The organism is Micromonospora sp. SD19, assembly GCF_054462275.1.
Genome location: NZ_JBTLMN010000003.1, coordinates 519,043 through 634,385, shown reverse-complemented (window position 1 = coordinate 634,385; position 115,343 = coordinate 519,043). Strand labels below are relative to the sequence as shown.

100 protein-coding genes, 1 tRNA gene and 2 pseudogenes (1 of these 103 running past the window's edge) are annotated in these 115,343 nt (G+C 70.6%); 44 read left to right on the top strand and 59 right to left on the bottom strand.

The window, feature by feature from the left end; translation table 11 throughout:
• Positions 1-546: 546 nt before the first annotated feature.
• Both ACX27O_RS15305 and ACX27O_RS15300 read right to left on the bottom strand, forming a co-directional pair.
• Complete coding sequence (locus ACX27O_RS15305) at positions 547-1,161, bottom strand: hypothetical protein (protein ID WP_458939611.1); 615 nt, start codon at positions 1,159-1,161, stop codon at positions 547-549.
• A 164-nt stretch (positions 1,162-1,325) separates the two neighbouring features.
• Complete coding sequence (locus ACX27O_RS15300; RefSeq protein WP_458939610.1) at positions 1,326-1,448, bottom strand: hypothetical protein; 123 nt, start codon at positions 1,446-1,448, stop codon at positions 1,326-1,328.
• 480 nt (positions 1,449-1,928) lie between these two features.
• Here ACX27O_RS15300 and ACX27O_RS15295 point away from each other — a divergent pair, with 480 nt between their 5' ends.
• The gene (locus ACX27O_RS15295; protein WP_458939609.1) at positions 1,929-2,237 is read left to right on the top strand and encodes a hypothetical protein; all 309 of its coding nucleotides are present in this window, start codon (positions 1,929-1,931) and stop codon (positions 2,235-2,237) included.
• A gap of 548 nt (positions 2,238-2,785) precedes the next feature.
• On the opposite strand, the gene ACX27O_RS15290 is transcribed toward ACX27O_RS15295, so the two are convergent.
• The gene (locus tag ACX27O_RS15290) at positions 2,786-3,337 is read right to left on the bottom strand and encodes a hypothetical protein (protein ID WP_458939608.1); all 552 of its coding nucleotides are present in this window, start codon (positions 3,335-3,337) and stop codon (positions 2,786-2,788) included.
• A 435-nt stretch (positions 3,338-3,772) separates the two neighbouring features.
• Here ACX27O_RS15290 and ACX27O_RS15285 point away from each other — a divergent pair, with 435 nt between their 5' ends.
• A complete protein-coding gene (locus ACX27O_RS15285) occupies positions 3,773-5,128 on the top strand; it encodes a helix-turn-helix domain-containing protein (RefSeq protein WP_458939607.1) in 1,356 nt (451 codons plus the stop codon).
• Positions 5,125-5,790, top strand: a complete 666-nt coding sequence (locus tag ACX27O_RS15280) for a 2'-5' RNA ligase family protein (protein ID WP_458939606.1) — start codon at positions 5,125-5,127, stop codon at positions 5,788-5,790. Before ACX27O_RS15285 ends, ACX27O_RS15280 begins: the two co-directional genes overlap by 4 nt.
• Positions 5,791-6,001: 211 nt before the next feature.
• Here ACX27O_RS15280 and ACX27O_RS15275 read toward each other — a convergent pair whose 3' ends face one another.
• Positions 6,002-6,982: a phosphotransferase gene (locus ACX27O_RS15275; protein WP_458939605.1), complete on the bottom strand. Its 981-nt coding sequence runs from the start codon at positions 6,980-6,982 to the stop codon at positions 6,002-6,004.
• The gene (locus tag ACX27O_RS15270) at positions 6,979-7,566 is read right to left on the bottom strand and encodes an HD domain-containing protein (protein WP_458939604.1); all 588 of its coding nucleotides are present in this window, start codon (positions 7,564-7,566) and stop codon (positions 6,979-6,981) included. The genes ACX27O_RS15275 and ACX27O_RS15270 overlap by 4 nt, the downstream gene beginning before the upstream one ends.
• Before the next feature lie 36 nt (positions 7,567-7,602).
• Here ACX27O_RS15270 and ACX27O_RS15265 point away from each other — a divergent pair, with 36 nt between their 5' ends.
• Positions 7,603-8,049, top strand: a complete 447-nt coding sequence (locus tag ACX27O_RS15265) for a hypothetical protein (protein WP_458939603.1) — start codon at positions 7,603-7,605, stop codon at positions 8,047-8,049.
• Here the strand turns inward: ACX27O_RS15265 and ACX27O_RS15260 are convergent.
• Entirely contained in the window at positions 8,039-8,629 is a 591-nt protein-coding gene (locus tag ACX27O_RS15260) for a hypothetical protein (RefSeq protein ID WP_458939602.1), read from the bottom strand. The genes ACX27O_RS15265 and ACX27O_RS15260 overlap by 11 nt on opposite strands.
• Before the next feature lie 562 nt (positions 8,630-9,191).
• Between ACX27O_RS15260 and ACX27O_RS15255 the strand changes: the two genes are divergently transcribed.
• The 6 genes from ACX27O_RS15255 to ACX27O_RS15230 all read left to right on the top strand — a co-directional run bounded on the left by ACX27O_RS15255 (position 9,192) and on the right by ACX27O_RS15230 (position 14,366).
• Positions 9,192-10,595 carry an APC family permease gene (locus tag ACX27O_RS15255; protein WP_458939601.1) on the top strand — a complete coding sequence of 468 codons (1,404 nt, stop codon included), beginning with the start codon at positions 9,192-9,194 and terminating at the stop codon, positions 10,593-10,595.
• Positions 10,592-11,605, top strand: a complete 1,014-nt coding sequence (locus ACX27O_RS15250) for an acetamidase/formamidase family protein (RefSeq protein WP_458939600.1) — start codon at positions 10,592-10,594, stop codon at positions 11,603-11,605. Before ACX27O_RS15255 ends, ACX27O_RS15250 begins: the two co-directional genes overlap by 4 nt.
• A gap of 11 nt (positions 11,606-11,616) precedes the next feature.
• Positions 11,617-12,294: a GOLPH3/VPS74 family protein gene (locus tag ACX27O_RS15245; RefSeq protein ID WP_458939599.1), complete on the top strand. Its 678-nt coding sequence runs from the start codon at positions 11,617-11,619 to the stop codon at positions 12,292-12,294.
• A 353-nt stretch (positions 12,295-12,647) separates the two neighbouring features.
• Entirely contained in the window at positions 12,648-13,196 is a 549-nt protein-coding gene (locus ACX27O_RS15240) for a hypothetical protein (RefSeq protein WP_458939598.1), read from the top strand.
• Positions 13,197-13,231: 35 nt separating this feature from the next.
• On the top strand, positions 13,232-13,885 hold the full coding sequence (locus tag ACX27O_RS15235; protein WP_458939597.1) for a GNAT family N-acetyltransferase: 654 nt from the start codon (positions 13,232-13,234) through the stop codon (positions 13,883-13,885).
• A 130-nt stretch (positions 13,886-14,015) separates the two neighbouring features.
• Positions 14,016-14,366, top strand: coding sequence for a hypothetical protein (locus ACX27O_RS15230; protein ID WP_458939596.1), 351 nt, complete (start codon positions 14,016-14,018; stop codon positions 14,364-14,366).
• A 673-nt stretch (positions 14,367-15,039) separates the two neighbouring features.
• On the opposite strand, the gene ACX27O_RS15225 is transcribed toward ACX27O_RS15230, so the two are convergent.
• Positions 15,040-15,111 (bottom strand) — tRNA-Val (locus ACX27O_RS15225).
• A gap of 50 nt (positions 15,112-15,161) precedes the next feature.
• Positions 15,162-15,785, bottom strand: coding sequence for a PGPGW domain-containing protein (locus tag ACX27O_RS15220; protein WP_400447582.1), 624 nt, complete (start codon positions 15,783-15,785; stop codon positions 15,162-15,164).
• 294 nt (positions 15,786-16,079) lie between these two features.
• Between ACX27O_RS15220 and ACX27O_RS15215 the strand changes: the two genes are divergently transcribed.
• Entirely contained in the window at positions 16,080-16,511 is a 432-nt protein-coding gene (locus ACX27O_RS15215) for an SsgA family sporulation/cell division regulator (RefSeq protein WP_007457244.1), read from the top strand.
• Between the two features lie 115 nt (positions 16,512-16,626).
• On the opposite strand, the gene ACX27O_RS15210 is transcribed toward ACX27O_RS15215, so the two are convergent.
• Positions 16,627-17,403 (bottom strand): glucose 1-dehydrogenase, encoded by a 777-nt coding sequence (locus tag ACX27O_RS15210; RefSeq protein WP_210865722.1) that lies wholly within the window; start codon positions 17,401-17,403, stop codon positions 16,627-16,629.
• A gap of 203 nt (positions 17,404-17,606) precedes the next feature.
• Here ACX27O_RS15210 and ACX27O_RS15205 point away from each other — a divergent pair, with 203 nt between their 5' ends.
• Complete coding sequence (locus tag ACX27O_RS15205) at positions 17,607-18,599, top strand: helix-turn-helix transcriptional regulator (protein WP_458939595.1); 993 nt, start codon at positions 17,607-17,609, stop codon at positions 18,597-18,599.
• 7 nt (positions 18,600-18,606) lie between these two features.
• Entirely contained in the window at positions 18,607-19,062 is a 456-nt protein-coding gene (locus tag ACX27O_RS15200) for an RrF2 family transcriptional regulator (RefSeq protein WP_030333674.1), read from the top strand.
• A 21-nt stretch (positions 19,063-19,083) separates the two neighbouring features.
• Here ACX27O_RS15200 and ACX27O_RS15195 read toward each other — a convergent pair whose 3' ends face one another.
• The 8 genes from ACX27O_RS15195 to ACX27O_RS15160 form a co-directional block, all read right to left on the bottom strand.
• On the bottom strand, positions 19,084-20,049 hold the full coding sequence (locus ACX27O_RS15195) for an acetylxylan esterase (protein WP_210865724.1): 966 nt from the start codon (positions 20,047-20,049) through the stop codon (positions 19,084-19,086).
• A gap of 27 nt (positions 20,050-20,076) precedes the next feature.
• A complete protein-coding gene (locus ACX27O_RS15190) occupies positions 20,077-20,775 on the bottom strand; it encodes an N-acetylmannosamine-6-phosphate 2-epimerase (RefSeq protein ID WP_030333671.1) in 699 nt (232 codons plus the stop codon).
• The gene (locus ACX27O_RS15185) at positions 20,772-21,707 is read right to left on the bottom strand and encodes an ROK family protein (RefSeq protein ID WP_210865725.1); all 936 of its coding nucleotides are present in this window, start codon (positions 21,705-21,707) and stop codon (positions 20,772-20,774) included. The genes ACX27O_RS15190 and ACX27O_RS15185 overlap by 4 nt, the downstream gene beginning before the upstream one ends.
• Positions 21,708-21,709: 2 nt before the next feature.
• Complete coding sequence (locus ACX27O_RS15180; RefSeq protein ID WP_210863453.1) at positions 21,710-22,648, bottom strand: dihydrodipicolinate synthase family protein; 939 nt, start codon at positions 22,646-22,648, stop codon at positions 21,710-21,712.
• Entirely contained in the window at positions 22,645-23,712 is a 1,068-nt protein-coding gene (locus ACX27O_RS15175; RefSeq protein WP_358126713.1) for an ABC transporter ATP-binding protein, read from the bottom strand. The genes ACX27O_RS15180 and ACX27O_RS15175 overlap by 4 nt, the downstream gene beginning before the upstream one ends.
• Positions 23,709-25,667, bottom strand: coding sequence for a dipeptide/oligopeptide/nickel ABC transporter permease/ATP-binding protein (locus ACX27O_RS15170; protein ID WP_210865727.1), 1,959 nt, complete (start codon positions 25,665-25,667; stop codon positions 23,709-23,711). The genes ACX27O_RS15175 and ACX27O_RS15170 overlap by 4 nt, the downstream gene beginning before the upstream one ends.
• Positions 25,667-26,623, bottom strand: a complete 957-nt coding sequence (locus ACX27O_RS15165; RefSeq protein WP_357633520.1) for an ABC transporter permease — start codon at positions 26,621-26,623, stop codon at positions 25,667-25,669. The genes ACX27O_RS15170 and ACX27O_RS15165 overlap by 1 nt, the downstream gene beginning before the upstream one ends.
• A gap of 105 nt (positions 26,624-26,728) precedes the next feature.
• Positions 26,729-28,354: an ABC transporter substrate-binding protein gene (locus ACX27O_RS15160; protein WP_357644325.1), complete on the bottom strand. Its 1,626-nt coding sequence runs from the start codon at positions 28,352-28,354 to the stop codon at positions 26,729-26,731.
• A gap of 138 nt (positions 28,355-28,492) precedes the next feature.
• Between ACX27O_RS15160 and ACX27O_RS15155 the strand changes: the two genes are divergently transcribed.
• A complete protein-coding gene (locus ACX27O_RS15155; protein ID WP_030333656.1) occupies positions 28,493-29,224 on the top strand; it encodes a FadR/GntR family transcriptional regulator in 732 nt (243 codons plus the stop codon).
• A gap of 143 nt (positions 29,225-29,367) precedes the next feature.
• On the opposite strand, the gene ACX27O_RS15150 is transcribed toward ACX27O_RS15155, so the two are convergent.
• Positions 29,368-30,039 carry a FadR/GntR family transcriptional regulator gene (locus tag ACX27O_RS15150; RefSeq protein WP_030333654.1) on the bottom strand — a complete coding sequence of 224 codons (672 nt, stop codon included), beginning with the start codon at positions 30,037-30,039 and terminating at the stop codon, positions 29,368-29,370.
• Between the two features lie 391 nt (positions 30,040-30,430).
• Between ACX27O_RS15150 and ACX27O_RS15145 the strand changes: the two genes are divergently transcribed.
• The 4 genes from ACX27O_RS15145 to ACX27O_RS15130 all read left to right on the top strand — a co-directional run bounded on the left by ACX27O_RS15145 (position 30,431) and on the right by ACX27O_RS15130 (position 41,095).
• Positions 30,431-33,223: a glycosyl hydrolase family 95 catalytic domain-containing protein gene (locus ACX27O_RS15145; RefSeq protein ID WP_458939594.1), complete on the top strand. Its 2,793-nt coding sequence runs from the start codon at positions 30,431-30,433 to the stop codon at positions 33,221-33,223.
• A gap of 65 nt (positions 33,224-33,288) precedes the next feature.
• Positions 33,289-36,075, top strand: a complete 2,787-nt coding sequence (locus ACX27O_RS15140) for an alpha-L-fucosidase (RefSeq protein ID WP_357633529.1) — start codon at positions 33,289-33,291, stop codon at positions 36,073-36,075.
• 31 nt (positions 36,076-36,106) lie between these two features.
• Complete coding sequence (locus ACX27O_RS15135; protein WP_458939593.1) at positions 36,107-38,386, top strand: family 20 glycosylhydrolase; 2,280 nt, start codon at positions 36,107-36,109, stop codon at positions 38,384-38,386.
• An 18-nt stretch (positions 38,387-38,404) separates the two neighbouring features.
• Complete coding sequence (locus ACX27O_RS15130; protein WP_458939592.1) at positions 38,405-41,095, top strand: discoidin domain-containing protein; 2,691 nt, start codon at positions 38,405-38,407, stop codon at positions 41,093-41,095.
• Positions 41,096-41,153: 58 nt separating this feature from the next.
• On the opposite strand, the gene ACX27O_RS15125 is transcribed toward ACX27O_RS15130, so the two are convergent.
• The 6 genes from ACX27O_RS15125 to ACX27O_RS15100 are packed head-to-tail and all read right to left on the bottom strand — an operon-like array spanning position 41,154 to position 45,868.
• Positions 41,154-41,477 carry a DUF202 domain-containing protein gene (locus ACX27O_RS15125; RefSeq protein ID WP_051708608.1) on the bottom strand — a complete coding sequence of 108 codons (324 nt, stop codon included), beginning with the start codon at positions 41,475-41,477 and terminating at the stop codon, positions 41,154-41,156.
• A 1-nt stretch (position 41,478) separates the two neighbouring features.
• A complete protein-coding gene (locus ACX27O_RS15120; RefSeq protein ID WP_357633540.1) occupies positions 41,479-41,790 on the bottom strand; it encodes a YidH family protein in 312 nt (103 codons plus the stop codon).
• Between the two features lie 53 nt (positions 41,791-41,843).
• Positions 41,844-43,256, bottom strand: a complete 1,413-nt coding sequence (locus tag ACX27O_RS15115; protein WP_458939591.1) for a sulfatase family protein — start codon at positions 43,254-43,256, stop codon at positions 41,844-41,846.
• 22 nt (positions 43,257-43,278) lie between these two features.
• Complete coding sequence (locus ACX27O_RS15110) at positions 43,279-44,277, bottom strand: aliphatic sulfonate ABC transporter substrate-binding protein (RefSeq protein ID WP_458939590.1); 999 nt, start codon at positions 44,275-44,277, stop codon at positions 43,279-43,281.
• On the bottom strand, positions 44,274-45,056 hold the full coding sequence (locus ACX27O_RS15105) for an ABC transporter ATP-binding protein (protein WP_210861415.1): 783 nt from the start codon (positions 45,054-45,056) through the stop codon (positions 44,274-44,276). The genes ACX27O_RS15110 and ACX27O_RS15105 overlap by 4 nt, the downstream gene beginning before the upstream one ends.
• Positions 45,053-45,868 (bottom strand): ABC transporter permease, encoded by an 816-nt coding sequence (locus ACX27O_RS15100; RefSeq protein WP_209444574.1) that lies wholly within the window; start codon positions 45,866-45,868, stop codon positions 45,053-45,055. The genes ACX27O_RS15105 and ACX27O_RS15100 overlap by 4 nt, the downstream gene beginning before the upstream one ends.
• A gap of 325 nt (positions 45,869-46,193) precedes the next feature.
• On the opposite strand from ACX27O_RS15100, the gene ACX27O_RS15095 reads away from it, so the two are divergent.
• Together ACX27O_RS15095 and ACX27O_RS15090 are read left to right on the top strand one after the other, a co-directional pair.
• Positions 46,194-48,620, top strand: coding sequence for a family 20 glycosylhydrolase (locus ACX27O_RS15095; RefSeq protein ID WP_210861413.1), 2,427 nt, complete (start codon positions 46,194-46,196; stop codon positions 48,618-48,620).
• 94 nt (positions 48,621-48,714) lie between these two features.
• Complete coding sequence (locus ACX27O_RS15090; RefSeq protein WP_357633559.1) at positions 48,715-49,902, top strand: ROK family transcriptional regulator; 1,188 nt, start codon at positions 48,715-48,717, stop codon at positions 49,900-49,902.
• Positions 49,903-49,920: 18 nt separating this feature from the next.
• On the opposite strand, the gene ACX27O_RS15085 is transcribed toward ACX27O_RS15090, so the two are convergent.
• The 3 genes from ACX27O_RS15085 to ACX27O_RS15075 are packed head-to-tail and all read right to left on the bottom strand — an operon-like array spanning position 49,921 to position 52,672.
• Positions 49,921-50,763: a class II fructose-bisphosphate aldolase gene (locus ACX27O_RS15085; protein WP_358126740.1), complete on the bottom strand. Its 843-nt coding sequence runs from the start codon at positions 50,761-50,763 to the stop codon at positions 49,921-49,923.
• An 8-nt stretch (positions 50,764-50,771) separates the two neighbouring features.
• Positions 50,772-51,668: an SIS domain-containing protein gene (locus ACX27O_RS15080; protein ID WP_458939589.1), complete on the bottom strand. Its 897-nt coding sequence runs from the start codon at positions 51,666-51,668 to the stop codon at positions 50,772-50,774.
• Entirely contained in the window at positions 51,644-52,672 is a 1,029-nt protein-coding gene (locus ACX27O_RS15075) for a 1-phosphofructokinase family hexose kinase (protein ID WP_458939588.1), read from the bottom strand. The genes ACX27O_RS15080 and ACX27O_RS15075 overlap by 25 nt, the downstream gene beginning before the upstream one ends.
• Before the next feature lie 376 nt (positions 52,673-53,048).
• On the opposite strand from ACX27O_RS15075, the gene ACX27O_RS15070 reads away from it, so the two are divergent.
• The 3 genes from ACX27O_RS15070 to ACX27O_RS15060 are packed head-to-tail and all read left to right on the top strand — an operon-like array spanning position 53,049 to position 58,671.
• Positions 53,049-54,122, top strand: a complete 1,074-nt coding sequence (locus tag ACX27O_RS15070; RefSeq protein ID WP_458939587.1) for a right-handed parallel beta-helix repeat-containing protein — start codon at positions 53,049-53,051, stop codon at positions 54,120-54,122.
• A 20-nt stretch (positions 54,123-54,142) separates the two neighbouring features.
• Positions 54,143-56,494, top strand: a complete 2,352-nt coding sequence (locus ACX27O_RS15065; protein WP_458939586.1) for a family 20 glycosylhydrolase — start codon at positions 54,143-54,145, stop codon at positions 56,492-56,494.
• Entirely contained in the window at positions 56,491-58,671 is a 2,181-nt protein-coding gene (locus ACX27O_RS15060) for an RICIN domain-containing protein (protein ID WP_458939585.1), read from the top strand. The genes ACX27O_RS15065 and ACX27O_RS15060 overlap by 4 nt, the downstream gene beginning before the upstream one ends.
• A gap of 70 nt (positions 58,672-58,741) precedes the next feature.
• Here ACX27O_RS15060 and ACX27O_RS15055 read toward each other — a convergent pair whose 3' ends face one another.
• From ACX27O_RS15055 to ACX27O_RS15045, 3 genes are all read right to left on the bottom strand, one after another.
• Positions 58,742-61,510, bottom strand: coding sequence for a TIM-barrel domain-containing protein (locus ACX27O_RS15055; protein WP_358126756.1), 2,769 nt, complete (start codon positions 61,508-61,510; stop codon positions 58,742-58,744).
• Positions 61,511-61,641: 131 nt separating this feature from the next.
• Entirely contained in the window at positions 61,642-62,421 is a 780-nt protein-coding gene (locus ACX27O_RS15050; protein ID WP_030333617.1) for a DeoR/GlpR family DNA-binding transcription regulator, read from the bottom strand.
• 84 nt (positions 62,422-62,505) lie between these two features.
• On the bottom strand, positions 62,506-64,845 hold the full coding sequence (locus tag ACX27O_RS15045; RefSeq protein WP_167337310.1) for a beta-galactosidase: 2,340 nt from the start codon (positions 64,843-64,845) through the stop codon (positions 62,506-62,508).
• A gap of 321 nt (positions 64,846-65,166) precedes the next feature.
• Here ACX27O_RS15045 and ACX27O_RS15040 point away from each other — a divergent pair, with 321 nt between their 5' ends.
• The gene (locus tag ACX27O_RS15040) at positions 65,167-66,924 is read left to right on the top strand and encodes an exo-alpha-sialidase (RefSeq protein WP_458939584.1); all 1,758 of its coding nucleotides are present in this window, start codon (positions 65,167-65,169) and stop codon (positions 66,922-66,924) included.
• Between the two features lie 64 nt (positions 66,925-66,988).
• On the opposite strand, the gene ACX27O_RS15035 is transcribed toward ACX27O_RS15040, so the two are convergent.
• The 8 genes from ACX27O_RS15035 to ACX27O_RS15000 form a co-directional block, all read right to left on the bottom strand.
• Positions 66,989-67,606 carry a malonic semialdehyde reductase gene (locus ACX27O_RS15035; protein ID WP_458939582.1) on the bottom strand — a complete coding sequence of 206 codons (618 nt, stop codon included), beginning with the start codon at positions 67,604-67,606 and terminating at the stop codon, positions 66,989-66,991.
• Positions 67,603-68,166: a flavin reductase family protein gene (locus ACX27O_RS15030; RefSeq protein WP_387219487.1), complete on the bottom strand. Its 564-nt coding sequence runs from the start codon at positions 68,164-68,166 to the stop codon at positions 67,603-67,605. The genes ACX27O_RS15035 and ACX27O_RS15030 overlap by 4 nt, the downstream gene beginning before the upstream one ends.
• Positions 68,163-69,497: an LLM class flavin-dependent oxidoreductase gene (locus ACX27O_RS15025; RefSeq protein ID WP_030333609.1), complete on the bottom strand. Its 1,335-nt coding sequence runs from the start codon at positions 69,495-69,497 to the stop codon at positions 68,163-68,165. The genes ACX27O_RS15030 and ACX27O_RS15025 overlap by 4 nt, the downstream gene beginning before the upstream one ends.
• An 11-nt stretch (positions 69,498-69,508) precedes the next feature.
• Positions 69,509-70,381 carry an ABC transporter permease gene (locus ACX27O_RS15020; RefSeq protein WP_357633588.1) on the bottom strand — a complete coding sequence of 291 codons (873 nt, stop codon included), beginning with the start codon at positions 70,379-70,381 and terminating at the stop codon, positions 69,509-69,511.
• Positions 70,374-71,303, bottom strand: a complete 930-nt coding sequence (locus ACX27O_RS15015; protein WP_036411787.1) for an ABC transporter ATP-binding protein — start codon at positions 71,301-71,303, stop codon at positions 70,374-70,376. Before ACX27O_RS15015 ends, ACX27O_RS15020 begins: the two co-directional genes overlap by 8 nt.
• On the bottom strand, positions 71,300-71,434 hold the full coding sequence (locus tag ACX27O_RS15010; RefSeq protein WP_458939581.1) for a hypothetical protein: 135 nt from the start codon (positions 71,432-71,434) through the stop codon (positions 71,300-71,302). The genes ACX27O_RS15015 and ACX27O_RS15010 overlap by 4 nt, the downstream gene beginning before the upstream one ends.
• Positions 71,431-72,330: an ABC transporter substrate-binding protein gene (locus ACX27O_RS15005; protein ID WP_458939580.1), complete on the bottom strand. Its 900-nt coding sequence runs from the start codon at positions 72,328-72,330 to the stop codon at positions 71,431-71,433. The genes ACX27O_RS15010 and ACX27O_RS15005 overlap by 4 nt, the downstream gene beginning before the upstream one ends.
• Before the next feature lie 135 nt (positions 72,331-72,465).
• Positions 72,466-72,543 (bottom strand): putative leader peptide, encoded by a 78-nt coding sequence (locus tag ACX27O_RS15000; RefSeq protein WP_357592331.1) that lies wholly within the window; start codon positions 72,541-72,543, stop codon positions 72,466-72,468.
• 247 nt (positions 72,544-72,790) lie between these two features.
• Between ACX27O_RS15000 and ACX27O_RS14995 the strand changes: the two genes are divergently transcribed.
• A complete protein-coding gene (locus ACX27O_RS14995) occupies positions 72,791-72,970 on the top strand; it encodes a DUF4236 domain-containing protein (protein WP_030333600.1) in 180 nt (59 codons plus the stop codon).
• 189 nt (positions 72,971-73,159) lie between these two features.
• Here ACX27O_RS14995 and ACX27O_RS14990 read toward each other — a convergent pair whose 3' ends face one another.
• Together ACX27O_RS14990 and ACX27O_RS14985 are read right to left on the bottom strand one after the other, a co-directional pair.
• Positions 73,160-74,047: a hypothetical protein gene (locus tag ACX27O_RS14990; protein WP_030333599.1), complete on the bottom strand. Its 888-nt coding sequence runs from the start codon at positions 74,045-74,047 to the stop codon at positions 73,160-73,162.
• A 24-nt stretch (positions 74,048-74,071) separates the two neighbouring features.
• A complete protein-coding gene (locus tag ACX27O_RS14985) occupies positions 74,072-74,593 on the bottom strand; it encodes a VOC family protein (protein ID WP_030333597.1) in 522 nt (173 codons plus the stop codon).
• Positions 74,594-74,642: 49 nt separating this feature from the next.
• Between ACX27O_RS14985 and ACX27O_RS14980 the strand changes: the two genes are divergently transcribed.
• Together ACX27O_RS14980 and ACX27O_RS14975 are read left to right on the top strand one after the other, a co-directional pair.
• Positions 74,643-75,104, top strand: a complete 462-nt coding sequence (locus ACX27O_RS14980) for a MarR family winged helix-turn-helix transcriptional regulator (protein WP_030333595.1) — start codon at positions 74,643-74,645, stop codon at positions 75,102-75,104.
• 57 nt (positions 75,105-75,161) lie between these two features.
• Positions 75,162-76,745 carry a tetratricopeptide repeat protein gene (locus tag ACX27O_RS14975; protein ID WP_387219476.1) on the top strand — a complete coding sequence of 528 codons (1,584 nt, stop codon included), beginning with the start codon at positions 75,162-75,164 and terminating at the stop codon, positions 76,743-76,745.
• Positions 76,746-77,048: 303 nt separating this feature from the next.
• Here the strand turns inward: ACX27O_RS14975 and ACX27O_RS14970 are convergent, their stop codons facing one another.
• Together ACX27O_RS14970 and ACX27O_RS14965 are read right to left on the bottom strand one after the other, a co-directional pair.
• Complete coding sequence (locus tag ACX27O_RS14970; protein WP_458939668.1) at positions 77,049-78,419, bottom strand: sensor histidine kinase; 1,371 nt, start codon at positions 78,417-78,419, stop codon at positions 77,049-77,051.
• Between the two features lie 74 nt (positions 78,420-78,493).
• Positions 78,494-79,150, bottom strand: a complete 657-nt coding sequence (locus ACX27O_RS14965; protein ID WP_030333589.1) for a response regulator transcription factor — start codon at positions 79,148-79,150, stop codon at positions 78,494-78,496.
• 95 nt (positions 79,151-79,245) lie between these two features.
• Here ACX27O_RS14965 and ACX27O_RS14960 point away from each other — a divergent pair, with 95 nt between their 5' ends.
• Positions 79,246-80,373: a LolA family protein gene (locus ACX27O_RS14960; RefSeq protein WP_458939579.1), complete on the top strand. Its 1,128-nt coding sequence runs from the start codon at positions 79,246-79,248 to the stop codon at positions 80,371-80,373.
• A gap of 66 nt (positions 80,374-80,439) precedes the next feature.
• Here ACX27O_RS14960 and ACX27O_RS14955 read toward each other — a convergent pair whose 3' ends face one another.
• Positions 80,440-81,066 (bottom strand): SGNH/GDSL hydrolase family protein, encoded by a 627-nt coding sequence (locus ACX27O_RS14955; RefSeq protein ID WP_210867107.1) that lies wholly within the window; start codon positions 81,064-81,066, stop codon positions 80,440-80,442.
• 147 nt (positions 81,067-81,213) lie between these two features.
• On the opposite strand from ACX27O_RS14955, the gene ACX27O_RS14950 reads away from it, so the two are divergent.
• Entirely contained in the window at positions 81,214-83,526 is a 2,313-nt protein-coding gene (locus ACX27O_RS14950; RefSeq protein ID WP_458939578.1) for a HelD family protein, read from the top strand.
• Between the two features lie 86 nt (positions 83,527-83,612).
• Here ACX27O_RS14950 and ACX27O_RS14945 read toward each other — a convergent pair whose 3' ends face one another.
• Entirely contained in the window at positions 83,613-84,032 is a 420-nt protein-coding gene (locus ACX27O_RS14945) for a hypothetical protein (protein ID WP_030333582.1), read from the bottom strand.
• Between the two features lie 191 nt (positions 84,033-84,223).
• Here ACX27O_RS14945 and ACX27O_RS14940 point away from each other — a divergent pair, with 191 nt between their 5' ends.
• Positions 84,224-86,266, top strand: a complete 2,043-nt coding sequence (locus ACX27O_RS14940) for a glycerophosphodiester phosphodiesterase family protein (RefSeq protein ID WP_458939577.1) — start codon at positions 84,224-84,226, stop codon at positions 86,264-86,266.
• 179 nt (positions 86,267-86,445) lie between these two features.
• Positions 86,446-86,817 carry a hypothetical protein gene (locus ACX27O_RS14935; RefSeq protein WP_030333580.1) on the top strand — a complete coding sequence of 124 codons (372 nt, stop codon included), beginning with the start codon at positions 86,446-86,448 and terminating at the stop codon, positions 86,815-86,817.
• Positions 86,818-86,885: 68 nt separating this feature from the next.
• Here the strand turns inward: ACX27O_RS14935 and ACX27O_RS14930 are convergent, their stop codons facing one another.
• From ACX27O_RS14930 to ACX27O_RS14920, 3 genes are all read right to left on the bottom strand, one after another.
• On the bottom strand, positions 86,886-87,836 hold the full coding sequence (locus ACX27O_RS14930; protein WP_458939576.1) for a sporulation protein: 951 nt from the start codon (positions 87,834-87,836) through the stop codon (positions 86,886-86,888).
• Between the two features lie 210 nt (positions 87,837-88,046).
• Positions 88,047-88,259 (bottom strand): DUF397 domain-containing protein, encoded by a 213-nt coding sequence (locus ACX27O_RS14925; protein WP_210858247.1) that lies wholly within the window; start codon positions 88,257-88,259, stop codon positions 88,047-88,049.
• Positions 88,256-89,125 (bottom strand): helix-turn-helix domain-containing protein, encoded by an 870-nt coding sequence (locus tag ACX27O_RS14920; RefSeq protein WP_458939575.1) that lies wholly within the window; start codon positions 89,123-89,125, stop codon positions 88,256-88,258. Before ACX27O_RS14920 ends, ACX27O_RS14925 begins: the two co-directional genes overlap by 4 nt.
• Positions 89,126-89,461: 336 nt before the next feature.
• Between ACX27O_RS14920 and ACX27O_RS14915 the strand changes: the two genes are divergently transcribed.
• Together ACX27O_RS14915 and ACX27O_RS14910 are read left to right on the top strand one after the other, a co-directional pair.
• Positions 89,462-89,734 (top strand): DivIVA domain-containing protein, encoded by a 273-nt coding sequence (locus ACX27O_RS14915; protein WP_030333573.1) that lies wholly within the window; start codon positions 89,462-89,464, stop codon positions 89,732-89,734.
• Positions 89,735-89,820: 86 nt separating this feature from the next.
• Positions 89,821-90,042: pseudogene (locus ACX27O_RS14910) on the top strand (hypothetical protein); the annotation flags it as partial.
• Between the two features lie 143 nt (positions 90,043-90,185).
• On the opposite strand, the gene ACX27O_RS14905 reads toward ACX27O_RS14910, so the two are convergent.
• Both ACX27O_RS14905 and ACX27O_RS14900 read right to left on the bottom strand, forming a co-directional pair.
• A complete protein-coding gene (locus tag ACX27O_RS14905; RefSeq protein ID WP_210866995.1) occupies positions 90,186-90,962 on the bottom strand; it encodes a DeoR/GlpR family DNA-binding transcription regulator in 777 nt (258 codons plus the stop codon).
• A gap of 37 nt (positions 90,963-90,999) precedes the next feature.
• Positions 91,000-92,991, bottom strand: a complete 1,992-nt coding sequence (locus ACX27O_RS14900) for a beta-galactosidase (RefSeq protein ID WP_400447453.1) — start codon at positions 92,989-92,991, stop codon at positions 91,000-91,002.
• 283 nt (positions 92,992-93,274) lie between these two features.
• Here ACX27O_RS14900 and ACX27O_RS14895 point away from each other — a divergent pair, with 283 nt between their 5' ends.
• The 7 genes from ACX27O_RS14895 (at position 93,275) to ACX27O_RS14865 (ending at position 101,540) form a co-directional block, all read left to right on the top strand.
• Entirely contained in the window at positions 93,275-94,603 is a 1,329-nt protein-coding gene (locus ACX27O_RS14895; RefSeq protein ID WP_210858245.1) for an ABC transporter substrate-binding protein, read from the top strand.
• 21 nt (positions 94,604-94,624) lie between these two features.
• Positions 94,625-95,581 (top strand): carbohydrate ABC transporter permease, encoded by a 957-nt coding sequence (locus ACX27O_RS14890; RefSeq protein WP_030333565.1) that lies wholly within the window; start codon positions 94,625-94,627, stop codon positions 95,579-95,581.
• Positions 95,578-96,492, top strand: a complete 915-nt coding sequence (locus ACX27O_RS14885) for a carbohydrate ABC transporter permease (protein ID WP_210866981.1) — start codon at positions 95,578-95,580, stop codon at positions 96,490-96,492. The genes ACX27O_RS14890 and ACX27O_RS14885 overlap by 4 nt, the downstream gene beginning before the upstream one ends.
• Positions 96,489-98,624 (top strand): alpha-galactosidase, encoded by a 2,136-nt coding sequence (locus ACX27O_RS14880; RefSeq protein WP_458939573.1) that lies wholly within the window; start codon positions 96,489-96,491, stop codon positions 98,622-98,624. Before ACX27O_RS14885 ends, ACX27O_RS14880 begins: the two co-directional genes overlap by 4 nt.
• Before the next feature lie 107 nt (positions 98,625-98,731).
• The gene (locus ACX27O_RS14875; protein WP_210866983.1) at positions 98,732-99,133 is read left to right on the top strand and encodes a YciI family protein; all 402 of its coding nucleotides are present in this window, start codon (positions 98,732-98,734) and stop codon (positions 99,131-99,133) included.
• 3 nt (positions 99,134-99,136) lie between these two features.
• Positions 99,137-100,423 (top strand): RNA polymerase sigma factor, encoded by a 1,287-nt coding sequence (locus ACX27O_RS14870; RefSeq protein WP_458939667.1) that lies wholly within the window; start codon positions 99,137-99,139, stop codon positions 100,421-100,423.
• Between the two features lie 796 nt (positions 100,424-101,219).
• Positions 101,220-101,540, top strand: coding sequence for a DMT family transporter (locus tag ACX27O_RS14865; RefSeq protein WP_030333555.1), 321 nt, complete (start codon positions 101,220-101,222; stop codon positions 101,538-101,540).
• A 54-nt stretch (positions 101,541-101,594) separates the two neighbouring features.
• On the opposite strand, the gene ACX27O_RS14860 is transcribed toward ACX27O_RS14865, so the two are convergent.
• Complete coding sequence (locus tag ACX27O_RS14860) at positions 101,595-102,971, bottom strand: cellulase family glycosylhydrolase (protein ID WP_458939572.1); 1,377 nt, start codon at positions 102,969-102,971, stop codon at positions 101,595-101,597.
• 374 nt (positions 102,972-103,345) lie between these two features.
• Between ACX27O_RS14860 and ACX27O_RS14855 the strand changes: the two genes are divergently transcribed.
• Genes ACX27O_RS14855 through ACX27O_RS14845 form a run of 3 tightly spaced genes read left to right on the top strand, consistent with a single transcriptional unit; the run spans position 103,346 to position 105,305 of the window.
• The gene (locus ACX27O_RS14855) at positions 103,346-104,308 is read left to right on the top strand and encodes a TIGR03557 family F420-dependent LLM class oxidoreductase (RefSeq protein ID WP_030336047.1); all 963 of its coding nucleotides are present in this window, start codon (positions 103,346-103,348) and stop codon (positions 104,306-104,308) included.
• Positions 104,305-105,180, top strand: a complete 876-nt coding sequence (locus ACX27O_RS14850; protein ID WP_307857947.1) for an alpha/beta fold hydrolase — start codon at positions 104,305-104,307, stop codon at positions 105,178-105,180. Before ACX27O_RS14855 ends, ACX27O_RS14850 begins: the two co-directional genes overlap by 4 nt.
• Positions 105,177-105,305: a hypothetical protein gene (locus tag ACX27O_RS14845; protein WP_256443305.1), complete on the top strand. Its 129-nt coding sequence runs from the start codon at positions 105,177-105,179 to the stop codon at positions 105,303-105,305. Before ACX27O_RS14850 ends, ACX27O_RS14845 begins: the two co-directional genes overlap by 4 nt.
• 11 nt (positions 105,306-105,316) lie before the next feature.
• On the opposite strand, the gene ACX27O_RS14840 is transcribed toward ACX27O_RS14845, so the two are convergent.
• The 7 genes from ACX27O_RS14840 to ACX27O_RS14810 all read right to left on the bottom strand — a co-directional run bounded on the left by ACX27O_RS14840 (position 105,317) and on the right by ACX27O_RS14810 (position 111,696).
• Positions 105,317-106,342 (bottom strand): hypothetical protein, encoded by a 1,026-nt coding sequence (locus ACX27O_RS14840; protein WP_210866986.1) that lies wholly within the window; start codon positions 106,340-106,342, stop codon positions 105,317-105,319.
• Positions 106,343-106,407: 65 nt separating this feature from the next.
• Complete coding sequence (locus tag ACX27O_RS14835; RefSeq protein ID WP_030336054.1) at positions 106,408-107,217, bottom strand: endonuclease/exonuclease/phosphatase family protein; 810 nt, start codon at positions 107,215-107,217, stop codon at positions 106,408-106,410.
• Positions 107,218-107,228: 11 nt separating this feature from the next.
• The gene (locus tag ACX27O_RS14830) at positions 107,229-108,719 is read right to left on the bottom strand and encodes a phosphatase PAP2 family protein (RefSeq protein ID WP_458939571.1); all 1,491 of its coding nucleotides are present in this window, start codon (positions 108,717-108,719) and stop codon (positions 107,229-107,231) included.
• A gap of 70 nt (positions 108,720-108,789) precedes the next feature.
• Positions 108,790-109,791, bottom strand: a complete 1,002-nt coding sequence (locus ACX27O_RS14825; RefSeq protein ID WP_030336058.1) for a YihY/virulence factor BrkB family protein — start codon at positions 109,789-109,791, stop codon at positions 108,790-108,792.
• Positions 109,784-110,788: a diacylglycerol/lipid kinase family protein gene (locus ACX27O_RS14820; protein WP_458939570.1), complete on the bottom strand. Its 1,005-nt coding sequence runs from the start codon at positions 110,786-110,788 to the stop codon at positions 109,784-109,786. The genes ACX27O_RS14825 and ACX27O_RS14820 overlap by 8 nt, the downstream gene beginning before the upstream one ends.
• Before the next feature lie 93 nt (positions 110,789-110,881).
• Positions 110,882-111,460 (bottom strand): Clp protease N-terminal domain-containing protein, encoded by a 579-nt coding sequence (locus ACX27O_RS14815; RefSeq protein WP_030336060.1) that lies wholly within the window; start codon positions 111,458-111,460, stop codon positions 110,882-110,884.
• Positions 111,460-111,696, bottom strand: a complete 237-nt coding sequence (locus ACX27O_RS14810) for an HTH domain-containing protein (RefSeq protein ID WP_030336062.1) — start codon at positions 111,694-111,696, stop codon at positions 111,460-111,462. The genes ACX27O_RS14815 and ACX27O_RS14810 overlap by 1 nt, the downstream gene beginning before the upstream one ends.
• 148 nt (positions 111,697-111,844) lie before the next feature.
• Here ACX27O_RS14810 and ACX27O_RS14805 point away from each other — a divergent pair, with 148 nt between their 5' ends.
• Entirely contained in the window at positions 111,845-112,705 is an 861-nt protein-coding gene (locus tag ACX27O_RS14805) for a universal stress protein (RefSeq protein WP_458939569.1), read from the top strand.
• A gap of 147 nt (positions 112,706-112,852) precedes the next feature.
• Here ACX27O_RS14805 and ACX27O_RS14800 read toward each other — a convergent pair.
• Both ACX27O_RS14800 and ACX27O_RS14795 read right to left on the bottom strand, forming a co-directional pair.
• Positions 112,853-113,082: pseudogene (locus tag ACX27O_RS14800) on the bottom strand (IS1380 family transposase); the annotation flags it as partial.
• A 202-nt stretch (positions 113,083-113,284) separates the two neighbouring features.
• Positions 113,285-115,343, bottom strand: the 3' portion of a protein-coding gene (locus ACX27O_RS14795) for an SGNH/GDSL hydrolase family protein (protein ID WP_458939568.1). Its footprint extends 947 nt past the window's final position; only the last 2,059 of its 3,006 coding nucleotides appear in the window; its start codon lies off the right edge, out of view; it ends in the stop codon at positions 113,285-113,287.

Here is a 115,343-nt window from a genome sequence, read left to right as displayed (position 1 = left end):
AGCTTACCTGCCAGCGGATACCCACGAGTGCCCAGGAGTTCCCTCCCGTGCCAACCGGTGTCCGCCGCCGCTGCGCCGACCCACGGAGCACGCATGGAACCGGTCGACCTGCTCTGGGCCCTCCTCGTATGGCGGTTCCGCGTACACAATCCGGTAGAGGTGGACCTCGGCGGTTAGCGGGTCGGCGACTCGGCCATGGTGGGCGACGGCCAACTGCGGTAAAGCAGGTGTGGCGTCTCTGTGGAGGTCAGAGTGTCCTCCCACTTGTCATGAGTGGGCTGGACACCGAATTCGCGGATCGCCAGGCGAATCACCTGCTCGAGGGTGACCCGTCCCGTGGGTAGGTGGTGCCGTTGTGCGATGACCGCGTCTTCGGCGATCTGAGCCGATCCGAGTAACGCGGCTGCGACAGCTGGCATCGGCGAGCATTCGCCAAGCCGTCCTGGCGTTCCGACGCCTCCAACGGCCAAACTCGCCCTTCGCCTGAGGCGCGTCAACAACAGCTACCCGCAGGGAAACCGGCTGGGCAAAGGCTGCGCACGTCCGTCATGAACAGGTATCACAGATGGTCAGAGTGTGGTCGACCGGTGTGGTTTGGCAGGAGACGCAGACGTATCCGCCGCAGTGGTAGCAGGTTATGGCGGCGCTGTCGGCGAGGTCGAAGAACATGCCGGGGTTGGCCCGGCGGATGACCCGCTCGGTCGACTCGCAGCGGTCGGCGCAGCGACCGTCCGGTCCGCTGGGCTGGCGGGGTGGGAAGACGGTGCACTTGGCATACCGGTGCAAGGGGTCGTGGTCGACCGGATCGGTGCAGCCGTTCGGGCAGGGCCAGTTCTGGGCCGCACGCGGCGTGCACCGCACACACCCGCGGGCGTCACCGCCGTGGGGGCAGGCCCGGCGGATCGGGAAGTCCTTGCCGTCGCTCGGCCGGAGGTAGCCGGATGGCGCGTGCAGGGTCCACAGCCGGTAAGCGCAGTTGTAACAGTTGGTGTGCTTGTGCCAGTCGACTGTCGGCAGTGTCCGCGTCGCGGAGTCCGGCACCAGGGCCCCGCACCAGGTCTTGATCCCGTCCTCGCTGACGTGGACCTTGCCCTGCTTCCACCGAACGATCTGCATCGGCACCCGGGTCGGGGTCGATGCGGTTGATGCCTCTCCCGTCATGCACGGGACAGTACGGTGCCGATCCGACACCGGCGGGTAGGCGCAGCCCGGTGGGTCTACCGAGTCGGGTAGCCGGTACACATCGAGAGGATCATCAGGCGCGGGCTGGACCTGCGGGTTCGACGGCGTGGGACGTTAGCTGAATCGGGTGCTCAGGGAACTGTTCACTCAGGTCGGGTCGCCTGGGCGAGCAGCTCGGCGGCGCGGCGCATGGTCAGCTCGAACAGCTCCTGGCGGGTCTCGTCCACAAGCGACGACGTTAGTTGTCGCTGTCCATCGGCAGACAACCTTCGTTGTCGGTGTGATGTAGCCGCGCGAAGCTCGCCGCAAGGCCCGTGAGCAGGGACGACACGAGTGCCGCCAAGATGCTCTTGACGGGGAGGCGTTCCCGTGTAACGCGTCCCTGCAGTGGGTGTTGTGCGCCCAAATTCAAGACGGAGCCCAAAGCCAAGGCGGAACCGATGAGCGGCGCCGCCCTTTTTGCTGCCCCGCCCAACCGCCTGCTCTCGTTGGCGGGCGGCTTCGGCAAGACCTACATGGGTACGTCGCCATCTCAACGCGGTCGAGCTGCCATGGCGCCGCCGTGCCCGGGTGGCGGCCATCGCACCGCACTCGCTTCCCGCCGCGCCAGCGGTCACCTGACCAACGCGGGCGGACGCTTCCCCCACGAGAGGAGGTGGTGCCTTTCGCGCGCCTAGAGCGATAGATGACCCCGAGCGGACGCTCGGGGTTTTTTCATGCCCGAAGAACGATCTTGAGGAGATTCGGTGTTCAACGTGATGCGTCCGAGTGGGGCCGGTGGGTCCGGCCCTGCGTGGGGCGTGGTGGCGCTCGCCCGCGGCGGCGCGGTGGCGTCGGCGGTTGGCGGGACGGCGGTGGGGCATCCGGTGGCAGGCCTGGTGGTGGCCAGCTGTGTGCTGATCGCGCCGTGGGTGCTGGTCGGCGTCTTAGTGGCGGCCGCCGCGGTGGTGGCGATGCGCGCACGCCGCGGGCGTCGGGGCACGGTGAGCGGCGAGGGCACGGTCCAGGTGATCGACGCGCTGCGGCGGCTGGTCGACAGCGTGCTCGGCCGCTGACGCGGCAGACGTCCAGGAGAAAGTCATGACCGACAGCTGTTTTAGGTGCCCTCACACCGCCGCGGAGCTCGCTGCCGCCTCATTCCCGATAATGTTCCCCTCCGTGACTGACAAGCGGTCGCGACGACCGTCGGGTGGGGAGCTGTGACCTCATCGCAAAAGGACACCGAGTTCACCGGGAGGGTCCCCGCGATCCGGCAGCCTCTGATCCTGTCGGCTGGCACACGCGATCGACTGCACCGCGCGATGCCCGCGAACACCCGCCGCGCCTACACCGGCGACCTCCGCCGCTTCCTCACCTGGTGCGCCGACCAGCAGTTGCTGGCCACGTTCCCCGCCCTCGACGACGTCGACGCGCTCGCCCCCGCGCTGCTCGCCCTGCTAACCGGCGGGCCCGACATCCACCTGGTCATCACCGAGTACGTCAACACCCTCGCCGATGCCGGCGGCACCCCCGCCACCATCGAGCGGGCAATGGCCGCGATCGCCGCCGCCCACCGCGCCGCCGGCGCCCTGCCCACCCACGGCCCCGGCGCGGTGTTACTCGCCTACCGCCGCGACCGGGCCACCAGCGACGCTGGCATGCGGGTGCGCAAGGCTGCCCCGTCACCATCACCGCGCTGCGCGCCATGGTCTCCGCCCTCGACCGCAGCACTCCCGCCGGCGTCCGCGACAACGCACTGCTCGTACTCGGCTTCGCCCTCGGCGCCCGACGCAGCGAGCTCGCCGCCCTGGACATCACCGACCTCACGTTCACCCCCGACGGACTGCAGGTCACCCTGCGCACCGCCAAGACCGACCGCGACTCCGTCGGCCGCATCGCCGCACTCCCCTGGGGCACCCACCCGCACACCTGCCCGGTACGCACCGCGCAGGCTTGGCTCGCCACGCTGGCCGACCACGGCCGCACCAGCGGCCCGCTGCTGGTCCGCATCGACCGCCACGGCCACCTCGGCCGCGTGCCCACGGGTCGCGACAGCGCCGACGGCCGGCTCACCGGCCAGGCCGTCGCCCTCATCGTTGCCCGCACTGCGGCCGCCGCCGGCCTGGGCCCGCACAGCTGCCTGGTCCGGCCACAGCCTGCGCCGCAGCTTCGCCACCGAGACAGGAAGTGTTGTCGCCGGGTCGGGTGGCGTCGGCGGACCGCTGATAGGGACACGGCCACCCGTGTTGGGGTAGGTCTCTTCGTAACGTGGCTGCCGGCAGTCCGACGCCTGACCAGCGGCCGGGGCCACGGCGCGATGCGTGGAGGCGGGTCTGGTGAACGACGGATATGGCGTCTACCTCGGCTTGGACGTCACAAACTCCGACAAAACTCCGACATTGTGGTCCTGCCACGGGCTGCCGCCGCTATCGACAATGGGAACCTGACGATGCTGCCCTATCTCGCAACGGCCGTCGACGGCGCTGGTGCTCGGCGCTGCTCGGCCGAGCCGGAACGATTTTCACAGGCAGCAGCTGATTTTCACAGGCAGCAGCTATCGTCTGCGCACATCGTGACCGCACGTCTGCAGTAGACCGGGGGGTTAACAGCGATGGCTGACAGCGACGAGACCAAGGCCGCCCGCCGCGAGCTCGGCCGCCGGCTCGCGCAGTTGCGCAGGGCTGGCGGTCACACCCAGCACGACTTGGCGCGGCTCGTGCAGTACGGCCGCAGCTCCGTAGCGAATACGGAGACCGGTCACCAGCACCCGGACCGTGCCTTCTGGGCGCGCTGCGACACCGTGCTGCAGACCGGTGGCGTGCTCGTCAGGGAGTACGACCGCATCACCGAGCTCAACCGTCAACGACGACGCTCATCGGCGATCCAGGAGGCCAGGAGCGCGTCGGGGCTGGCGACGCCGACCGATGCTGGCCACGACGATTTTGGTGCGAATGGCGGCGTTGTTCTGTGGGAACGCGAGGACAGCATCTATGCCCGCCGGCTGGCACTGAAGTCTTCGGTCGATGACAACATTCGTCTCGCGTATCTGGAGAACGAGGTCCGGCAGGCGATCGCCGACAACGAGCGTCTCACCCCTGTGATCCTCCTAGCGCGTATGCGACCGCTGCGCTCCTACGTCGACCAGCTCATGGCAGGCAGGCAGCACCCACCGCAACGCGCCCGGCTCTACGCCGTCGCCGCTCACCTATCCGGACTTCTCGGCGCACTCGCCCTTGACCTCGGCGCATTCGGTGCGGCGCACGCCTATGCCGCCGAAGCGTTCGACCTCGCCGAGGCCGCCGAGCAGTCCGACGCGCAAGCATGGGCACGGGCCACGCAAAGCCTGATCGCCTACTACACCGGTGACTACCATGACGCTCTGGCCTACGCCCAGGACGGCCTGCGCCGTGGCGGGACCACCGGGCACCGTATCCGCCTCACGATCAACGGTCAGGCGCGAGCCCTCGCCCGTCTCGGAGACCCGTACGGCGTCGACCGCGCCGTCGACCACGCGTTCACCATGCTGTCCGACTACCCGGCGGGCTCGTCGGTCAGCGCTAGTCTCGCCCTCGGCCCGTACTGCCCGGCCAGGACCGCGGCCAACGCGGCGACCGCCTACCTGGCGCTCGGCCGTACCGCGGGCGTCACCAACCATCTCACCACCGCGATCACCGCGTTCGACACCGCAGGGTTGGCTGGCCCGCGTGCACTCTGCCGCCTCGACCTGGCCACCGCGCACCTGCACGCCGATAATCCCGACCCCGAGGAAGCAGGCGCACTGGCGGTGGAGGCGCTCACCCTCACCGCGGACCAGCGTTTCGAATCGGTCAACCAACGCGCCCATCAGTTCCTCGCCGCCGCCCACCCCATCGCTTGCCACCCGCAGCTACGGCACGTCGCCGACCTGCTCGCCGACCGCACACCGGTCGCTGGCACCGGACAGGCCGCTCTACCATCGCTGTCATGAGCAGCCGGGAACTGGCCAGCCAGCACCAGCGCTGGACCGCCTACCAGGACCTGCCCAGACTCACCAACCACTGGTACTGGCGCCCGGGCTGGCGGGCCGACCGCCAGTTCTACACCTGGCACCTCACCTTCGAACATCAACCTGAACTCCATCACCTCGTCGCCGACCTGCAACGTCAACTCGCTCTGCCCGGACTGGACTTGGTGCCGCTCGACGGGCTCCACCTGACCATGCAAGGTCTCGGCTTCACGGACGAGGTCACCACCACCGACGTCGCAGCGGTAGTTGCCGAGACGCGCCGACGCTGCGTTGGCCTGCCGCCGCTGGAGTTGTCGCTCGGGCCGGTCGACCCCGACGCCGAAGGAATCGGCTTGCTCGTCCGTCCCTGGGACCGCCTCGAAGACCTGCGCGCCACCATCCGAGGTGCCATCGGCGCGGTATGGCAGACCGTGCCGGAGGCCTCAGATGGATTCCGGCCGCATGTGACGATCGCCTACAGCGGCGGTCAGGCACCGACCGGACCAATCCGCACCCGTCTTAACGACCTCCGCCACCGGCAACCCGCCCGGGTGACCATCCGACAAGCATCGCTGATTGCGCTACGTCGAGAACACCGCAGCTACCGGTGGACAACGGTGGCGACTACGCCCCTTGGCGCGTGAGGCGTTCAACGCGGGCGGCGAGAAACCGTGGCAGCACGCGGCGACGAAGTCGACCCAGGACAGGTCGGACCCGGCGGCATTCGAGGAGACGAAGCAATGGGCGCGTGCAGGTTGCACCGTCCGGTGAACTGCACCAACGCCTTGCGCCCGTCGCCTCCGACGGAGGTACGGAGGTAGCAGAACGAGGCATGGGTGTCGACAACAAGGCGCTTCACGAGGATCTTCCTGCAGTAGGTGATGGGCGGCTGACGCTAATAGGCGAGGGTGTCCCGAGCAGGTCCAGTGCGCCGTGGAGTTGCCGGAGGACGACTTGAGTATGGCGCCGGTCGGCGGAGGCAGGGTGGTGGCCAGCGGCGGCGGTAGTGAGCAGCCACCAGGCCGCCCACACCCGGTGCCAGCCCAGCGCCCATCGGGCAGCGGAAAGCCCGCCCCGGTCGGCTTCGGCATCGGGGTGGCCGCCTGCGGCGACGTAGGCATGAATGAGTTTGCTGAGGAGTCGGGGTTCGGTTGGCCTGCGGGTGCAGAACCAGGTGGCCAGGTCGAGTAGGCCCGGCCCGTTGAACGCCTTGGCCCAGTCAACGAGGCGGCAGCCGGTGCGGCTGACGTGCAGCGACGTGCGGTGGAACTCGCCGTGGCACAGCCCGAACGGTGGTCGCTCGGCACCGCCGGCTCTGTGTCGTGCGGTGGCAGCGAGTCGCTGCAGCACCGCCTCAATCCCTTCGGAATCGTGGGTGAAGCGCCCTTGCCGACGGAGCTCGTCTAACGCGTCCAGACCTTGCCCTGGTAGCCGCGCCAAGCCCTCTTCGTCGAAGGTCGGGAGGTTGGGAATGCCCGCAGTGGCGTGAACCCATCGGGCCGTGGCGGCAGCCTCCGCGAGCGTCGCGGTCCGGCTCGGCTCGCCAAGGTCCTCCATCAGCATGCCCAGACCGCTAGGGCGCATTGTGTAGCCGTTCAGCAGCGGGACTGGGGCTTGCTGGTTGTTGAGCGCGCGAAGGACCGTCGCTTCGCCCGTGAACGGTGCGGTGGCGATCTTGCAGATCAGGCTGCTGCCATCGGAGAAGACCCAGCGCTCGACCGAGGACAGCTCCCATGTCTGGATGATGTGTTGCCGCGTCGGTACCCGTCGTGATGCGGCGAGCAGATCACCTCGTAGCTGTGTGCGGAGCTGATCATCGAGCATGGCGCTGTTCACCGTGCACCCGCACCCTGCACACGAGCGGTGGCGCGCTCGAGCGGCGTGAGGGCGGCGTCGAGATGCGCCGACATGCTGGCGGGCAGCCGAGGATGTGCGGCGCGTTGGAAGGCCCGGAAGTGCGGCAGTAGCCCGCACAGCACCGGGCGCCGGTCAACAAAGTCCGGTGCGTTGCCCGTGCTTTGGGCGCGGCATAGCAGCGATGTCAGGGCGACGATCTTGTCGGCGGTCGAGGCAACCAGCACCGGTTGGTCGTCGACGCGGATGGGCGGGTCGGGTTCATCAAGGGCCCGGTGTTCGGCCTGAAGGGCGGCGATGATCCGGACGACCTCGCTCCCGTATGCGGCGGTGAGGGTCTGGTAGACGTCCGTTTCTGTCGGGGCGAATTCCGGTGCGTCGTGTAGCAGCGCGGCGACGATGACGTCCTGTGCTGGGGCGGGGACGTGTTGCCCGATGGTCACAGCGACGCGCAGCGCGTGGACCAGGGCTGGTCGGTCGTCGATGGTGTGCCCCGCGCACCACGTCCGAGCGTCGCGCAGGGCGCGTTCGATCGCGGCGGGACGGGGAGGCGATAAGACCGTCATACCCTGATACCTCCTGATTGCCGTACGATCGGCGGCATGTCGGGGCCCCTTCCGCAGTGGTGTGAACAGACCTGCGTGGTGTGTCCGGCTCAGCAGCTCGGGCCGGGCCAGTTCGATGTGATCGACCGGCCGGGACCCGAATTCGCGTACCGACCTGAGCTCGGGTGGCGGGCAACCGCGGACGGCGTCGCCGTTTGCGTTCATCCGTTCCGGGTGGGCCTTCCCGCCGGCCGGTACGCCTCGGACGGGGAACTGCTCCCCGATCAGGCGCCCCGACCGGCGCCGACGGCGGCGGCGCTGGAGTTGCCCGCCGACGTGGTCGATCTGGATGGTTGGCTCGTAGCCGTTTTGCGGCAGGCACCCGCCGAAGGAATCTTCGCCACTGTTGCCTGCGCCGAGCGGCTGGCCGCCGAACGGTTCGGAGCGAAGGAAGCGGTGACGGCCCTGCGGCGGGTGCTGTCGGTAGAGTTGGCTAACCGCTGACCCCGGCGGCGAGCGGCTCGTTCTGGTCGAAGTCGAAGTCGTGGCTGCGTCCGTCCCGGCCGAGGCCGGCGGCCTGGTAGTGCTCGTTGAGCAGGTTAAGGCGTCGATTCACCTCGGTCGAGTCCAGCCAGTACCGCAGTGGTTGCTCTCCCCACCGGGCGGCGGCGTAGTAGGCGTCGGTGATGCCCCCGCGGGTGTAGGTGAACTCCTCCAACTCGGTGGCATGGGGGAAGGTGACGCCCAACTCCCTTTGAAGGCGCGTCATCAGCGTGAACTGGGCCAGCACGGCGTGGATCATCTCGTCCACCGGCGCCGGCACCAGCAGTTCAGAGGCGTGCTCGTCGCCGCCGGACAGCTCGAACACGGCAGCTTTGAGCGCCAGCACGCGCAGCGCTTCGCCCAGCAGCGGAGCGGCATCGCGCTCCAGCGACCAACGGCTGATTGCCGGGTAGCCGGTGAATGTGGCCCAGCAGGTGGAGTACTTCATCGACGAGCTCTGCAGCCGGCCGTAGGCCGGGTGCGCCTGCATCTTGTCGAGGATCTCGGCGGCCCGACGGCCAACCTCTCCGACCTCCGGCATGGATGAAATGGTCATGGTGCATGCCCTCCCAAAGGGTCGTGGACACGGCAGACCGTCACGCCGCATCGCGGCTGCGGCCCCTCATCGCCCGCTAAGTCGACGCGGGCGCTGACTCAAACATCAGAAGTCGTCGGTGGTCGTGTCGATAAGGGCTGCCGTTCATCTCCGACAATCCGCTGACATGTATCTACGGCGGATGTTGGCGGTGCCGGGATGTCAGTGGATTGTCAGAACCGCTTGGCAGGACTGGCCGACATTGATCAATTCGTCTTAGGTCGCTCTATGCCGGTGTCATCGCTGCGCTGTAGTCACCAGCCAGCGATGCCAACTCACCGAGGGAAGGTTCGCCGTGCCTGCTACCAAGAGGCTCATGCCCCTCCCGATCCCACCGTTGGTGACCCATTCGGTCATCGCGCCACAACTGCTGGCGTCGATCGGCCGGCAACTCTCCGCCGACGGGCCTGTCCACGAGCAGGTGCATCGATGGCCTGCTTCACTCGGTCGGCGCATTTGGCAGACGCAATATTCCATTCACTGATTATTGAAACCCGCGGAGGATGTTGTGTACGAGCAGGATTTGGCCCGCTACGGATACCGCCAGGAGTTGTCTCGCCAGTTGAGGTTCCGGGATCTGGTCGCGTACGGGTTGGTGTACATGGTGCCGATCGCGCCGATGGCGATCTTCGGCAGCGTGTACGCCGGCTCCGGCGGGATGGTGGCACTCGCATACGCGGTTGGTGTCGTGGCGTTGGTGTTCACGGCGTTCTCATACGCGCAGATGGTGAAGGCGTTCCCGATGTCGGGCAGCGTTTACAACTACGCCGGCCGGGGCATCAGCGCGCCGGTCGGGTTCCTCGCCGGCTGGGTGATCCTCCTCGACTACGTGCTCGTACCGGGACTGCTGTACCTGGTGGCGTCGGTGGCGATGCACTCCACCGTGCCCGCAGTGCCGGTCTGGTTGTGGCTGCTCGGCTTCGTCGCGGTCAACACGATCGTCAACTCGGTCGGCATCCGCATGACCGCGATGGTGACCCGGGTGATGCTCGTCGGCGAGTTGATCGTCCTGGCGGTCTTCCTGGCCGTCGCCGGCTGGGCTCTCGCCTCGGGCATGGGCCGGTTCAGCTGGGCGGCGTTCTACAACGCCGACACATTCACCTGGTCGGTGGTGGCGGGCGCGGTGTCAATCGCGGTGCTGTCCTTCCTCGGCTTCGACGGCATCAGCATGCTGGCCGAGGAGACCAAGGGCGGTTGCCGCAAGATCGGCCGCGCGATGGCCGCCGTGCTCATCCTGGCCGGCGTGCTGTTCATCGCCCAGACCTGGCTGGCCGCGATGCTCATCCCCGACCCCGGCACCCTCCTCGCGGAGGGCGACGTGAACGGCACCGCCTTCTACGACGCGGCGGCCGTAGCCGGCGGAGGATGGCTGGCCACCCTGTGCGCGGTAGCGACCGCGATCGCGTGGGGTCTGCCGAACTCGATGGTCGCCCAGGTCGCCACGTCCCGGCTGCTGTACGCGATGGCTCGCGACCGGCAGCTTCCGGCGTTCTTGGCGAAGGTGTCGATCCGCCGGAACGTACCGATCAACGCGACATTGCTCACCGGCGTCGTGTCCCTGGTGCTCGGCCTGTACATGGCGACCCGTGCGGATGGGATCACGCTGCTGTCGTCGCTGATCAATTTCGGGGCGATGGTCGCCTTCCTGGTCCTGCACGTCTCCGTGATCGTGCACCACCTCATCCGCCAGCGCAGCGGGAACTGGTGGGCTCACCTGGTCATGCCCGCTATCGGGTACGCGATCCTCGCCTACGTGGTGGTCAACGCCAACATCGCCGCCCAGCGCCTCGGCCTGGCCTGGCTCGCCCTCGGGATGGTCGTTCTGGCTGGCTTGTACCTGTCCGGCCGCCGCCCTGCCCTGTCGGGGTTGGCGCCCGTGCAGCCGCAGGCACGTCACGTGGAGCGGGTGTGACCGGCATGGACACGTTCACCTACCGGCCCGCCCGAGACGAGCTGGCGTACACCTTCGGCGGTCGGATGCCGGTCGCGCACGTGCGCGGCGGTGACATGTTCACCGTCGCGACGGAGGACTGCTTCGGTGGTCTCGTTCGGGGGCCGGCCGACCTGCCGTCGCAGGTGTGCCGCATGCCGTACCTCAATCCGGTGTCCGGGCCGTTCTTCGTCGAGGACGCCGAGCCCGGCGACACCCTCGCCGTCCACCTCGCCGCCATCACCCCGGCCCGCGACTGGGGTGTGTCCTCGACCTTTCCGCACTTCGGGGCACTGACCTCCACCTCCCACACCGCCACCCTGCAGCCTCCATTGGAGGAGCGGGTGTGGGTGTACGGCATCGACCGGCAGGCCGGGGCCGTACGGTTTCAGGCCACGCGCAGCGACCACAGCGTGGACCTGCCACTGGACCCGATGATCGGCACGATCGGTGTCGCCCCCGGCGGTTTCGAAGCCCGATCCACCCTCGTGCCCGACACCCACGGCGGGAACCTCGACACCCCACACCTGCGCGCCGGCACCACCCTCTACCTCGGGGTGAACGTCCACGGGGCGATGCTCGCCCTCGGCGACGGACACGCCCGCCAGGGCGAAGGCGAGGCCTGCGGCGTCGGCGTCGAAATCGCCACGACCACCACCCTCGCCATCGACGTCATCAAAGGCGTCACCACACGGTGGCCAAGGTTGGAAACCGACCAAGACATCCTCACGATCGGCTGCGCGAGACCCCTGGAGGACGCCTACCGCATCGCCCAGCACGACCTCGTCGGCTGGGCCAGCGCCCTAACCGGCCTGGAAACAATGGACGCCTACCAACTCGTGTCGCAGGCAGGGCGGGCACCGATCGGCAACGTGTGCGACCCCAACTACACGATCCTCGCCGCCATCGACAAAATGCTGCTCCCCGCCCCCGGTCCCGCGTACGGCGGGGCACACAAGCGGCTGCGGCAGCTCACCGCTGGGTTGCGGTAGGAGCTCCGACGATGACCGCGTCGATCCCGCGCCTGCCGCTGCGCGATGAGCTGTTCCTCCTCGGCCACGACGACGACACCGGACACCCCCACGTGCACCGGCAGACCCTTGCCCTCGGGCTCGCGGGAGCGGTCCTGATCGACCTGTACCTGGCCGGGCGGGTGACCCTCGACCCGAACGACGACACTCGCCCGGCCGGCCACCAGCGGATACACCCCCACATCGACCGGCCAGTTGGGGACCTGATCGCCGACGCCGCGACCGCCACCATCCGCCACGCCCACCCACCACTGCGCGGATGGTTGCGCGGGTTCTCCGACGACCTGTACGAGCGAACCCGCGCCGGCCTGGTCGCCGGCGGGATCCTGCGCCACCACACCCGCCGGCGGCTCGGCGGCCTCATACGCGCAGACGCCTACCTGCCCACCGACAGCAAATGGGCGGTCATCGCCCGCTCCCGTTTGCGCTACCTCGCCGCCGGCCGCGAACAACCCAACAACCACACCGCCGCCCTCGCCGGCCTCGTCGCCGATCTCGGGCTCACCAGCCACCTCTACCTCGACGACGACACCCCAGCCCTGACCGTCCGATTGAAAGCCATCGCCGGGCAGCACTACCAGCCAGTACGCGACATCACCACCGCCGTGGACGCCGCCGTCGGTGACCTCGCCACCGCCGCCTACCGCTAGCCCCAATACACCTCACCTCAAGAAAGCCCACCGTGAACAACCTGCCCCACATGCGACCTCCGACCGACAAGCCCCACCCGGTGCGCCGGCGAGCCTTAAAGGTCACTGCCGCCGTCTGCGCGCTCGGCCTGCTCGCTACCGCCACGGCCATTCCGATCTGGACGGGCACCGCTGGGCCAGCCCAATCCGCACCCTCGCCTTCCAGCGCCACCGCGTCTCTCCCAGCCGTAGCGCAGCCGTGTCCGTCGCCCGCCGCCCTGACGGCAGCCCAGCTCAAGACACGTTCCCAGCAGAGACTCGACCCATCGCCGACGCGTCTGCCGGCGTCGACCCCGGCGCGGCAGGCTCTGGAAGTGGTCGTGCTGTTCGAAGAGCAACGTTGGCGCGCCGACGACGCCTCCGGCCGCGCCATCCGCAGCCGCTACCCCACCGGTCGGCAGCCCACCGACGACAGCACCAACAAACCTGGCGAGCTGGACGGACCCATCGGCCCGGTCGCCGCCGACCCGGCAGCGCTCACCGCGCACATAAATGCCAACCGGCCCCGCCAGCCGCGGTTCCTCGGGCCCACCGCCGTTATTCGCGGCCTCGTCAGCCTGCTCGGCTGGCGCACCCCCAACCAAGCCGCCCGCACCGCGATCCTCACCGTCCTGCGCGACACCCCCGGCATCACCTACCACGCATCGGTGTCCGACCGGGCGGGCCGAACGGGCATCGGCGTCAGCGCCACCTCCGGAGACATCCGTTTCCTGCTGATCTTCAACCCCACCACCGGCGAACTACTCGCCTACGAAAGAGCAGCACTCGCACCACCACCCGGCAGCGACCGGATTGGCCCGTCGGTCGACGACTACCAACTGTTCCTCGTCCACAGCCGCGCCAACAGCAGCAGCAACTCCTGACCCAGCAACCAAGAGCCTTCTAAGGAACCCCCGCCATGGACACTGTCCCGCGTATCCGCGCCGCCCGCTGGGCGGACAAAGACCACGTCGCCGCGCTCATAGCCGACGCCCTCGATCCCAGCCCTCTCGCAACCTGGCTGATCCCCGACCCGGGCCCACGACGTCGAATCCTCACCGACGTCCTCGGCATCTGGGTCGAGCACGCCCTGTTCTACGGCGACGTCCACCTCACCAACGACGCCACCGCCGTCACCGTCGGCTTCCACCGATACCGCCCCATCCCGCCACCAGCGAACTACCCCACCCGCCTCGGCGACGCCGCAGGCGCCCACAGCGAACGCTTCGACCTCCTCGATCGGCTACTCGCCACAGATCGACCCAATGAGCCCCACTACCACCTCGCGTTCCTCGCCGTGTCGCCCAACGCCAGGCGGTCAGGACACGGCACGTCCCTGCTCAGCCACCATCGCAGCCGACTCGACCAGGTGAACCTCCTGTCCTGGACGAACACCACACCCGACGCCCAGAGCCTGCACGCCCGGCATGGCTACACCCCCGGACCGGCAATTCAATTGCCCGACGGCCCGGTCATCTGTTCCATGCGCCGCAACCCTCTCCACGGCGACATCCAGCCAACCAGGACGACCACCACCGAGGACCAAACCAGCCATCCAAGTCTGCGACCATGACCAATCCGCCACCCGCGAGGACGAGACATGAGACCGGCTACCGAGTGGACACCGGACTTCGGGTGGCGAGGCTGGATCCTGCTGTCTGCCGATCCCCTTTCAGCTGGGCAAGTAGCAGAGAAGAGAACCGATGCGTAAGGACTGGACCGCTCTGCCGGAGAGCGTCACGGCAGCGATCGCCGCACGGGTCGGCGGAACCTTTGACGTCACCCCGGCCTCCAGTGGCGACCACGCTGAGATCGCCTCGACAGTCACCGGACCAGCCGGACAGATCTTCGTCAAGGCGGCCTCCGGCGAGTTGAGCGTTCGGTCGCTGCGCTACGAACTGGCGGTAACCCGGGCCATCGACCGGCACCCGCCCGCAGTCCTGTGGCAGTTCGAATCCGACAGCTGGCTGATGGTGGGGACCGGCACCTTGCCGGTCCCCACTCCGACCTGTCACCCGGCAGCACCGACCTCGACCTGCTCCTCGCCACACTGACAGCACTTCAAGAGACGCCGGCGCCCGGCGAGACGTGGTTCACCCCGGCAGCCCGACTCGGATTCGCGCACCCCGCGATGGACGGCGAGACACTTATCCACTCCGACCTCAACCCGACCAACTTGATCGTCACACCGGTCGGCCTACGCATCGTCGACCGGGCGTGAGCAACCAAAGCCGCCGCATGGGTCGAGCTCGCGTTACTCGTCCCATGGCTGATCGGCAGCGGCCACAGCGCCAACAGGCGCACGAGTGGTTAGCGCAGCTTCCCGCATGGACAGCGACCGACCACCAGGTCCTGGACGACTTCGCGACAAGGAACGCGATGAAGTGGGCCGCCAAGTCCCGGCAGAGCACCGAGCGTTGGGTACACGACCTCGCGATGTGGACCGGCAAGTGGGCGGACCACCGGACCGACGGCCACCAGTCAGCCATAACCCGGGGGCACGCACCCGCGATGCGGGCACCGGTAGCGGGAGGAGCAGCTCCTCAACCAGCCAGCAGCCCCGCTCGGAACCGGCACGTCAGGTCACTCAACCGGGCGGATCCATGGCCGTCCGTATGGAGAACCAGCCGCGCTGCTCCCAATCTGCTCCCAATGTAAGCAGCACATACTGCAAAGCCCGTTACCGACGACTCCGGCAACGGGCTTCTGACCTGCACAAACTGAGAGTGGGCGATGCTGGTATCGAACCAGCGACCTCTTCGGTGTGAACGAAGCGCTCTCCCACTGAGCTAATCGCCCTCAGCGCCTGTGACTCTACCCGATCGTGGAACCGGACCGGAAATCCGGGGTCAGTGCGTCGCGAGGTACCGCATCGCTTCGGCGACCACGTCGATGCCGAGGCTGTACTTGAGGGACAGCCAGACCACCGTGGCCACGAAGACCAGGCCGACGGAGCCGAGCACAATTCGCACCAACAGCGACTGTCTGGTCACCCAGCGCGTCCATCCGTGGACGTGGCGGCGGGTGAAGCCGAGCAGCCGGCGCGCCCAGTGGTATTCGACGGCCCAGATGCCCAGGCCGGCGATGACCAGCAGCCAGCCCGGCCCGGGGAGCGGGATGAGGGCGATGCCGATGGTCACCACCAGCGCCCCGGCGATCGCGATGAAGATCTTGAGGGCGATCCGGCCGGTGGGGTTGGCGCGGATGAGGTCGAGGGTCAGTGAGATCCGCTCGCGCCAGCGGGGGCGGCGCGGTGGGTCCTGCACGGCGACGACGCCGCCACCGGCATCGCTGCCGCGATCCGCACCGGCGCCACCACGACGACCGGCGCCGGCGTCATCGCCACCGGAACGACCGGCGTCGGACGCCGGCCGACCGGCCCGTTCGGGCTGCTTCATCGGCACTCCGTACCCCCGCTTTTCGGCTGCTCGGACCGCGACTTTCGGCGGGCCGGGCGCCGCCGCCGCATCCAATGAGGATTGCTTCGTCACCATTTCACCCCCCAGTGTCGCTCGGGCCCGTCACTGCAACGGCCGACTGGACGTTACCGGAGTAAGTCGACGACTGAGCCACCCGATGCCGGGCGGGATCACGCACTGGGCAGAACCGGAAATCCTACATGAATGCTCACATTCACGCGGCCTTTCCGTCCCCCTTCCCACCACTGGGTGAAGTCAGCGTATGGCGGAGCGTAGCCAGGAGTAGCACCTGAGTATGGGAAAAGCGGGACACGCGCGTTCCGCAGCGGTGCCGGGGGGAGAACGTCCATGAGTGTCATCCGACCGACGACCGTAGAGGTCGAGACGTCGCTAAGGCTCGTCGCACCTGACGCCACCGCCTTGCCGGTGCGTGCCAGTCTGCGTTACGACCCTGCTGACCCGTATGCGGTCCATGTCCTGTTCCATGCCGAATCGGCCGGGGGCGAGGCGGTGAGTTGGTCGTTCGCTCGCGAACTTCTGGTCACCGGCCTGGACGAGCCGGCCGGCATCGGGGATGTGCGGGTCTGGCCCTGGGCCACACCGCGCGGCGATTTCGTCGCGCTGGCCCTCTCGTCACCGGACGGCAACGCCCTCTTCGAGGTGCCGCGCAGCGTCCTGGTGCGTTTCCTTCGACGGACCTACGTCGTCGTCCCGCGCGGCCGTGAGGCCGAGCACCTGGACGTCGACACGGCGGTGAACCGGCTGCTCGCCGGTCGCTGACCAACCGAAAACTGCAACACCGGCCACACCGGGGCCGCGCGGATCTGCCGAGTCCGCGCGGCCCCGGCACACGCCCATCGGGTACGCGGACAGCGCGCCCCGGGTCGGCCGGTGCTCAGCCGTGCGTGGTGATGCCGCCGTCGACGGGGATGACCGCGCCGGTGAGGTACGCGCCGGCTCGTGACGAGAGGTAGATGGCCGTGCCGGCCATGTCGTCGGGGCGTCCGATGCGGCCCAGTGGCACCTGCTGCTCGATGGCGGCCCGGCTCGCCGGGTCGTCGAGCGCGAACGCCATCATCTTGCTCTCGAACGGGCCGGGCGCTATCGCGTTGACGGTGATCTGCTCACCGGCGAGCTGGTGGGCGAGGCTGCGGGTGAGCATGTGCACGGCCGCCTTGGTGGCCGAGTACGCGTACACCTCCATCATCGGCACCCGGATGCCGTCGATCGACCCGATGTTGATCACGCGGGCCGGGTCGTCGGCGCTGGCGGCGGCGCGCAGCGCCGGCAGCAGCGCGGTGGTGAGCCGGAAGACGGCCTTGACGTTGACCGCCCAGAGCTTGTCGAACGCGGCCTCGGGGTAGTCCTCCAGCGGTGCGCCCCAGGTCGCGCCCGCGTTGTTGACCAGCACGTCGAGCCGACCGAAGCGCTCGCGTACGGCGGCGGCAAGCGTCTCGGCGCCGGCGTCGTCGCTGAGGTCGGCGGGGATGGCCTCGCAGCGCCCCTCGGCGGAGAGGGTGGTGGCGACCGCCTCGCAGACGTCCGCCTTACGCGACGAGATGATCACGTGCGCGCCGGCCCGGACAAAACCCTGGGCGATCATCAGCCCGATCCCCCGCGACCCGCCGGTGACCAGGACCGTCTTACCTTCGACCGAGAACAGCTGCGTCATGCCCATCCCATCGCGAGTCGGCGGGGGCCGCCGACCGGTCGGGGTGACCGGCGAATGCCGGGTGGACCGCGGACCGGCGGCGCTACCGTCGGGTAACGTAGCTTGGCCGCCAGGACCGAAACAAGCCCGGGGCGCACCGCGGATTCCGCTCCGAACGGTGACCGGGATGCGGTGACCTGCGGTTCGGGCTACCGTCGCAGGCGATGGTCTCCACCGATCCCTCCCCCGCGCCATCGATCGGAACGGCGTCTCGCGTGCCCGACGAGATAGCCACGTTCGCGCTGGCCGACCTTGCCGGCGACCCGGGCTGGCGTCGGCCGGTGATCGTCGAGCGGGAGCTGTTGATTCTCACCACCCGGGGGCACGGCGACGCCGAACTCGACTTTCACCTGCTGCTGTGCCGGCCCGGCACGCTGCTGCGGGTCCGCCCCGGCCAGGTGCTGCGCTGCGCAGGCCCCCAGTTCGACGCCACGGTGGTCGCCTGGGATCCCGAGGCGGTACGCGACTTCGACGTCGACCTGAGCGCCACCGCGACCTGGCGGCAGTTGGCCGGTGAGGACGAGGACGCGGTGATCAGCGAGGTGAGCCAGTTGGCGGTGGACTGTCGGCGGCACCCCGACGGTCCCACCGCCCGCGTGCTGCTCCGGCACCAGCTGGCCGTGCTGCTGCTGCGGCTGGCCCTGCCGCACGCCGACCGGCCGTCGTCGCGGCCCGAGGACGAGACGTTCCACCGGTTCCGCCGCGAGGTGGAGCACGGCTATGCGCACACCCGGCGGGTCGAGGACTACGCGGCCGAGCTGGGCTGCTCCGTGCGGACCCTGACCCGGGCCTGCCTGGCCGTCACCGGGCGCAGCGCCAAGCAGGTCATCGACGAGCGGGTCGCGTTGCAGGCCGGCCGGTTACTCGCCACCACGGATCAGCCGATCGCCGAGATCGGCCGGCGGCTCGGCTTCTCCGAACCCACCAACTTCGGCCGCTTCTTCACCCGCGAGGTCGGCGTCAGCCCCGGCGCGTTCCGGGCCGCACGGGACCAACCGGCGGCCAATCGGGTAATCCGCCAGCGACCGCCGGCCGAGTCGACGGCCGCCGACGGGGGCAGATTCCGCCTTGGCACCCCCGGTGACTCCGCCAACGGTGAGCACCCGATGAGACCACTGCCGCCCGCCGGAGGGCCGGGCGTCACCGGCCGGGCATGATGACAGGGTGCAGATCTCCGCGCGCGGCGACTACGCGGTACGGGCGGCGTTGAGCCTCGCCACCGCGTACCCCTCGCTGCTGTCCACCCAGGCCATCGCCGCGGAGCAGGACATGCCCCGCAAGTTCCTGGAGGCGGTCCTGGCTGATCTGCGCCGGGCCGGCATCGTCCGCGCCCAACGCGGCGCCGAGGGCGGCTACACCCTCGCCCGCCCGCCCCGCGAGGTGACGGTCGGCGCGGTGCTGCGCGCAGTTGAGGGTCCCCTGGCCGGGGTACGCGGGCTGCGCCCCGAGGAGACCCGCTACGAAGGCTCGGCGGAGAACCTGCCCGGCCTGTGGGTGGCCGTCCGGGCGGCGGTGCGGCGGGTCGTCGACGAGGTGAGCCTCGCCGAGATCGTCAGCGGTCGGCTGCCCGCGCACGTCCGCAAGCTCACCGCGCTGCCCGACGCGTGGGAGCCGCGCTGACACCAGCCGCCGGCCACCGCCTCAGCGGCCGAAGAGCTTGTGCAGCCAGGCGAGCTGTTCGAGCTGCTGGTGCGCCTCGCCACCCTCGTGGTCGTTGAACTCGTACACGCGCACGTCCTTGTCGCCCCCGTAGCGGTGGTAGGCGGCGAAGCAGGTCGAGGGTGGGCAGATCCGGTCCATCATCGCGACGGAGAACAGCGCGGGCGCTGTCGCGCCGGGTGCGAGCACCGCGGCGTCGACGTACGACAACGTGCGGAACACCTCGCCGCTCTGGTCGCGGTGCAGCGCGAGATACTCGGCGACCTCACCGTAGGGGCCCTCGGTGGCGACCCGCACGGCGCGCGGGAAGTCACACAGGAACGGCACGTCGGGCATGACCGCCGCCACGCCCGGGAACAACGCGGCCACCGCCAGCGACAGGCCCCCTCCCTGGCTGATGCCGGTGACGACGACCCGGTCGGGGTCGACGGCGGGATGCTCCTGGGCGGCCTGGGCGAACCGGACCGCGTCGGTGATCAGCCTGCGGTAGTAGAAGTCCTCCGGGCTGGTGACCCCACGGGTGAGGAACCCCGGAACGGTACCCGCCGGGTACCGGTGCGCATCGGCGGTGCTGCCGGGCGCGGCACTCCAGCCCTGCCCCCGGGTGTCCATGATGAGGTGCGCGAAGCCCGCCGAGGCCCAGAAGAGCTTCTCGTGCGGCAGGCCCCGGCCCCGGCCGTACCCGAGGTATTCGACCACGCACGCCAGCGGCCCGGTGGCGGTCGCCGGCAGGTGCAGCCAGCCGTGCACCGGCTCGCCGCCGAAGCCGGGAACGGTGACGGAGAAGGTGCGGATCTGGGTGAGCCCGGTGTCGACCGGCTCGTACGTCGCCGCGGCGGCCGGGGCGGCACCGAGCGTCCGCTCCCAGAACGCGTGCAGGTCCTCCGGGACGGTCAGGTCGGGTCGGTACGCCCAGCAGTCGGCGACGGTGAGATCGCTCAAAGCCACAGCTCGGCCTCCACGGCAGCAGGATTGTCAGATGTTCGTGGGGGTGGGTGCGACGCTCGCCATCGCCGCCGCGAACCACCCGGTGATGGTGCTGGGATGGGTGATCGCCGTACCCACCACCACCGTCCACGCCCCGGCCCGCAGCGCCTGGGCCGCGTGGGCCGGTGTGTGGATCCGGCCCTCCGCGACCACCGGCACGTCGACCGAGCTGGCGAGCCGGGCCACCAGGTCCAGGTCCGGGCCGGGCTGCTTGCTGGTGTACGCGGTGTAGCCGGACAGGGTGGTGCCGACCAGGTCGGCACCCGCCGCCGCGGCGTCGATCCCCTCGGCGAGGGTGGAACAGTCGGCCATCACCAGAGCCCCGGTCAGCTGGTGGACGGCGGCGATGGTGTCGGCGAGGGTGCGGCCGTCCGGCCGGGGTCGCGCGGTGCCGTCGAGGGCGACGATGTGCGCGCCGGCCCGCGCCACCGACAGCGCGTGCTCCAGCGTGGGGGTGATGAAGACGTCGTCGTCCCCGTCCTTCCACAGCCCGATCAGTGGCAGGTCGACCGCCCCCCGGATGGCCGAGATGTCCGCCAGGCCCTGGGCGCGGATGCCGGCGGCGCCCCCGTGGGCGGCGGCGAGGGCCACCCGGCGCATCGTGTCCGGGCTGCGCATCGGCTCGCCCGGGTACGCCTGGCAGGAGACGACGAGGCGGTGCCGGAGCTGCGCGATCAGCGTGTTCATGCGGTGCCCTCCCAGGCGAGTGCGGCGGCGCCGAGAAGTGGGGCGTCCGATCCGAGGGTCGAGGCCAGGACGGGCACGTCGTCCAGGACGGGCAACGTCTCCCGCCGTACGGCGTCGCGCAGCGCCTGCCACCAGGCGTCGCCGAGGCCGGCGACACCGCCGCCGATGACGACGACAGCGGGGTCGAGCATGTTGACCAGCCCGCCGACCGCCGAGCCGACGGCGGCCCCGCCCAGCAGGACCACCTCCCGGGCGATCGGGTCGCCGTCCGCCGCGCGTACGGCCACCGCGCGCAGGTCACCGACCGGCTGGCCGGTCCGCCGCGCGTACTCCTCGGCCAGGCCGGGCCCGGAGGCGATCGCCTCCAGGTGCCCCTGCCCGCCGCAGGTGCACCGCAACCGCCCGGCGTACGGCGAGGGTTGGTGGCCGGCGTGGCCGGCGGCGGAGTGGGCACCGGTCAGCGCGCTGCCCTCGACGACGAAGGAGGCACCGATACCGGTGCCGACCGCGATGAGGAGCAGCGTCTGGTGGCCGGCCGCCGCGCCGTGCCGCGCCTCGCCGAGGGCGTGCGCGTGCACGTCGTTGATGGCGGTGACGGGCAGGTCGAGCAGGGCCCGCAGCCGGCCGCTCAGGTCGGTGCCGGCCCACCCGGCCAGGGCGTCGGTGGCCGACAGCACCCGACCCGTCCGGTGGTCGATCACCCCGGCGCTGCCGACGCCGAGCGCACTGACGCGGGTTCCCGTCGCCCTCGCCCGCAGCCGAGCGACGAGGTCGGCCGCGGTGTCGATGATGGCGGTCGCCCCGGCCCGGCCGGGGGTGGGGACGGTGATCCGGTCGACGACCTCACCCTGGCGGGTCACCAGGGCGGCGGCCGTCTTGGTGCCCCCGATGTCGAGCGCGGCGACAACCGGGGGCGTGCGTACCTCGGACATGGTTAGAGCAGTCCCGCCAGTTCCAGGTGGCCCCGCACCCGCGCCGTCTCGTCCGCGTCGAGCGGTCGCAGCGGAAGCGACACGGCGTTGCTGTCGATGACGCCGAGCAGGGCCAGGGCGGTCTTGAACGCGCCCACGCCCCGGGTCGCCCCCGCCGCCGTCGCCGGGTCGGCAGCGTCGACGATCCGGAACAACCGGGTCAGCCGGTCCTGCTCCGCGCGGGCGGTGTCCCAGTCGGCGGCCACGCAGGCCCGGTGCAGTCGCACGTAACCCTCCGGGTCCACGTTGCCCAGGCCGGGGACGGAACCGGAGGCACCGGCGAGCATCATCGCGTCGACCACCACCTCGTGGCCGGTCAACAGGCTGAAGCCGGCGTCCGGCGCGTGTTCCGCGATGGACAGCACCAGCTGGCGGAAGGAGACGTCGTCGCCGCTGGAATCCTTGACGCCCGCGAGGACGCCCTCCACGGCGAGCCGGCTCAGCAGACCCGGCGACAGCTTGGTGTGCACGCAGACCGGAATGTCGTACGCCAGCAGCGGTAGCTCGACCGACGCGGCGAGCGACCGGAAGTGCCGCTCGACCTCGTGCGGGCCGACGATGGCGTAGAAGGGGGCGGTGGCCACCAGCCCGTCGACACCCAGCCGCGTCGACGCGTCGGCCCGGTCGAGCACCCGGCGGGTGGTCGGCTCGATGCACCCGGCGATGACGGGTACGGTCCCGCCGACGGTCTTCACCACGGTTTCCAGTGCCTGGTCCCGCTGACTGTCGGTGAGGAACACCGTCTCGCCGGAGCTGCCGAGGGCGAAGATGCCGTCGACGCCGGCGGCGAGCATCCGCTCGACGAGCCGCTCAAGCGAGGCGACGTCGACAGCGCCCTCCTCGGTCAGGGGGGTGACGACCGGCGGCACGACTCCGGCGAACCGCGGGGCAGGGGTGGTCACGCTGACTCCTCGACATGTAGGGGGGTGGTGCGACCGGTCGACGCTCTGGCGAGCTCGACCAGTTCGGCGTTGCTGGATCCAGCGGGAACGGGGTGGTAGCACCGGAACTCGTGGTAACCGGCGCCACCGTCGCCCGTCGTGGGTGGTGGCATCTCGATGGCGCAGCCGTCAGTGGCCTTCCAACAGCGGGTGCGGAACGGGCAGCCGGTGGGCGGGCGGGTCGCGAGCGGGACGGGGCCGACGAGCGGGATCGGGTCGAGCGGCGAGAGCAGCCCCGGCGTGGCGGAGAAGAGCGCCCGGGTGTACGGGTGCTGGGCGACCTCGGGGAGCCCGGCGGCGGGTGTCTGCTCCACGATTCGGCCGAGGTACATGGTGACCACCCGGTCACTGATCCGCTTGACCGTCTGGATGTCGTGCGAGACGAAGACCATGGCCAGGTTCAGCCGCTCCTTGAGGTCCAGGAGCAGGTTGAGGATCTGCGCCCGGACCGACACGTCGAGGGCGCTGGTCGGCTCGTCGGCGATGACCAGCCCCGGCTCCAGGGCCAGGGCACGCGCGATGGACACCCGCTGGCGTTGGCCACCGGAGAGCTGGCTGGGCAGCACGTCGGCGACCGACCGGGGCAGCCCCACCAGAGCCATCAGTTCCCTGACCCGCTCCTCGCGGGTGGTGCGGGTGCCGCGACGGTGCACGTCGAGCGGGTCGCGCAGGATGTCGCGGACCGGCATCCGCCGGTTCAGCGACGTGGCCGGATCCTGGAAGATCATGCCGACGCCGGCGCCGATGTGCAGTCGGCGTTCCGCCGCGCTCATCGACCACACGTCCTTTCCGGCGAAGGCGACAGTGCCGCTCGTCGGCCGTTGCAGGCCCACCAGCACCTTGGCCATCGTGGACTTGCCGCAGCCGGACTCGCCGACGACGCCGATCGTCTCGCCGGCACGCACGCTCAGGTCCGCGCCGGTGAGGGCGTACACCCGCTCGCGGCCGAACAGGCCACCCCCTCGGCTGCGGTGGACCACGTGCACGTCACGCAGTTCGACGATCGACTCGTGGGACGCGCTCATCGGGTCAGCTCCTCTTCCCTGACGGTGACGGCCGGGTGGTGGCAGGCGTACCGGTGGGCGGCGTCGCCCTCCAGCCGGGGCGTCTGTTCCCGGCAGACCTCGCTGGCCATCGGGCAGCGGTCGGCGAACCGGCACCCCGCCGGGAAGTCGGCCGGCGACGGCACCACACCGCGGATCTGGGTGAGCCGGTCCGCGCCGGCCTCCAGGGACAGCACGGAACCGAGAAGGCCACGCGCGTAGTGGTGCGCCGGCGCGCCGACCACGTCGGCGGTGACGCCGCTCTCGACGATCTGCCCGCCGTACATCACCACGACCCGGTCCGCGACGTCGCTGACCAGCGCGAGATCGTGGCTGACCAGGATCAGCGCGAAGCCGAGCTGGCCGCGCAGCCGCAGCAGCAGCTCCATGACCTGCGCCTGGACCGTGACGTCGAGCGCGGTGGTCGGCTCGTCGGCGATGATGAGCCGCGGGTCCCGGGACAGCGCCATCGCGATCACGACACGCTGCCGCTGCCCACCGGAGAGTTCGTGCGGGTACGCGGACAGGGTGCGCTGCGCGTCCAGACCGACCAGTTCCATCAGCTCCTGGGCCGACCGGGTGCCGCCACGGCTGATCATCTGCGCGAGCTGGGGGCCGATGCGCAGTGACGGGTTCAACGCCGAGAGGGCGTCCTGGTAGACCATCGCGATCTCGCGCCCCATCAGGGCACGGCGTCGTTTGGTGCTCACCGTCAGCAGGTCGGTGCCCGCGAAGCGGACCTCGCCGCGTACCCGGGCGCCCTGCGGCAGCAGGCCCATCACGGCGAGGGAGGTCAGCGACTTGCCGGAGCCGGACTCCCCCACCAGGCCGAGGACCTCGCCGGGGCGCACGTCGAAGGTCAGGTCGTCGACGATGTCGACGCCGCGGTGGCGTCCCTCGAACCCGATCGACAGGTTGCGGACCTCCAGGACGGGCTCGCCCTGCGGGAGCGGGCGGGCCCGCTCGCGCAGCCGCTGCGCCGCCTCGGCCAGGCCGGGCAGTTGCACCACCTCACCGGAGCCGGGCTGCGCCTCCTCCTGCGCGTCGCCCTTCTTCGTGGTGGTGGCGCGCCGCGCCGCCGGGGCGGCCCAGGCGTCGGACATCCCCTCGGAGAGCACGTTCAGGGCGAGCACGGTGAGCAGGATCAGCAGGCCGGGGAAGAACGTGGCCCACCAGCCACCGATCTGGACCATCTCCTTGCCGAAGGCGATCACCGAGCCCCACGAGGACGCCGCCTCCTGGGGTGCCAGCCCGCCACCGATGAAGGAGAGCGACGCCTCGAACACGATGGCGTCGGCGACCATGACGGTGACGAAGACGAGGATCGGGGCGGCGCAGTTGCGCAGGATGTGCCGCCAGAGGATGTGCGGTCGCCGCGCGCCGATGATCCGTTCGGCCGCGACGTAGTCCTCGCGGTACTGCGAGAGCACGTTGGCGCGCACGATCCGCGCGATCGACGGCACGAAGACGAAGCCGATCGCGACCACGAGGACCACGAGGCTGTTCTTGCCGAACGAGATGATCAGCAGGGCGGAGAGCACGATGGCGGGGAAGGCCATGACGACGTCGAGGCAGCGCATCACCACCTCGTCGACGGCGGGCCGGCTGGTTCCGGCCAGCGCGCCCAGGATGGCGCCGACCACCAGGGCGATACCGGCGCTGCCGAAGCCCACGATCAACGACCGTCGGGTGCCGGCGACCAGCCGCGAGAACACGTCGCGTCCGAGCTTGTCCAGGCCGAACCAGTAGTCACCGTTCGGCCCGGTGAGCGCGGGACCGAGCCCGGCCTGCGCGGGGTCGTGCCGCAGGATCAGCGGCGCGAAGATGCCCACGACGACGATGAGCAGGACGAAGCTCAGTGCGATCCGGGCCGTGACGCTGAGCCGTTTGAAGGCGATGCCGGGGGCCGACAGCCGGGCGGTGAGTGTGCGACGCATCAGTGGGCTCCGCGCAGTCGAGGGTTGGCGAAGAGGTAGAGGATGTCGACCACCAGGTTCACGAGGACGAAGCAGATGGCGATGGTCAGCACGGTGCCCTGCGCGAGGGCTGTGTCGTTCTGCTGCACCGCGCTCATGATCTGGGTGCCCATGCCGGGCAACGAGAAGATCGCCTCGATCACGACGGTGCCGCCCAGCAGGTAGCCGATCCGCAGGCCCAGCACGGTGAGCGGGTTGACGAGCGCGTTGCGCAGCACGTTGCGTCCGATCACCACGCGGGGCGGCAGCCCGGCGCCGATGGCGGTACGCACGTAGTCCTTGTCGAGCTCCTCGACCATGGACGTGCGCACGATTCTGGCCAGTGAGCAGCCGACCGGCACGGCGAGCGCCAGCGCGGGCATGGCGAGGGACTGCAACCAGAGGGAGAACGAGTCGCCGGGGTTGACGTACCCACCGGTCGGGAAGACGGGGCGGCGGACCGACAGCTCCTGGATGAGCAGCAGGGCGAGCCAGAACGACGGCATGGCGATGCCGGCCATCGAGACGAACCGGATGACCTGGTCGGGCCAGCGGTCGCGGTACAGCGCGGCGGGAATGCCGAGGGCCAGCGCGATGACCAGCGCGCCGACGATCCCGAGGGCCGTCAGCTGGATGGTCAGCGGCAGCGCGGTGGCGATCTTGTCGGCGACCGGGACGGACGGCGGGAAGGTCACGCCGAGATCGCCCCGGAGCAGGTCGCCCAGGAAGTGCAGGTAGCGCAGGGGCAGCGGGTCGTCGAGCCCGTTGGCGGCCTTGAACGCGGCCACCTGCGCGGGGGTCGCCTGGTCACCGAGGACGGACAGCGCGGGATCGATCGGGGAGAACTGCATGATCACGAATACGAAGATCGTGATGCCCAGCACCAGCGGTATCAGGGTCAGGAGTCGTCGCGTGACCAGGCTCAGAACGCTCAGCATGGTGTCTTTCTCTCGTCGAGGGCCGCCGGGACGTCCCGCCCAGCCCGAGGGACAGGGGCTGGGCGGGACGCGGAGGGGTCGGGGTCCGGGCCCCCGAGGCGGAGCTCAGCCCTTTCGGCTGGAGCCCAGGAAGTACAGACCGGTGGTCGCCGCGCCCGAGAAGTCGGAGAGCTTCGCCGGGTCGTACGCGGTGACGACCTTGGTGTGCAGGATCGGGTACAGCGGGACCTCGTCGGCCACCTTGTCCAGGGCCTGCTTCCACAGCGCCTTGCGGGCTGCCTCGTCGGAGGTCTGCGCCGCCTTGTCGAGCAGGTCGGCCATGGCCTTACGGTCCGCGGCGCTCCACCGGTAACGCTGCCCCGGCCAGGTCTCGCCGTAGTAGAACCAGCGCATCAGCAGGTCGGTGTCGACGCCGAAGACGCTGGGGTCACCGGTGGCCATCAGCACCCGGAAGGTGTCCTTCGGGACGATGTCACCGTAGATGGCGGAGGACGGCACCGTGTTGAGGCTGGCGGTGACGCCGATCTTCTTCCACTGCTCGATGACCAGCGGCGCGACATCCTTCACGACCGAGTTGTCGGTGGTGTCGAGCTGGAACGACAGGTTCGTGACACCGGCCTCCTGAAGCAGGCTCTTGGCCTTTTCCAGGTTGTAGTCGTAGACGGTGGCGGCCTTCTGGTAGTCCTTGTTGCCCTCGTCCAGGTAGCTCGTGGCCGGGGTGCCGTAGCCGTTGAGGGCGGTCTTGATGACCTCGTCCTTGTTGATCGCGTAGTGCAGCGCCTGACGCACACGCTTGTCGCTGAACGGCGCCGCCGACGAGTTGAACATGAGGAAGACCTGGTTGAAGGCCTGCTTCACATCGACGGTGTACTTGTCCTTGAGCGAGTCGACGTTCAGGTACGGCACCGACTCGATGGCCTGGACACGACCGCCCTGCAGGTCCGACACCCGGGCGGAGGCCTCGGAGGTGGTGTTCCAGGTCATCGTCTCGACCTTGGCCGGACGCGGGCCGTTGTAGTTCGGGTTCGTGCTGAGCTTGACGCCCGATTCCTTGGACGCGCTGTCCAGCTTGAACGGGCCGGAGCCGATCGGCGCCGTGTCGAACGCCTTCGACGCGGCCGGGTCGGCGGTCTTCGCCTTCGGCAGCACCTTGATGACGGCGATCCGCTCGGCGAACAGCGCGAACGGGTACTTGAGCTTGAACTCGGCCGTCGTCGCGTCCTTGGCGGTCACCGAGTCGATGAACGACACGAACCCCTGCATCAGCGGCGGGGCCTTGGGGTCGGCCGGCTTCAGCACGCGGGTGAAGGACCAGGCGACGTCCTCGGCGGTGACGGGGGTGCCGTCGGAGAACTTGGCGCCGTCGCGCACCGCCACCGTGTAGGTGAGCCCGTCGGCGCTGGCCACCGGGTCTTCCTTGGCGAGCGCGCGGTAAGGTTCCCGGGTAACCGGGTCAAGATCGATCAGGCCCTCGAAGATGTGCTGGTTGACCGCCGTCGCCACCGCCGACGAGGCGTTCCCCGGGTCGAACCCGCTAGAGAGGGTGAACGCGAGGGTGGTCTCGATGGACTTCTTCCCCCCGCTTCCCTCGACGGCGTTGGTCGAGGCCGGGCCGCCGCTGCAGGCGACGAGTCCGAGAGCGAGGGTTGCCGCGGTGGACGCGACTGCCAACGAACGGAGCCGGCGCGGGGGGCAGCGCCGACTCTCCTTTGGCTCAATGGTGGTGCTCACGTAGCTGCCTCCATAGGCTCTTCATGCGCTCGCGGTGCTGCTCGCGCTGAGGGATTCGAAGATAATGGGGTCTGACGTCAGACATCTGATGCCGATAGGGTGAGCGTGTCAGATCCGTGAACGAAGGGCAAGTGGCAGATGACGACCATTGACGCATCCCCGCTACGCGGTGCGGAGCGCCCCGGTCCCCGCCGGCAGGAGGTGGGGGCCAAGATCAAGGAGTACATCCTGCGCAACCGCCTCAAGCCGGGGGACATCCTGCCCACCGAGGCGGAGCTGTGCGAGGCGGTGGGCGCGAGCCGCTCAAGCGTCCGCGAGGCCGTCAAGATTCTCTCCGCCCTCGACATCGTCGAGGTGCGGCACGGGCACGGCACCTTCGTCGGCCGCATGTCCCTCGCCGCGCTCGTGGAGGGCCTGACCTTCCGCGGCCTGCTCAGCGGCGAGGAGGACCATCACGTGCTGGGGCAGGTCGTCGACGTCCGGCAGACCCTCGAACAGGGGCTCGCGGCCCAGGTCATCGCCGTCCTCGACAGCGAGCACCAGGCCGCCCTCTCCGCGCTCGCCGACGAGATGGAGAGCCTGGCCGCCCAGGGCATGGACTTCCTCGACGTCGACCGGGCCTTCCACGTGAAGCTGCTGGAACCCCTCGGCAACGACCTGATCCTCCAGCTGACCGAGGCGTTCTGGCAGGTGCAGGCCATCGTCGCTCCGACGCTGCGCACCGAGCCGGAGGACCGGTTGATCACCGCCCAGCGGCACCGGGCGATCGTGCAGGCGGTCGCCGCCGGGGACGTGGCGCGTCTGCAGGCTGCCATCGCCGAGCACTACGCGCCCATCCGGGCCAGCATCGCCCGCGTCGTGCGGGCCTGACGTCGGGCACCCGCCGTCCATCCGCGGTCCAGCGGCGGCGCACCGTCCCCTGTGTCTCGTACACAGGAGACCGTCGCCGCCCTGAGACGTTCGACGAACCGTCACCGCAGCGCCGGGATCGCCGCGGCACCGAGCGGGATCGGTCACAGTGCCCGGCGGAGCCACTCCTCGACACCGGCGACGTGCACTGTGGCCCAGGAGCGCGCCAGATCGGCCTGCCCGGCCGTGATCGCGTCGACGATCGCCTGGTGCTGCTCACGGGTTCGGGTGACGGCGCCCTCCTGGGTGACACCACGCCAGATGCGGGCCCGGGTGGTGGAGCCGGAGAGCCCGTCAAGCAGCGAGCACAGCACGGCGTTTCCGGCGCCGACGGCGATCTGGCGGTGGAATTCCAGGTCGTTGGCGACCAGCGTCTCGACGTCGCTGGTGTCGCCGACGTCGTCGAGGACGGCCTGAAGGTTGGCGATCGCCTCGGCACCCATCCGTTGCGCTGCCAACGCCGTGGCGGCGGGCTCGAGGATCCGCCGGACCTCCAGGAACTCCAGCACGGTGTCGTCGCGGTGGAAATCCACGACGAAGCCGAGCATGTCGAGCAGCAACTGTGGGGCGAGGCTGGTGACATAGGTGCCGTCGCCCTGGCGGACGTCCAGGACACGGATGATGGACAGCGCCTTCACCGCTTCCCGTAGGGAGTTGCGGGACAGGCCGAGCCGGCGGGCCAGGTCCGCCTCCTTGGGCAGTCGATCGCCGGGGCCGAGTTCGCCCGAGGTGATCATGTTCTTGATCTTGCCGATCGCCTCGTCGGTGAGCGCCATCGCTGCCTCCGGGTAGGGGTGAGCCGTTGCCGTGACCGGGAGGATTACACCCTGAGCTGGCAGACGCGCGCGGCGGTGCCCCCGCCCGCAGTTGCCGGCGAGCAGGCAGATCGGCAGTCGAAAGCCGTGACGCCGGCCCCCGCCCCGGGGCCGGTCAGGTCAACCCACAGGACCAGCCGCCTCCCGCAAACATCGGGTGTTTCCGCGTCTACGACCTCCGACATCTGATGTGTACCAGGTGTTCGCCCATCCGGCAACAGATCGAGATGACCTGACAGGCTGCCCGTCAAGGTCGCCGCCTCTCCGCAAGTCAGCGCATCATGTGGACGAATCCGATCCATTGACAAAAATAAACATCCCATGTTAACTCCTCTCACATAGAGGAGGCCCTATGTTCGAGACCGGCAGTTTCCGGACGGTCCTGCGGGCCGCAGCCGCATCCCTTCTCGTGGCCGCGTGCCTGACGTCCGTGTCCGTCAGCGCGGCTCCAGCCGGGGCCGCCGCCAGCGACCCCGCCCTCGCGCTCTGGTACGACGAACCCGCCGCCAACTGGGAGAGCAACGCGCTGCCGGTGGGCAACGGCGCGCTCGGCGCCATGATCTTCGGGGGCGTCCAGACCGAACGCCTTCAGCTCAACGAGAAGAGCCTGTGGACGGGTGGACCCGGCGCCACCGGATACCACCACGGCAACTGGACGTCACCACGGCCCGGAGCCCTGGCCGGCGTGCAGGCCCAGATCGACCGGGACGGACGGATGGCGCCCGGCGCGGTCGCCACCGCGCTCGGGCAACCGGCGACCGGGTTCGGCTCCTACCAAAACCTCGCCGACATGTACCTCGACATGACCGGCACCCCGGCCACCGTGAGCGACTACCGACGCGAGCTGGACCTCGCCGAGGGCACCGCCCGCGTCGCGTACTCCCACGGCGGGGTGACCTACCAGCGGGAGTACTTCGCCAGCTACCCGCGCAACGTGATCGCCTCCCGGCTCTCGGCCAGCCAGACCGGGAAGGTCTCCTTCGTCCTGCGTCCCGTCTCGGCCCAGTCCGGCAGCGCCGTGACGGTGGCCAACGGCCGGATCACCACCCGGGGCGCACTGCCCGGCAACGGGCTGATCCACGAGACCCAGTACCGGGTGGTGACCACCGGCGGCACCCGGACCGACGGCACCGACCGGATCACCGTCACCGGCGCCGACTCGGCGTTCATCGTGCTGTCCGCCGCGACGTCGTACGCCGACACCTACCCCACCTACCGCGGCGCCGACCCGCACGCCCGGGTCACCCAGGCGGTCGACGGCGCGGCGGCCTCCACCTGGACGGCACTGCGCACGGCACATCTCGCCGACTACAAGAACCTCTTCGACCGCGTCCGGCTCAACGTGGGCGGGCAGATGCCGAACATCCCGACCGACGAGTTGCGCTCGGCGTACACGGGCGCCGCCGGACGGGCCCAGGACCGCGCGCTGGAGTCGCTCTACTTCTCCTTCGGCCGGTATCTGCTCATCGCGTCGTCGCGCGGTGGCTCGCTGCCGGCCAACCTCCAGGGCATCTGGAACAACTCCAACAACCCGCCCTGGCAGGCCGACTACCACACCAACATCAACGTCCAGATGAACTACTGGCCGGCGGAGACCACGAACCTCACCGAGACCGCCACGCCACTGTTCGACTTCATCGACGCGCTGCGGGCACCCGGCCGGGCCACCGCGCAGAACATCTACGGCACGACCGGCTGGGTCACCCACCTCAGCACCAACCCGTACGGCTTCACCGGCGTGCAGGACTGGGCCACCGCCTTCTGGTTCCCGGAGGCTGCCGCGTGGTTGTGCCAGCACCTCTACGAGCACTACCGCTTCACCCGCGACACCACGTTCCTGCGCGATCAGGCGTACCCGGCGATGAAGGAGGCCGCCGAGTTCTGGCGGGCCAACCTGCGCGTCGACCCGCGCGACGGCAAGCTGGTCGTGACGCCCAGCTACTCGCCCGAGCAGGGTGATTTCTCGGCCGGCGCGGCGATGAGTGAGCAGATCGTGTGGGACCTGCTCACCAACACCATCGAGGCGAGCAGCACGCTCGGCGTCGACGCCACCCTGCGCGCCCAGTGGCAGACCACGCTGAGCAAACTCGACCCCGGCCTGCGGGTCGGTTCCTGGGGCCAGTTGCAGGAATGGAAGGCGGACTGGGACAGCCCCACGAACGACCACCGGCACGTCTCGCACCTGTACGCCCTGCACCCGGGCCGGCAGATCTCACCGCTGACCACCCCGGCCCTGGCCAACGCCGCCAAGGTGTCCCTCACCGCACGCGGCGACGGTGGCACCGGCTGGAGCAAGGCCTGGAAGATCAATTTCTGGGCTCGGCTGCTCGACGGCGACCACGCCCACAAGATGCTCAGCGAGCAGCTCAAGAGCAGCACGCTCGCCAACCTGTTCGACACCCACCCGCCGTTCCAGATCGACGGCAACTTCGGGGCCACCGCCGGAATGGCGGAGATGCTGTTGCAGAGCCAGAACGGCGTGGTCGACGTGCTGCCCGCCGTGCCGGCGGCCTGGCCCACCGGCTCGGTCAACGGTCTGCGGGCACGTGGCAACGTCACTGTGGACAGCGAGTGGCGCAACCGGCTGGCCACGCGGATCACCCTGACCGCCGGCAGCGACGGCACCCTGACGGTTCGTAACCCGATGCTGGCCACCGCGTCGCTGGTCGACCTGACCACCAACCAGACCGTGCCGGTGACCCGATCGGGCAGCCAGGTGACGTTCACAGCCGTGGCCGGGCACCGCTACCAGGCCGTCTCCACGGCCGCGACCGGCACGATCGCCGGTGTGGCGAGTGGACGCTGCGTCGACGTACCGGGGGCGGCCACCGCCGACGGGACCGCCCTCATCCTGTGGGACTGCTCCGGAGCGGCCAACCAGGTCTGGACCCGCGAGGCCGACAACACCATCCGTAACCGTGGCAAGTGCCTCGCCGCCGCGAGCACCACCAACGGTGCCGCAGCAACCATCACCACCTGCGGCACCGCCACCAGCCAACGATGGACGTACGACCCCACCGCGAGAACGCTGCGCAACCAGGCCACCGGCACCTGCCTCGACGCCAACGGCGGCGGCACCGCCAACAACACCGCCGTCATCCTCTGGCCCTGCACCACCGCCACCAACCAGCAGTGGCTGATGTAGCGCCGGGCCCAGCCGCCACCCACCCGCACCGCCCCTCCCTGCCCGTTCCCGGAGAGGACACCACCATGACCCGTACCCTGCGCCGCCATCCCGCGCGCGCGAGCGGTGCCGCCCTGGCCGCTCTGGCAGTGCTCGCCACCTGCCTGGTCCAGCTCACCCCACCGGCGGCACCGGCCGCCGCCGCCCCGGGGAACGCCACGATCACGGGGGTGGCCAGTGGGCGCTGCGTCGACGTGCCCGGCGGTGCCACCGCCGACGGCACCGCCCTCATCCTCTGGGACTGCACCGCCGCCACCAACCAGATCTGGACCCGACAGGCCGACAACACCATCCGCAACCGTGGCAAGTGCCTCGCCGCCGCGAGCACCACCAACGGTGCCGCAGCAACCATCACCACCTGCGGCACCGCCACCAGCCAACGATGGACGTACGACACCACCGCGAGAACGCTGCGCAACCAGGCCACCGGCACCTGCCTCGACGCCAACGGCGGCGGCACCACCAACAACACCGCCGTCATCCTCTGGCCCTGCGGCACGGCCACCAACCAGCAGTGGCGGGTCGCCGCCGCCGACTACCAACCGCTTCTCGACGTCGGCTTCAGCGGCACCTTCACCTCCACCACCGGTTACACGCCGTCGACGGGTGAGCTGGTCGACGGGCAGCTCACCCGACTGGCCGGCAGCGAGACGATCAGCGGTTCGGCCGTCACGCTCACCGGGGGTGGCACCGGCGTCGGGTTCTCCCCACGAATCCCGGTGACCAGCACGAAGTACGTCAACCGGAGCCTGCTGGCCGAGGCGGTGGTACGCCGCCAGAGCGCCGCCACGCTGAGCTTCGACACCGTGCTCAGCCTCGCCGGCGGGGGCTACTACCGCTACTCCAACGGCTCGCAGACCACCACCGAGTTCGGTATGTACGGACCGGACGCGCCGTACCACGACACCCGGCAGAGCGGGCCGAACCTGGCCGACACGCAGGACACCCACGTGGCGTTGGCCTACGAGTACGTGAGCGACACCGCGGCCCGGCTCGTCGCGTACGTCAACGGCTGCCAGGTGGGCAGCACCGTCACCACACCGGTGGCCGCGGCCAACGCGTCGCAGGGTCTGCTGACCTTCGGCAACGACGCCGGAACCCGCAACCGTGGCTGGCACGGCACTGTGGACGCCATCGCCCTCGCGACGATGACCGGCGCCGCCGGTCCGGTCGACTTCCAGCTCGACGCGCCGGTCTGCGGGGGCACCCCGCCGCCGCCCGGCTGCGCGGGCGACCCGGGCAGCAGCGGCCCGGTCACCCCGGCCACCGTCATCACCGTCGAGCGGTGCGACACCCTCGACCGGATCCGGCAGAAGGCCGCCCAGGTCACCCCGTCGGCCGCCCAACTGGCCTGGCAGCAACGGGAGCTGACGGCGTTCCTGCACTACGGCATGAACACCTTCACCGACGTCGAGTGGGGCAGCGGGAACGAGGACCCGGCCCAGTTCAACCCGACGACAGTCAACCCCGCCCAGTGGATAGACGTGCTCAAGCGCAACGGGTTCAAGCAGGTCATCCTCACCGTCAAGCACCACGACGGGTTCCTGCTCTACCCGTCGCGCTACAGCACCCACTCGGTGCGCAGCAGCCCCTGGTGGGGTCGTACCAGCCAGAGCGACATCCTGCGGGCCACCGTCGACGCCGCCCGCGCGGCAGGTCTCGCCGTCGGCTTCTACCTCTCCCCCGCCGACGGCGCGGAGATCCCGGGCCGACGCGGTGGCGACCGGTTCGGCAACGGCAGCGCCAAACGGAGCGTCACCATCCCGACGCTCGTCGCCGGGGACACCCGCACCCCGACCCAGACGTACGCGTACCAGGCCGACGACTACAACGCCTACTTCCTCAACCAGCTCTACGAGCTGCTCACCGAGTACGGGCCGATGGCCGAGGTGTGGTTCGACGGCGCCAACCCGTACACCGCGTACCCGCAGCCGTACCAGGTCGGTGACTGGTACCGCCTGATCCGGGCCCTGCAACCGAACGCCACGATCGCGATCAACGGGCCGGACGTGCGCTGGGTCGGTTCCGAGTCCGGGGCGTTCCGGGCCGACGAGTGGAGCGCGCTGCCGTTCCGGGGCACCGATCCCGGTGCGCTCAACCGGGACGACGACATGCTCACCGGCGCCGCGTCGAGTGACCTGGGTTCCAGCGCGCTGATCGGCCGCAACCTGGGCTCGATCACCTACCTGTCGTGGTACCCGGCCGAGGCGGACGTGTCGATCCGGCCCGGCTGGTTCTGGCACTCCGGCCAGAACGGCTCGGTCAAGCAGCCGGCCGCCCTGATGCAGCTCTACGAGAACGCGGTGGGCCGCAACGCCAACCTCCTGCTCAACGTCCCGCCGAACCGGGCCGGCGTGATCGACGCGCCGGACGTCAGCGCCCTCGACGGGTTCGGCACCGCGCAACGCGCCCGGTACGGCCGGGAGCTGTTCGCCAAGGCGGGTGCGACCGGCACCCACGCCGCCCTCACCGACGCGGGCCTGGGCACGTCCTGGTCGCCCTCGGGCGGCGCCCTCACCGGCGCGGTCGAGCTGACCGCCTGCCGGGCCCGCACGTTCGACCGGGTCCTGGTGCAGGAGTCGGTCGGCAACGGCCAGCGCGTCGAGGCGTTCGCCGTGGACGCCTGGATCAACGGGGGCTGGCAACAGGTCGCCGCCGCCGCGACGGTCGGCTACAAGCGGATCGTTGCGCTGTCCACCGCCGTGACGAGTGACCGGCTGCGGCTGCGGGTCACCGCCGCGCGCGGCGTACCGCAGATCGCGACGCTCACCGCGTACGCGACCGACAGCACCGCCAACCCGGCGTCCTGCTGATTCCCAACCCTTTTCCCGAGAGGAACGGTTCATGCGTCTTCGACGTATCAGCGTCACCGGAGCGGTGGGAGCACTGGCCGCCGCGCTGCTGACCGTGCCGGTCACGGCGGTCACCCCGGCCTCGGCCGTACCGGGTGACCTCCAGGTGATCCCGGCACTGAAGCAGTGGACGGCGGGCACCGGCAGCTACACCTTCGGGGCCGCCACCCGCATCGTTGTCGACCCCGCCTACACCGCCCAGCTCAACGACGACGCGGCCACCTTCGCCGCCGACCTGCGGGACCTGACCGGCCGCACCGTCGCGGTCACCACCGGAACCGCGGCCACCGGCGACATCCGGCTGACCCTGGGCGGCAGCCAACCCGCCGAGGGTTACACGATGACCGTCGGGTCGAGCATCGCCATCCAGGGCTCGACCGACACCGGCGCCTTCTACGGCACGCGGACGGTGCTGCAACTGCTCAAGCAGTCCAGCACGGTGCCGGCCGGTACGACCACCGACGCCCCGACCAAGTCCGAACGCGGCATGATGGTCGACGTCGGACGCAAGTACTTCACTGTCGACTGGCTCCGCAAGCACGTCAAGGAGCTCGCCTACCTGAAGATGAACCGGCTGCACCTGCACCTGTCCGACACGTTCGGGTTCCGGTTGGAGAGCACCACCCACCCGGAGGTGGTGTCGGAGCAGTACTACACCAAACAGCAGATCCGCGACCTCATCGCCCTGGCCGCGCAGTACCACATCGAGGTCATTCCCGAGATCGACATGCCGGGACACATGAACGCCATCCTGGCCGACCACCCGGACCTGCAACTCGCCGACACCAACGGCAACCGCAACCCCTACTACCTCGACCTGTCCAAGCCGGGCGCGTACACCCTCACCCGGGACCTCATCACCGAGTTCCTGCCGCTGTTCCCCGGCCGGTACTGGCACATCGGCGCGGACGAGTACGTCGGCAACTACGCCGCCTATCCGCAACTGCTGACGTACGCCCGCGCGACCTACGGGCCGAACGCCACCGCCAAGGACACCTACTACGGCTTCATCAACTGGGCCAACGACATCGTCCGCGCCGGCGGCAAGACCACCCGCATGTGGAACGACGGCATCGGCACCGACGGCACCATCCGGCCGGCGTCCAACATCCACGTCGAGGTCTGGTACAACTACGGCATCACCCCGCAGGCCCTGCTGGACCGCGGGCACACCATCTCCAACCAGGCGTGGGATCCCACCTACTACGTCCCCGCCATCAGCAAGCCGAACGTGACGTGGGCGTACGAGACCTGGACCCCGGAGCGCTTCCAGGGCAACAACACCGTCAACGCTCCGTCCCGCAACCTCGGCACGGTGCTGCACATCTGGTGTGACTACCCGGACGCGGAGACCGAGGACCAGATCGCCGCCGGCATCCGGACCATCCTGCGCGTCATCGCCCAGCAGACCTGGGGTTCACCGAAGCCGGTCGCCACGTACACCGCCTTCACCCCGATCATCGACCGCATCGGTCGGGCTCCCGGCGGCCCGGCTGTGGCGACCGGCAACCTGGCGACCAACCGCCCGGTGACCGCGTCGTCGACCGAGACGGCCAGCTTCCCGGCGTCGGCGGCGGTGGACGGCGACATCAGCACCCGCTGGTCGTCGGCCTACACCGACCCGAGCTGGATCCAGGTCGACCTCGGCAGCAGCCAGGAACTGTCCCGCGTCGCACTGCGCTGGGAGGCCGCCTACGCGCGGGCGTACCAGATCCAGACCTCCACCAACGGCACCACCTGGACCACGGCGGTGTCCGTCACCGCCGGGGACGGCGGGGTGGACGAACACGCCCTCAACACCACCGCCCGGTACGTGCGCATGCAGGGCACGCAACGGGCCACCACCTTCGGCTACTCGCTCTGGGAGTTCGAGGTCTACGGGCCGAAGAAGGGCGCCATCACCGGCACCGCCAGTGGCCGCTGCGTCGACATCCCCGGCAGCAACACCACCGACGGCACCGCGGTGAACCTCTGGGACTGCAACAGCGGGCCCAACCAGACGTGGACCCACCGCAACGACGGCACCCTCACCGCACTGGGCAAGTGCCTGGAGCCGGCGAACGGAAGCCTCACCGACGGCACCGCGATCGTGATCCGCACCTGTTCCACCGCCACGTACCAGCGCTGGACCTACGACGCCGCCACCAGCAGCTACCGCACCGGCGGCAAGTGCCTCGACGCCAACGGCGGCGGGACCGCCAACGGCACCCGCCTCATCCTCTGGCCGTGCACCAACGGCGCCAACCAGCGCTGGAGCACCCCCACCGCCTGACCCACCGATGGAGGCACGATGCAGCACGACACGCCACTGCCACCCCCATCCCCACCACGGCCACGGCGGCTCGTCGTGCCCACCATCGTCCTGACTCTGGTCGCCGGTGCCGTCGCGACGGTCGGGGGCCAGCCGGCCCCGGCCGGCGCGGCGGTCCCGGCGGACCCGACCTACACCGACGCCGCCGGCCTGGTCTTCCCCGGTGTCCAGCCGGGCGCGGCGACGGCGTCGCTCTCCGGCGGCAGCTTCACACTGGCCAACGCGGCGCTGTCGAGCACGTGGAGCGTGCAGGGCAGCACGGTGTCGCTGACCCGGTTCGACAACCGGGCGACGAACACCACGGTGCCGATGAGCCTGCGCGGGCTCTTCACCCTCACCCTGGCCGACGGCAGCACCATCACGGCGGCGAACACGAGCGTCTCCGCCGGTCCGGTGGTCAGCGACCTGGCGGCGAACGCCGGGTCGGCACGGCTGGCGGAACGCTTCGCCGGCAAGGCGGTGACCACCACCTTCCGGTACGGCGGCGGCACCCGGACGCTCGACGTGCAGTGGCAGGTACGGCTGCGCGGCGGGGCCAACTCGGTGCAGCACAGCTTCACCGTGCGCTCGGTGGCCGGCACGTTCGACGTGACGTCGGTGCGCCTGGTCGAACTGGGTCTCACCAACGCCCGGGTGCTGGGCAGCGACGACGGCAGCCCGGTGGTGCACGGCGCGGCCGGCAGCGAGACGGTGTTCGTCGGCATCGAGAACCCGATGGCGAAGGCCACTGTGAACGGGTCCGCCGTCGACATCGCGGTGCCCCGCGCCGGTGACCTCACCGCCGGCACGTCCTGGGTCTACACCGCCTCCACCGGTGTCTCCCCGGCCGGGCAGCTACGCCGCTCGTTCCAGTACTACCTGCAACGCGAGCGGGCCCACGACCGGCGGACGTTCCTGCACTACCAGAGCTGGCTGGACCTCAAACCACCCGGCGAGGTCATCGACAGCGCCGAGCTGACCCGGGCCATCAACCTGTTCGGCACCGAGCTGCGCAACCGGGGGGCCACCATCGACAGCTTCTGGGTCGACGACGGCTGGGACTATCTGCGTACGCCCCGGGTCGACGAGACGAACCTGAACGTGTGGTCGTTCGACCCGACCCAGTTCCCCACCGGCTTCGCCCCGCAGAAGGCCGCCGCCGCGCAGTACGGGGCCTCGATGTCGGTGTGGATGTCACCGTTCGGCGGGTACGGCACGAGCGCCGCCACCCGCCAGGCCATCAACGCGAGCAAACCCGCCGACCAGCGGTTGGAGACCCACAGCGGCGGCCAGTTCAAACTCGGCGGCGCCCGCTACTACGACCGGTTCCGGTCGGTCGCCTTCGACATGATGGACAACCAGGGGGTACGCGGCTTCAAGCTGGACGGCATCGGCGGCGGGCTCTACCAGTCCGGCCCGAACGCGAACTACATCGCCGACTACGAGGCCCTGCTCGGGTTGACCGGCGACCTGCGCGCGCACCAGAAGGACGTGTTCGTCAACGCCACGGTCGGCACCTGGGGGTCGCCGTACTGGTTGTGGTTCACCGACTCGATCTGGCGTGACGGGCACGACGCGGGCCTGGTCGGCGCGGGCAGCGCGCAGCAGCGCTACGTCAACTACCGCGACTCGGAGACGTTCCGCAACAACACCAGACAGAACCCGCTGTTTCCGATCCCGAGCCTGATGAACCACGGCATCATCTTCTCCGACCGGACACCCCAGTTCACCGCCGACTACGACCTGACCAAGCCCAGTGTCCAGGCCGAGGTGTCGCAGGACATCCGCGCCTATTTCGCGCTCGGGCTCAGCCTCCAGGAGCTGTACGTCCGCAACACACTGGTCGACGCGAACCGGCCGGGCGCGGCCTGGTTCTGGGACACCGTGGCGGCCAACGCCCGGTGGGCGCGGGCCAACCAGGGGTTGCTCAGCGACGTGCACTGGGTCGGCGGTGACCCGGCCGCCGGGGCGGTCTACGGCACCGCCGCCTGGAACTCCTCGGCCGGCGCGTCGAAGGGGATGCTGATGCTGCGCAACCCGTCGGCGTCCGCGCAGAGCTTCACTGTCAACCCGCAGACGGTCTTCGAGCTGCCCGGTGGCACCCACCAGCGGTACCGGTTCACCGAGCGTGACGGGCGGCGCGGCGGCTTCGTGTCGGGTCCGGCCGCACCGGTGAGCATCACCCTCGCGCCGTTCGAGGTCGCCGTCTTCCAGGCCACCCCGACCGACGAGCCGATCGGCGGCGGCAGCAGCCCGCAACTGCCCCGCACCCGGTGGACAGCGACGGCGGACAGCGTCGAGACCGTCGGCGAGAACGGCGTCGCCGCCAACGCCATCGACGGCAACCCGGCCACCATCTGGCACACCCGCTACGTCGGCGGGGTCGCCGCCATGCCGCACCAGATCACCATCGACCTCGGCGGCAACTATCGGATCGACAGGCTCGACTACCTACCCCGTCAGGACGGCGGCACCAACGGCACCATCGCCGACTACCAGATCCTGACCAGCACCGACGGCACCACCTGGACCCAGGTCACCGCCGGCACCTTCGGCGCCGGCAGCACAGTGAAGACAGCGGTCTTCACGCCCACCACGGCCCGGCACGTGCGTCTGCGCACCACCCGCGCCACGAACGGGGCCGGGTACGCCTCCGCCGCCGAGATCAATCTGTACGGATCGACGGCCTGACCGGTACCGGCCGTCCCGGGGCGCCCCTATCGCCGCCCCGGGACGGCCGCATCCCACCTCACCTGGCGAGGACATGGGCGAGGACCGCCACGCCCCCCGCCACCACCAGCACGGTGCCGACGGCCAGCAGGGCGGCGCCCTCCGGGTGGCCCAGGTGCGTGGGCAGCCGTACGGTGCGATACCGGCGTCGCGCCAGCACGGCCACCGCGGCGGCGAGCGGCGCGCAGGCCAGCACGAGCCCCGCGGCGATCGGATGACGGGGCACCAGCTCCCGGCCGACGGCCAGCAGCACGGCGGCGGTCGCCAGCGCGGTGCGCAGCCACGCGAGCAGGGTGCGTTCGGCCTGCGCCCCCCGGTCGGCGAGACGCGGCGGCTCCGTCACCTCAGATCAGCACCACGACGACGATCGTCACGCCGGCCACCACCACCCCCGCCGCCGACACGGCGACGACGGGGGTGGACGGCAGCGGCAGCTGGAGCCGCAGCGCCCGTTCGTTGCGGCTCCACCGGGGAAACGCCTCGACGGCCACCCCGACGGCGAGCACCGCCAGCACGACCGCCGCCCACTGCGCGCCGTCCGCACCGAAGGCCTTGACCGCCGCGGCGGCCACCATGAGACCCAGCGCGGTCCGCAGCCACGCGAGGAACGTGCGCTCGTTGGCGAGGGTGAAGCGCGGGTCCGGCTCCGTGCCCACCCCGTACACCCGCCGTGGCCAGCGGCGGTCGGCTCGTCCCGTCGGCTCCTCCGTCACCCGGTGACCGGTGCCGACGGCTGCCACGGGGTGTCGCCACACTCCCGCTGGACCCGGGCGAGCTCGTCGGTGAGTGCCGTCCGGATCCGCGCGTACGCCGGGTCGTCGTAGACGCTGCGCATCTCCCACGGATCGGCCCGCAGGTCGAACAGCTCCCACTCCGGCTCCTGTGCCGTCGCGGAGGTGCCGGGCAGCCCCAGCCCGTCGGCGTAGTAGTAGACCAGCTTGTGGTCGTGGGTGCGTACGCCGTAGTGCGCCCACACGTGGTGCTCGTCGTCGTCGTGCTCCCAGTAGCGGTAGTACACGGACTGCCGCCAGTCGTCGACGTCCTCGCCGCGCAGCAGCGGTCGCAGTGAGCGCCCCTGCATGCGGCCGTCGGCCGGCACGCCGGCGTAGTCGAGGAACGTCTGGGCGAAGTCGACGTTCATGGCGAGCGCGCCGGTGGTGGAGCCGGCCGGGATCTCCGCCGGGTAGCGGATGAGGAACGGCATCCGCAGCGACTCCTCGTACATGAACCGCTTGTCGTACCAGCCGTGGTCGCCGAGGAAGAAGCCCTGGTCGGAGGTGTAGACGACGATGGTGTCGTCGGTCAGCCCGTGCTCGTCGAGGTAGTCGAGCAGGCGGCCCACGTTGTCGTCGACGCTGGCGACGCACCGCAGGTAGTCCTTGATGTACCGCTGGTAGGTCCAGAGCGCGGCCTCGTCCGGGTCCAGGTGCGGCGGCAGCATCTCCTTGATGTCGTTGGCGGTCAGGTCCCGGTCCACCCGCATCCGGGCGGCCCGGGCGGCGGCGGCGTGCCCCGAGTGGTCGTCGTCGAACGAGCCCGGTACGGCCACGTCGTCGACGTACATGTCGCGGTGTTTGTCGTCGGGCTCCCAGTTGCGGTGCGGGGCCTTGTGGTGCACGAGCAGGCAGAAGGGGCGCTGCTGGTCGCGCTGGTCGAGCCAGTCGACGGCCAGGTCGGTGATGATGTTCGTGCAGTAGCCGGGGCGGACCTGCTCGGTGCCGTCCATGCCGATGAACACGGGGTCGCGGTAGCGACCCTGACCGGGCACGACCTCCCAGTAGTCGAAACCCCGGGGGTCGTGCTCCGGGCCGTGCCCGAGGTGCCACTTGCCGACCAGCGCGGTCTGGTAGCCGGCACGGCGCAGCAGCTCCGGGAAGACGAGCTGCCGGTTGTCGAACTCGGTCGACAACGTCTGCACGCCGTTGACGTGGTTGTAGGTGCCGGTGAGGATGGTGGCCCGGCTGGGCGCGCAGAGCGAGTTGGTGCAGAAGCAGTTCTCCAGCAGGGCGCCGCCGGCCGCGATGCGGTCGATGTGCGGCGTCTCGTTGATCTTGCTTCCGTAGGCGCCCACAGCGTGCGCGGCGTGGTCGTCGGCCATGATGAAGACGATGTTGGGCCGCACGGGTTGGTCCTTTCTCACCGGTTCAGGACGCGTACGCGGCGGCGTCGTAGTAGGCGCTCGGGTCGACCACGTCCGGCAGCTTGCCCAGGTCCTTGAACAGGCCGTTGAGGCCGGTGAGCCAGCCCGCGACGGTGCCGTCGGTGGACTTGGCGGCGAGTTCGGCCGAGGGCAGGAACCGGGCGTTGGTGGCTTCGGCGCGCAGCTGGTCGACCGGCGCCGACTTGAGGAACTTCGCGGTCACCTCGACGGCACGGTCCACGTCGGCAGCCCGCTCGTCGTTGGCGGCGCGCAGCACCGCGAGCACCTTCTTGACCAGCTCCGGCTTGCCGGTGACCACGTCGTTGCGCCCGACGTAGGCGGACGGAAAGCTGATGTCCGGGTAGAAGTCCTCGTTCTTGGCCAGCTCGACCAGGTCCGGCACCCGCTTCTTGATGGTGCCGATCAGCGGGTACCAGATGCCGGCCGCGTCGATCTGGCCGGACCCGAACGCGGTGACCACCGTGCTGGCGTCCATCGTGACCTTCTGGACGTCGTCGATGGAGAGCCCGGCGCGCCGCAGGGCCAGCCGCACGATCATGTCGCCGGAGGTGCCCTCCGGCACGCCGACCTTCTTGCCCTTCAGCGCGGCGACGGAGGTGATGCCCGGCTTGGCGATGACCCGGTCGGCGAAGCCGAGCGAGTTGATGGCGATGACCCGGGCCTTGCCGGAGGCCGGCAGCCACATCGCACCCGGGCCCAGGTAGCCGAAGTCGAGGTCTCCGGCGCCGAGCGCCTGCACCTGCAGGGGGCCGTTGGTGAAGACCTTCAGGTCCGGCTTGAGCCCGTGCTTGTCCCACAGCTTCTTGTCGTCGGCGATCGCCATCAGGCTCGCGCCGGTGAAGTCGGCGATGTAGCCGAGCTTCACCGGTTCGCTGGCGGAGCCGCCGGATCCGGACTTTTCGTCGTCGCAGGCGGCAAGGGCCGCGGTGGCGCCGAGACCGGCGATGCCGGTCAGCAGGGCGCGACGGGAGAGAGGGCTCATCGGGATGCACCTTCCTGAGGGGTCTGGTGGTAGACAGCGCGCCAGACCCGATTGCGGATCCGGGAGAATTCCGGGGAGAGACGGACCGCTTCGGTTCGCGGGTACGGCAGGTCGACGTCGATGACCTCGTGCACCCGACCCGGACGGGCGGCCATGACGACGACCCGGTTGGCGAGGTAGACGGCCTCGTCGACGTCGTGGGTGATGAACATGACAGTGCGTCGCTCGGTGCCCCAGGTGTCCAGCAACTGGTCCTGCATCTGCACCCGGGTGAGGGCGTCGAGGGCGCCGAAGGGTTCGTCCATGAGCAGGACGCCGGGGTCGACGGCGTACGCGCGGGCGATGGCGCACCGCTGCCGCATGCCACCGGAGAGCATCCGGGGCAGCGCGTCGGCGAAGTCGCCGAGACCCACCAGGTCGATGAAGTGCTGCGCCCGTGCTCGCCGTTGCGCCCGCCCGACCTTGGCGATCCGGAGACCGAACTCGACGTTCTCGCGGACCGTCAGCCAGGGGAACAGCGCGTACTGCTGGAAGATGACGCCGCGTTCCGGGCTGGGCCCCCGCACCGGTCGTGAGTCGACGAGCACCTCACCGCTGGTGGGCTCGACCAGGCCGGCGGCGATGTTCATCAGGGTCGACTTGCCGCAGCCGGACGGGCCGACCACTGTGACGAACTCGCGGTCGGCGATGTCCAGGTCGACCTCGCGCAGCGCGTGGAACGGTTTGCCGCCCACCTCGAACGTGCGGGTGGTGGCGCGGAAGGAGATCTTCTCGGTCATCGGCGTTCCTGCCATCCGGTGAGGCGCTTCTCGGCGGCGAGCAGAAGCCGATCCATGAGCAGGCCGAGCACGCCGATGGTGATCAGGCCGACGAAGATGCTCGGCAGGTCGTAGTAGATCTGTGCCTGCTGCATCCGGTAGCCGAGGCCCTCCTGGGCGGCGATCAACTCGGCGGCGACCAGCGTCGCCCACGCCGCGCCGAGGCCGACGCGCATGCCGACCAGGATGAACGGGGTGGACGCGGGGACGACGACCCGGCGGAACACCACGGCGTCGTTGGCGCCGAGCACCCGGGCGGCGTTGATCATGGTGCTGTCGACGCTCACCACACCCTGGAACGTCGACACGACGCAGGACAGGAACGCGGCGAGGAAGATGACGAAGATCTTCGGGGTCTCCCCGATGCCCATGAGCAGGATGGCGAGCGGGATGACGGCCAGCGGCGGGATGGTGCGGAAGAACTGCACGTAGGGCTCGATCAGGCCGCGCGCGGTCCGGTACCAGCCCATGAGGAAGCCGACCGGGATGGCCAGGGCGCTGCCGAGCGCGAAGCCGATGAGCACCCGGCGCAGGCTGGCCAGGCTGTCGTCGAGCAGGGTGCCGTCCATGGTCAGCTCACCGGCGCGGACGGCGACCTCCTGCGGCCCGGGAAGGCCCGAGACCCCGATCCGGGCCAGCACGGTCCAGATGCCGACGCCCAGTACGACGGCGAGCACGTTCCACACCAGCAGCGGTACGGCGCGGCGCGGCGGCGACGTCGCGGTGGTGGTTTCCGGACCTCGGGGTGGGGACGGTTGCACGTCTATCGCCACGGTGGTGCTCCGTAGCCCAGCTCGGACATGGGGCTCCTCTCCGGTCGGCGGCGCTGAAGGTAAGCGAATCTTTGGCGACGACACTATTCATGTCAACCCTTCGGACTAAAAAGCCCGAGCTGGGAGCGGTGCGGCGGTTCATAAGATGTCAGATGTCTGGCCGGCAGCCTAGGGGTGACCGGGCTACCTGACAACGCCCGGCCCCGACCGGACCGGCCGCCGTTTTATTGTCCGGGGCATTGACTAAATTGGGCGACGTCAGCAGACTGCGGCGTACCCGAGCAACCAGTCCCCCGGCGAGCCGGGCGACGGACAGAGGAGTCCCATGTCGATTCCGCGCTCCCCCCACACCACCGGACCCAGACGCCGCCTGACCGCGGCGAAGCTCGCCCTGGTGATCGCCGCGTCGCTGCTCGCGCCGCTCACGGCCGCCAGCCCGGCCATGGCCGCGCCGGTGAACCTGGCCCGCACCGGCACCGCCACCGCGTCGAGCGTCGAACTCGACCGCGCCGACTTCGTCGCCACGCGCGTCAACGACGGCGACCGCAACACCCGCTGGTCGTCGAAGTACCAGGACGACAACTGGGTCCAGGTCCGGCTGGCGTCCGCCACCCGGGTCGACCACGTGGTGCTGACCTGGCCCAACGCGTGCGCCCGTGACTTCTCCCTGCAGACCTCCGCCGACGGCACCGCCTGGACCACCGTCACCCGCCTGCAGCGCGACACCTGCCCCCGCACGGACGTCATCGCTGTGAACTCGGCCCAGCCGGTGTCCTACGTACGGATGCAGGGGCACCAACGGTGGGCGGCCTACGGCTACTCGATCTCCGAGTTCGAGATCTGGGACAGCACCGCGCCCCCGCCGGCACCCTCACTGGGCCTGCTGCCCAAACCGGTGTCGCTCACCGAGAACGGCGGCACGCCGTACACACTGAACCCGAACACACCGGTCGTCGCGGTCGGATCGCAGGCCACCGCGCCCGCCACCTACCTCGCCGGGCTGCTCCGCCCCGCCACCGGGTACGCCCTGCCGGTGGTCACCCAGAGCACCGCGCCCGCGCCCATCGTCGTCGAGGTGGGGGCCGGCAAGGGTCCGGTCGGGCACGCCGCCGAGGGATACCGGCTCGTCGTCACCACCGGCACGGTCCGGATCAGCGCCGACACGGCCAACGGCGCGCTCAACGGGGTGCAGACGCTGCGCCAACTCCTGCCCCAGTGGGTGGAGTCCGACACCGTCGTGAACACCGCGTGGACGGTGCCGGCGGTGACGATCTCCGACTACCCACGCTTCGCCCACCGCGCGATGATGCTCGACGTCGCCCGCAGCTTCTACCCGATGAACGAGGTCAAGGCGTACATCGACAGCGCGGCGCAATACAAGATCAATCGTCTGCACCTGCACCTGACCGACGACCAGGGCTGGCGGATCGCCATCGACAACCCGACCAGCAACCCGGCGGGCATCGACTACGGCCGGCTCACCTCGGTCAGCGGGCGCACCGCCATGACCTACAACGACAGCGGTCAACTGATGGGCACCGAACTGGGCGTCACCGGCTTCTACACCAGGGCCGACTACGCCGAGATCGTGCGCTACGCCGGCCTGAACGGCATGACGGTCATCCCGGAGATCGACATGCCGGGGCACACCAACGCGGCACTGCACGCCATCCCCCAGCTCAACACGGCCGGCGCCCAGCCCAAGCCGGCACCCGGCCAGCAGACCGCACCGGCCAACGGCACCGGCAACGTCGGCTACTCGACGCTCGACTCGGCCAGCGCGACGACGTACGAGTTCGTCACGCAGGTGCTGACCCAGATCGCCGCCATGACGCCGGGGCCGTACCTGCACATCGGCGGCGACGAGGCGCACGTGACCAGCCACGCGAACTACACCGCGATGGTCGACGCCTTCACCGCTACCGTCGCGTCGCTCGGCAAGACAGTGGTCGGCTGGAACGAGTACGCCGGCACGGCGCTGCCCCGCGACAACGCTGTGGTGCAGTACTGGAACGGTGACCGCACGGCGGTGAGCAACGCGGTGACCGGCCGTGGCGCCCGGGTCGTCCTCTCCCCCGCCGCCCACACGTACGTGCCGCAGAAGCAGGATGCCCGCCAACCGCTCGGCGGCTCGTGGGCCTGCGGCGGACCGTGCGGACTGGACCGGCACTACAACTGGGACCCGGGCACCTTCATCCCCAACATCGCCGAGACCAGCGTGCTCGGGGTCGAGTCGGCCCTGTGGGGCGAGTTCATCCGCCGGATCGGCCAGGCGCAGTACTACAGCTTTCCGCGCCTGATCGCCACCGCCGAGGTGGGGTGGACGCCGCAGACGCAGCGCGACTACGCCGACTTCACCACCCGGCTGTCGGTGGCCGGCGGACGGTTGACGGTCGAGGGCGTCAACTTCTTCCCCACCGCCGACGTGGCGTGGCGCAAACAGGCGCTCGGCCGGTCCGCCGCCGCCGTCGTCGGCGCACCGGTCGGCGCCACCTGGACGGTCACCGCCCCCGGGCTGCGCAGCACCGACCTGACCGCCACCGTCACCTGGAGTGACGGACGGGTGGAGGCGTTGACGCCGACCGCGACGCGCGAGCCGAGCATCCCGGCGATGCAGATCAACAGCGCGTTCACCGTCGTGTCCCGGCGCACGTTCGGTTCGACGGGGACGTACACCGGGACGTTGTCGGTGCGCTCGGCCGGGCTGGCCCCGGTCCAGGCGGCGCTGACCGTCACCGTCCGCGCCAGCTGACCGCGGGCCGGCGCCGCCCCGGTGGCGGCGCCGGCCACCGCGCCGTAGGTTGCCGCGACGACACCCGGGAGCAGGCGTCGGTCATGATGGTGCCGTGATCGAACGTCCGGATGCCATGCAACGTGTGCGGCTGGCGCACACGGAGGCGCTGCTGGCCCAGCTCCGCAGCGCCGGCCCGCTCAGTCGGGCCGACCTCATCCGGCTGACCGGGCTGTCCCGCACCACCCTGTTCGACATCATCGGCGACCTCATCGCCCGCGGCGTGGTCGTCGAGCGGGAACCGGCGCTGTCCGGCCAGCGGGGTCGTGGACGGCCGTCCACGACCGTCAGCCTCAACCCGTCCGCCGGCCGAATCATCGGCATCGACCTCGGTCGGGTGACGATCACGGTCATCGTCGCCACCCTGGGGCACGACATCCTGGCCCGGGGCAGCCGCCCCATCACGCTGGCGGCGGGGCCGGCCCGGCGCGCCAACGCCGCGATCAAGCTGATCGACGACCTCGTGCAGGAACACGACATCGACCTGCGCGCGCTGGAGGCGATCGGCCTCGGCCTGCCCGGCCTGGTGGCCGGCCGGGAGCGCCCCGCGGGCGGGCGCAGCCCGTCGGTGGCCGCGAAGCAGGTCAGCACGCGCATCCAGGACCGGTACGGCGTCGCCGTCGTCACCGACAACAACTCGCGGTTGGCCGCGCTGGCCGAGGGCACCTGGGGGGCGACCCGTGACGTGCGGGACGCCATCTACGTCCGGTGGAGTGACGGCGTCGGTGGCGGGCTCATCGTCGACGGCCGACTCGCCCGGGGTGCGAACGGCGCGGCCGGCGAGATCGGCCACGTCAGCGTCGACCCCGACGGGGACCCCTGTCCGTGCGGTGGTCGCGGTTGCCTGGAACTGCTGATCCGTCCGTCGGCGCTCATCGAGCAGTGCGCCCGCCGTGGTGTGACAGTCGCGGACCCGGCCGACCTGGTGGCCCGGGCACTCGCCGGCGAGCCGACCGTGCGGGACGTGGTGCGGCACGCCGCGACGATGCTCGGTCGCGTTCTGTCCGGGATGGTGGTGCAGTTGGATCCGGGCAAGGTGGCCATCGGCGGCACCCTGGCCCACGCCGGCGAGGTGGTGCTCGAGCCGGTCCGCGCGGCGATCGCCGAGCTGGCGATGCCCCGGCACACCCGCCGCCTGGACGTCGTGCCGGCCCAGTTCGGCGACGAGGGCGGTGCCCTGGGCGCCGTCGCGGCCGCGCTGCGGCTCAACCTGTCCGAGCCCTCGCCGGCCTTCCCCGGGTAGTCCCCCGAGGGGCAGCGGCTACGACGCCTCGGGCAGCAGCGTGAGCAGCCGCTGGACAGCCTCGGTCACCGCGTCCCGGCCGGCGGCGAGATACCGGCGCGGGTCGCGGGAGTGCGGCAGGACGCCACGGACCGCGTCGGTGAACGCCACGTTGAGGGCGGTACCAACATTGATCTTCACCATGCCCTGACCGACAGCGGCGCGGATCTGCTCCAGCGGCACCCCGGAGGAGCCGTGCAGGACCAACGGCACCGGTACGGCCTCGCGGATCGCGGCCACCAGGTCGAGATCCAGCGAGGCGGTCCGGTCGGCCATCGCGTGCGAGCTGCCCACCGCGACCGCCAGCGCGTCGACGCCGGTCTCGGCGACGTAGCGGGCGGCCTCGGCCGGGTCGGTGCGGACCCCGGCGGTGTGCGCGCTCGCCGGGGCGTCCGGTTTACCGCCGACGTAGCCGAGTTCGGCCTCCACCCACAACCGGTGGTCGTGCGCCCACTCGGTCGCCTTGCGGGTGGCCGCCACGTTGGCGGCGTACGGCAGCGCTGACGCGTCGACCATCACGGAGCTGAAGCCGGTGTCGGGCGCCCGCTCCAGCAGGGTTGTGTCGTCGACGTGGTCCAGGTGCAGCGACAGGGTGGCGCTGGACAGCCAGGCGACCTCGGCCGTCGCCGCGGCGATGGCCGACACACCGGAGTGGTAGCGCGCGGCGTTCTGACTGATCTGCAGGATCGCCGGTCGGCCGGCCCGCTCCGCCGCGGTGGCGATGGCCTGGGCGTACTCGATCGTGATCACGTTGAACGCGAGCACGCCGGTACCGGCAGCCTGGGCCGCCGCCACCAGGTCGGCGGTGGGAACGAGGGTCATCAGCGGCCTCAGGCGACCGGAGCGGTGAGGACGACGGACCGGGTGAGCAGCCGGGGCTGATCCGGATGCAGACCGCGACGCACCGCCAGCTCGACCGCGAGCCGCTGCGCGGTCGTGAGGTGAGCCATGGCGTCGATGTCCTCGTGCACCACGATCGCGCCGGTGGGTGCCAGGTCGTCGAGGAGGCCCGGTGCCACCGGCCCGAAGATCCAGACCACGGACCGGTGGTCCACCACGCTGATCGGACCGTGCCGGAACTCCATCGCCGGGTACGACTCGGCCCACATCTGTGCCGCCTCGCGCAGTTTCAGGGCGGCCTCGTGCGCCACGCCCACCGTCCAGCCGGTGCCGAGGAAGGTGAACTGGTCCCGACCGACCACGGCCGGGTCCAGTGGGGTGCCGAGCTGGGCCCGCGCCTGGTCGATCGTCTCGGTCAGGTCCGCACCGAGGCCGGCACGCCAGAGGGCGAGCGCGGTCGTGGCGAAGCGGGTTTGCACCACCGACTGCTCGTCGGCGAAGTCGAGGACGACGCAGTCGCTCACCAGCCGGGTCACCGGCCGGTCGGCGTCGGTGGTGAGCACTGTCGAGCGGCTGCCGGGCGGCAGTTGCTCAAGGAGTCGGATCACCTCGGTGGTGGTGCCGGAACGGGTGATGGCGACGACCCGGTCATAGCGTCGCCCGGCGGGGAATTCCGAGGCGGCGAAGGCGTCGGTCTCCCCCTGGCCCGCCGACTCGCGCAGCGCCGCGAAACTCTGGGCCATGAAGTACGAGGTGCCGCAGCCCACCACGGCGACGCGTTCGCCCGGCTGGGGCAGTGCCTGCGCCACGCCCGGTCGGGCGACCAGATCCACGGCGCGACGCCACGTCTCGGGCTGGGAGGTTATCTCGGCGGCGACGTGCGACACGATTCCTGCTCTCTGTCGGTGCGGGGGTCTTCCAGTTGTTCGACGGTGGTTCCGGGTAACAGCCGGGAAGCCACGACGGCGTCGTACTCGCCGGCCCACCGGCAGGCGACGGCGGCCGCCGAGACGGCAGCGCCTCGGGCGAGGACGTCCCGCCAGGGCGTGCGGGTGAGCAGCCCGTACGCGAGCACGGCCGCGAGGGCGTCACCGGCACCGGTCGGGTTGCCGGCCATCCGTTCGGGCGCGTGGGCGCTGTAGGCGGCCCCGCCGTTGACCGCCACGAAGCCGTCTGCGCCACGGGAGACGACTCCGGCGACGGCGCCGAGCCGGACGAGCCGGTGCGCCACCCGCACGGCGTCGTCGCGGGTGCGCACCGGGCGGCCGAGCAGTTCCGCCGCCTCGTGGACGTTGGGTTTCACCAGCGTCGGCGCGGCGGCCAGCGCGTGCCGCAGCGCGGCGCCGTCGGTGTCCACGATGGTCTGGACCCCGCCGGCCCGGGCGATGGTGACGAGATCGCGGTACGCGGTCTCGGGGACACCCGGTGGCCGGCTGCCGGAGAGCACCACCACCCGTGCCGCCCGGACCCGCTCGGCGAACTGCTCTCGGAACGACTCCCACTGGGCGACGGTGACGCGCGGGCCCGGTTCGTTGAGGACGGTCGCCGTGCCTCGCCCGAGGACGGTCACCGTCCGGCGGGTCTCCGTGTCGAGGCGGGTGAATCGCGCCGGTACGCCGGCCGTCGCCAGCTCGGCCTCGATCCGTTCGCCGGCTGCCCCACCGGCCAGGCCGAGGACCATCGTCTCGACGCCCAGCTGCCGCAGGACCCGGGCGACGTTCAGGCCCTTGCCGCCGGCACGGGACACCACGTCCGTCACCCGGTGGGAGGTGTCCGGCACCAGGTCGGGCACGGTGTAGGTGACGTCGAGGGCCGGATTGAGCGCCACCGAGATGATCAGGTCGCCGCGCGCCCGGGAGTCTGGCGGACCGCCGTTCAGATCTCGTTTCATGTCCGCCTCTTCCAGAAGATGCCAGCCACACGAGCACGCATGATCTTTCGTGACATTCAAATGCCAGAATCAATCAGGATGTTGCAGACCCTAGGGATCTGACCCCGGCGGCGTCAAGGTCGGTCCTGAGCGCTCCGACACCGTCACCGCCCCTGCGGGCACCGCATCGAGGGAGCGTCGCGGTGTTCGAGCAGCCCTGACGCGCGGGGTTCCAACCGGGCAGGAATTTTGCATCAACTTGCACGGGCCGCTACCGAGCCGGAGGCCGAGCGGCCGCCGAGGACGGGGCAACCGCTCTCTTGACGGGGGTCGATATCGCTCGTAAGTTCGTCCGACATCTGACGTAGGACATTCCCCCGCTGTCCGAAGGACATCAATGACCACACGCCTCCCCCGCCGCGCGGTCGCGCTGGCGGGCGCCGCCGGTGCCCTCGCCGCCGTCGTCCCGCCCGGCCGCGCCGACGCCGCCATCGCCTCGACATCCCTGCCGGTGCTCGGCGTCTCCGACGACTGGAACGCCGTCCTCGCCCGTACGCCTCAGGTGCAGCTCGCGCCCGGCACCACGTACACCCTCACCGCTCCGGTCGCCCTGCCCGACCGCTGCCTCATCGTCGGCAACGGCGCGACCGTCACCGTCCCCGACGACCAGACCGGTGCACTGTCCATCGTGGGCCGCAGCGGTGTCACCATCAGCGGCGTCCACTTCCTCGGCCGCCAGGCCAGCCCGGTCGGCACCGCACCACAGTTCGCGCACGTCGCCGTCCGGATCAGCCGCAGTACCGGCGTACGGATCCTGGACTGCGACTTCACGAACTGGCGCGGCGCCGGACTGGCGATCACCGGATCGGCCGCCGACGACTACTTCGGCTACCGGCTCAAGGTCAGCGGCAACGCCTTCCACCGCTGCTACTTCGGTGTCTCGCTGGCCGACCGCAGTGAGTACTCACAGTTGACCGCGAACAGCTTCACCTCGTGCCGACTCGCGATCTGGAACTCGTCGGGGAACTGGACGATCAACGGCAACGTCGTCGTCGGCTGCTACGGCGCCTACTACTCGTTCGCCCAGACCAGCCCGTACGGGGCGCTCGCCAGCGACAACTGGGGGCACGGCAGCCTGACCGGCAACACCGTCAACCACTGCAACGGTGGCGTCCCGGTGCGCTGGAGCACCGCCCTGTCCTTCCCCATCGGCGGGGTCGAGCGCAACCCGGGCACCGGCGTCGTCGTCGACGGCGTCCTGCCACCGACCTTCACCGGCAACACCCTCTGGTACAGCGACATCCGCGCCACGAACCTGCTCGGCACCCGGTGGCTGCTGTCCGGGTGCACGCTCTCCAACCTCGCCGTCGCCTGCTCCGGCGCCACGCCTGTGCACCTGGTCGGCACACAGTCCAACAGCGGCACCGCGCCCCTGTTGCAGGGCAACGTCAAGGATCTCCTTCCGCTCTGAACGACCGGAGGTACGTGACCGTGTTCTCCTCCCACAAGCGGCTTCTCCCTCTCCTCCTCGCCTCCCTGCTGGTCGGCGTCGGGCTCGCTGTCCCGTCGGCGGCGCGGGCGGCCAACCCGGCACCCCAGGTCGCGCCGAGCGTCCGGGAGTGGACCGGAGGGACCGGCGTCTGGACGCTGGCCCCGTCGTCCCGGATCCTGCTCGACCCGGCACACGCCGCCCAGCTGTCACCAGCCGCGACGGCGCTGCGCGTCGACCTCGGCGCGATCAGCGGCGCCGACGTACCGGTTGTCTCGGCGGCGACGCCCGGGACCGGTGACATCCTGCTCACGCTGGCGAGCACCGACGCCGGGATCGGCGATCAGGGCTACCTGCTGACCGCCGGCTCGACCGTCGTGATCCGCGCGAACGCGGCGGCCGGCGCGTACTACGGCACCCAGACCCTGCTGCAAATGATCAAACAGAGCGCGACGAGGACGACAGTTCCGGCGGGCACCATCCGGGACTACCCGCAGTACCGGGACCGGGGAGTGATGCTCGATGTCGGCCGGCACTTCTACGAGATGGACCACCTCGAGAACCTGCTCCGCCGGATGGCGTGGCTACGCCTGAACACGCTGCGCCTGCACCTCACCGAGTGGAACGGCTTCCGGCTGCGCAGCGACCGGTACCCCGGGCTGGCCTCGGCGCAGTCCTACAGCAAGGCCGACCTGCGCCGGTTGCAGGACGTCGCCAAGCGCTACCACATCACGATCGTTCCCGAGATCGACCTGCCGGGCCACGCCACGGCGATGACGACCTACGACCCGACGATGAGGTTCTCCTGCTCGTCGATGGACTACGCGCCCTGGCCGGGCGGTGAGAGGGGCGGCTGGACGCTGAACCTCACCAAGGAGAACGCCCGGACGTTCGTGATGAACCTGCTGTCGGAGTTCGTCCCACTGTTCGACGGCCCCTACTTCCACATCGGCGGCGACGAGTACCAGACCGACGCCGCCAAGAACTCCTGCCCCGAGCTGGTCAGCTACGCGCAGGCGCGCGGCTTCCCGTACCCCGGTGACGTCTTCACCGAGTTCATGAACCTGATGAACGACAAGGTGCGCTCGTACGGCAAGACGGCGCAGTTGTGGAACTGGTGGGAGACGAACGGCCAGCAGACCAGCATCAAGCCGGCCACCAACATCGTCCTCACCCCGTACACCGGGTCGCTGAACTACTTCTACAACCTGGGCTACACGGTCGTCGGCGTACCGGAGAGCACCCTGTACGTGACTCCCGGGCTCAACCTCTACGTCAACACCAAGAACGTCTACGAGAGCTGGGCGCCCGACCAGAACGCGAAGGTCAACGGCTACCAGATGGCCCGCTGGTCGGACGCGATGGAGCACCAGACCGACGAGTGGTTCGACCAGTACGCGAAGCGGCCGACCGAGGTGCTGGCCGAGCGACTGTGGGGCGGTCCCCGGTCGAGCACCGTGGAGGCGTACTTCGCCCGGGTGGACGCGATCGGCGACGCCCCGGGCGTGCCGAGCGTGGTCCAGGTCAACGACAACACCACGGGGACCGGCGACAACCAGTTCAGCTACTCGGGGACGTGGTCCTACGGGGCCAACGGCAGCAGGCAGTTCCAGCGCGACGACCACTACAGCAGCACCCTCGACAGCGCGTACCAGGTGCGGTTCACCGGCAACAAGATCAAGCTCTTCGCCGCCAGGGCGGCGAACCACGGCCGGGCGGGCGTCTCGGTCGACGGCGGCCCGGAGACTGTCGTCGACCTGTACTCCCCGACCCGGGTGGACCAGGCGATGGTCTTCACCAGCGGGCAGCTCGCGCAGGGCCCCCACGTCCTCAAGGTGCGGGTGCTGAACAGCAGGAACGCCAGTTCGTCAGGTACGGCGGTCACGGCGGACAAGGTCGAGGTGTCCCGGGCGGCGACCCCGGCCGCGGTGTTCGACCCGGCAACCGAACACCGCGTGGTCAACCGCAACAGCGCCAAGGTGCTGGAGGTGCCGGCGGGCAGCGGGGACGGCGCGAACGCCATCCAGTGGTCGGGCAACGGCGCGGCACATCAGCGCTGGACGCTCGTCGAGGCCGGCGGCGGCTACCACCGCATCGTCAACCGCAGCAGCGGCAAGGTGCTGGACGTGCCCGGCTCCTCCACCGCCGACGGGGCGAACGTCGTGCAGTGGACGTACCACGGCGGTGCGAACCAGCTGTGGAGCCTCATTCCGGTCGGCACCAATTACAAGATCATCAACCGGAGTTCCGGCAAGGCGCTCACCGTCGCCAACGCCGCCACCACCGACGGCGCCGCCGTCGTCCAGTCCACCTACCGCGGAGGTACCGAACAGCAATGGACCATCACCCGATGAACGGCCGGTGGACGGCGGCCCGGGCGGGCACCGCCGCGACCGTCGCCCTGCTGCTCCTGCTCAGCCTGTTGGTGCCGGCGACCGCCGGGCACGCCGCGCCCACGGCGACGGTGAACTACCCGGTCAACCAGGCGTTCAACGGCAGCAGCACCTTCCTCGACAGGTCGGCCGACCTGTCGAGGGTGGCGAACCTGACCCAGGGGGCGATCGCCGTCCGGTTCCGGTCCACCAGCACCGCCGTCGCGAAGAGCTTCTTCAGCGCCTCGCACACCGCCGACGACTCCAGCAACCTGTCGTTCTCCCTCAACGGCGGCTCGGTGTACTTCGAGAACCGCGAGAACGGGGCGTACGCCACCCAGATGACCGCCACCGGCGGTCCCTACAACGACGGCGTCTGGCACACCGCCATCCTGACCGTCGGCACCGAGGGCACCCGCCTGCACGTCGACGGGGCGCTTCGCGCCACGCACCCCTCCACCCGGTTCTTCGCGAACGTCCGGGACCTGAACGGCATGTGGATCGGCCGCAACGTCGACGCCCAGGGAGCTCAGTGGCACTACAGCGGTGACCTGGACTACGTGCGGGTGTACGGAACCCCGCTGACGGCGGGCGAGATCAGCGACCTGAGCATGCGCATCGACTACACGATCCCGTTCCTGGACCTCAAGGACGACGCGCGCCGTCAGGTGCTCACCGACCGCCAGGCCGGGCAGTACCTCGGGCACCCCGACACCGTCCTGCTCGACGACGGCCGCACGATGTTCGCCGTCTACCCCATGGGCCACGGCACCGGCCAGATCATCCTGAAGCGCAGCGACGACGGTGGCCGCACCTGGAGCGGTCGGCTCCCCACCCCGGCGAGCTGGGCCACCAGCAAGGAGACACCCACCCTCTACAAGGTGGTCAAGCCGAACGGGGCGACCCGACTCCTGCTGGTCAGCGGCCTTCCGGCGAGTCCGGGCGGGTTCAAGACCGCGTACTCCGACGACAGCGGCCGGTCCTGGTCGGAGTTCACCCACCACTTCGCCGACGCCGGCTTCGCCGGGTACGTCGCGCACGCCACGCTGGTGCGGCTGAAGAAGGCCGACGGGTCGTGGGACTTCCGGTACCTGGGCGTCTTCCACGACGGCGGCTACAACAACTGGAAGACGTACCTGACCTTCGACGCCGCCGGCAACGCCGTCTGGAGCACGCCGACCCGGCTGCTCGCCGCGCACAACACCATCGAGAAGTACGCCGGCCTCTGCGAGATCGAGATCATCCGCTCGCCGGACGGTCGCCAGCTCGCGATGCTCGCCCGGGCACAGCACAAGCGCACCAACGCCATGGTCGCGTTCTCGAACGACGAGGGGAACACCTGGACCGAACCGCGCGAGATGCAGGGCGCCCTGATGGGCGAACGGCACGCCGCCACGTACGACCCGGCGTCCGGTCGGCTCGTCATCACCTTCCGCGACATCATCCGCAACAGCGTGAGCAACACCGGCGCGTGGGTGGCCGGCGACTGGGTGGCCTGGGTCGGCACGTACGACGACCTGGTCAACTCCCGGGAGGGGCAGTACCGGGTGCGGTTGCTGGAGGACTTCACGCCCTCGGTCAAGAGCGGCGACACCGGTTACGCCGGCAACGTGGTGCTGCCCGACGGGACGTTCGTGCTCACGTCCTACGGATACTTCGACCCGGCCGACACCAGCTACCCGTACATCATGACCGTCCGGTTCAGCCTGAAGGAACTCGACGCCCTGAACGGCTCGTTCGACCCGACCGCGAGCTACACGCTCACGAACCGGGCCAGCGGGAAGGTCATCGAGGTCGCGGTCGCCGCACCGGGTGACGGCGGCGACGCCGTGCAGTGGGCCGACAACGGTGGCGCGCACCAGAAGTGGTCGATCGTGCCGCTCGGCAACGGGTACCACCGCATCGTCAACCGCCGCAGCGGCCGTGCCCTGGACGTGGCCGGCAACTCGACGGCGGACGGCGCCGACGTGATCCAGTGGACGTACACGGGTGCGACCAACCAGCAGTGGCGGATCACGCGCGTCGGCACCCACGTCACCATCACGAACCGCAACAGTGGCCGGGTGCTCGACCTCGACGGGACGATCACCGACAACGGGGCGGACGTCGTCCAGCGCACCGCCACCGGCGCGACCCGCCAACAGTGGTCCCTCTCCTAGAACCGTCGTCGCAGGACGCCGCGGGCTGCTCCAGCAGCCCGCGGCGTCTCGCTTCCACAGGTGTACGAGGTCAGCTCCCCGACGCCGACGCCACAGCTCTGCCGGTGACGGTCAGGTCGGCCACCGTGGTCCACGGCCCCCGGTCACCGGCCTCGCTCAGTGCCCGCAGGCGCAGGTACCGGCCGCTGCGCGCGGCGGTGAACGGCACCACCTTCTGCGTCGCCGTGTCGGCGAGGGTTCCCGAGGCCACCGGCGTGCCCCAGTTGCTCGGGCTGTCCGACACGTACACCTCGTAGCGGCCGATCCGGCCGTTGACTCCCCCGTCCTGCCGGGGCAGGTACCGCAGCCCGTCGACCTGGTACGTGGCGCCCAGGTCGAGTTGGATCTCGTGCGGCAGCGGCGCGGCGCCGGCGGACCAGGCGGTGTGCCAGAAGGTGGCCGGGCTGCCATCGAAGGCGTTGCCGGCCGCGCCGTTCTCCGCGCTGGTCTCCTCGCTGTCGGCGTACACGAGTCGCCAGTTGTCGCGCGGGATCGGCGGCGGCGTCGTGCTGGTGCCGGCGACCGGGAGCACCGCGCCGTCGATCCGGGTCTGGAACGCGGCGCCCCGCGACCCGGCCTTGATCCGCAGCACGCCGTCGGCGTAGAACCAGCCGCTGCTCGCCGAGTCGTACGCGGCGCGGGTGGCGAGCGACGGCAGGGTCTGGCCGGCGACGGTGACCGCGCGGGGAGCGGCCGCCAGGTGGGCGGTGAACTCGTAGGAGCGCGACGACGGCTTGCCGGCGTACGTGCCGACGGAGGCGCCCACGTCCACGGTGACCGTCCCGGTGCCGGACGTCGGTGCCGTCATGCTGACCTGCTGGGTGGCGTAGGCGCCGCTCTGGTAGGCGCGGGTGATGCCGTCGTCCTCGTAGAGGGTGAAGCTCGACGAACCGCGCGGATACAGGTCGTAGGTGAGCGTGGAGACCGGCTTCTCACCCGTGTGGTTCATCTGCGGCCACATCGGCACGATGGAACCGCCCTTGACGAACAGGGGCAGCCGGTCGAGCGGCGCGGCGTACCCGTTCAGTGTGAGCGGGCCCTGGTAGACCCGGCCGGTCCAGTAGTCGGTCCAGGTGCCGGCCGGCAGGTAGATGCCGTCGCGCAGCTCGGTGTCGGAGACCACCGGCGCCACCAGGAACGCGTCGCCCGCCATGAACTGCCCCGACGTGGCGTTGCCCCGGGCGACCGGGTCGTTGGGATATTCGAGCACCAGGGCCCGGGTCGCCGGTACGCCGGTCACGCTGGCCACCCGGCTCATCGTGTAGTGGTACGGCATCAGCCGCATCTTGAGCTGGAGGTACCGGCGGTTGATCGACAGGTACGGCTCGGCGTACCGCCAGGGCTGCTTGTCCTGGTAGCCGGCCGCCGGGTTGGTCACCCCCCAACCGGACATCGTCATGAACGCCGGCGTGAACGACTTCCACTGCAGGTCCCGCACGTAGGTGTTCGGGCTGCCCCCGAAGATCCCGTCGACGTCACCGGTGGCGTAGTTGAAGCCGGACAGCCCGGCGCCCGCGACCGCCGGCACCGTCCACCGCATGTCGTCCCACCGCCCGTACGTGTCACCGGTCCAGACCACGGCGTTGCGCTGGGTGCCGGCCCATCCGTCGACCGTCCAGACGTAGCGACGCGCGTCGGAGTTGCGCTCGATGCCGTCCACCGCCTGCTGGACACCACGGAACGCGTTCTGGTAGCCGCCGCCGACCCAGGCGACGTCGGTCTTCACGCCACGGGTGCCGGCGGTGCCGACCTCGTAGTCGATCGACGACAGACCGCTGGAGGTCCACAGGCCGGTCTGGAAACCGAGCGCCTTGGCCCCGGCGACCGTCGCGGGCAGATCCGTGTAGCCGCAGCCGTACCCGTCGTTGGGCAGGAACCAGCCGGACGGCATGTCCTTGGCGCGGGCCTCCCGCGCGTACGACAGCACGTCGGGGGTCCGCTGGTGCCCGGCCCGGTTGTGGTCGCCCTGGTAGGCGGGGTTGGACGCGTTGAAGCAGTCGGCGTTGCCGAGTTCGAGGCCCCACATCGGGCTCAGGAACGGCTTGCCGGTCACGTCGGTGTACGCGCCGAGCACCCCCTTGAGCGAGTCGCCCACGAAGTAGTAGGCGTCGAACCGTTCCTCGTTGTGGGTGGTGGTCACCGGTGCGGTGAAGCCGTACGAGCCGGGTGCCCACGTGTTGCGCAGGACGCCGTAGCCGTTGGTGGACAGGTAGAAGGGGGCCGGACTGGCGTTGGTGTTCTCCCGCCACTGGTTGTCCACGGCGATCGGCACCGTCTTGTCGCGCAACGCCCACTCCCCCAGGCGCAGGCCGGTGCCGTAGAACTGCTCGTCGGTGGCGCGGGCCAGCCGTTGGGTGGTGCGGCCGGCGGTCCAGTCGAGCGGTTGCGCCTCCCGCCAGATGAGCCGCCCGTCGGGGCGCTGGACCTGCATCGTCAGGGGGCTCTTGGTGATCCGGATGACCACCGCCGAGGTGGCGATGCGGAAGGCGGTGCCCTCGTCGGTCGCGGTGCTGGCGACCGCACCGAAGTCGGTCCGCACGGTGATCTCGTTCGCCGCCGGTTCGGTGAAGGTGCCGTTCGGTGCGACCCAGACGCGGAAGATGTCCGCGCGGGCCAGTGTGAGCCGGATGCGGGCGGCCGTGCTGGTGGCGATGGTGTACGTGTTCCCGGCCCGGGTGAGGCCGGTCGCGCTTCCCGGTGTGCCCGCGCGGGCGGGTACGGCGTGCAGCATCGCGGCGAGCAGGATGAGGACCACGATGGCGGTGCGGCGGGTGTGCGCGGGCAGCGATGACCAGATCATCGTTTTCTCCCGGTGTGGTGAGGGGCAACATTCACGAAGACCGATGAGATGGAATGCTGCACCTGCTTGACTCAAGATGCAATAAGTAGGCCGCGATTTTGCATCGAGTTACATCTTTGCCAGGAGCCCCGTCAGACCTGGAGCACCGTGACACCGGCCTGCTCGACGAGGCTCACCTGCTGCGGGTCCGCCGCCCGGTCGGTGACCAGAGTGTCGATGTCGCCCAACGGGCAGATCCGGTTGAAGCTCCGGCGGCCCAGCTTCGAGGCGTCCGCGACGACGATCGTCCGCGCCGCGCTGGTCACCATGACGTGGTTGACCGCGGCCTCGCCGTCGTTGTGGGCGCTGGCGCCGTGCTGGTGGTCGATCGCGTCCACCCCCAGCACGACGACGTCCAGCGCCACGGACGCGAGCATCGTCTCCGCGATACGACCGACCAGCTCGTAGGACTGGGGGCGGGCCGTCCCACCGGTGAGCACCACCCGGATGTGCGGACGCACGATGAGCTCGTGGGCGATGTTCAGCGCGTTGGTCACCACAGTGGCCGCCGACAGCTGCCCGCTCGCGTCGGTACGCAGCGCGAGCGCCCGGGCCACCTCGGTCGTCGTGGTGCCACCGTTGAGCCCGACGGTGCTGCCCGGTGGGATCAGCGCGAGGGCGGCCGCGGCGATCCGCTGCTTCTCCGATGCCTGCCGCACCGCCTTGTAGCGCAGCGGCAGGTCGTAGGAGACGTTGGTGACGACCACGCCGCCCCGGGTACGGGTCACCAACTGCTGGGTGGCCAACTCGTCGAAGTCACGACGGATGGTCGCCGTGCTCACGCTCAGCTCGCGGGCGGTGGCCTCGATGTCGAGTTGGCCCTCGACGGCGACCATCTCCAGGAGCCGATGCCACCGCTCGCGCTGGTTCACGTCTCACTCCGGTCGCTCCGCCCACCCATGCGGCCATCTTTGCATCTGTGATGCAAAGCCCGTACCGCACGTGGCCGAGGGGCGTCACGCCGGGGTGAGTCGCCAGTGCTGGGAGGCGCTGCCGGTGTCGGCCTGCTGCACGATCACGGCCCCGTTGGTGCTCGCCCCACCGGCCACGGCCAGGACCTTGCCGGTCTGCACGTTGACCAGCTTCACGAAGTCGCCGGACGCCGCGACGACCCGCCACTGCTGGTTACCGCCGCCGGTCGCGGTCCACTGGATGACCCGCGCCCCCTCCGCCGTGGAGCTGGCCTCGACGTCAGCCAGCAGACCCGAACTGACGCTGGTCATCGTGGTGACGCCACCCACCGCGCCGGCCATCAACCACGCCTGGTTGGCGCCGCCGTTGGGGGTCCACTGGATCAACTGCACGCCGGTGGCCCCGGACAGGTCCGGCACGTCGAGGGCCTTGCCGCTGGCCCGGTTGACCACCGTGTGGCGAACGGCGCCCGACTGGCCGCTCAGGGTGGCCTCGAAGGGGATCGGCTGGGCCTGCGTCTGGTGCAGGTCGAAGACCACAATCTCGTTGGCGCCGACCCGCAGCCACGGCGCCGGGCAGTAGAGCCGCTGCTGCGGCCCCACCTTCCAGTAGCGGCCCAGGTTGCGCCCGTTGACCCAGACCACGCCCTTGGTCCACCGGGACATGTCCAGGTACGCGTCGCCGGTCTGGGTGAGGTTGACGGTGGCCTTGAAGAAGATGCCGGGCCGCGCGGCGTTGGTGATCACCGGACGCAGACCGGCCACGAACGTCTCGTCGACGGGCAGCAGGTGGGTCTGCCAGTTGGTCAACGTGCCGGTCAGGGTGCCCGCGTCGACAAGCGACACCCGCTCGGTGATGCCCTTGCGGTCGACCAGCGCCTGGCCGAAGTTGTTGCGGCCCATGCCCTCGACCAGGATGTCGAGCGTGGGGCTGCCGCTCGCCGAGGTCTTCAGCGCCAGCGGCGCGTCGCGCACCGTCACGCCGAGCGGCGTCGTGTAGGTCGCCGGCAGGTTGCTCCGGGACATGGCGCCCTGGTAGACGCCGTCGAGGAACACCGTCGCGTAGTCGCGCACCGACCTGACGTCAAGCGTGGCCCGGGTGTAGCCGGGAAGGACCCGGCGGTAGAGCATGAAGCCGGAGTTCTGGCCGTACATCTCCATCGGTTGCGGGTTCGTCTGGGTCGGCAACGCGGCCGGCAGGTTGTCCCACAGCGAGGCGTACGGGGCCGGCAGCACCGCCTGGGCGCCGGTCCGCACGATGGTGGGGATCGGCGCCGGGACGGCCGGCAGCGTCACCCCGAGGGCGGTGCCGATGATCTCCCGGTAGGCCGGGTACAGCCGCGACGGGCCGCCCTGTTCGGTGATCGGCGCGCCGTAGTCGTAGGTGGTGATGTCCGCCTGGTAGCCGGAGCCGTCGTTGGCGGCGTTCGCGCCGGCCCAGTACCCGAAGTTCGTCCCACCGTGGATCATGTAGAGGTTGAACGACAGGCGGCCGGCCATCAGACCCCGCAACTGGGTGGAGATGTCGGTGTTCGATCCGGCGAAGCCACCGTCGGCCCAGTGGGTCAACCAGCCGGTGTACAGCTCACCGGACATCGCCGGAACTGTCGGGAAGGACTGGCGGGCGGCGGCGATGGCCGCGGCGTCACCCCCGCTGAGCGCGACCGCGCCGCCGGTGACCACGGTGCGGTTGCCCTGCACCTGACCCAGGCCGTCCTCGGTGTAGAACGGCCCGTTGATCCCGGCGCGCAGCCACAGCTGCCGCAGCTCCTCCAGGTACGTCGTGTCGCTGCCGTACGACCCGTACTCGTTCTCGATCTGGACCATCAGGATCGGCCCGCCGTTGGCCACCATGAGCGGCTTGACCAGCGCGGCTAGCGCGTTGATGTAGCGCGTGACGGCGGCCATGTAGTTCGGGTCGGCGGCGGTGCGGACCCGCAGTTTGATGGTCGGGTTGCGCAGCAGGTACGGCGGTAGCCCGCCGAGGTCCCACTCGGCGCAGACGTACGGGCCGGGGCGCAGCAGCACGTACATGCCCTCGGCCTGACACAGCCGGATGAAGCCGGCGATGTCCCGCCGATCGGTGCTGAAGTCGAAGACGCCCTGCCGCTCCTCGATGTGGTTCCACATCACGTAGATGGCGATCGTGTTCATGCCCATCGCCTTGGCCATCTGGATCCGGTGCCGCCAGTACTGCACCGGGATGCGGGCCGGGTGCATCTCGCCGCTGCGGATCTGGAACGGCTGGCCGTCGAGCAGGAAGTTGCTGCCGTCGGCGGAGAACCCGAAGGTCTGCGCCGCCGCGGCGCTGGCCGGGCCGCCCGACGCCAGCATCGCCGCGAACGGACTGAGCACGCCGATGGTGAGGAGTTGGCGCCGTTCCATGGGGTCTCCTTCGGACAGGCGTCGCCGGCGGCGGTCGCGGGCCGGGGACGGGCCCGATCGCCGAGATGACGAAGGTGGTCGATGCAGTCGAGCCTGCCAGACGACGCAACATGATGTAAATATCTGAGCCCTATCCGGCATCTTCGATCAGCAGAACGTCCTGACCGCACCGTCCACGACGGACGAACAGGTCGGCGCCCGCCGCCCCACGTCGATCTATTGACGACCGGTGCGGCGTCCGGCTAGCGTCCCGACATCAGATATCCGACGTCTTATGCCTTGTTTCCCCCCGCCCACACCCCCGTCCCCCGAAGGAGTCCTGTGTCTCCTGTCCGAGCACTACCGCGCCGAGTGATCGCGGTCGTGGCCGCCGTCCTCGGCGTGGCCGCGATCCTGCCCGCCACGCCAGCCCACGCCGCCCCCGCCGGCGTGAGCGCGACCGCCAGCGCCGACTGCACGACCGGCCGGCTCAACCTCCGGCTCACCAACGGCAGCACCACCGCGCAGACCTTCACCGTCACCTGGCCGGGCCGCACCAACTCCCCCTGGACCCGGACAGTCGCCGCCGGCAGCAGCAGCAGCAGCGAGCTGTACTGGACCCTCCCGGCCGGCACCGCGTACACCCTGCGGACCACCACCCCGACCGGCCTGGACGACACCTCCGCCGGCATCTTCCACTGCGGCACCGGCATGTCCGCGCTCACCAGCTACGACTGCACCGCCGGGCGACTCCAGCTCGCGCTGGAGAACCGCACCACGACGGCCCGGGACTTCACCGTCACCTGGCCCGGTCGCACCGGGTCCCCGTGGACCCGCACCATCGCCGCCGGCGGCAACTACCTGCACTACTGGACCGTCGGCGCCGGCACCGCGTACACGCTGCGGGTCACCGCCCCCGGTTTCGACACCACACTGCGGGGCACCGCCGGGTGCGGCCTGAGCGCCGGCACCCCGCAGATGAACACCACTGCGGTGCTGACCACCCAGAGCGTCATCCGCAACCTCAACGGCCCGAACGGCCGCTACGACGGCACCTCGGCCTCGGTCCGCATCCCGGGCATGGCCGTCACCAACAACGGCACCGTCATCGCCGTCGCCGACGCCCGGATCAACGGCTCGTACGACCTCGGCGGCGGCACCAACAACATCCAGATCGCGATGACCCGCAGCACCGACGGCGGCCGGACCTTCGACCAGCCGCGCGTCATCCACGCGCCCGCCACCACCAGCGAGGGAGCGGGCGACCCGAGCCTGCTGGTGGACCGCCGGACCGGCACCGTCTACTGCTTCTTCACGTACTCCCCCCGGCCGGGCATCAGCTTCTGGTCCGGCTCGTCCGGCCTCAACACGGCCAACGACCCGAACAGCCTGCACCTGCAATACATCACCAGCCGGGACAACGGCGCCACCTGGAGCGCCCCGGTCGAGCTGAACCCGACGATCAAGGTCGCGAGCTGGCAGCAGGCGTTCTTCTCCTCCGGGCACGGCATCCAGACCAGCACGGGCCGCCTGATCCAGCCGTTCGTCTACCGGGACGGGGCGGGTCTCACCCAGACCGCCAACGTCTACAGCGACGACAACGGCGTGACGTGGCGACGCGGCGGACCCGCCGGCGGGAACATCAACGAGAGCAAGGCGGTCGAGCGCGGCACCGGGGCGATCGTGCAGAACATGCGGCACAACAGCACCCGTAGCCGGTTCTACTCCACGTCCACCGACGGCGCTGTGACGTTCGGCCCGGCCACCGCCAGCGCCCTGCTGACCGACCCGCTCTGCAACGCCGACGAGATCTCCTACCTGCGCCCGTCGGAGGTGGGCGCGAACGGCGCACCGGTGCGTACCCGCACCGCCCTGTTCAGCAACAACGCGGCCCCGGCCGCGCGCAACGACCTCACCGTCCGGCTTTCCACCGACGACGGCGCCAGCTGGCCCGCCCGAGCGCTGGTCAAGCCGGGCGGGGCGGGCTACTCCACGATGGCGGTGCTGAACGACGGCACGGTCGGCAACCTGTACGAGGTGGGCAACACCGGCGGGATCTTCTTCGCCCGCTTCACCGTGGACTGGGTCAAGGGGTCCTGACCCACGAACCACCCGCCCCCGGTGCCGGCGTGGCGCCAGCACCGGGGGCGGGTGGTTCTTCCGCTCAGTCGTCGAGGGTGCGGATCACCTCCCCGGTGTCCAGCCGGGGCAGGCGGTCGGGCGAGTCCCCGACACTGGGGTGCCCGAGGTTGAGCAGCAGCAACACCTCGTGCCGACCGTCGGGGAAGAACTCCCGCTGCACGCCCGCGACGTCGAAGCCCGCCATCGGGCCGGCGGCGAGCTCCGCCGCGCGGACACCGACGATCAGATAGCCGATCTGCAGGGTGGCGTTGAACCGGGCCTGCTCCACCCGGGCCGCCCGGTCCGCCAGCCAGTCCCGGGCCTGCGGGCGGTGCGGGTACAGCTCGGGCAGCCGCCGGTGGAACTCCACGTCGGCGGCGAGGATCGCGGTCAGCGGGGCACGGGCCGTCGCGACCCGGTTGCCACTGGACAGGTGCGGCAGCAGCCGGGCCCGGGAATCCGGCGAGCGCAGCAGCAGCACCCGCAGCGGCTGGCCGTTGTACGCGGTCGGCCCGTACCGGATCAGGTCGTGGATCGCCGCGACCTGGGCGTCGGTGACCGGCTCGTCGGTGAACGTGTTCGCCGTGCGGGCCGCCCGGAACAGCAGGTCCTGGGCGGCCCGGTCCAGCGCGAGCAGGTCCGGTGCGGTCGGTGCCGTCACGTCGGCGCACCGGCGGTGGTGTAGCCACCCCGGTGGTGCACCAGCGGCGCGCCGTCGCCGCCGTCGCCGAGCGCCAGCGGCTCGGCGATCACCAGCGAGTGGTCGCCGGCCGGAACCCGGTGCACCACGCGGCAGAGCAGCCGGGCCAGCACGCCGCCGAGCAGCGGAACCCCGAACGGTCCCGACGTCCAGTGCGGGTACGCGGCGAACCGGTCGATGCCGCTGGTGGCGAAGACCGTGGCGGCCTCCCGCTGCCCGGCCGCGAGCAGGTGCACGGCGACGTGCTCGGCGCGGGCCACCACCGGCCAACTCGACGACGCCGTCCCGAGGCAGAACGAGACGAGCGGCGGGTCCAGCGACACCGACGTGAACGAGGTGGCGGTGAACCCCGCCCGGATCGGCGCGCCGATCCCACCCAGGCAGGCCGGCTCGGTGCCGCGGGCGACGGCGGTGACCACCGTGACGCTGGTGGCCTGCCGGCGCAGCAGCGCGCGGAACAGGTCCCCGTTGACCGGTCGCAGCTCGACGGCGCCCGCCGAGGGTCGCTCCACGGTGGTCACGCCGACACCAGGGCGGACGCGGCGTACGCGCTGGCCGGTCGGGGCAGCCCGTAGTGCTCGCGCAGCGTCCGACCGGTGTACTCGGTGCGGAACAGCCCTCGGGAGCGCAGCACCGGCACCACGTGGTCGACGAAGTCGGCGAGCCCGCCGGGCAGGTGCGGCGGCATGATGTTGAACCCGTCGGCGGCGCCCCGGGTGAACCACAGCTCGATCTGGTCGGCGATCTGCTCCGGTGTGCCGGCGACGACCCGGTGACCCCGACCGCCACCGAGCCGGCCGATCAGCTGCCGGACGGTGAGCTTCTCCCGGCGGGCCAGGTCGGTGACGAGTTGGTAGCGGCTCTGGTGGGCCTGCACGGTGCCGGAGTCCGGCAGCTCCGGCAGCGGCCCGTCCAGCGGCAGGCCGGTCAGGTCGATGCCGAGCATCCCGGAGAGCTGCGCGAGGGCGTACTCGGGGACGATCAGCTCCTCCAGCTCGGCGGCGAGCGCCCGCGCCTCGGCCTCGGTGCCGCCGATCACCGGCGCGATGCCGGGCAGGATCTTCACCAGGTCCGGGTCCCGGCCGGCGGCGGTGACCTGCCGGCGCAGCTCGGCGTAGAAACCCTGCCCGTCGGCGAGGGTCTGCTGGGCGGTGAAGACCGCCTCGGCGTAGCGGGCGGCGAAGGCGATGCCGTCCGGCGACGACCCGGCCTGCACCAGCAGCGGCCGGCCCTGCGGCGGGCGGGGGATGTTGAGTGGGCCCCGGACCTGGAACTCCGGCCCCCGGTGCGCCACCTCGTGCACCCGGTCGGTGTCGGCGAACACCCCGGCCGTGGTGTCGAAGACCAGCGCGTCGTCCTCCCAGCTGTCCCAGAGCTTGATCGCCACGTCGACGAACTCGGCGGCCCGCCGGTACCGGTCGGCGTGCGCGGGGTGGCTGTCCCGGTTGAAGTTGACCGCCTCCCGCTCCTGGGCGGAGGTGACGATGTTCCAGCCGGCCCGGCCGCCGCTGAGGTGATCCAGGGAGGCGAACTTGCGGGCGGTGTGGAACGGCTCGTTGTAGGTGGTGGAGACCGTGGCGATGAGGCCGATGTGTTCGGTCACCGCGGCGAGCGACGCGAGCAGGGTCAGCGGCTCGAAGACGGCCTGGATGTTGTGCCGGGGGTTCGGCCCCACCGAGAGGCCGTCGGCGAGAAACAGCGAGTCGAGGGTGCCGCGTTCGGCGATCCGGGCCAGCTCCTGGAAGTGCCGCACGTCGGTGACCCGACGCGGGTCGGTGCGGGGGTGCCGCCAGGCCGCCTCGTGGTGGCCGACGCCCATCAGGAACGCGTTGAGGTGCAGGGTACGGGTCATTGGTGTCCGTCCTATCCGGCAGTGACGTCGACGCGCCAGGTGGAGAAGCGACGTTCGAGGGCGACGAGGAGTTGGTTGACGACCAGACCGATGGCGGAGATCGTGATGATCCCCGAGTACATGTCGGCGATCGCGAAGTTGTACTGCGCGTAGTTGATGAGGTAGCCGAGCCCCGCCTTCGCGCCGACCATCTCGGCCGCGACCAGCACCAGGATCGAGTACGCCCCGGCCAGCCGGACGCCGGTGAAGATGGTCGGCACCGCGGCCGGCAGGATCACCTTCTGGAACAGCCGCAGGTGGTTGAGCCCCATCGAGCGGGCCGACCGGATCAGCAGCGGGTCGACGCCCTTCACCCCGGCGATGGTGTTGAGCAGGATCGGCCAGGAGCACGCGTACAGCACCAGGGCGATCTTGGAGGTCTCCCCCAGGCCGAGGATGAGCACGAACACCGGCAGCAGGGCCAGCGCCGCGGTGTTGCGGAACACCTCCAGCAGCGGGCTGAGCAGCTCGGCGAGCGGCCGGTACCAGCCGATCAGCAACCCGAGCGGGATGGCGGTGAGCACCGCCAGGCCGAGCCCGGCCAGCGACCGCGTCAGGCTCGCGCCCACGTGCTCGGCGAGCTGCCCGCTGCGCAGCAACTCCCACCAGGCCACCAGCACCTCCGACAGCGGGGGCAGGAAGACCCGGTCCACCAGCCCGAGCCGCGGCGCGCTCTCCCAGATCGCGGCCAGCGCGACGATCGCGACACCGCGGTGCAGCACCCTGCCGCCGAGGCCGAGCAGCCGGCCGGCGGGGCCGCGGGCACCGGATCCGGGGGCGGCCGCCGCGTCGGGCGCGGTCGTCGGGGCCGCCAGCCGGGTGGGACGTTCGGCGATGTCAACCAACGCGGGCCTCCTCGGTGTGGGCCGCCGCCGGCGCCGCGCGCCGCGCGTCGGCTCCGGCGACGACGGAAGTACGACCACCACCTGCTCCGGGGTGGGCGGTGCGGCTGCCGGTGGCGCCTTCGGCGGCCTGGGCGGCGCGCACCTCGTCGCGCAGCAGGGTCCAGATCTGGTGCCGGTGGTGGCGGAACGCGTCGGTGGAGCGGACGTCCTCGGCCGCGTCCCGGTCGCCGAGGTCGATGTCGATGACCTGTTTGAGCCGACCGGGCCGGGACGTCAGCACCGCCACCCGCTGTCCCAGGTAGACGGCCTCGTCGATGCCGTGGGTGATGAACACGACGGTCTTGCCGGTGCGGGCCCAGATCCGCACCAGCTCGTCCTGCAACGAGTCGCGGGTCTGCGCGTCCAGGGCGGCGAACGGCTCGTCCATCAGCAGCACGTCCGGGTCGTACGCGAGGCTGCGGGCGATGGCCACCCGCTGCTTCATCCCGCCGGACAGCTCGTGCGGGTAGCGGTCGGCGAACCCGCGCAGGCCCACCAGGTCGAGGTGGTGCTCGATCAGGGCGGCCCGTTCGCCCCGGGGCACCCCCTTGGCTTCGAGACCGAACGCGACGTTGCCGGCGGCGGTGCGCCAGGGCAGCAGCGCGTACTGCTGGAAGACGATGCCCCGGTCCAGGCCGGGGCCGGTGACCGGCCGGCCGTCGACGAGCACCCGCCCACCGGTCGGTTCGGTGAGCCCGCCGAGCAGGTCGAGCAGGGTGGACTTGCCGCAGCCGCTGGGGCCGACGACGACCAGGAACTCGCCCGGGCGTACCCCGAGGGTGACCTCGTCGAGTGCGGTGACCGCGCCGGCCGCGCCACGCCGGCCGCCGCGGACGCCGAAGGTCTTGCTCACCCGGTCAAAGAGGATCTTGTCGGTGTTCACGCGCTGCCACCGTCCACGAAGGGGTTGAACCGGTTGGTGTAGAGGTCGGCGGGCTTCGGACGGTCGCCCCTGAGCTCGCCCTCGGCGGCGAGCCAGTCGATCCAGGTGCCGAACTCCTGCTCGTCGATCACCCCGCCCCGGCCGGCGACGCCGCTGCTCTTCCAGTACGCGACCAGCGACGGGTCCTCGTTGCGACCCGCTTGCCGATGATGTCCCGCATCCGGGCGACAACGGTCTCCCGGGGTTGGGTGCGCGCCCACTCGATGGCCTTGCCGACCCCGGTGACGAACGCCCTGACGGTCTCCGGGTTGCGCTTGATGAAGTCGTCGCGGAAGACGTAGGTGCCGCCGCTGAACGCGCCGAGCAGTTCGTAGTCGGTGACGATGGTGCGGATGCCGCCACTGGCGACCGCCTTGTCCCGGATCACCCCACCGAGCACCGCGACGTCGATCTGTTGCTGTCGCAGCGACTGCTCGGTGTTGACCGGTGGCAGCGCGACCAGCTCGACCTGCCTGATCTCGGCGGGGGTGAGACCGCCGCGAGCGAGCCAGGTCTTGAGCACGGCCTCGGCGTGCGCGCCGAGGGTGTTCATGCCGACCTTCTTGCCGATCAGGTCGCGGGGCCCGCGGATCGGGCTGCCGTCGAGCACGTAGTAGCCCTGGAAGGTCTGCGCGTCCGAACCGTAGTAGCTGACCACCGCGGTGATCGGGGCGTTGGCGGCGGCGAGCTTGACGATGGCGCCGTTGAACGCGCCGCCGAAGTCGCTCTGCCCGGTGGCGGTGGCCTGGATGTCCTGCGGACCGCCGGTGACGTTGCCGATCCAGGTGAGCGTGACGTCGCCGAGATAGCCGAGGTCGGCGGCGAGTTCGGGGAGGGTGACCTGGCCGACGGAGCCCTGGTAGCGCAGCTCGCTGACCTGGTCGCCGCTGGCGGTGGCGGCACCGCCGCATCCGGCGGTGGCGGCGAGCACGACCAGCGCGGCAGCGGTGGCGAGGGTACGCCGAACGGCATGACGGGGTGGGGACATGAGGAGTCTCCTGATCTGTCCACGATGGGAGTGGGGACGCCCGGATGGGGGCGTACGGGCACGCACGCTGCTCCGCGTTGAGCGGGCGGGCGGTGGGAGTGCGGCGCTGGAGCCGAGCCGGCTGAACCGGTCAGCTCAACAGAGCGCGCTCGCGTGCCGGACCAGGTCGATGTGCACACGAGCGGTGAGGAGAAGCTCATCCCGCTGCGACATGACCCCATGCTGCCGGGCGTCGGATCGAGCGGTCAACGGCCTTCCAGAAGATGAGACTTCTATCGCCGCCGATGTTACGGAGCCCTTCTGGCAGCGTTTACCGTTCCGCAACACCTATCTGTTTGATAGGGATACCGGTGTCGGACGAGCACCGTCCAGGACGGACACCGAGAGGGTTTCAAAAGTTGTCGGTTCGGGCATGTTCGATCTCGACACGGCAGGGAACGGTGACGAGGGGAGACCTCCGATGGGCCTCATGTTTCGCAAGCGCAAGAAGTACGGTCCGATCATCCTGAACTTCACCGAGAACGGCTTCTCCTCGTGGAGCATCAAGATCGGTCGCTGGTCCTGGAACTCCAAGGCGCGTGCGCACCGCGTCGACCTGCCGGGTCCGCTGTCCTGGAAGCAGGACAAGTCCCGGTCGTAAACCTCCCGGGAGTCGAGCGGGGTGCCGGTGATTCACCGGCACCCCGCTCGGCGTCCACAACCCCCAAGCCCCCGCCCCGCCCCGCCCTCCTCCCCCGCCGATCTTGCAGTTTCTGTTGGCGTTTCGCGTGGGATACCCGTTATGCCGAGACAGAAAGTGCAAGATCGCGTGGGGGTGGGGATCTGGGGGTCAGCGGGTCAGGCTGATGATCTCGTCGCCGGCCAGGCGGCCGGACTCGCGGTCGCGGCGCACGTCACCGGCGTCGAGCAGGTCGGCGAGCGCCTGGTTGGCGTCGGCGGCCCGATAGAGGGTCGCGGTGAGGGTGTGCCGGCGCAGCTCGGTGACCGGCCGTGGCCCGCCCGCGCGCAGCTCGGCCAGCAACTGCTGAGCCAGCGGTTCGAGATCCGGATCGCCGAGCACGTCGACAGTGGTGCCGGTCGGGTCGAGGGGGTCGCGGTAGCGCACGCCGTGGTCCGCGCCGACCGCCCAGAGCGCGTCGCGGATCGCCTCCAGACTCCGGTCGGATCGGCTGCCGAACGCGATCACACCGGCGGCCTCGCCGCCGGGCAGCACCGGTGCCACCTCGGCGACCAGGGGAAACCCTGCGGAGACGAGCACGTCTCGGGCGCTGTCGGTGGTGTGCAGCAGTAGCTCCCCGGTCCGGCCGTTGGTCGCGGCGGCGAGCACCTTCGGCGTCACCGCGCCGGCCAGGTCCACGAAGGAGAACAGTGGCGCGCCGGCAGCCCCGGCGGCCTTCACGGCGACCGGCAGCCGGTACGCGTCGCCGGGCAGCAGGTGCACGGTGACCTCGGCGGGCAGCTCCGCCTCGATGGGGCCGAGCCGGGCCGGCAGGTCGGCGTCGGCGGCGTCGGCCAGCACCAGCACCGTCACCTGCCGGCCGCGCACCTGGTCGCCGTGTGCGGCGACCAGGCGCAGTGCCGCCTCCGCGCTGCCCGCGTCGACGCCCGCGAGGGCGACGGTGGCCCGCCGGGAGCGGTGCAGGGCCGCGGCCAGCCAGGTCGTCAACTGGCGGACCAGCAGCTCGCGGAGGAAATCAGTGGTCCGGTCGGTCGGCATCGGTCCGTTCTACCGTACGGGCGGTCAGGCCGGGACGGAGATCCCCACCCCGCCCCGGGTCTGCCCGCCGTAGCGCTGCCGCTCGGCGTCCAGGTCGAGCCGACCGATCTGCTTGCGGGCGGCCAGCGCGGTGTCGTCGAGCAGGTTGGCCGGGATCAGCCAGACCACCTCGAACTCCAGACCGTCGGGGTCCCTGCCGTAGAGGCTCTTGGTCGTGCCGTGGTCGGAGGTGCCGACCAGTGCGCCGGCCGCGACGAGCCGCTCGGCGGTGGCGGCCAGCTCGTCGAGCGTGTCCACCTCCCAGGCGAGGTGGTAGAGGCCGACGGTGGACCGACCAGCGGTCGACCGCCCGGCGCCCGCGCCGATCTCGAAGAGGCCGAGGTCGTGGTCGTTGGTGGAGTCGGGGGCCTGGAGGAAGGTGGCGCCCCGGAAGCCGTCCGGGGTCATCGCCACCGGGCGGAAGCCCAGCACGTCGCTGTAGAACGCGACGCTGCGGGCGAGGTCACTGACGTAGAGGACCGCGTGGTTGAGCCGATGAATACCCATGACCCGAGGCTAGCGCGATTTAGTTGAACATTCAACCATCGGGGGTATGATGGCGGTCATGACCCGCTGGCTGGACCCCGACGAGCAACGCACCTGGCGCGCGTACCTGACCGCTTCCCGGGTGCTGATGGACACTCTCGACCGCGAGCTGCAACGCGACGCGGGCATGCCGCACGCGTACTACGAGATCCTGGTCCAGCTCTCCGAGGCCCCCGGCCGCCAACTGCGGATGAGTCAGCTGGCCCAGGCCGCGGGGTCCTCACGCAGCCGGCTCTCGCACGCCGTGGCCCGGCTGGAGGCCGCCGGCTGGGTGCGCCGCGAGGACTGCCCCACCGACCGGCGCGGCCAGATCGCGCTGCTCACCGACGAGGGTTTCGCCACCCTCGCGGCCGCCGCGCCCGGCCACGTCGAAGGGGTACGCCGACACCTGTTCGACGCGTTGAGCCCCGCCCAGGTCGACCAGCTGCGCCGGATCAGCGAGACCCTGGCCGAGCACCTGACCGGATCCTGACCAATCGACACCGGCGCGGGTCTTGTACTTACCGTCGTCGGATGAGCACGATGGGGCGTGTCTTCCGGCTTCGGTGAACTGACTGATCAGGCGCACCACCTCGTGTCCTCCGGCGATCTTGCCGGCGCACAGCAGCTGCTGTCCGACGCGCTCACCGACGCCGACCCCCGCCCGGCCAACGCCACCCCCGAGCTGGCCGAGGCGGCCAGCCTCCAGGCGCGGGTGCTGATCGCCCTCGGTGAGCCACACTCGGCCCGGGGGTGGGCCGCCTTCGCGTACGCGGCCACCACCCGCCTGCACGGTCGCGCCGACCCACGCACGGTGGCCGCGGCCGCCACCCTGGCCGCGGTGCTGCACCGGGTCGGCAGCCACTCCCGGGCGGCGCGGCTCTACCAGGAAGTCATCATCGAGCTGACCGCGCAGGACGGCCCGGAGTCGCTGCGGGTGCTCGCCGCGCACGCCGACCTGGCCACCGTGGAGTACGCGCGAGGCCAGTGCACGGTGGCCCGCGACCGCCTCCAGGACGCCTGGGAGCTGCACCGCGAGGTGTACGGCGACGGGCACCCCAGCGGCATCAAGATGCTGGCGCGGCTCGGGGCGATGCAGCGCGACTGTGGGCAGTTCGCCGAGGCGCACGACAACCTGGCGCTCGCCCGTGAGTTGTGCCGGCAGCACCTGCCCGCCGACGACCCGCTGGCCACCCAGGTGGCGGCGCTGGCCCGGGCGGCGGCGAATCCCGATCACGTCTGCGCCGACAACCCACCCACGGCCCGCGACACGCCCGTCGTACCGGCCGCCCGCGTTGCACCGCACGACGACGGGCCGACCGACTCGGGCCACCACCCGTCGGCAGCCGCACCCCACCACGCCGGGGCGGTTCCGAACCCCCGGCTGCCCTCCGACGAGGCGGTCGGGTCGACGGGCGGCAGGTGGCCGACCGAACCGGTGGACGGCCCCCCGCCCCACCCCGCCGACCCTCCGGTGCCCCCGTCGGTGGTCGGGCTGGCCGGCGGCGCGCAGGAGCAGCCCGGGGTGTACCGGCTGCACCGTCCCGCCGCCCCCACCGAGGCGTACCCGTCGTCCGACGCCTCGACACAGGTGGAGCCGTACACGCCGTCGCGGCTGCTGCCGGTGCCCGTGCACCGGGCGCCGCCGGAGCAGCGCAACCGGCTGGTGCCGGTGCTGGTGGCCGGCGTGGTCGTGGTGCTCCTCGGTGCGGCAGCGGTGATCGCCGGGGTGGCCCGGGTCGACGGCGACGACGAGCCGACCCCGCCGCCGGCCAGCGCCTCCCCCACCGCGGGCGCGCCGGCCAGCACCGCGCCCGCCCCGGGCGGCTCGGCACCCACGTCGGCTGCCGCCGCGGCGTCGCCCGGCACCCCACCCACCGCGGTGACCCTGCGCGACAACCGGGACAGCATCGCGCTGAACTGGACGTACCCGGCCGGCAGTGAGGGCCCGGTGGTCATCGCGGGCGGTCGCACCGGCCAGGCCCACAACATCTTCGCCACCTTGCCGGCGGGCACGACCAGCTTCGTCATCTACGCGCTCAACCGCACCAACGACTTCTGCTTCACTGTCGCTGTCGCCTGGTCCACCGACACCGTGGCCCGGTCCAAGCAGGTCTGCACCCGCCGCCGCTGACCCGCAAGCCACTACCCTGCCCGCCACTGCACCGCCGGCTACGCCCCGCAGACCTCACTCAGCGTGAGCTACCCGTTGACGAACCCGCCGTGACACCCCGTCACACCCGACGCCCCGCCCACAACTCCGGCCCAGGCTTTGCTCTGCTTACCTATACGCACCATCTCGGACGAGCAGCTGAAACGTCGCGACCGCCGCTACAACACGCGTCGGCGACCATCACGTTGCGTGGCTGTCGCGTCCGCGGGTGCAGAGCAAAGGGGCATCAGTGGGCGGTTGGGGGAGGCCGCCGTCACGGACCGTCTACTTTTGACCGTCCTCGGCTGGCAGCGCTGGCAGGAGCAGGCACACCCGCAGGCCTCGCTGCTCCGGCGCGTCGGTCAGGATGATGCTGCCGCCCGCGCGTCGCACCAGCTCCCGGACGATGGCCAGCCCCAGGCCGGCGCCCCCGTCGTCGCGGGCCCGTCCGTCATCCAGCCGGGTGAACCGGTCGAAGACCCGCTCCCGGTCCGCCAACGCGATCCCCAGGCCGTCGTCGGTCACCGTCACCAGGTGGTACGCCCCGACGCCAGGCCGGACCGCGGAGCCCTCCGTCGACGTTGCCTCGGCGGCGAGCACGACACTGCCGGACGCGTGGCGTACCGCGTTGTCCACCAGGTTGGCCAGCACCCGACGCAACTCCTCGACCGCGCCGATCGTCCAGAGCGGGCCCGCCGGCGGCGTCACCCGCACCGGCGGCGACGGGTAGCGGGCGGCGACGTCCGTCAGCAACGCGCCCAGCTCCACCGGGCCGGTCCCCCGCGTCGGCGGCGTCTCGTCCAGGCGGGCCAGCAGCAGGAGATCGTCGACCAGGCGACTCAGCCGGTCGGTGTCGGTGAGCAGGTTGGCGGTCACCGCCGTCCAGTCCGTCCGGTCGGCGAGGCGCTGAGCCACCTCCAGTTCCGTCCGGATGTTGGTCAACGGGCTGCGCAGCTCGTGTGCGGCGTCGGAGACGAAGGCCCGCTGCCGGACGCGGGCGGATTCCAACCGGTCCAGCATGCCGTTGAGAGTGACCGCCAGGCGGTGGATCTCGTCGGCCGACGCCGGCACCGGCAGCCGGCCCGCACCGGCCCTCCCGGTGATCTCCTCGGCGCCTCGACGCAACTGCTCGACCGGCCGCAGGGTCGCGCCCACCACCCGCCACGCCACCCCGGCCAGCACGGCCACCAGCAGCGGAAACGCCACCAGCAGGATGGTCCGGACCACGTGGATGCTGTGCCGCACGTCGGCCATCGAGCGGGCGACCAGCACGGTGAGCGGGTCGGCCGCGGTGCCGGCGGGTACGGCGACCACGCGGACCGGGCCGACCAGCCCGACCCGCTCGGCCGGCACCTCCAGCCGCTGCCGACCCGTCCGGTCCAGTCGCTCCGGGCGGACCATCGGCACCAGCCGGTCGGCGTCGATCGAGGCCGCCCTGATCCGCCCCTGCGCGTCGACGACCTGCACACGGACCTGCCCGCCGGCCACCGGCAGTGGGTCGGGCAGCGCGTCCTCGGCGGCGAGCAGGGCAACGGCATCGGCGGTGCGGAACGCCTCGGTGTCGACGGTGCGCTGGAGCACGAAGCCGAGCGCGCCGAGCAGCACCACCCCGCCCACCGCCAACCCGATGGTGAGGCCGAACACGCCGATCGCCATGAGCCGCCCTCGCAGCCCGAGGATCGGCATCCAGCCGGGCCGGGCCCGACCGGTGGGTGCCGGGCCGTCCGACGTCACGTGGCCAACCGGTAGCCGGCACCCCGGACCGTCTCCAGCCGGTCCCGGCCGAGCTTGCGGCGCAGGTAGCCGACGTACACCTCGACGGCGTTCGGCGCGGTCTCCAGGCTCGCGTCCCAGACGTGGTCCAACAACTCGATCTTGGAGATCACCTGACCCGGCCGGCGCATCAGGTAGTCCAGCAGCGCGAACTCCCGCGCGGTCAGCGTCACCTCGGCGTCCGCCCGGGTCACCCGCCGCCGGGCCGGGTCCAGTCGCAGGTCGCCGACCGCCAGCACGGTCGGACGCTCCGGTGCGCCCCGACGCAGCAACGCCCGCAGCCGGGCCAGCAGCACCACGTACGAGAAGGGCTTGGTCAGATAGTCGTCGGCGCCGCAGTCGAGGCCGTCGGCCTGGTCGTACTCGCCGTCCTTGGCGGAGAGCATCAGCACCGGCAACCAGTGCTCCTCCGCACGCAGCCGCCGGACCAGCTCGTACCCGGAGAGGCCGGGCAGCATCACGTCGAGGATCATGGCGTCGTACCCGCCGTGCCGGGCCGCGTCCAGGCCGGCCGGGCCGGTCCCCGCCACATCCACCGCGAACCCCTCGGCCTGCAGGCCGCGTTGCAGGGCAGCCGCCAACCGGGCCTCGTCCTCCACCACCAGCACGCGCACCACTCAAGGGTGCCACCCGGGTCAATCAACCCCGTTCGGTGTCCTCAGCGCGTTCACAGCAGTGAGGGGGCAGGATGGGCGCAGGAGGTGCCACCATGTCCGTCCTGAAAAGCCGTCCCGTCCTGCGCTGGCTGGTCCCGGCCACCGCGGCCGTCGCCGTCATCGGCGGTGGCGCGGCGATCGGCACGTTCGCCGCCGAGGCCGAGCCGAGTCTGCCGCCCCGCACCGCCGCCCAGCTCCTCGTCGACCTGCAGACATCCCGATTGGAGGGGTTGTCCGGGACCGTCGTGCAGCGCGCCGACCTCGGCCTGCCACCACTGGTCGGGCTGCTCCCCGGCAACGAGCTGACCACCATGCTGACCGGCACACACACCCTGCGGGTCTGGTACTCCGGGCCGGACAAGCAGCGGGTCGCGCTGCTGGACACCCTCGGCGAGCAGGACGTGATCCGCAACGGCCGGGATCTGTGGACCTGGCAGAGCCGCACCAACACCGCCACGCACCGCGCGTTGAGCGACAAGGCCGGGGCGTTCAAGCCCGCTCCGGAACCGGCAGCGAGCCTGCCGGCCACCCCGCAGCAGGCCGCCGACCTGGCGTTGGGCGCGATCGACCCGAGCACCGAGGTCAGCGTCGGCCGCTCGGCCACCGTCGCCGGCCGGGACTCGTACGAGCTGGTGCTCCAGCCGCGTGACCAGGACTCGCTGGTGCACCAGCTGCGGATCGCCATCGACGCCAAGCAGCACGTGCCGCTGCGCTTCGAGGTGCTCGCCAAGGGCAGTGACCAGCCGGCGTTCGAGGTGGCCTTCACCCAGGTCGACTACCGCCGCCCTGACGCCGACCAGTTCACCTTCAACCCGCCGCCCGGGGTGACGGTCACCGAGGAGAAGGCCGAACGGCCGGCGGGCAAGCCCGGCCGGGTCAAGCCGGAGGCGGACCCACAGGTCCGCGCGGTCGGCGACGGCTGGACCACCGTGCTGGTCGCCCGCCTGGACGGTGCGCTCGACGGCGGGCCCGCCGCTGGGAAACCCGCCACTCCCCCGGCCGGCGCCGCACCCGACGTGGACGTGTCGAAGCTGCTCGGCGGGCTGCCCGCGGTCAGTGGTGACTGGGGCAGCGGTCGACTCTTCAGCACCAGACTGTTCACCGTGCTGCTCACCGACGACGGCCGGGTACTCGCCGGAGCGGTGACGCCGGAGCGGCTCTACCAGGCCGCCCGCGGCTGATCTCCGCGTGTTCGCGCCGGGTCGACCTGACGGTCGGCCCGGCGCTTCGCCGTGCGCGCGGGCGGGTCAGCAGACGCCGAGGGCGCTGAGGTAAGCGTCGGCGAGGACCGCGTGGCCGGGCAGGTACGGGTGGACCCGGTCGTCGGCCCAGCGCGTCGCGGGACTCACCGCCAGCACCCGGTCGAACGCCGCCTGGTTGGGCACGTGCACCGCGTCGAACTCGGCGGCGAGCGCGGCCACGACCGCCGCGTACCGGTCGGTGTCGGCGCGTTGCGGATCGGTGCGGTCCGCCTCGATGAGGAACGGGTCGCCGAGGATCAGTCGGCAGCCGGTGCCGGTGACCGCCCGACGCAGCAGGTCACGCAGGGTGCGCTCGTACTCGTCGATGCCAACCGCCTCATCCGGGCGGTCACCGTAGCGCCGCCAGATGTCGTTGATCCCGATCAGCACCGCGAGCCAGTCGGGGCGCTCGGCGATGGCGTCGGCGTCCCAGCGGGCGGCCAGGTCGCGCACGGTGTCGCCGCTCACACCCCGGTTGATCCACTCCACCTCCAGCTCGGGGTGCCGGGCGTCGACCAGGGCGCGCACCAGGCTCACGTATCCGCTGCCGTACGGCGCTGCGGTGTCGCGTCGACCACAATCGGTGATGCTGTCCCCGATGAAGACCACCCGTTGGCCGGTCCGCAGGATCATCCGCCGCCACCTCGCGATCACCGGCGCGCCGGACCGCCCGGCTTGGTGAGAACCGGCGGAACGCGCTATCTTCAACAGTTCGAAGGGCACAAAAAAGAACGGCTAAAAGCCGTTCCTGCAAAGGATTCTAATCTTTAGGGAGACGGCTTGTCAAGGCACTCCGGCGGTTCCGGCGAATTGCCGCTCGACGACGAGATCGGTCGCGAGCAGGAGTACGTCTCGATGCTCTACCACCGGCTGGACGAGCTGCGTGAGCAGGCCGCCCACCGACTCACCGCCGAGCTGCACAACACCGGCGGAACCCTCCAGGACCGCTCGCAGCGCGACAGCTCGGTAGCGATGTACGCCGATCAGGTCGAACAGTTCTCCGCCGTGGAGAACGGGCTCTGCTTCGGCCGTCTCGACGGCGACGACGACTCCCGCCGCTACATCGGCCGGATCGGCATCTTCGACACCACCGGTGACTACGACCCGCTGCTGATGGACTGGCGCGCCCCCGCCGCTCGACCGTTCTACCTCGCCACCGCCGCCAACCCGCAGGGCGTACGCCGTCGCCGGCACCTGCGTACCCGCCAGCGCAAGGTGACCGGGCTCAACGACGAGGTGCTCGACATCGACAGCGCCTCCCCCGGCGCCCACGAGGAGTTGACCGGTGAGGCGTCGCTGCTCGCCGCGCTCAACGCCGGCCGCACCGGCCGGATGCGCGACATCGTCGAGACCATCCAGGCCGAACAGGACGAGATCATCCGCGCGGAACTCCCGGGCGTCATGGTGGTCCAGGGTGGCCCCGGCACCGGCAAGACCGCTGTCGCGTTGCACCGGGCGGCGTACCTGCTCTACACGCACCGCCGCGAACTCTCCAGCCGGGGCGTGCTGCTGGTCGGCCCGAACGCGACCTTCCTGCGGTACATCTCCCAGGTGCTGCCGACGCTGGCCGAGACCGGTGTGTTGCTGCGTACCCAGGGTGATCTCTTTCCCGGGGTGAGCGCCCAACGGTCCGAGCCGGCCGAGACCGCGGCGCTCAAGGGCCGGGCGGTGCTGGCCGAGGTGTTGGCGCTGGCCGTGCGGGACCGGCAGTGGGTGCCGGACGAGCCACTGGAGATCGAGGTCGAGCGGGAGACGCTGACCCTCGACCCGGAGATCGTGCGCGCCGCCCGCGACCGGGTCCGCCGCACCGACCGACCGCACAACCTGGCCCGCGCGCTGTTCGACGTGGAGATCGTGCACGCGCTCGCCGAGCAGGTGGCCGAACGGATCGGCGCCGACCCGCTCGGCGGGGACAACCTCCTCGACGAGGCGGACCGGGCCGAGATCCGGCGGGAACTGCGCGAGGAACCGGAGATCCGGGCCGCCCTCGACCAGCTGTGGCCGGTGCTCACACCGCAGCGGCTGCTCGCCGACCTGTACGCCGACCCGGATCGGATCGCCGCCGCCGCGCCGATGCTCACCGCTGACGAACGGGCGCTGCTGCGGCGCGAGCGCGGTGGCTGGACCCCCGCCGACGTTCCGCTGCTCGACGAGGCGGCCGAACTGCTCGGCGAGGACGAACGTGCCGCCGCCGCCCGGCGGGACCGCATCCGGATGATGGAACGGGAGTACGCCGAGGGCGTGCTCGAGATCGCCAGGGGTTCCCGCTCGATCGACGTCGAGGACGAGGCCGAGGGCGGTGAGATCCTCGGCGTCACCGACCTGATCGACGCGGACCGGCTGCTGGAACGGCAGGAGGAGACCGACCGGCTGACCACCGCGCAACGGGCCGCCGCCGACCGCACCTGGGCGTTCGGCCACGTGATCGTGGACGAGGCGCAGGAGTTGTCGCCGATGGCCTGGCGACTGCTGATGCGCCGCTGCCCGAGCCGGTCGATGACGATCGTCGGGGACGTCGCCCAGACCGGCGCGCTCAGCGGCACACCGTCCTGGGCGGACGCGCTCGCCCCGTACGTCGAGCAGCGGTGGCGGCTCACCGAGTTGACGGTCAGCTACCGCACGCCCGCCGAGATCATGGCGGTGGCCGCCGACGTACTGGCCGAGATCGACCCGGCGCTGCGGCCGCCGCGCTCGGTGCGGGAGAGCGGCGTACCCCCGTGGGACCGGACGGTGCCCGACGGGCGGTTGGCTGCGGAGTTGGTGGCCGAGGTCATCCGGGAGGCCGCCGGGCTGACCGAGGGTCGGCTCGGGGTGCTGGTGCCGGCCGGCCGGGTGGGCGAGTTGGGCGCGGCGGTCACCGCGGCCCTGCCGGAGGCCGCCGTCGGCGAGCATCCGGAGCTGGAGAGCCGGGTGGTGGTGCTGACCGTCGCACAGGCCAAGGGGTTGGAGTTCGACTCGGTGCTGGTGGTCGACCCGGACCGGATGGTGGCCGAGTCCCCCCGCGGGCGCAGCGACCTGTACGTGGCCCTGACCCGCGCCACCCAACGCCTAGGAGTCCTCCGCCCAACCCCCACACCCACCCCCACCCCCTGAGTCGATCATGAGGTTGACGTGGACTGTAATCTCTGTCAGCCACGTCAACCTCATGATCACGCCGCCAAGGGGGCGGGTGGGTGGGGTTAGTCGTTGGATTTGTCCCTGATGGACTTTGCCGGGCCCGTTGCGGACGTGGACTGGTCGCTGGTGCCACCGCCGCTCGGCGTGCTGAGGCCGCCGGTGGTGGCGTCGCCGGTCGTCGTCGGGGCGACAGTGCCCGGGTGTCGTTCCGGCTGTCGCGCCACCCGGCGTACGCTCGCCGGCCCGGCGGTGCCACCGGTGGTGGTCACCGCGCCCTGCCCGCCGACCGGGCCACCGTCGCGCAGCACCTGTGGGTCGATCCGTTCCTTCGCGGGGTCGAACGGGTCATCGCGTTGGATCTGACTCTCCACATCGGTGCGGGGCACCGTCACCTCGTCGAGGGCGCCCTTGCCGTACACGCCGCCGGCGATCCGGTCCTCGGCCTCGCGGGCGGCGTCCTGCCGCATGTCGTCCTCACGCACGTCCATCACCTCGCAGAAGCTGTGGAACTGACTGCGTGCCCGAGGGCCGGCCGACCAAACCCGGTGTGACCGGGAGGTCGTCCACGGCGGTTCACCGTCGCGCCGCCCGCTGGCCGCCTGCCCGCAGCCCGAGATGTCCATGCTGTCCCGCGACCGGTGGGAGGTGCCCGCCGGCAGGAGGGGATGACAGCGTGCGCACAGTACGCCGTACCGCCGTCGCGGCCCTGGTGGCCGCGACGGTGACGACCGGGCTCGCGGTGCCCGCCCAGGCGAAGCCGCGACCGGACCGGACATTCGACGTGCAGGCCCACCGGGGCGGCCTCGGGCTGCGGGTGGAGAACACCCTCGCCTCCTTCGGCAACGCCCTCCAACTCGGGGTGAGCACCCTCGAACTGGACGTGCAGATCACGGAGGACGGCCAGGCCGTCGTCACCCACGACCGGAAGATCAGTGGCGCCAAGTGCGTCGACACCAGCCCGGTGACGCCCGGCGACCCGGAGTTTCCGTACGTCGGGAAGTACATCAACACGCTCACCGTGGCCCAGGTGCGCTCGCTCGACTGTGGCTCGAAGACGCTGTCGGACAAGCCCGGCCAGCTCGCCGTCCCGGGTGCCCGGATGCCGCTGCTGCGTGAGGTCTTCGCGCTGGTCAACCGGCACCGCGCGAAGGACGTGAAGCTCAACGTCGAAACCAAGGTCGAGGCGGGCGCGCCGACCGAGACCGCCCCCCGCGAGCAGTTCGTCCGGGTCACCGCTGCCGAGGTCCGCGCCGCCGGGCTGCTCAAGCAGGTGACCATCCAGAGCTTCGACTGGGGCGCGCTGATGCGCATGCGTCAGGTCGAGCCGAAGCTGCCGCTTGTCGCCCTGACCAACTACGACTTCCTGCAGACCGGCCAGCCGGGTGCCTCGCCCTGGCTGGGTGGGCTGGACATCGACGACTTCGGTGGCGACCCGATCACGGCGATCCGCAGCTTCGGCGCCAGTGCCTTCTCGCCGGTGCACGGCATGCCGCAGAACGGCACCGTCACCGACCCGGGCTACCAGCCGTACGTCACGAAGGAGATGGTCGACCGGGCGCACCGGTACGGGATCAAGGTGATCCCGTGGACGGTTGACGACGTGCCGACCATGACCAAGCTGATCGACGACGGCGTGGACGGCATCATCACCGACTACCCGGACCGGCTGCGCGGCGTGCTGGCGCAGCGCGGTTACCGGCTGCCGAAGGCGTACGCCGCGCCGTTCGACATCCAGGCGCACCGGGGCGGTCGGGCCACCCGGCCGGAGAACACCCTGCCGGCGTTCTCGAACGCGCTCTCCAACCGGGCCATCTCCACGCTGGAGCTGGACACCGGCGTGACCGCCGACGGCAAGCTCGTGGTGCTGCACGATCGCACCGTCAACGGGTCGCACTGCGTCGACACCAAGCCGGTGCGCCCCGGTGACCGGATGTTCCCGTACGTGGGCAAGCCGGTGCACGAGCTGACCCTGGCGCAGCTCAAGACCGTCGACTGCGGCACGAAGACGCTGCCCGAGCTGCCCGCCCAGGTGCCCGCGCCCGGTGCCCGGATCCCGACCCTGGACGAGGTCTTCGCCCTGGTGAAGGCCAGTGGCCGCACCGACATCGGCATGAACATCGAAACGAAGATCAGCCCGGTGGTGAACGACACCGAGCCGTACCGCAGCTTCACCCGCAAGCTCGTCGACGCGATCCAGCGGGCCGGCTTCACCAAGCGGGCCACCATCCAGTCGTTCGACTGGCGCACCATCACCTACGCCCGGCAGCTCGACCGGCGGATCGGCACCGTCGCCCTGGTCTGGCAGTACGGCCCGGCCGAGTGCACGACCCTGGCCGACGAGTGCTCGCTGCAGGCGGTCTACGGCGACCCGGCGGTGAAGAGCCCGTGGACCGGTGGGCTGGACTGGTGGAAGTACCAGGACCTCGGCAAGCTGACCCGGGCCGCCGGCGCTGGCACGGTGTCCGCTAACTGGCAGGTGCACGACCCGAAGCAGGGCACCGTCGCGTCCGCCGACTGGTACCTGCGGGAAAACCCGGCATACTTCCACGGACCGGACGTTCGTACGCTGCAGACGCGCGACGGCCTGAAGGTGATCCCGTACACCGTCGATGACGCGACGGTGATGCAGCGGGTCATCGACCTCGGCGTCGACGGCATCATCACCGACGACCCGGACCTTCTGGTGCGCGTGGCCATTCGCAACGGCCTGCGCTGACCCGCTGAACCACCCGATCGCCGGCCGGATTTTTCCGGCCGGCGATCGGTGTTACCTGCTCCCGGGCCTCGGGTAGTCGGGGGTTGTCCCCGCCACGAAAGCGAACCGTGCCGTGGCCGAAACGCGGTAGCGGGGCGAGGGAATGCAGGTACGACTCATCGCATCCTGAGGAGGACCAGATGAGCACGCAGGCTGCTTCCACCCGGCCGATGAACCGGCCCATGAACGACCCGCAGAATCCCGCTGCGATGCGAGAGACGCAGCAGATGCCGGTCATGCACGACGGGCGTCGGAACGACATGCAGGCACCTGGTACGGAGACCAAGCAGGCGTTCAAGACCACCGAGTTCTGGATCTACCTGATCGCGGTGGCCGCCGTACTGGGCGCGTCGCAGGTCGTCGGTCAGAACTCCGCTGGAGTGGACATCTTCCGGGCCGACAATGCCTGGTTCCTGATCACCCTGCTGACGCTGGGCTACCTCGGTAGCCGTGGTCTGGCCAAGGCCGGCAGCAACTGGCGCAGCAGCGAGGAGCGCAAGGCCCGGCACTGACCGGTTCACAGTGCACGGTGGCCTCCGGGAGGATCTCCCGGAGGCCACCGTCGTCGCGTGTCGAACGGCTACTCGTCGCCACCGAAGTCGCCGAAGTCCCCCTCGAACGCGTCCTCGATCATCTCGCCGGCGATCATGCCGCCGGCGACACCGAGCGCCGCACCGGCGACCATCCCACCCATGCCCATGCCACCCCGGCCGTGACCGTGCCCGTGGCTCGGGCCGTACTGCGAGCGGAGGCTGCCGTAGCGGGACGTGGTCTCGCGCAGCCAACCGTCGACGACCTGCGCCCAGTCCACCCGGTCGACGTCGGTGTGCGACACCTGGTAGCGGCCGAACGCGTCGTGCCCGGCGCTGAGGAACCCGCCGCGCTTGTCGCACTCCAGGATGACCTCCACACCGCGCTGGCTGGTCACGAAGGTCAGCTCGACCTCGTTGATCGTGCTCGCGTACTGCGGGGAGGCGAAGAACTCGATCTCCTGGTAGAACGGCAGGGTCTGCTGCACGCCCCGGATGTGACCGCGCTCCAGGTCGGCGCTCTTGAACCGGAAACCGAGGCGCTGGAACGCCTCCAGGATCCGCTCGTGCACCGGCAGCGGGTGCACCGCCACGTGGTCCAGGTCGCCCTTGTCGACAGCACGGGCGATGGCCAGCTCGGTGCGCAGACCCATCGTCATGCCGCGCAGGCGCTGCCCGTACACGTCGGTGATCGGGGTCTCCCACGGCACCGGCATCTGGAACGGGAGCGAGAGTTGCTGCTTCGGAGCGAGGACGAACGACCCGCTGACCGCCATGCGGTGGAACTCCATCGTGCCCGCGTACTCGGTGTCGTGTCCTTCGACCTCGACCCGGGTGACCAGGCCGATCACCACCTGCTCGATGGCTGCCTCAGCGTCGCCACCGACGAGGTTCACCTGCCCGTCGAGGGTCAGGCCGGGCCGGGTGTTGGGGTTGGTCAGCACGGTGTCCACGCTGGGACCGCCGACACCGAACGCGCTCAACATCTTCTTGAAGACCATCGGAACTCCTGTGCGACGCCGACCGCTCCACGCTGGAGTCGGACGTTGACTCGACCGGCACCCTATCCAGCACCCCTGTGAGATGGCTGTGAAGCGCCGCGCGACGCTCCGCCGGCGTGGCGTTTCGGGAGCAGGCCGAGCCAATTGACTGGTGGCGAGCCTGTGGAGCTGATGCCGCAAACGATTCAGGCGGTCGACCTCGATCACGCATCAGGGCGCGAAATCGCCGTCCTTCACCCCGTCGACGAACGCCATCCACCCGCCCGCCGGGTAGACGAGCGTCGCCGCCGCGCGATCCTTGCTGTCCCGCACCGCCACTCGACCGGAACCGTCCAGAACCGGCCCCGCCTCGACGCAGCTACCACCGTTGCTGTTGCTCCGGCTGCTGACGTGCCAGGCCACCGCGGGTAAGGCTTCACTCATGGCAGTCCCTCCTTGATCTCCGCGATCAGCTCGGCCGCCTCGCGCCGACCCAACGCGACACCACGAAGCCGATCGTACGCAAGCGAGTAGCGCTTCGACGTTGGAGATTCCATGAAGCGGCGCCCGCCCAGCGTCTCGGCATAGGCGACCTCCGGGTATGGCTTGGGCATCCCGAAGAGTACGAACGAGCCATCGAGACCGGCGTGCAGCCCCACCCGTGATGGCAGCACGCGAATGTCAATGTTCGGTTTTCCAATCAGGTCGCCTAGGTGGTGGAGTTGGCCGCGCATCACGGCAGTGCCACCGACGGGGCGGCGCAGTACGGCTTCATCGATGATCGCCGCCACCCGGACAGCCGGGTCTCGCGTCAGCACACGTTGACGGTCGATCCGGAGCTGTAGCCACTTGCCGACCGAGAATTCTGTCGCGCCCTCCCCTTCCGCGTTGCGGATCACTGCCTCCGCGTAAGCCGGCGTCTGCATGAGGCCCGGCACGAGAAAGGCATCCCACGAGTAGATGCGCTCGGCCCTACTCTCCAGCCACGGGAAATCGATGAATGAGGCATCGACCAGCTCGTCATAGTCGTCGTCCCATCGATCCGTTCGCCACGCATCCTCGGCAAGCTGGATGAAGCGATTCCGCTCGCGCCCGTCGTGCTCGCCGTAGAGGTCGAGCAGCGACACGACGACTCCACGCCGGAACGGCCACTCGGCGCGCTCCCAGCGGGCAATGGACGAAAAGTCGCGCTCCAGGAACTCCGCGGCCTGCTTGAGCGTGATGCCGCGCTGCTCCCTCAGCTGCCGCATCTGCTGACCGAGCCACTGAGCACGCAGCGTCTGCACGAACGATTCACGCCTGGCGGGCATGGTGCACCTCTCCTCGCGGACCCTCAAGACGAATTTTGTTGGTGTGGTTGCACCAATTCCGGCGCCACTGGAAACGTGGCCTTCGGGTGAGGGTGATCGCCGGCCCCCGGGGACGCCCGGTGCAAACACGGCAACCGCGGCTGTGCCAACAGCCGAGAAGGTGACGAGAGACGGCTTCGCGAGTGGCAGGCGCATACCGGCTCTCGTCGGGTCTCAACTAGAGCGTCGGGATGTGCGAATCCCGGCTCCGAACCGACTTGAACGAATAACTACCACGGCCCAGGGCGCCTTCGCGACCCTGACCCGCCCATCGGTCGACGACGCGCGAGGTGATGAATGACCCGAGGGACGCTCTACGACGGTACGCCCCACGGCGGCGCTCGGCTGGCTCGGCTGCACCCGAGCCAGGTCCGCGACCGGCAGTTCACCGTCGTCGGTTTCGGCCGACGAGGCGTGGACCCCGCAGAGGTACGACGGTTCCTGCACCGCGTCGCGCTCGACCTGGCGACGCTGCACCATGATGTGGCTCGACTCAGCGAGGAGAACGCCCGGGTGAAGCGAGCGCTGCGCGACTGGCAGAGCACCTGGTCCGAGCGGCGTCAGCCGTGAGCCCGGGATGGGAGCATCAGTACAGCGGGCTCTTCACTCCGTTGCCGCGGTTCGCTCTCGAGGCGTACACGGAGGAGCCTCGGCATGTGATCCACCTGCCGGTGGCGGTCACCGACCTGGCCGAGGCAGCGGACCTGGCGCGGACCATCGCCCGGTCGCTGGCCTCCACGCCGCAGGTCGACGTCGGCGGCATCACGGTGTCGGCCGAGGACGCGCAGCACGTACGACATTGGGTCTTCTGCGACCGGCTCATGCCCGATCGCCGCCGCTGCGCGCGGCAGGCCGACCACGCTGGAGCCTGCCTGCCCAACGACAGCCAGCGAGGCGCTCGGGCCCCACCCCGCTTTCCGCGATCTTGCGTTTTCTGTGGCGACTTAAAGGGCAATACAGGCATATCGACGTCCGAAAGCGCAAGATCGACGGCGTGGGGCGAGAGCGCGGCGCGAGGGCTTCAGGCCGCGTTGACGATGACCAGCTCGCCGACCTGTTCGCCGATCGTGGTGCGGGCCTCGGCGGGCAGCCCGGCGTCGGTTATCAGTACGTCGGCGGCTTCCAGTGGGGCGATGGTGGCGATGCCGATCGTCTCCCACTTGGTGTGGTCGGCGAGCACCACGAGCCGGCGGGCCGCGCCGATGAGGCACCGGTTGACCCCGGCCTCCAGCAGGTTGGGCGTGGTGAAGCCGGTGCGTGGGCTCAGGCCGTGCACCCCGAGGAACAGCAGGTCGACGTTGAGCGCGCTGATCGCCGCCTCGGCCACCGGCCCGGTCAACGCGTCCGACGGGGTACGGATGCCGCCGGTCAACACGACGGTCTGGTCGGCGCGCGGGTTCTGGTACAGCGCGTCGGCCACCGGGATCGAGTTGGTCACCACGGTCAGCCCGCGTACGTCGGACAGGAGCGTGGCCAGCGCGGCGGTGGTGGTGCCGGCGGAAAGCGCGATGGCCATCCCCGGCTCCACCATTGTCGCGGCCCGCTCGGCGATGGCCCGCTTCTCCGCCTGCTGGCGGATCGACTTCGCGGCGAAGCCGGGTTCCTCGGCGGAGCCCGGCCCGGCCAGGGTCGCCCCGCCGTGCACCTTGTCGACCAGGCCGCGCTCGGCCAACACCTCCAGGTCACGGCGGATCGTCATGTCGGACACACCGAACCGGCTGACCAGCTGACTCACCCGCACCCCGCCACGTTGGCGGATCAGATCGAGGATGGCGGTCTGCCGCTGCTGGGCGAGCATGTGGGGAACCTCCTTCGCACCGTGCCGGTCGTACGGATCACTGCCGATCCTCACGGATGACAGCCACCTCACCGGCCGGCACCGTCAGCTCACCGGCACACGGTGTGCCACTGAGCAGCTCGACGCCGTGCGCCGGCAGGCGCACCTCCGTGTCGGTGTGGTTGATCGCGAAGAGCCAGCTCCGGTCGCCGTCGCGGCGGCGGACCACCTCCACCCCGGGCGGCGCCGACACCGCCGGGCGGACGCCGGCCTCGGTGAGCAGCCGGGCCACCAGGCGGTCCGTGGCCGGCTCGTCCAGCCGGGTGCCGACGTACCAGGCGGCGCCGTCGCCCACCTGGTGCCGGGTCAGCGCCGGCACGCCGGGCAGCGGCCCATCGGTGTACGAGGCGAGCACCTCCGCGCCCTCGGCGTGCAGCCACTCGGTCCACACGTCGGCGGCGCTGCCGTCGTCCAGTCGGACCCGCTCACCCTCGCGCAGCGGGAAGAACTCCTCGGTCCGGATGCCGAGCAGCTCGCGGAACGCGCCCGGGTAGCCGCCCAGCCGGATGTGGTCGTTGGCGTCCACGATGCCGCTGAAGTAGGTGACCGCGGCGGTGCCGCCGGCCTCGACGTACCGGTGCAGCGCGTCGGCGTCGGCGTCGCTGACCAGGTAGAGGGTCGGCACCAGGACCAGCCGGTAGCCACTGAGGTCGGCCGACGGGTGGACGACGTCGGCGGTCACGCCGGCACGCCAGAGCGAGCCGTACAGCGCGTTCAGCCGGTCGGTGTAGGTGACGTCGACGCTGGGGTGCGAGTCCAACTCGACGCCCCACCACGCCTCCCAGTCGAACAGGATCGCCACGTCGGCGTCCACCCGACTGCCGCGTACCTCCGCGAGGGCCTTGAGGTCCGCGCCGAGCCGGCAGACCTCGCGGAACACCTTCGTGTCCGGCCCGGCGTGCGGCACCAGCGCGGAGTGGAACTTCTCCGCGCCGGCCCGGGAGGCGCGCCACTGGAAGAAGAGCACCCCGTCGGCGCCGCGGGCGACGTGCGCGAGGCTGTTGCGGCGCAGCTGCCCGGGCAGCTTGGCGACGTTGCGCGGCTGCCAGTTGACAGCGCTGGTGGAGTGCTCCATCAACAACCACGGGTCGCCGCCGGCAACACCCCGGGTGTGGTCGGCGGCGAACGCCAGCCCGAGGTGCGCCTGCGGGTCGGCGGCGGTCAGGTAGTGGTCGTTGGAGACGAGGTCCACGTCGGACGCCCAGGAGTGGTAGTCCATGTGCCTGTCGCCCAGGCCGATCATGAAGTTGGTGGTGATCGGCTGCCGGACCAACGTCCGCAGCACCTCGCGCTCGGCGCGGAGTTGGGCGCGCTGCTCGTCGGACGAGAACCGCAGGAAGTCCAACTGCTGGGTGGGGTTGGCGAAGGTCGGCGCGGTGCGCGGTGGGTTGATCTCGGCCCAGTCGCCGTAGCGCTGGCTCCAGAACGCGGTGCCCCAGGCGTCGTTGAGCCGGTCCAGGTCGCCGTAGCGTTCGCGCAGCCAGCCGCGGAACGCCTCGGCGCTGACGTCGCAGTAGCAGTGCACGTTGTGGCAGCCCAGTTCGTTGGAGACGTGCCACATCACCACCGCGGGATGCTCGGCGTACCGGCCGGCGACAGCGCGCACCAGCTCCAGGGAGCGCTCACGGAACACCGGGGAGCTGGGGCAGTACGCCTGTCGTCCACCGGGCCAGAGGATCGCGCCGTCGGCCCGGCGAGGCAGCGTCTCCGGGTGCGCGCGCGCCAACCACGGCGGTGGGCTGGCCGTGGCGGTGGCCAGGTCGACCTGAATGCCGCCGTCGTGCAGCAGGTCCAGCACCCGGTCCAGCCAGCCGAACTCGAAGCGCCCCGCGCTGGGCTCCAGCAGGGCCCAGGAGAAGATGCCGACGGAGACCAGGTTGACCCCGGCCCGGCGCATCAGGTCGATGTCCTCCGACCACGTTTCCTCGGGCCACTGCTCGGGGTTGTAGTCGCCACCGAAATAGATGCTGTCACCCTGCCATCGCCGCATGACAGCTGAGGGTGCACCCGCCGGTCCACGGAAGTCAACAGGTTCCAACATCGAGATTCTTTCCAACGTTTACCAGGTAACGGCCGTGTCACGACTGGGTTATCAGAGGCGAACAGCCCTCTTGACAGCACACGACCGCAGGGTAGCTTGAGGCCCCAATGGCCGTTCGTGTTCGCCAATGTGGATTCTCGGTGGATCTCAATGTGTGATCACGACGCCGGACCTGCCTTCACCACCCTGATGACCCTTGGGCGTAGCACCTCTTCATCCGCAGGAGGCACAGATGTCCCGTCCCCAAACCCAAGCCGAGTACCTGGCTCGGCTCGTACCGCCCTCAGTCGCCGGCATCAACCGGCGGTCGTTGCTGGCCGCGGCGGCCGGCACGGGCGCGCTGCTCGGCACCGGACTGCTCGCCGGCTGCGGCGACGACTCCGGCTCCGGCGGGTCCAGCACTGACGTGTCGCTCGGCTCGAACCAGTCGGATCCGAAGCCGAAAGAGGTCCTCGTCAAGGTCACCGACGGCTTCAAGACCTCGTCCGGGGTGCAGGTCGCGGTGAACACCGTCGACCACAACACGTTCCAGGAAAACATCAACAATTACCTGCAGGGCAAACCGGACGACGTCTTCACCTGGTTCGCCGGCTACCGGATGCGCTTCTTCGCCCAGAAGGGCCTGGCCAGCGACATCAGCGACGTGTGGGGCAAGCTTTCCGGCTTCTCCGACGCCTTCAAGAAGGCATCGACCGGCGACGACGGCAAACAGTACTTCGTACCGGCGACGTATTACCCGTGGGCGGTGTTCTACCGCAAGTCGGTGTGGCAGCAGTACGGCTACCAGGTGCCCACCACGCTGGACCAGTTCACCGCGCTCGGCGCGCAGATGAAGCGGGACGGCCTCATCCCCATCGCCTTCGCCGACAAGGACGGCTGGCCGGCGATGGGCACCTTCGACATCCTCAACCTGCGCATCAACGGTTACCAGTTCCACATCGACCTGATGGCCGGCAAGGAGGCCTGGACCTCCGACAAGGTCAAGAAGGTCTTCGACACCTGGGCCGGCCTGCTCCCCCTGCACCAGCCCGACAGCCTCGGCCGCACCTGGCAGGAGGCCGCGCAGTCGTTGCAGCAGAAGAAGAGCGGCATGTACCTGCTCGGCCTCTTCGTCGGTCAGCAGTTCAGCAACGACGAGCAGGACGACCTCGACTTCTTCACCTTCCCCGAGATCGACCCGGCCATCGGCGCCAAGGCGCTGGACGCCCCGATCGACGGCTACATGATGGCCCGCAAGCCCAAGAACGAGGACAACGCGCGCAAGCTGCTGGAGTACTTCGGTGGCAAGGCCGCCGCGGACATCAACCTCAAGAACGACCCCGCCGTCCTGGTCGCCAACAGTGGCGCGGACGTCGGCGGCTACACGGCGTTGCAGAAGAAGGCCGCCGAACTGGTCGGGTCGGCCACCGAGATCGCCCAGTTCCTCGACCGGGACACCCGGCCGGACTTCGCCTCCACGGTGATGATCCCGGCGATCCAGCAGTTCATCAAGAACCCCAAGGACATCGACGGGCTCACCTCGTCCATCGAGAACCAGAAAAAGTCGATCTTCACTGACTGACGGCGGAAGGGGAAGGACATCGTGTCCGACCTGCCCCTGATCCAAGCGGATCGCGCCGTGCCGCCGCCGGCGACGACCACCTCCACGGGTGGCCGTCGCCGGCGGCTACGGCTCCTGTCCCGCACCGACCGCGTGGTCATCACGCTGATGGTGCTCGTCCCGCTGCTGCTCGTCACCGGGTTCGTCTGGCTGCCGGCGGCGGCCACCGTGCTGCTCTCCGGCACCAACTGGGACGGCATCGGCCCGCTCAACGAGATCGAGTTCGTCGGCGCGCGAAACTACAGCGACGTGGTGAACATCTACCCGCCGTTCGTGCCGGCGATCCAGAACAACCTGCTCTGGCTGGCGACGCTGTTCGTGGTCGCCACCCCGTTCGGCATGTTCCTGGCCGTGCTGTTGGACAAGGAACTGCGCGGCAGCCGCTTCTACCAGACCGCGCTCTACCTGCCGGTGGTGCTCTCACTGGCGCTCATCGGCTTCGTCTGGCAGCTGCTCTACTCCCGGGACCAGGGCCTGATCAACGCCGCCTTCGGTAGCAGCATCGACTGGTACGGCGACTCGAACGTCAACATCTGGGCGGTCATGGTCGCCTCCGGGTGGCGGCACGTCGGGTACATCATGCTGCTCTACCTGGCCGGCCTGAAGGGTGTCGATCCGTCGCTGCGGGAGGCCGCAGCCGTCGACGGCGCCTCGGAGAGCCGGACGTTCTTCCGGGTCGTGTTCCCGGTGCTGCGGCCGATCAACATCATCGTGCTGGTGGTGACCGTGATCGAGTCGCTGCGCGCGTTCGACCTGGTCTGGGTGGTCAACAAGGGCCGCAACGGACTGGAGCTGATCTCCGCGCTGGTCACCCAGAACGTGGTGGGTGAGGCGAGCCGGATCGGTTTCGGCTCGGCCCTGGCGACGATCATGCTGGTCGTCTCGCTGGTCTTCATCACCATCTACCTGGCGACCGTGATGAGGGAGAACCGGGAATGAGCACCGCGACCGTCACCCGGCGTACCGAGGGTGAGCCCGACGCGCCGACGCGCCGCCGCGCGCTGACCCCGATGCGGATGCTGCTGCACGGCTTCCTCATCGTCGTCTCGTTGGCCTGGCTCTTCCCGATCGCCTGGGCGGTGCTGACCTCGCTGCGCTCGTACGACTACACCGCACGCAACGGCTACGTCTCGTTCGGCGGCTGGACCTTCGACAACTACGTCACCGCCTGGCGGACGGCGGAGTTCGGGCAGCACTTCCTCAACTCGGTGTACATCACCGTGCCGGCGGTGCTGCTGACCCTCTTCCTCGCCTCCTGCGTGGCGTTCGTCATCGCCCGGTTCAGTTGGAAGCTCAACCTCGTCCTGCTGGGGGTCTTCACCGCGGCCAACCTGCTGCCCCAGCAGGCGCTGCTCATCCCACTGTTCCGGCTGTTCACCGAGGTGCCGCTGCCGGAGTTCATGAGCGACTCCGAGCTGCTCTACGACAGCTACTGGGGCCTCATCCTGATCAACGTGGCCTTCCAGTGCGGCTTCTGCGTCTTCGTGCTCAGCAACTACATGAAGGCGCTGCCCCGTGACCTGTACGAGGCGGCGATGGTCGACGGGGCGAGCATCTGGCGGCAGTACTGGCAGGTCACCATGCCGCTGTGCCGGCCGGCCCTGGCCGCGCTGGCGACGCTGGAAGTGACCTGGATCTACAACGAGTTCTTCTGGGCCACCGTCCTCATGCGCACCGGCGACAAGTTCCCGGTGACCAGCTCGCTGAACAACCTGCGCGGCGAGTTCTTCACCGACAACAACCTGGTCTCGGCGGGCAGCGTGCTCGTCGCGATCCCCACCCTGGTGATCTTCTTTATGCTCCAGCGGCACTTCGTCCGGGGCCTGACCTTGGGAGCCTCCAAAGGATGACGATCCTGCACCTGCGCCGCGCGCGGACCAGCCTGGTGCTCGACGCGCGCGGCCCGGGACTGCCCCGGGTCGTGCACTGGGGCGGCGACGTCGGCGACCTCGACGACGACGGCCTGCGCCAGCTCACCGACGCGACAGCACCGCCGGTGGTGCCGAGCAGCTTCGACGAACCGACGGTGCTGTCAGTGCTGCCGGAGGCCAGCGCGGGTTGGAGTGGCCGCCCGGGGCTGGCCGGGCACCGCGACGGACGGGACTGGTCCACCTCCTTCCGCCTCGACGGGTTGGACGTGCGCGACTGCGGGCCCGGCGCGGCGCGGGTGACAGTGCGGGCCTCGGACCCGGCCGCCGGGCTGACCGTGACCATCGAGATCACGCTCGACCCGTACGGCCTGCTGACCGTCCGGCACCGGCTGCGCAACGACGGCGACAGCGGGTACGAACTGCGGGAGCTGACACCGGTGCTGCCGGTGCCGGCGGTCGCCACCGAACTGCTCGACCTGACCGGCCGGTGGTGCCGGGAACGGTCCCCGCAGCGGCACCCGTGGCAACACGGCGCCTGGGTTCGCGAGAGCCGGCGTGGTCGTACCGGGCATGACGCCACACTGCTGCTGGTGGCCGGCACCAGCGGCTTCGACTTCGGCCACGGCGAGGTCTGGGCGGTGCACACCGCATGGAGCGGCGACCACGTCACGTTCGCCGAGCGTCGGCCCACCGGCGAGTCGACGCTCGGTGGCGGTGAGCTGCTGACCGCCGGGGAGATCCGGCTCGGCCCCGGCGAGTCGTACGAGACTCCCCTGCTCTACGCGGTCTGGTCCGACGCCGGGCTGGACGGGCTCAGCGACGTGCTGCACACCCACCTGCGGGCCCGCCCCGGGCACCCGCGTTCCCCCCGCCCGGTGACCCTCAACGTCTGGGAGGCGGTCTACTTCGACCACGACCTGGACCGCCTGCGGGCACTCGCCGACCGGGCCGCGCAGATCGGCGTGGAGCGGTTCGTGCTCGACGACGGCTGGTTCCGCGGCCGGCGCGACGACACCGCCGGGCTCGGCGACTGGTACGTCGACGAGGGTGTCTGGCCGGACGGCCTGCAACCGCTGATCGACCACGTCACCGGCCAGGGTCTCCAGTTCGGCCTCTGGGTCGAGCCGGAGATGGTCAACCCCGACTCGGACCTGTTCCGCGCGCACCCCGACTGGTTGCTCGCCGTGCCGGGGCGGCTGCCGCCGGCCTGGCGTCACCAGCAGGTGCTCGACCTGGGCCGCCCCGAGGCGTACGACTACGTGCGGGAACGCCTCGACGCGCTGCTCACCGACCACCCCGGCATCCGGTACCTCAAGTGGGACCAGAACCGGGACCTCACCGAGGCCGGGCACCACGGCCGCCCCGGGGTGCACGGGCAGACCCTGGCGGTCTACCGGCTCCTCGACGAGTTGCGTGGTCGCCACCCGGGCGTGGAGATCGAAAGCTGCTCGTCCGGTGGGGCCCGGGTGGACCTGGCCATCCTCGCGCGCACCGACCGGGTCTGGGCCAGCGACTGCAACGACGCCCTGGAGCGGCTCAGCATCCAGCGCTGGACGGGGTTGCTGCTGCCACCGGAGCTGATCGGCACCCACATCGGCCCGGAACGCTCGCACACCACCCGCCGCGTCCACGACCTGGGCTTCCGGGCGGCGACCGCGCTCTTCGGCCACCACGGCATCGAGTGGGACATCGCGTCGATCAGCATCGCCGAGCAGGCCGAGCTGGCCGCCTGGGTGGCACTGCACAAGCGGCTGCGCCCGCTGCTGCACTCCGGCCGGGTGGTCCGGGTCGACCACCAGGACCCGGCCGTCTGGGCGCACGGCGTGGTCGATCACGAGCAGACCCGAGCGGTGTACGCGGTGGCCCGGCTGACCACCTCGGTGGCGCAGGTTCCCGGCGCGGTACGGCTACCCGGCCTCGACCCCGGCCGGCGGTACCGGGTGCGGCAGGTGTCGGACGTACCAGCCCCGGCGACCTTCGACCTGTCCGCGCCCGCGTGGTTGGCGGCGGGTGTGACCCTCAGCGGGGCGGCGCTGACCCGGGTGGGTGTGCAGCTGCCCGCCCTGCACCCGGAGCAGAGTCTGGTGCTGGAGGTCGACGCGGTCGGCTGACAGGATTCTCTGGAAAAAGTTGTGGCCGGGGTGTCGAGAACGGCAGAGCCTGCTTCTACCTCAGGGTGAGAGCACCGACGAGGGTGCGCGGGCGTGAGGAGCCAACCATGAAGTACATGCTGCTGATGCAGTTCAGCGCCGCCGGGGCCGACTTCCCGAGCATCGACACCTGGACCCAGGACGAGGTGCGGGCGCACATCGCCTTCATGGGCGAGGTCAACGACAAGCTCACCGCCGCCGGGGAGTGGGTCGACGGCCAGGGCCTCGGTGGCCCGCAGCAGGCCCGGATCGTCCGGGCTGGTGAGGGCGGGACGCCGGTCGTCACCGAGGGGCCGTTCGCCGAGACGAAGGAGTTCCTGGCCGGCTTCTGGATCGTCGACTGCGAGAGCCCGCAGCGGGCCGTGGAGGTGGCCGCGTACATCTCCACCGCACCCGGCCCCGGCGGTCGGCCGCTGAACATGCCGATCGAGGTGCACCCGGTGATGTCCGCTCCGCCAGCGGAGCTGTGAGGGCTGAACACCGAACCCCGCGTCGAGGACCTGCTGCGCGAGTTGGCGCCGCAGGTCCTCGGCGTGCTCAGCCGCCGCTTCGGTGACTTCGCCACCGCCGAGGACGCGGTGCAGGAGGCGCTGCTGGCCGCCGCCACCCAGTGGCCGTCCGAGGGGCTACCGGTGAACCCCCGTGGCTGGCTGATCCAGGTCGGTTACCGCCGGATGATCGAGCTGGTCCGCGGTGAGCAGGCCCGACGCCGCCGGGAGGACCTGGTCGCCCGGCAGGCCCCGGACGACCGGCAGTACGCGCCGGCACCGGACGAGGAGTTGGCCGCCGAGCGGGACGACACGTTGGTCCTGCTCTTCCTCTGCTGCCACCCGGCGCTCGCGCCGACGTCGGCGGTGGCGCTGACCCTGCGCGCTGTCGGTGGGTTGAGCACCGCCGAGATCGCCCGCGCGTTCCTGGTGCCCGAGGCGACGATGGCGCAGCGGATCAGCCGGGCCAAGCAGCGCATCCGGGCATCCGGGCTGCCGTTCCGGATGCCCGAGCCGGCGGAACGGGCGGACCGGTTGGTGGCCGTCCGGCAGGTGCTCTACCTGATCTTCACCGAGGGCCACACCAGCACCAGCGGCCCGCACCTGCGCCGGATCGACCTCGCGGCGGAGGCGATCCGGCTGACCCGCGCACTGCACACGCTGCTGCCCAACGACAGCGAATCGGCCGGGCTGCTGGCGTTGATGCTGCTCACCGAAGCTCGCGGGCCGGCACGGACCGGCCCCTCGGGTGAGCTGATCTCACTGGCCGATCAGGACCGCAGCCGCTGGGACGCCGCGGCGATCGCCGAGGGCATCACACTGGTCACCCGGGCCCTGCCACGTGGGCCGGTCGGCCCGTACCAGGTGCAGGCCGCCATCGCCGCCGTGCACGACGAGGCGCCAAGCACGGAGCAGACCGACTGGCCGCAGATCCTGGCGCTCTACGAGGTGCTGGAACGCCTCGCCGGCAGCCCCGTGGTGGCGCTCAACCGGGCCGTGGCGACGGCCATGGTGCACGGTCCCGCCGCCGGCCTGGCCGCCCTCGACGCGCTGACCCACGACCCGCAGTTGGCCGGACACCACCGGCTGGCCGCCGCCCGCGCCCACCTGCACGAGATGGCCGGTGACCGGGCCCGGGCGATCGCCGACTACCGGACCGCCGCCGCCCGTACGAGCAGCCGCCCCGAACAGCTCTACCTGACCATGCGGGCGGCCCGACTGGCCGCCGAGTCCGAGGACGGCCCGCCGACTGCTGTCGAGGTCGAGGTGTAGCCGATCGGCCTCAGCGGGCCGGCCCGCCGAACGCTCGCCGAACGTGCAGGTGTCGCGACGCGGCCGTCTCCCCTGACGGCCGCGTCGCGGGGTGCGCCGTAAGCGCCCCCACCCGCCACGACTGGCAATCTTGGACACTTTCCGTCAGCGCAGAGCGGAAAGTGTCCAAGATCTACCCGGCCAACTCCCTCTCACGCCGCCACCCCCGGGGAGCGCGGCGAGGTTGCGGCGAGGCGAGGCCGGGGCCGGCGCGGCACAGACCGGAGGCACGAGCACGAGCACGGGCACGGCACGGGCACGGCACGGGCACGAGCGAGAACGAGCACGGGTGCGGAGCGGGTGCGGAGCGGGTGCGGAGCGGGTGCGGAGCGGGTGCGGAGCGGGTGCGGAGCGGGTGCGGAGCGGGTGCGGAGCGGGTGCGGAGCGGGTGCGGAGCGGGTGCGGAGCGGGTGCGGGGTGCGGCAGCCTTTGGAGCTGATGCCGTAAACGATTCATCCACCGGGACGGCGTCGGGCGCCCAGCGCATCCGATTCGTTTGCGGCATCAGCTCCAAAGGGGTGCTGTGGCAGATGTGGGGGCCGCGCGGACGTCGCCCCGACGGGGCGGCCGGTTGTCGCGCCGAAGCGCGGCCGGACTTCACGCCGAAGCGCGGCCGGACTTCACGCCGACAGGACGGCCGGGCGTCACGCCGACAGGACGGCCGGGCGTCACGCCGACGGGGCGGCCGGACGTGGACGTCGCCGGCACTAGCCTGGGCAGCGATGGGTTCGTCGACCACAGAGGACCAAGGGGACGCATGGCGTACGTGCTGCTGGGGATCGCGATCCTCGCCGAGGTGCTGGCGACCAGCCTGATCAAGAGCACCGCCGGGTTCACCCGCGTCTGGCCGACGGTGGCCTGCCTCGGCGGTTACGCGGTGGCCTTCGTCCTGCTCGCCCAGGCCGTCAAGGAGATCCCGGTGGGGGTGGCGTACGCCCTCTGGTCGGGTCTGGGCACCGCGGCCATCGTGGCGATCGGGGCGGTGTTCCTGGGTGAGTCGGTGGGGCTCGCCAAGCTCACCGGCATCGCGCTGATCATCGCCGGAGTGGTCATCGTGAACCTGGCCGGGGAGCACTGACCGGACAGGTTCCGGTGGTCGGGACCGACGCGGTCCCGACCACCGGTCCGACGATCAGCTCGCCGTGCAGCTCAGCGTCGGCGCGCTGTTGGTGCCGGTCCAACTACCGAGGAAGCCGAAGCTGGCACTGGCCCCGGCGGTCAGCCGCCCGTTGTACTCGGCATTGCGGGCGGTCACGGTGGTGCCGCTGCTGGTGAGGGCCACGTTCCAGGACTGGGTGACGCTCTGGCCGTTCGCGAAGGTCCACCCGGCGGTCCAGCCGGTGATCGCCCTCGCGCCGGCGGTCACCCGTACCTCAGCCTGGAAGCCGCCCTGCCACTGGTTGGTCACCGTGTACGTCGCCGTGCACCCACCGGCCGGCGGCGGCGTCGTGGGCGGGGGCGTGGTCGGTGGGGGCGTCGTGGGCGGGGGCGTGGTCGGTGGGGGCGTGGTGGGCGGGGGGATGCTGTCGAAGATGCTGGCCTGCCGGGCGGTCTGCCGGATGCCGTTGGCACCGTTGAAGAGGCGCTGACCCCAGTCGGTCAGGCTCGCCGGGTTGAAGTTGGTGGCCAGGTCGAGATACTCCACACCGCCGCCGTTACCGCTCCACGACCAGCCCAACCAGCCGATCCCGTTGGCCTGGCTGTACGCGAGGATGGTGTCCTCGTCCGGGTTCCCATCGGAGTGGTTGAAGCCGAACTCACCGACCACGATGGGCAGTCCCGCGCTGCGGAACCGGCCCAGGTAATCGCTGATCTCCGCGGCGGTGTCGAACACGCCGTACATGTGGATCGAGAAGACCGTGTTGCGGGCCGGGTCGGCGGCGAAGACCGACGCGGCGTTGTCGCGCATGGTGAACGACCAGTCCTGGCCCCAGTTCGGCGCGTCCACCATGATCGTGTGGTTCAGTCCGCCGGCCCGCAGGCGCTTGATCGCATTGGCGTTGTCGGTGGCCCAGGAGGCGTAGTTCTGGTTGCCGTACGGCTCGTTGCCGATGTTGACGATGACGTACTTTTCCTGACCGGAGAGGACATCGGCGAGGCTGAGCCAGTAGTCGACGGCGCGGGCCAGGGTGATCGCGCCGCTCTGCTCGCCGTACCCGGTGGTGTCGTGCACCTCCAGCACACAGATCAGCCGGTTGGCCTTGCAGAGTGAGATGACGTTGGCGACGTCGGCGTTGGTGTTGCGGGTCCAGCGGTCGCCGCTGGAGAGCACCACCCGTACGGTGTTCGCGCCGAGCGCCTTGACGTCGGCGAACGAGCTGGTCTGCTGCGGGTACCAGGTGTGCGCGTGGTTGACGCCGCGCATGATGAATTCGGTGCCGTTGGCGTCGTACAACTTGCCGCCAGCGACGGAGAAACCGGCTGCGGCGTGCGCCGGCTGGCCGAACGCCAGCACGGTGACGAGCAACGCGAGCAGTGTCGCGCCGGCGGCGGAGAGTCGAGTCTTCATGGCCTTCCTCAGGGAGGAACCCCCGGTGCCCGACAGGGGTGGGACGTGACAGGGAAGGCGGCTGCAGCCCGGCAGCCGCGCCCGGCTCCCGGCGCAGGCATCAGCGTAGGGCGATGGGATGATCATCGCAACCGGTTCAGTTGGCGGATCCGATGCCCGGACAGCCGCAACGGCCCACGCGGACGCAGGCCGTCACGGGGCGGTCATCCCCACCACAGGATGTGCGCCACACCCGGCTCTTAACCGGTTAAGAGCGACGGTAGGCAGGTGACTGCGATCCGTCAAGGACCGGGTCAGTCGAACCGGACGAGAGGGTTGACCGGCGCGCACCGGGGTATCCCGGGAACGATCCGTCGGTGAGAGGGGATACCAGGATGGTCAGCGTCGGCTACACCCTGATGAGCGAGCAGGCCGGGCCCAAGCAGCTGGTGGACCACGCGGTGCGGGCGGAAGCGGCCGGTTTCGACCAACTGGTGGTCTCCGACCACTACTACCCCTGGCTGGACTCCCAGGGCCACTCCCCGTACGCCTGGTCGGTGCTCGGCGCGGTCGCCCACGCCACCTCCCGCGCGCAGCTGATGTCGTTCGTGACCTGCCCGATCCGTCGCTACCACCCGGCCGTGGTCGCGCAGAAGGCCAGCACGGTCGGGGCGCTCTCGGACGGCCGGTTCACCCTCGGCCTGGGTGCCGGGGAGAACCTGAACGAGCACGTGGTGGGCGGCTGGCCGCACGTCCAGCAGCGGCACGAGATGTTCGAGGAGGCGTTGCAGATCATCCGTCCGTTGCTCAACGGGGAGACGCTGACCTTCTCCGGCAACCACTTCGACGTGCCCGACGCCTACGTCTGGGACCGCCCGGAACGGCCGGTGCCGATGGCCGTCGCCGCGTCCGGTCGACAGTCCGCGACACTGGCCGCCGAGTACGGCAACGGCATCATCTCCACCGAACCCGACCGGCACATCATCGAGATGTACGACGACGCCGGGGGCGCCGGCCAGCCCCGCTACGGCCAGGTGGCCATCTGCTACGGCCCCGACGAGGCCGAGTGCCGCAAGATCGTGCACGACCAGTTCCGCTGGTTCGGGATGGGTTGGAAGGTCAACGCCGACCTGCCCAACCCGGACTCCTTCGCCGCCGCCACCCAGTTCGTGCGCGAGGAGGACGTCGCCGAGGGCATCTCCTGCGGTCCGGACGTGGACGCGCACGTCGAGGCGTTCGCCAAGTTCGTCGACGCCGGCTTCACCCACGTGGCGATCATCCAGGTCGGCGGGGAGACCCAGCCGATGTTCCTGGACTGGGCGCAGGAGCAACTGCTGCCCCGGTTGCGCGAGCTGTGAACCGAGACGTCGTCGACCGGCCGACCGGGTCGCCCCACCGCACCTCCGTCGGCCGGTTCGGGCCGGCCGACTTGCGGCTCGCCATGGCAGCGCCCCGGCCGGCTGGCGGACTGACCAGCGAGTGGCGGCTCGTCGACGGGCTGCGCACCCACACCCGCCGCAGCGCCGACCCGGTGAACGGGGCACCGCCCGTGGTGCTCGTGCACGGCCTGGCGGTCTCGCACCGGTATCTCACCCCGCTGGCCGTCGCGCTCTCCAGCACCCATCAGGTGTACGTGCCGGACCTGCCCGGCTTCGGGCTCTCCGCGCACCCCCGGGGCGCGTACGACGTCCGCCGGCACGCCGAGCATCTCGCCGCCTGGCTGGCCGCGTACCAGTTGCCGCCGGTCTGCCTGCTGGGGCACTCGTTCGGCGCGGAGGTCGCCGCCGCGCTCGCCGCTACCCACCCCGACGCGGTACGCGCGCTGGTGCTGGCCGGTCCGACGAGTGACCCGGCGGCCCGGTCCCGACGGGCCCAGTTCGGTCGTTGGCTGGTGGACATCCCGCGCGAGGCGCCGCTGCAGGCCCCGATCCTGGTGCGGGACGTCTGGAACGCCCGGCCCTGGCGGGTCCTTGCGACGCTGTCGCACTCGGTGCGTAACGCCATCGAGGCCGACCTCGTCCAGGTCGGCGTGCCGACTGTCGTCGTCACCGGCGACCGCGACCCGGTCGTGCCACACCTGTGGCGGAACAAGGCCACCCGACTGGTGCCGGCGGCGACAGTGGTGGTCGTACCCGGTGCCGCGCACAACGTGGTCACGACCGCGCCGACGGCGGTCGCGGACGCGATCCGCCACCTGCTCGCCCCACGACCCACATCCACTGACAGGTGACCATCATGCGTTTCGGCAACACGGAGATCCGCCCGCTCGGCGGTGGCCTCGGCTGCCTCCTGATGATCCTCTTCTCGATCGTCGCATCGGTGGTGCTGACCGTCCTGCTGAACCTGGTGCTCTGAGGCCGCACCCCTCAACGGCGCAGGCCCAGGGCGGTGAGCACCTCCCGGGCGCCCAGCCGGGCCGGGTCGAGCACCGAATGGCGGACCCAGCGGGCCACCGGCGCGACGGTGGCTCGCCACACCGCCCTGAGGCCCCGCACCACCGGCACGACCGTCACCGACCAGACCCACCGGAGGCCGCGCAGCAGCGGGCGCACTGTGTGCCGCCACAGCCAGCGCAACCCTGTCCCGAGTGGGCGCAACACCAGCCGGTAGAGCTGTCGCAGCAGCCAGCCGGCCGTCCGCCACGCGCCGAGCACCGCGGCGACGACCAGCCGACCTGACCCCGCGACGAGCCACCAGAGCCCGCGCAGGAGCCCGACGAACGCGGCACTCAGCGCCCTGTCGAGCGCGCCGACGGCACGCCGCAGCAGCCGTCCGACGGGGGTGAGTGCCGCGCCCAACCAGCTCAGCGGCCGCAGGACCAGGCGCTCGGCGAGCCACGCCAGACCACGCCCCAGCGCGACCAGTGGCGGACGCAACCCTCGACGGGCCAACCAGACCAACGGGAGCCAGATCACCGTGCGGGCCACCCACGCGAGTGCGGACGCCAGCCAGACCAGCGGCAACCACACCAGAGTGCGGGCCACCCACGCCAGCGCACGCCCTACCCACACCAGCGGCAGCCACACCAGGTGCCGGGCACACCAGGCCAGCGGCAGCCACACCACAGTGCGGGCCACCCACGCCAGACCACGGCCCACCCAGACCAGCGGCAGCCACACCAGGTGCCGGGCACACCAGGCCAGCGGGGGCCAGAACAGCCGGTGCAGCAGCCGGCCGGCAGCCGCGATCAGCTCCCAGAGCAGGCGTACGGGCAGCACCACGACCAGCGCCACACCGCGCGCGACGGCCGCGACGAGCGGAAGCGCGACGGCGGCCGGCTGCGCCGTTGCCGAGACCAGCGGGTCGCCGGCCGGATGCGCCATCGTCGGCGCGGCCCGGTGCTCGACCGACGGACCGGGCAGCGGCGGGCGCAGGGGGTGGCGGTCGGTCACGGTGGCACGGTAATCGGCCCGCGCCACACCGTGGGGGCGGGCCGCGCGAGGCGGCGGACGGCCGGTCAGCCGGCGGACAGCTCCACTGTGGCGAGCAGCGGATAGTGGTCGGAGGCGGTGGCCGTCGCATCGTCGCGGACCACCCGACAGTCGTGCAGCCGTTGCGCCACAGCGGTGCTGCCGAGCAGGTAGTCCAGCCGCATCCCGGCGAACTCGGCCCCGCCCAGCCGGGTGGGCACGGTGAGGCCGTCGGCCTCCGGTGCGTCGACGTTGCCCGCCGGCCAGAGGTCGACGAGGCCGGCGGCGAGCAGCCGGGCGATCGCGCGGGTGTCCACCGCACCGCCGGAGCGACGCAGGTGCCGCCGCCGGTAGAGCGTGGGCATGCCGGCCAACCGGGCGGTGTGGTCGACCGTCGGATCGAGCGCGTTGAGGTCACCGGTGACCAGCGCCAGCGGCCCCTCGTTGCGGCGCATCGCCGCGACCAACCAGTCGACCTCCATCCGCCGTCGACCCCCCGAGTACGGGTAGAGGTGGGTGCCGAGCACGGTGAACGGGCCGGCGGACGTGGCCACCACGACGCGGGCGGCGGCGTGGTGGAACGGGCGGCGCACCGACCCGGCGTCGACGACCCGGTACGGCGGCCGGACCAGCACCGCCACCGGCTGCCCGAAGCAGGACCGGGCCAGGTGGGGCGTCATCCCCACCCGGCCCGCCACGGTGGCCAGCAACCCGTCCCGGTCGAAGCCGCGCAGCTCCTGCAGGGCCAGCACGTCCGGTGCCTGCTCGTTGATGACCTGGACCACCTGATCCAGCCGGTCGGGGCCGCCGCGATCCCGACCGCCGGTGCGGATGTTCCAGGTCATCACCCGCAGCACGACGGCGACACCTAGTCGGCTCGGCCGGCCCGCGCCAGCTCGTCGTCGAGAGTGTCCACGTCCTCCGACTCGATGGCCGGCTGGTTGCCTTCCTTCAGGTCCTCGTTGGGGCGGACCACCAGGTAGAGCAACCCGATCCAGAGCGCGGAGAGCAGGATCGCGCCCATGAAGTCGGTCGGGTGGTGCATCCCCCGGTACATCCGGGAGGTGGCCACCCCGACCGGCATGATCACGGCCAGCGCCACGAAGAGCCACCGCCACCACCGGTCGGTACGCGGGAAGACGATGAGGGTGATCGCCAGCCAGATGCAGATCGTGGCCGCGATGTGCCCGGACGGGAACGACGAGGTGGGCATCTGCCCGTCCAGGTTCTCCACCGGCGGACGCGGCCGGTCGACGACGTGCGCCGACGCCAGGAAGAGGGTCAGCTCACCCACCATCGCCAGCGCCACGAAGAGCACCGGGCGCCAGCGCCGCCACACCGCCAGCACCAGCGGGCAGAACACCAGCGAGATCAGCAGGATGGCATGGGTGTCACCGAACTTGCTCCACCACCAGCTGACGTCGGTCAGCACCTCGGTGTGCCGCTCGGCGAACCACTGCGGCACCTCGGTGTCCAGGGTGTCGAAGAAGGTGCCCTTGGCGTGGTAGCTGACGTACGTGCCGAAGGCGTACAGCGCCCCGAACACGATCACCCAGCCGACCAGCAGCTCGGCCACCGCGGAGCGGGGATGGGCCAACACGTGTTCCTCGGCGGGGGCGGGGGCGATGTCGTGCCCCGCCTCCGGCTCCAGGCCCTCGGTCAACGGCGGCACCGGCCGGCCGCGCTCGCGCCGCCACAGCCGGAAGGCGTACGCGGTGACGCCCAGCCAGGCGGCCCCGAGCAGCCAGGCGCCCAGCACGTCGGAGACGAAGTGCACGCCCAGCGCGATCCGGGTCAGGCCGACCAGCACCACCAGCACACCGACGCCGACGATGGCCGGCTTGCGCCAGCGGGGCGCCATCGCGGGCAGGAACACCAGCAGCAGCGCTCCGTACGCGACGAACGAGCCGAGCGCGTGCCCGCTCGGGAAGCTGTTGCCGGGCGCGCTGGCGATCGGCACGTCCACCACCGGACGGAGCCGGCCGACGAGCGTCTTCAGCGACGGGTCGAGGATCAGGCCACCGACCCCCGTGATGATCAGGTAGACGGCGAGCCGGGGTTGCCGCCGGATCAGCAGCCCGACCACGGCGATGGTGACCAGCCAGATGAGGATCGGCCGGCCGCCCAGGTCGGTCACCGCCTGGAGCACGGTGACCAGCGCGTGGTGCGGGGCGACGAGCCCGTTGAACCACTCGGCGAGCGCGTGGTCGGCGTCCTGCAGTGGGCTCCACCGCACCCGGACGAGCAACAACAGCAGCCCGAAGGCCACGCCCGCACCGGTGACGGCCACCAGGCCGGCAATGCTCCGTTCGGCGAAATGACCGATCGGACGGCGCGCCACCTCTTTGACCGCGGTCACCCCGCACCTCCCTTGTCGGCTCTGGCGAGGCGCTTTACCCGATCCGCGTCCGTTGTACACGCCGGTGCCGCTAGAGGGCCGACATGTCCCCGGTGTCGTACAGCTCGGCGCGGTCCGGGTCGGGCTCCCACAGGTCCGGTTGGGCGGGCTCCCGCACACCGATGCGCAGCGCCTCCAGTTGGGCGGCGAAGGCCAGCCCACCGAAGAGGGCCATCCCGGTCAGGTTCGCCCAGAGCAGCAGCGCCATCATGCCGGTCAACGCACCGTAGGTCTGCCCGAAATCGTCACTGAACCGCACGTACGCGGCGAGCAGCAGGCTGGCCAGCCACCACAGGGCCGTGGCGATCCCGGCGCCGAAGAACAGCCAGGAGAGGCCGGGCTGGTTGCGGCGTGGCGCCTGCCGGAACAGCACGGCAACGGCGAGGACGGTCAACGCGAGGCTCAGCGGGAAGCGGACCACGTTCCAGATGCCGTTGGCGACCTCACCCCACTCGTAGTGCTCCCGTACCGAGTCGCCAATCGCGCCGCCGCCGACCAGGATCAGGAAGCCGGCGAGCGCGGGCAGACCGGCGGTGACGGCCAGCACGGCGGCGCGGACATATTTCCGCAGCGCCGGGCGGTCCCGTTCGACCCCGTAGATGCGGTTGGCGCCCCGCTCGATCTGGGCCATCGTGGTGGTCAGCGCGAACAGGCCGGTGAGCAGACCGAGGGTGAGTGCCAGCTCCCCGGCGTCCTCCACCCTTTCGCCCTCGCCGAGCAGCTCGCCGACCATCTGCGCGCTCTGGCCGGGGGTGACCGCCAGGACGGTGTCGGCGACAACCTGGCCGCCCTCCTGGACACCCAGCTCGCTGATCAGGCCGGTGAGGGCGATCAGGAAGGGCACCACGGCGAGGCACAGCTGCAGCGCGAAGGCCCGGGAGTGGCTGAACCCGTCGCCGTAACGGAAGCGGATGAAGGCGTCCCGCAGCAGGTGCCAGCCGCCCTCGCGACGCAGCGTGTGCCAGGCGTCGTCGGCGGACAGCTCCTCGTCGGCCATCAGCCGGGTCTCCGGCACGATGCGGGTGCTACTCACGACGCGCTTCCTCGATCAGCTGCTCGCCCCGCTCTCCGGCGCCCTGCGCGTCGACGGCCAGGTCGGGGGCGTCCTCGGGCTGGGGGACGCAGAGCCAGAGCGCCTGCGGGCGAACCTCGGCGTGCAGTTGCCGGCCCGGTGTGATGAGGTCGCCGTCCAGCTCCCGGGGCTGTGCCCGGTTGCTGGTGACCACCACACGCCGGCCCCGGAACACCTCCATCTGTGGCACCCGGCCGCTGCGACGGACCACCGCCCAACCGAGCGCGAGCCAGTGCCGCAGGCTGCGCGGGGTGAGCACGGCGACGTCGAGCCAGCCGTCGTCCGGCTCGGCCTCGGTGAGCAGGCGAACCCCGCCCTGCAGGCGGCCGACGTTGGCGATCAGGACCGAGCGGGCCCGGCGGCGCAGCGGCGGGCGGTCGTCGATGCGGATCTGCACCCGCATCGGCCGGTCCCGCAGGTGACGGGCGGCACCCATCACGTACGCCGGCCAGCCGATGCGGGCCTTGGTGGTCTCGGAGGTGGCGTCGAGCATCTGGGCGTCGAAGCCCATGCCGGCCATCACTGTGAAGTACTGATCCTCGACCGCGCCGACGTCGAGCAGCCGTCGGCCGCGTTCGACAGCGACCTCCAACCCGGCGGCCAGGTCGGTGGAGAGCCCCAGGTTGGCGGCGAGCAGGTTGCCGGTGCCCTGCGGCAGCACGGCGAGGGCCACGTCGGTGCCGACGAGCGCGCTGACACAGGACATCACGGTGCCGTCACCGCCGCAGGCGAAGACGAGGTCGACGCCGGCCTTGACGGCCTGCTCGGTCTGACCGCGACCCGGGTCGTCGACTGTCGTCTCGTACCACTGCGGCGCGGGCCAACCGGCCGCGGCCAGGGCGTCGTCGACGGTGCGTCGCAGCTCGTCGAGATCGTCGACCTTCACCGGGTTGACCACCACGGCGGAGCGCAGCCCGCCGTCGCCGCCTGAGGGTCGCCTGTCCTGTCCAGCATCCACGGCGTCAGTGTGCAGCACCCGGACGGCTTCAGCGACCCGGCGAACGGCTGGCGTCGGAAGTGCCACAGACAGGTTTCAAGACGGTTCCACCCGTCAGGCCGCCGCCCGCAGCGCGACCTCCACCCGCCGGCGCAGATCGTCGAGGTCGACCCCGGACTCGGTGAGCACCAACGCGCCCAGCCCGCCGCCCTCCCGCAGCACCCCGAGCAGGATGTGCTCGGTGCCGATGTGGCGGTGGCGCAGGCGCAGGGCCTCCCGCAGGGACAGCTCCAGCGCCTTCTTCGAGCGGGGCGAGAACGGGCCGCCGAGGTAGCGCTTTCGCCCCCAGCGGCGGCGCGGCGCCGGCACCGCCTCCCGTAGTGCGTCCGGGCCGAACGACTGCTCGATGCGGGCCACGATCGCGGCCAGGTCGATGCCGATCTCCCGCAGGGCCGCCGCGTCCGCGTCGCCCAGACCGGCGCCGCCGCTCACTGTGTGCCGGCGGATGCGTTCGCGCAGGTCGTCGGCGCGCACCCCGGCGTCGGCGAGCACCCTGCTGGCCAGGCCCGCGTCGTCGGCAAGCAGGGCGAGCAGCAGGTGCTCGGTGCCGACCGGCCGTTGACCCTCGGCCCGTGCCTCCTCCAGAGCCCGCCGCACCACGTCGCGCGCCCGGTCGGTGAACCGTTCGAACATCACGCCTCCCAGGATGAGTTGACCGCCGGTCGCCCGGCGTGCTTCTTGTGCACTGCCTGTCGGCTGACCTCGAGCGTGTCGGCGATCTCCTGCCAGGACCAGCCCTGTCGTCGGGCGTTGTCCACCTGGACCACCTCGAGCCGCTCGAGCAGCCGGCGTAGCGCGCGGACGGCACGCAGCCCGACCCGGGGGTCGGTGCTGCCGGCTGCCGCCGCGAGTTCTGTCGCCTGACTCATGCTGTCAACATACGTTGACAGCACTCGCCGTGTCAACTCTGGTTGACGAGAGGTGGCCGAAGCCGATCCGCCAGGGCGATCGTCCGACTACCCTCGGTCAGGGGACAGCTTGGTCGTGCCGGGCGCGACGCCCGGGAGGTGATATCGGATGGCCGCACCCGCCGACGCAGCGGTGCTGGTCGGCCTCGGGTCGGAACTCGACCTTCCGGTCGTCGAACAGGCCGCGCAGGAGGCCTCCGACCACGGCCGGCCACTGCACCTGCTGAACACCTTCGACTGGCGCGCGGCGTTCGACGCGGACACCGTCGCCGCACCCCGCGACCAGGCCGAAAAGCTGATCGCCCGCGCCGCCCAGCTCGCCCACCAGACCGAGCCGGGGCTGACCGTACGCGGGGAGATCGTCGAGAGTGCCATGCTGCCCACCCTCATCCGCCGCTCGGAGGCTGCCTTCCTGCTGGCCGTCGGCGACAGCGGCATGGCGGGCAGCGGTCAGTGCGTTCCGGCCGAGACGACCGCCGTGCAGTTGGCCGCCCGGGCCGGCTGCCCCCTGTTGGTGGTCCGGCGTGAGCCGCCACCGCAGGGCCCGGTGCTGGTGGGGGTGGACGGCTCGCCCAGCTCGCACCTCGCCCTGCAGTGGGCCGTGGAGTGCGCGGCCCGCCGCGACGCCCGACTGCTGGCCCTGCGGGTGGTGGAGTACGACGAGGACACCGACGCTGTCGCCGAGCAGCTCACCGAGGCACTGGCCCGGCACACCGGCCGCGACAACACCGTGCCGACCGAGTGTCGCGTGGTACGCGGCGACCCCGCCGAGGTGCTGATCGACACCTCCCGCCACGCGCAGGTGGCACTGGTCGCCGCCCGCGGCGACGAACCGGGCCGGGCCATGCTGGGCGCGGTCGCCCAGTCCCTGCTCTACCACTCCCCCGCCCCGGTGGTCGTCGTCCGCGGCCTGGCGAAGAAGCCGCTGACCGGGCCCACCACTCGCCTGGCGCGGCGCAATCAACCCTGACCCGGGGCGTCGCCGGCCGCGAGGGCTCCGCGCCTCAACGGTGGCTGACCTGGGGCGAAGCCTTCGTCGTCCCACGGCTGTGGCGCACCGTCGATGACGACGGGACGGCCGGGGGCTGCCACGCCTCCGCCCTCCGAGTTCCAACTCGTCACCCAGAGCTTCGCCGCCGTCGGCGAGCATCACCGCCACATCCACCACGACCCGACCCGGTTCATGCACCGGCCGGCGTTGCCGCAACCCGGCCAGCGCGTCAGCGAAACCGCTGCTCAACCCGGTGACTTCAGCGATGTCGGCCAGCAGGCGGGGCCGGCATGACCGACCAAACCGCGCCCGCCACCAGAGACTGCAACCCTCGGACGCGTACCGGCACTCTGCACTCTGAAAGTGCCTTCCGTGACAGACGATCAGGACCCTCGACAAGTCCCATCGTTCCAGATCAGAAGGCACTTTCGCGTTCCCGGCCCACCCACCGGACAGCCCTTAACGAAGGGCCGAGGCTGGGACGTTCAACCGGCTGGGCCCCGGAGCCGTGGTGACGGTTCCGGGGCCCAGCTTTTGGTTGTGGTCAAGGTGTGACGGTCAACTGCCGGCTGGTCGTGTGGGGGTCACGCAGGTGGTTCGGGCTGATTCGAGGGTGCCGTTGATGGAGGTGACGCAGTATTCGTAGTTCCAGAAGCCTGAGGTTAGGTAGGCGATGCCGTGGGTGGGTTCGGTGAATGTTTGTTCGCTTGGGGTCAGGGGGCTGCCGTTGGTGAGGTCGCGGGTCCAGACGCGGTAGCCGGCGGCTGTGTCGTTTTTGGTCCAGGTGAGTTGGACGGTGTTGGCGTCGAGGGGGTTGATCTGTAGGCCGGTGGGTGCGGTGGGGGTTGTGGTGCCGACTCTGATGGGGCGTGCGTTGTTGGGGAGGCCGGAGCCGGTGGTGTTCCAGCTGGCTACGGCGATGATGTAGCGGTGGTTGGGCTTGAGGCCGTCGATGCGGGCGGAGAAGCCTTTGATGCCGGTGCTGGAGAGGATGGCGTTGGGGGTGTCCTGGTCCCAGTAGATGACTTCGTAGCGTTCGATGGCGTCGGGGTTGGTGGGTACGCCCCAGGTGATGGTGAAGCCGGTGGCGGTGGGTTGGGTGATGATTCCGGTGGGTCCGGGGGGTGCCGTCGGGTTGGCTGTCGCCCTTGTGGGGGGGAGTGACCAGTCGGATTTTTGGTCGTCGGTGTCGCCGTTGTCGGTGCGGACCTGGTATTCCCAGGTCAGGTCTTTGGGGGAGAGGGTTTCGTGGCGGTTGGCTTGTACGCGGGATTCGTTCCAGGTGGTGGTGCCGACCAGTCGGGAGCGGACGGTGTATCCGTGGGCGCCGAAGACCTTGGGCCAGTTGACGGTGACGCCTTGAGGGCCTTCGCCGGCGGTGATTCCGTCGGGTATGGGCGTGGGTCGTTTCGGGATGGTGGTGGGGATGTCGAGGGGTTTGGTGCCGTATCCGAAGTCGTTGTGCAGGGTTTCGGTGAATGCTCGGGCGATTTGGTATTCGCCGGTGGCGTTGGGGTGCAGTCCGTCGTAGCCGGCGGGGCAGCTGGTGGGTTCGCAGTCGTAGTTTTCGCGCCACTTGACTAGCTTCACTGGTGACTGGTTGGTGTTCCAGGTCGGGATCGCCTGGGCCAGCCGAGAGTTGTAGTCATTGGTTTTGTCGGGTAGTTGTTCGTTGCCGCCCAGCAGGGTGCGTTGCGGGACGTTGGCTATCGCGAGCTTGATGTTGGGATTGGCGTCGCGGGCTCTGTCGACCAACACTTTCATGCTGTCCACGGTGTCCTTGGGGTTGGTGACCGACCAGCCCAGATCGTTGAAGCCCAGGCCGAGCAGGATCAGGTCAGGCTTCTGCTGCTGCACCTGGTACTGGATCAGGCTCTTGGCAACCGCTGCCTGCTGGCCCCACATCGCGAAGTGTTCGTCGTCGTCGAAGGTTTCCGCCCGCTTGTCGTACTCGCCGCCGATACGCGTCGATTCAGTCTCAGGCTCGGGTAATTGCCCTTGCAGAGTTGGCGGTTTACGTCCGGGTGCCCGGGCCGGCACGGTGCCCTTATAGGGGCCAACGAACTCGGCGTCCACGCCCTGTTCCCTGAACCACTCCGACAGTCGGTAACGCCAGGTCCAGTCGCCCTCGTCACCCTGACTCATCGAATCACCCACCACCATCACCCTGACGCTGCCCGTCGGATCAGGACCGTCGAGGTGGGTGAAGTAGACGGTGGAGTCACCGTCGCGTTCGTAGTTGCCGTTGAATCCCCAGTTGATCCAGCCGCCGTCGCCGTTGTTCCTCACCACGCCGACGTCGAGCGCGAAGACGGTCATGCCATTCACGTTCGCGAGGTGTTTCAAGTTCGAGAGATAACCAAAGGAGAACTGGTCGACCGACTTGACGACGAGGATGTTCGTGTCAGGGAAGCACTTCTGGTACTCGGTGGTCAGCGACCGGACGAGCTCCTCGCGGTCGCCGGGCACCGACCCGGTGTAGCCGCATCCCGGGTACGGTCCGTTCGCGGTCGACGTGTGCTGCGGAGTATCGGAATCGAAGTTGGAATCGGCGAATCCGGCCATGGGGTCGAAGGTGAGGTCGGCCGTCGCCGGATCGGTGAACGCCACCGTCATG

Bases quoted from the DNA above. Each gene is read 5' to 3' on its own strand.
- ACX27O_RS14960 (WP_458939579.1), top strand. From the start codon at position 79,246: ATGTCCGTCCTGAAAAGCCGTCCCGTCCTGCGCTGGCTGGTCCCGGCC.
- ACX27O_RS15055 (WP_358126756.1), bottom strand. From the start codon at position 61,510: ATGATCTGGTCATCGCTGCCCGCGCACACCCGCCGCACCGCCATCGTG.
- ACX27O_RS14990 (WP_030333599.1), bottom strand. From the start codon at position 74,047: ATGCCGACCGACCGGACCACTGATTTCCTCCGCGAGCTGCTGGTCCGC.
- ACX27O_RS14905 (WP_210866995.1), bottom strand. From the start codon at position 90,962: ATGCTCGCCCAGCAGCGGCAGACCGCCATCCTCGATCTGATCCGCCAA.
- ACX27O_RS14880 (WP_458939573.1), top strand. From the start codon at position 96,489: ATGACGATCCTGCACCTGCGCCGCGCGCGGACCAGCCTGGTGCTCGAC.
- ACX27O_RS14875 (WP_210866983.1), top strand. From the start codon at position 98,732: ATGAAGTACATGCTGCTGATGCAGTTCAGCGCCGCCGGGGCCGACTTC.
- ACX27O_RS14995 (WP_030333600.1), top strand. From the start codon at position 72,791: ATGGGCCTCATGTTTCGCAAGCGCAAGAAGTACGGTCCGATCATCCTG.
- ACX27O_RS14860 (WP_458939572.1), bottom strand. From the start codon at position 102,971: ATGAAGACTCGACTCTCCGCCGCCGGCGCGACACTGCTCGCGTTGCTC.
- ACX27O_RS14805 (WP_458939569.1), top strand. From the start codon at position 111,845: ATGGCCGCACCCGCCGACGCAGCGGTGCTGGTCGGCCTCGGGTCGGAA.
- ACX27O_RS15155 (WP_030333656.1), top strand. From the start codon at position 28,493: ATGACGACCATTGACGCATCCCCGCTACGCGGTGCGGAGCGCCCCGGT.
- ACX27O_RS14885 (WP_210866981.1), top strand. From the start codon at position 95,578: ATGAGCACCGCGACCGTCACCCGGCGTACCGAGGGTGAGCCCGACGCG.
- ACX27O_RS15170 (WP_210865727.1), bottom strand. From the start codon at position 25,667: ATGCGTCGCACACTCACCGCCCGGCTGTCGGCCCCCGGCATCGCCTTC.
- ACX27O_RS15110 (WP_458939590.1), bottom strand. From the start codon at position 44,277: ATGAGCCCTCTCTCCCGTCGCGCCCTGCTGACCGGCATCGCCGGTCTC.
- ACX27O_RS15130 (WP_458939592.1), top strand. From the start codon at position 38,405: ATGCAGCACGACACGCCACTGCCACCCCCATCCCCACCACGGCCACGG.
- ACX27O_RS15230 (WP_458939596.1), top strand. From the start codon at position 14,016: ATGCGTAAGGACTGGACCGCTCTGCCGGAGAGCGTCACGGCAGCGATC.
- ACX27O_RS14810 (WP_030336062.1), bottom strand. From the start codon at position 111,696: ATGAGTCAGGCGACAGAACTCGCGGCGGCAGCCGGCAGCACCGACCCC.
- ACX27O_RS14955 (WP_210867107.1), bottom strand. From the start codon at position 81,066: ATGATCCTGCGGACCGGCCAACGGGTGGTCTTCATCGGGGACAGCATC.
- ACX27O_RS15140 (WP_357633529.1), top strand. From the start codon at position 33,289: ATGACCCGTACCCTGCGCCGCCATCCCGCGCGCGCGAGCGGTGCCGCC.
- ACX27O_RS14915 (WP_030333573.1), top strand. From the start codon at position 89,462: ATGACCCGAGGGACGCTCTACGACGGTACGCCCCACGGCGGCGCTCGG.
- ACX27O_RS15215 (WP_007457244.1), top strand. From the start codon at position 16,080: ATGAGTGTCATCCGACCGACGACCGTAGAGGTCGAGACGTCGCTAAGG.
- ACX27O_RS15280 (WP_458939606.1), top strand. From the start codon at position 5,125: ATGAGCAGCCGGGAACTGGCCAGCCAGCACCAGCGCTGGACCGCCTAC.
- ACX27O_RS14985 (WP_030333597.1), bottom strand. From the start codon at position 74,593: ATGGGTATTCATCGGCTCAACCACGCGGTCCTCTACGTCAGTGACCTC.
- ACX27O_RS14980 (WP_030333595.1), top strand. From the start codon at position 74,643: ATGGCGGTCATGACCCGCTGGCTGGACCCCGACGAGCAACGCACCTGG.
- ACX27O_RS15150 (WP_030333654.1), bottom strand. From the start codon at position 30,039: ATGGCGCTCACCGACGAGGCGATCGGCAAGATCAAGAACATGATCACC.
- ACX27O_RS15105 (WP_210861415.1), bottom strand. From the start codon at position 45,056: ATGACCGAGAAGATCTCCTTCCGCGCCACCACCCGCACGTTCGAGGTG.
- ACX27O_RS14925 (WP_210858247.1), bottom strand. From the start codon at position 88,259: ATGAGTGAAGCCTTACCCGCGGTGGCCTGGCACGTCAGCAGCCGGAGC.
- ACX27O_RS14930 (WP_458939576.1), bottom strand. From the start codon at position 87,836: ATGGTCTTCAAGAAGATGTTGAGCGCGTTCGGTGTCGGCGGTCCCAGC.
- ACX27O_RS15185 (WP_210865725.1), bottom strand. From the start codon at position 21,707: ATGTCCGAGGTACGCACGCCCCCGGTTGTCGCCGCGCTCGACATCGGG.
- ACX27O_RS15085 (WP_358126740.1), bottom strand. From the start codon at position 50,763: ATGACCCTCGTTCCCACCGCCGACCTGGTGGCGGCGGCCCAGGCTGCC.
- ACX27O_RS15095 (WP_210861413.1), top strand. From the start codon at position 46,194: ATGTCGATTCCGCGCTCCCCCCACACCACCGGACCCAGACGCCGCCTG.
- ACX27O_RS15005 (WP_458939580.1), bottom strand. From the start codon at position 72,330: ATGTCCCCACCCCGTCATGCCGTTCGGCGTACCCTCGCCACCGCTGCC.
- ACX27O_RS15210 (WP_210865722.1), bottom strand. From the start codon at position 17,403: ATGACGCAGCTGTTCTCGGTCGAAGGTAAGACGGTCCTGGTCACCGGC.
- ACX27O_RS15175 (WP_358126713.1), bottom strand. From the start codon at position 23,712: ATGAGCGCGTCCCACGAGTCGATCGTCGAACTGCGTGACGTGCACGTG.
- ACX27O_RS15270 (WP_458939604.1), bottom strand. From the start codon at position 7,566: ATGACGGTCTTATCGCCTCCCCGTCCCGCCGCGATCGAACGCGCCCTG.
- ACX27O_RS15260 (WP_458939602.1), bottom strand. From the start codon at position 8,629: ATGCCGGAGGTCGGAGAGGTTGGCCGTCGGGCCGCCGAGATCCTCGAC.
- ACX27O_RS15190 (WP_030333671.1), bottom strand. From the start codon at position 20,775: ATGAACACGCTGATCGCGCAGCTCCGGCACCGCCTCGTCGTCTCCTGC.
- ACX27O_RS15000 (WP_357592331.1), bottom strand. From the start codon at position 72,543: ATGTCGCAGCGGGATGAGCTTCTCCTCACCGCTCGTGTGCACATCGAC.
- ACX27O_RS15145 (WP_458939594.1), top strand. From the start codon at position 30,431: ATGTTCGAGACCGGCAGTTTCCGGACGGTCCTGCGGGCCGCAGCCGCA.
- ACX27O_RS14920 (WP_458939575.1), bottom strand. From the start codon at position 89,125: ATGCCCGCCAGGCGTGAATCGTTCGTGCAGACGCTGCGTGCTCAGTGG.
- ACX27O_RS15285 (WP_458939607.1), top strand. From the start codon at position 3,773: ATGGCTGACAGCGACGAGACCAAGGCCGCCCGCCGCGAGCTCGGCCGC.
- ACX27O_RS14935 (WP_030333580.1), top strand. From the start codon at position 86,446: ATGAGCACGCAGGCTGCTTCCACCCGGCCGATGAACCGGCCCATGAAC.
- ACX27O_RS14895 (WP_210858245.1), top strand. From the start codon at position 93,275: ATGTCCCGTCCCCAAACCCAAGCCGAGTACCTGGCTCGGCTCGTACCG.
- ACX27O_RS15265 (WP_458939603.1), top strand. From the start codon at position 7,603: ATGTCGGGGCCCCTTCCGCAGTGGTGTGAACAGACCTGCGTGGTGTGT.
- ACX27O_RS15165 (WP_357633520.1), bottom strand. From the start codon at position 26,623: ATGCTGAGCGTTCTGAGCCTGGTCACGCGACGACTCCTGACCCTGATA.
- ACX27O_RS14855 (WP_030336047.1), top strand. From the start codon at position 103,346: ATGGTCAGCGTCGGCTACACCCTGATGAGCGAGCAGGCCGGGCCCAAG.
- ACX27O_RS14815 (WP_030336060.1), bottom strand. From the start codon at position 111,460: ATGTTCGAACGGTTCACCGACCGGGCGCGCGACGTGGTGCGGCGGGCT.
- ACX27O_RS15070 (WP_458939587.1), top strand. From the start codon at position 53,049: ATGACCACACGCCTCCCCCGCCGCGCGGTCGCGCTGGCGGGCGCCGCC.
- ACX27O_RS15205 (WP_458939595.1), top strand. From the start codon at position 17,607: ATGGTCTCCACCGATCCCTCCCCCGCGCCATCGATCGGAACGGCGTCT.
- ACX27O_RS15060 (WP_458939585.1), top strand. From the start codon at position 56,491: ATGAACGGCCGGTGGACGGCGGCCCGGGCGGGCACCGCCGCGACCGTC.
- ACX27O_RS15245 (WP_458939599.1), top strand. From the start codon at position 11,617: ATGACCGCGTCGATCCCGCGCCTGCCGCTGCGCGATGAGCTGTTCCTC.
- ACX27O_RS15135 (WP_458939593.1), top strand. From the start codon at position 36,107: ATGCGTCTTCGACGTATCAGCGTCACCGGAGCGGTGGGAGCACTGGCC.
- ACX27O_RS14865 (WP_030333555.1), top strand. From the start codon at position 101,220: ATGGCGTACGTGCTGCTGGGGATCGCGATCCTCGCCGAGGTGCTGGCG.
- ACX27O_RS15075 (WP_458939588.1), bottom strand. From the start codon at position 52,672: ATGAAACGAGATCTGAACGGCGGTCCGCCAGACTCCCGGGCGCGCGGC.
- ACX27O_RS15025 (WP_030333609.1), bottom strand. From the start codon at position 69,497: ATGACCCGTACCCTGCACCTCAACGCGTTCCTGATGGGCGTCGGCCAC.
- ACX27O_RS14900 (WP_400447453.1), bottom strand. From the start codon at position 92,991: ATGCGGCGATGGCAGGGTGACAGCATCTATTTCGGTGGCGACTACAAC.
- ACX27O_RS15305 (WP_458939611.1), bottom strand. From the start codon at position 1,161: ATGACGGGAGAGGCATCAACCGCATCGACCCCGACCCGGGTGCCGATG.
- ACX27O_RS14970 (WP_458939668.1), bottom strand. From the start codon at position 78,419: ATGGCGATCGGCGTGTTCGGCCTCACCATCGGGTTGGCGGTGGGCGGG.
- ACX27O_RS15235 (WP_458939597.1), top strand. From the start codon at position 13,232: ATGGACACTGTCCCGCGTATCCGCGCCGCCCGCTGGGCGGACAAAGAC.
- ACX27O_RS15045 (WP_167337310.1), bottom strand. From the start codon at position 64,845: ATGGAACGGCGCCAACTCCTCACCATCGGCGTGCTCAGTCCGTTCGCG.